Source organism: Nocardioides daedukensis (assembly GCF_013408415.1).
Taxonomy (GTDB): Bacteria; Actinomycetota; Actinomycetes; order Propionibacteriales; family Nocardioidaceae; genus Nocardioides; species Nocardioides daedukensis.
Window position 1 is genome coordinate 3,285,459 of record NZ_JACCAA010000001.1, and the last position, 112,969, is coordinate 3,398,427.

The 112,969-nt window shown below is 69.1% G+C and carries 102 protein-coding genes and 4 riboswitches (2 of these 106 only partly in view); of the genes, 56 read left to right on the top strand and 46 right to left on the bottom strand.

Annotation, left to right across the window (positions count from 1 at the left end; genetic code table 11):
- Positions 1–118, top strand: partial view of a glycosyltransferase family 2 protein gene (locus tag BJ980_RS16030; RefSeq protein WP_179503208.1) — the end only. Its footprint begins 863 nt before the window's first position; only the last 118 of its 981 coding nucleotides appear in the window; the start codon falls outside the window, past its left edge; the stop codon is at positions 116–118.
- A 10-nt stretch (positions 119–128) separates the two neighbouring features.
- Here BJ980_RS16030 and BJ980_RS16035 read toward each other — a convergent pair whose 3' ends face one another.
- The 3 genes from BJ980_RS16035 to BJ980_RS16045 are packed head-to-tail and all read right to left on the bottom strand — an operon-like array spanning position 129 to position 3,522.
- The gene (locus BJ980_RS16035; protein WP_218855550.1) at positions 129–1,094 is read right to left on the bottom strand and encodes a sulfotransferase; all 966 of its coding nucleotides are present in this window, start codon (positions 1,092–1,094) and stop codon (positions 129–131) included.
- Entirely contained in the window at positions 1,091–1,993 is a 903-nt protein-coding gene (locus tag BJ980_RS16040; protein ID WP_179503209.1) for a sulfotransferase, read from the bottom strand. The genes BJ980_RS16035 and BJ980_RS16040 overlap by 4 nt, the downstream gene beginning before the upstream one ends.
- A complete protein-coding gene (locus BJ980_RS16045; RefSeq protein ID WP_179503210.1) occupies positions 1,990–3,522 on the bottom strand; it encodes an oligosaccharide flippase family protein in 1,533 nt (510 codons plus the stop codon). The genes BJ980_RS16040 and BJ980_RS16045 overlap by 4 nt, the downstream gene beginning before the upstream one ends.
- Positions 3,523–3,948: 426 nt before the next feature.
- Here BJ980_RS16045 and BJ980_RS16050 point away from each other — a divergent pair, with 426 nt between their 5' ends.
- The gene (locus BJ980_RS16050) at positions 3,949–4,806 is read left to right on the top strand and encodes a hypothetical protein (protein ID WP_179503211.1); all 858 of its coding nucleotides are present in this window, start codon (positions 3,949–3,951) and stop codon (positions 4,804–4,806) included.
- Positions 4,807–4,864: 58 nt separating this feature from the next.
- On the opposite strand, the gene BJ980_RS16055 is transcribed toward BJ980_RS16050, so the two are convergent.
- From BJ980_RS16055 to BJ980_RS16065, 3 genes are all read right to left on the bottom strand, one after another.
- Entirely contained in the window at positions 4,865–5,815 is a 951-nt protein-coding gene (locus BJ980_RS16055; protein WP_179503212.1) for a glycoside hydrolase family 26 protein, read from the bottom strand.
- A complete protein-coding gene (locus BJ980_RS19515; RefSeq protein WP_179503213.1) occupies positions 5,799–7,052 on the bottom strand; it encodes an O-antigen ligase family protein in 1,254 nt (417 codons plus the stop codon). The genes BJ980_RS16055 and BJ980_RS19515 overlap by 17 nt, the downstream gene beginning before the upstream one ends.
- Before the next feature lie 162 nt (positions 7,053–7,214).
- Positions 7,215–8,837 carry a Wzz/FepE/Etk N-terminal domain-containing protein gene (locus tag BJ980_RS16065; protein WP_179503214.1) on the bottom strand — a complete coding sequence of 541 codons (1,623 nt, stop codon included), beginning with the start codon at positions 8,835–8,837 and terminating at the stop codon, positions 7,215–7,217.
- A 146-nt stretch (positions 8,838–8,983) separates the two neighbouring features.
- Between BJ980_RS16065 and BJ980_RS16070 the strand changes: the two genes are divergently transcribed.
- The 4 genes from BJ980_RS16070 to BJ980_RS16085 are packed head-to-tail and all read left to right on the top strand — an operon-like array spanning position 8,984 to position 14,572.
- The gene (locus BJ980_RS16070; protein ID WP_179503215.1) at positions 8,984–9,775 is read left to right on the top strand and encodes a hypothetical protein; all 792 of its coding nucleotides are present in this window, start codon (positions 8,984–8,986) and stop codon (positions 9,773–9,775) included.
- A gap of 44 nt (positions 9,776–9,819) precedes the next feature.
- Positions 9,820–13,170, top strand: a complete 3,351-nt coding sequence (locus BJ980_RS19090) for a PKD domain-containing protein (RefSeq protein WP_179503216.1) — start codon at positions 9,820–9,822, stop codon at positions 13,168–13,170.
- Complete coding sequence (locus tag BJ980_RS16080; protein WP_179503217.1) at positions 13,167–13,811, top strand: hypothetical protein; 645 nt, start codon at positions 13,167–13,169, stop codon at positions 13,809–13,811. The genes BJ980_RS19090 and BJ980_RS16080 overlap by 4 nt, the downstream gene beginning before the upstream one ends.
- A gap of 29 nt (positions 13,812–13,840) precedes the next feature.
- Positions 13,841–14,572 (top strand): methyltransferase domain-containing protein, encoded by a 732-nt coding sequence (locus BJ980_RS16085; protein ID WP_179503218.1) that lies wholly within the window; start codon positions 13,841–13,843, stop codon positions 14,570–14,572.
- A gap of 112 nt (positions 14,573–14,684) precedes the next feature.
- On the opposite strand, the gene BJ980_RS16090 is transcribed toward BJ980_RS16085, so the two are convergent.
- The 3 genes from BJ980_RS16090 to BJ980_RS19520 all read right to left on the bottom strand — a co-directional run bounded on the left by BJ980_RS16090 (position 14,685) and on the right by BJ980_RS19520 (position 18,700).
- Complete coding sequence (locus BJ980_RS16090; RefSeq protein ID WP_179503219.1) at positions 14,685–15,881, bottom strand: sugar transferase; 1,197 nt, start codon at positions 15,879–15,881, stop codon at positions 14,685–14,687.
- 459 nt (positions 15,882–16,340) lie between these two features.
- Positions 16,341–16,994: a LuxR C-terminal-related transcriptional regulator gene (locus tag BJ980_RS16095; RefSeq protein WP_343047840.1), complete on the bottom strand. Its 654-nt coding sequence runs from the start codon at positions 16,992–16,994 to the stop codon at positions 16,341–16,343.
- 26 nt (positions 16,995–17,020) lie between these two features.
- Positions 17,021–18,700 carry an ATP-binding protein gene (locus tag BJ980_RS19520; RefSeq protein ID WP_179503221.1) on the bottom strand — a complete coding sequence of 560 codons (1,680 nt, stop codon included), beginning with the start codon at positions 18,698–18,700 and terminating at the stop codon, positions 17,021–17,023.
- Positions 18,701–18,811: 111 nt separating this feature from the next.
- Here BJ980_RS19520 and BJ980_RS16105 point away from each other — a divergent pair, with 111 nt between their 5' ends.
- Together BJ980_RS16105 and galE are read left to right on the top strand one after the other, a co-directional pair.
- Entirely contained in the window at positions 18,812–19,549 is a 738-nt protein-coding gene (locus BJ980_RS16105) for a helix-turn-helix transcriptional regulator (protein ID WP_179503222.1), read from the top strand.
- Positions 19,550–19,581: 32 nt separating this feature from the next.
- Entirely contained in the window at positions 19,582–20,574 is a 993-nt protein-coding gene (gene galE, locus BJ980_RS16110; RefSeq protein ID WP_179503223.1) for a UDP-glucose 4-epimerase GalE, read from the top strand.
- Between the two features lie 95 nt (positions 20,575–20,669).
- On the opposite strand, the gene BJ980_RS16115 is transcribed toward galE, so the two are convergent.
- Both BJ980_RS16115 and BJ980_RS16120 read right to left on the bottom strand, forming a co-directional pair.
- Positions 20,670–21,464, bottom strand: a complete 795-nt coding sequence (locus tag BJ980_RS16115) for a purine-nucleoside phosphorylase (RefSeq protein ID WP_343047841.1) — start codon at positions 21,462–21,464, stop codon at positions 20,670–20,672.
- 15 nt (positions 21,465–21,479) lie between these two features.
- Complete coding sequence (locus BJ980_RS16120) at positions 21,480–21,932, bottom strand: gamma-glutamylcyclotransferase (protein ID WP_179503225.1); 453 nt, start codon at positions 21,930–21,932, stop codon at positions 21,480–21,482.
- Positions 21,933–22,014: 82 nt separating this feature from the next.
- Here BJ980_RS16120 and lpdA point away from each other — a divergent pair, with 82 nt between their 5' ends.
- Positions 22,015–23,412: a dihydrolipoyl dehydrogenase gene (gene lpdA / locus BJ980_RS16125; protein ID WP_179503226.1), complete on the top strand. Its 1,398-nt coding sequence runs from the start codon at positions 22,015–22,017 to the stop codon at positions 23,410–23,412.
- 4 nt (positions 23,413–23,416) lie between these two features.
- Positions 23,417–24,817, top strand: a complete 1,401-nt coding sequence (locus BJ980_RS16130) for an NAD(P)H-quinone dehydrogenase (protein ID WP_179503227.1) — start codon at positions 23,417–23,419, stop codon at positions 24,815–24,817.
- A gap of 6 nt (positions 24,818–24,823) precedes the next feature.
- On the opposite strand, the gene BJ980_RS16135 is transcribed toward BJ980_RS16130, so the two are convergent.
- Entirely contained in the window at positions 24,824–25,705 is an 882-nt protein-coding gene (locus BJ980_RS16135) for a hypothetical protein (RefSeq protein ID WP_218855551.1), read from the bottom strand.
- Between the two features lie 141 nt (positions 25,706–25,846).
- On the opposite strand from BJ980_RS16135, the gene BJ980_RS16140 reads away from it, so the two are divergent.
- Complete coding sequence (locus BJ980_RS16140; RefSeq protein ID WP_179503228.1) at positions 25,847–27,082, top strand: SpoIID/LytB domain-containing protein; 1,236 nt, start codon at positions 25,847–25,849, stop codon at positions 27,080–27,082.
- Here BJ980_RS16140 and BJ980_RS16145 read toward each other — a convergent pair.
- The 6 genes from BJ980_RS16145 to BJ980_RS16170 form a co-directional block, all read right to left on the bottom strand.
- Complete coding sequence (locus BJ980_RS16145) at positions 27,079–27,306, bottom strand: biotin/lipoyl-containing protein (protein WP_179503229.1); 228 nt, start codon at positions 27,304–27,306, stop codon at positions 27,079–27,081. The genes BJ980_RS16140 and BJ980_RS16145 overlap by 4 nt on opposite strands.
- Before the next feature lie 197 nt (positions 27,307–27,503).
- Entirely contained in the window at positions 27,504–28,685 is a 1,182-nt protein-coding gene (locus BJ980_RS16150; RefSeq protein WP_179503230.1) for a hypothetical protein, read from the bottom strand.
- A complete protein-coding gene (locus tag BJ980_RS16155) occupies positions 28,682–29,371 on the bottom strand; it encodes a hypothetical protein (protein ID WP_179503231.1) in 690 nt (229 codons plus the stop codon). The genes BJ980_RS16150 and BJ980_RS16155 overlap by 4 nt, the downstream gene beginning before the upstream one ends.
- The gene (locus BJ980_RS16160; protein ID WP_179503232.1) at positions 29,368–30,687 is read right to left on the bottom strand and encodes a hypothetical protein; all 1,320 of its coding nucleotides are present in this window, start codon (positions 30,685–30,687) and stop codon (positions 29,368–29,370) included. Before BJ980_RS16160 ends, BJ980_RS16155 begins: the two co-directional genes overlap by 4 nt.
- 2 nt (positions 30,688–30,689) lie before the next feature.
- Entirely contained in the window at positions 30,690–32,477 is a 1,788-nt protein-coding gene (locus BJ980_RS16165; RefSeq protein ID WP_343047842.1) for an acetyl/propionyl/methylcrotonyl-CoA carboxylase subunit alpha, read from the bottom strand.
- 140 nt (positions 32,478–32,617) lie between these two features.
- A complete protein-coding gene (locus BJ980_RS16170) occupies positions 32,618–33,844 on the bottom strand; it encodes an oxygenase MpaB family protein (RefSeq protein WP_179503234.1) in 1,227 nt (408 codons plus the stop codon).
- Positions 33,845–33,922: 78 nt separating this feature from the next.
- Here BJ980_RS16170 and BJ980_RS16175 point away from each other — a divergent pair, with 78 nt between their 5' ends.
- Positions 33,923–34,534 carry a TetR/AcrR family transcriptional regulator gene (locus tag BJ980_RS16175; protein WP_179503235.1) on the top strand — a complete coding sequence of 204 codons (612 nt, stop codon included), beginning with the start codon at positions 33,923–33,925 and terminating at the stop codon, positions 34,532–34,534.
- Between the two features lie 37 nt (positions 34,535–34,571).
- Here the strand turns inward: BJ980_RS16175 and BJ980_RS16180 are convergent, their stop codons facing one another.
- On the bottom strand, positions 34,572–34,946 hold the full coding sequence (locus BJ980_RS16180) for a MerR family transcriptional regulator (RefSeq protein ID WP_179503236.1): 375 nt from the start codon (positions 34,944–34,946) through the stop codon (positions 34,572–34,574).
- A gap of 108 nt (positions 34,947–35,054) precedes the next feature.
- Here BJ980_RS16180 and BJ980_RS16185 point away from each other — a divergent pair, with 108 nt between their 5' ends.
- Both BJ980_RS16185 and BJ980_RS16190 read left to right on the top strand, forming a co-directional pair.
- A complete protein-coding gene (locus tag BJ980_RS16185; RefSeq protein WP_179503237.1) occupies positions 35,055–36,236 on the top strand; it encodes an acyl-CoA dehydrogenase family protein in 1,182 nt (393 codons plus the stop codon).
- A 9-nt stretch (positions 36,237–36,245) separates the two neighbouring features.
- Positions 36,246–36,806: a GtrA family protein gene (locus BJ980_RS16190; RefSeq protein WP_179503238.1), complete on the top strand. Its 561-nt coding sequence runs from the start codon at positions 36,246–36,248 to the stop codon at positions 36,804–36,806.
- On the opposite strand, the gene BJ980_RS16195 is transcribed toward BJ980_RS16190, so the two are convergent.
- The 5 genes from BJ980_RS16195 to BJ980_RS16215 all read right to left on the bottom strand — a co-directional run bounded on the left by BJ980_RS16195 (position 36,771) and on the right by BJ980_RS16215 (position 42,132).
- Positions 36,771–37,367, bottom strand: coding sequence for a Maf family protein (locus BJ980_RS16195; protein WP_179503239.1), 597 nt, complete (start codon positions 37,365–37,367; stop codon positions 36,771–36,773). The two genes, BJ980_RS16190 and BJ980_RS16195, sit on opposite strands and share 36 nt — an antisense overlap.
- Entirely contained in the window at positions 37,367–39,061 is a 1,695-nt protein-coding gene (locus BJ980_RS16200; protein WP_179503240.1) for a DUF885 family protein, read from the bottom strand. The genes BJ980_RS16195 and BJ980_RS16200 overlap by 1 nt, the downstream gene beginning before the upstream one ends.
- A gap of 138 nt (positions 39,062–39,199) precedes the next feature.
- On the bottom strand, positions 39,200–40,210 hold the full coding sequence (locus BJ980_RS16205) for a P1 family peptidase (protein ID WP_179503241.1): 1,011 nt from the start codon (positions 40,208–40,210) through the stop codon (positions 39,200–39,202).
- Between the two features lie 45 nt (positions 40,211–40,255).
- Positions 40,256–40,519, bottom strand: coding sequence for an acyl-CoA carboxylase subunit epsilon (locus BJ980_RS19100; protein WP_218855552.1), 264 nt, complete (start codon positions 40,517–40,519; stop codon positions 40,256–40,258).
- Positions 40,516–42,132 (bottom strand): acyl-CoA carboxylase subunit beta, encoded by a 1,617-nt coding sequence (locus tag BJ980_RS16215; protein ID WP_179503242.1) that lies wholly within the window; start codon positions 42,130–42,132, stop codon positions 40,516–40,518. Before BJ980_RS16215 ends, BJ980_RS19100 begins: the two co-directional genes overlap by 4 nt.
- A gap of 44 nt (positions 42,133–42,176) precedes the next feature.
- Between BJ980_RS16215 and BJ980_RS16220 the strand changes: the two genes are divergently transcribed.
- From BJ980_RS16220 to purE, 5 genes are all read left to right on the top strand, one after another.
- The gene (locus tag BJ980_RS16220; protein WP_179503243.1) at positions 42,177–42,983 is read left to right on the top strand and encodes a biotin--[acetyl-CoA-carboxylase] ligase; all 807 of its coding nucleotides are present in this window, start codon (positions 42,177–42,179) and stop codon (positions 42,981–42,983) included.
- A 24-nt stretch (positions 42,984–43,007) separates the two neighbouring features.
- Positions 43,008–43,514 (top strand): PH domain-containing protein, encoded by a 507-nt coding sequence (locus BJ980_RS19355; RefSeq protein ID WP_179503244.1) that lies wholly within the window; start codon positions 43,008–43,010, stop codon positions 43,512–43,514.
- Entirely contained in the window at positions 43,501–44,481 is a 981-nt protein-coding gene (locus BJ980_RS16230) for an adenylate/guanylate cyclase domain-containing protein (RefSeq protein WP_246279991.1), read from the top strand. The genes BJ980_RS19355 and BJ980_RS16230 overlap by 14 nt, the downstream gene beginning before the upstream one ends.
- 74 nt (positions 44,482–44,555) lie before the next feature.
- Positions 44,556–45,722: a 5-(carboxyamino)imidazole ribonucleotide synthase gene (locus tag BJ980_RS16235; protein WP_343047843.1), complete on the top strand. Its 1,167-nt coding sequence runs from the start codon at positions 44,556–44,558 to the stop codon at positions 45,720–45,722.
- Positions 45,723–45,731: 9 nt separating this feature from the next.
- Complete coding sequence (gene purE, locus BJ980_RS16240; protein WP_179503246.1) at positions 45,732–46,250, top strand: 5-(carboxyamino)imidazole ribonucleotide mutase; 519 nt, start codon at positions 45,732–45,734, stop codon at positions 46,248–46,250.
- 17 nt (positions 46,251–46,267) lie between these two features.
- Here the strand turns inward: purE and BJ980_RS16245 are convergent, their stop codons facing one another.
- Genes BJ980_RS16245 through BJ980_RS16255 form a run of 3 tightly spaced genes read right to left on the bottom strand, consistent with a single transcriptional unit; the run spans position 46,268 to position 49,049 of the window.
- On the bottom strand, positions 46,268–48,142 hold the full coding sequence (locus BJ980_RS16245; RefSeq protein ID WP_179503247.1) for an asparagine synthase-related protein: 1,875 nt from the start codon (positions 48,140–48,142) through the stop codon (positions 46,268–46,270).
- Positions 48,143–48,178: 36 nt separating this feature from the next.
- Positions 48,179–48,631 carry an alternative ribosome rescue aminoacyl-tRNA hydrolase ArfB gene (gene arfB, locus BJ980_RS16250; protein WP_179503248.1) on the bottom strand — a complete coding sequence of 151 codons (453 nt, stop codon included), beginning with the start codon at positions 48,629–48,631 and terminating at the stop codon, positions 48,179–48,181.
- A gap of 4 nt (positions 48,632–48,635) precedes the next feature.
- Positions 48,636–49,049 (bottom strand): CoA-binding protein, encoded by a 414-nt coding sequence (locus BJ980_RS16255; protein WP_179503249.1) that lies wholly within the window; start codon positions 49,047–49,049, stop codon positions 48,636–48,638.
- Between the two features lie 115 nt (positions 49,050–49,164).
- Here BJ980_RS16255 and BJ980_RS16260 point away from each other — a divergent pair, with 115 nt between their 5' ends.
- Positions 49,165–50,334, top strand: a complete 1,170-nt coding sequence (locus tag BJ980_RS16260; RefSeq protein ID WP_179503250.1) for an acyl-CoA dehydrogenase family protein — start codon at positions 49,165–49,167, stop codon at positions 50,332–50,334.
- An 84-nt stretch (positions 50,335–50,418) separates the two neighbouring features.
- On the opposite strand, the gene BJ980_RS16265 is transcribed toward BJ980_RS16260, so the two are convergent.
- Positions 50,419–51,612 carry an LCP family protein gene (locus BJ980_RS16265; RefSeq protein WP_179503251.1) on the bottom strand — a complete coding sequence of 398 codons (1,194 nt, stop codon included), beginning with the start codon at positions 51,610–51,612 and terminating at the stop codon, positions 50,419–50,421.
- 49 nt (positions 51,613–51,661) lie between these two features.
- Between BJ980_RS16265 and BJ980_RS16270 the strand changes: the two genes are divergently transcribed.
- The 3 genes from BJ980_RS16270 to BJ980_RS16280 all read left to right on the top strand — a co-directional run bounded on the left by BJ980_RS16270 (position 51,662) and on the right by BJ980_RS16280 (position 57,043).
- Complete coding sequence (locus BJ980_RS16270) at positions 51,662–52,165, top strand: acyl-CoA thioesterase (RefSeq protein WP_179503252.1); 504 nt, start codon at positions 51,662–51,664, stop codon at positions 52,163–52,165.
- A gap of 270 nt (positions 52,166–52,435) precedes the next feature.
- On the top strand, positions 52,436–53,812 hold the full coding sequence (locus tag BJ980_RS16275; RefSeq protein ID WP_246279992.1) for an LCP family protein: 1,377 nt from the start codon (positions 52,436–52,438) through the stop codon (positions 53,810–53,812).
- 246 nt (positions 53,813–54,058) lie between these two features.
- Entirely contained in the window at positions 54,059–57,043 is a 2,985-nt protein-coding gene (locus BJ980_RS16280; protein WP_179503254.1) for an FG-GAP-like repeat-containing protein, read from the top strand.
- Positions 57,044–57,046: 3 nt separating this feature from the next.
- On the opposite strand, the gene BJ980_RS16285 is transcribed toward BJ980_RS16280, so the two are convergent.
- Entirely contained in the window at positions 57,047–57,778 is a 732-nt protein-coding gene (locus tag BJ980_RS16285) for a TIGR03089 family protein (protein WP_179503255.1), read from the bottom strand.
- 23 nt (positions 57,779–57,801) lie between these two features.
- Between BJ980_RS16285 and BJ980_RS16290 the strand changes: the two genes are divergently transcribed.
- Positions 57,802–58,887, top strand: coding sequence for a nucleotidyltransferase family protein (locus tag BJ980_RS16290; RefSeq protein WP_179503256.1), 1,086 nt, complete (start codon positions 57,802–57,804; stop codon positions 58,885–58,887).
- 12 nt (positions 58,888–58,899) lie between these two features.
- Here the strand turns inward: BJ980_RS16290 and BJ980_RS16295 are convergent, their stop codons facing one another.
- Genes BJ980_RS16295 through cofD form a run of 3 tightly spaced genes read right to left on the bottom strand, consistent with a single transcriptional unit; the run spans position 58,900 to position 61,680 of the window.
- On the bottom strand, positions 58,900–59,652 hold the full coding sequence (locus BJ980_RS16295; protein ID WP_179503257.1) for a DUF3105 domain-containing protein: 753 nt from the start codon (positions 59,650–59,652) through the stop codon (positions 58,900–58,902).
- Positions 59,653–59,698: 46 nt separating this feature from the next.
- Entirely contained in the window at positions 59,699–60,661 is a 963-nt protein-coding gene (cofE, locus tag BJ980_RS16300; RefSeq protein ID WP_179503258.1) for a coenzyme F420-0:L-glutamate ligase, read from the bottom strand.
- Positions 60,658–61,680 carry a 2-phospho-L-lactate transferase gene (gene cofD / locus BJ980_RS16305; RefSeq protein ID WP_179503259.1) on the bottom strand — a complete coding sequence of 341 codons (1,023 nt, stop codon included), beginning with the start codon at positions 61,678–61,680 and terminating at the stop codon, positions 60,658–60,660. Before cofD ends, cofE begins: the two co-directional genes overlap by 4 nt.
- 184 nt (positions 61,681–61,864) lie before the next feature.
- Between cofD and BJ980_RS16310 the strand changes: the two genes are divergently transcribed.
- From BJ980_RS16310 to BJ980_RS16320, 3 genes are read left to right on the top strand one after another with little or no spacing between them, the layout of a single operon-like run.
- The gene (locus BJ980_RS16310) at positions 61,865–62,122 is read left to right on the top strand and encodes a WhiB family transcriptional regulator (protein ID WP_179503260.1); all 258 of its coding nucleotides are present in this window, start codon (positions 61,865–61,867) and stop codon (positions 62,120–62,122) included.
- 57 nt (positions 62,123–62,179) lie between these two features.
- A complete protein-coding gene (locus BJ980_RS16315) occupies positions 62,180–65,008 on the top strand; it encodes a glycosyltransferase (RefSeq protein ID WP_179503261.1) in 2,829 nt (942 codons plus the stop codon).
- Positions 65,005–66,417: a DUF5719 family protein gene (locus tag BJ980_RS16320; protein WP_179503262.1), complete on the top strand. Its 1,413-nt coding sequence runs from the start codon at positions 65,005–65,007 to the stop codon at positions 66,415–66,417. Before BJ980_RS16315 ends, BJ980_RS16320 begins: the two co-directional genes overlap by 4 nt.
- A 62-nt stretch (positions 66,418–66,479) precedes the next feature.
- On the opposite strand, the gene BJ980_RS16325 is transcribed toward BJ980_RS16320, so the two are convergent.
- Positions 66,480–66,743: a helix-turn-helix domain-containing protein gene (locus tag BJ980_RS16325; protein ID WP_179503263.1), complete on the bottom strand. Its 264-nt coding sequence runs from the start codon at positions 66,741–66,743 to the stop codon at positions 66,480–66,482.
- Between the two features lie 102 nt (positions 66,744–66,845).
- On the opposite strand from BJ980_RS16325, the gene BJ980_RS16330 reads away from it, so the two are divergent.
- On the top strand, positions 66,846–67,511 hold the full coding sequence (locus BJ980_RS16330) for a CpaB family protein (protein ID WP_179503264.1): 666 nt from the start codon (positions 66,846–66,848) through the stop codon (positions 67,509–67,511).
- A gap of 13 nt (positions 67,512–67,524) precedes the next feature.
- Complete coding sequence (locus BJ980_RS16335) at positions 67,525–68,826, top strand: CpaE/TadZ family protein (RefSeq protein WP_179503265.1); 1,302 nt, start codon at positions 67,525–67,527, stop codon at positions 68,824–68,826.
- A gap of 34 nt (positions 68,827–68,860) precedes the next feature.
- Here BJ980_RS16335 and BJ980_RS16340 read toward each other — a convergent pair whose 3' ends face one another.
- Complete coding sequence (locus BJ980_RS16340; RefSeq protein ID WP_179503266.1) at positions 68,861–70,180, bottom strand: hypothetical protein; 1,320 nt, start codon at positions 70,178–70,180, stop codon at positions 68,861–68,863.
- 2 nt (positions 70,181–70,182) lie between these two features.
- Positions 70,183–70,527: a hypothetical protein gene (locus BJ980_RS16345; protein ID WP_179503267.1), complete on the bottom strand. Its 345-nt coding sequence runs from the start codon at positions 70,525–70,527 to the stop codon at positions 70,183–70,185.
- Positions 70,528–70,647: 120 nt separating this feature from the next.
- Between BJ980_RS16345 and BJ980_RS16350 the strand changes: the two genes are divergently transcribed.
- The 4 genes from BJ980_RS16350 (at position 70,648) to BJ980_RS16365 (ending at position 74,518) form a co-directional block, all read left to right on the top strand.
- Positions 70,648–72,090, top strand: a complete 1,443-nt coding sequence (locus BJ980_RS16350) for a WS/DGAT/MGAT family O-acyltransferase (RefSeq protein ID WP_179503268.1) — start codon at positions 70,648–70,650, stop codon at positions 72,088–72,090.
- Positions 72,087–72,512 carry a DUF6912 family protein gene (locus BJ980_RS16355; protein WP_179503269.1) on the top strand — a complete coding sequence of 142 codons (426 nt, stop codon included), beginning with the start codon at positions 72,087–72,089 and terminating at the stop codon, positions 72,510–72,512. Before BJ980_RS16350 ends, BJ980_RS16355 begins: the two co-directional genes overlap by 4 nt.
- Positions 72,513–72,558: 46 nt before the next feature.
- Complete coding sequence (gene pruA, locus BJ980_RS16360; RefSeq protein WP_179503270.1) at positions 72,559–74,199, top strand: L-glutamate gamma-semialdehyde dehydrogenase; 1,641 nt, start codon at positions 72,559–72,561, stop codon at positions 74,197–74,199.
- A 67-nt stretch (positions 74,200–74,266) separates the two neighbouring features.
- Complete coding sequence (locus BJ980_RS16365; protein WP_179503271.1) at positions 74,267–74,518, top strand: hypothetical protein; 252 nt, start codon at positions 74,267–74,269, stop codon at positions 74,516–74,518.
- Here the strand turns inward: BJ980_RS16365 and BJ980_RS16370 are convergent.
- Both BJ980_RS16370 and BJ980_RS16375 read right to left on the bottom strand, forming a co-directional pair.
- On the bottom strand, positions 74,490–74,981 hold the full coding sequence (locus BJ980_RS16370) for a DUF2505 domain-containing protein (protein ID WP_179503272.1): 492 nt from the start codon (positions 74,979–74,981) through the stop codon (positions 74,490–74,492). The genes BJ980_RS16365 and BJ980_RS16370 overlap by 29 nt on opposite strands.
- On the bottom strand, positions 74,978–75,448 hold the full coding sequence (locus BJ980_RS16375) for a DUF2505 domain-containing protein (RefSeq protein WP_179503273.1): 471 nt from the start codon (positions 75,446–75,448) through the stop codon (positions 74,978–74,980). Before BJ980_RS16375 ends, BJ980_RS16370 begins: the two co-directional genes overlap by 4 nt.
- Before the next feature lie 46 nt (positions 75,449–75,494).
- Here BJ980_RS16375 and BJ980_RS16380 point away from each other — a divergent pair, with 46 nt between their 5' ends.
- The 5 genes from BJ980_RS16380 (at position 75,495) to BJ980_RS16400 (ending at position 83,947) form a co-directional block, all read left to right on the top strand.
- A complete protein-coding gene (locus BJ980_RS16380; RefSeq protein ID WP_179503274.1) occupies positions 75,495–76,097 on the top strand; it encodes a hypothetical protein in 603 nt (200 codons plus the stop codon).
- Between the two features lie 86 nt (positions 76,098–76,183).
- The gene (locus BJ980_RS16385) at positions 76,184–81,046 is read left to right on the top strand and encodes an NAD-glutamate dehydrogenase domain-containing protein (RefSeq protein WP_179503275.1); all 4,863 of its coding nucleotides are present in this window, start codon (positions 76,184–76,186) and stop codon (positions 81,044–81,046) included.
- A gap of 22 nt (positions 81,047–81,068) precedes the next feature.
- Positions 81,069–81,968, top strand: coding sequence for an ABC transporter ATP-binding protein (locus BJ980_RS16390; protein WP_179503276.1), 900 nt, complete (start codon positions 81,069–81,071; stop codon positions 81,966–81,968).
- On the top strand, positions 81,965–83,023 hold the full coding sequence (locus BJ980_RS16395; RefSeq protein WP_179503277.1) for an ABC transporter permease: 1,059 nt from the start codon (positions 81,965–81,967) through the stop codon (positions 83,021–83,023). The genes BJ980_RS16390 and BJ980_RS16395 overlap by 4 nt, the downstream gene beginning before the upstream one ends.
- A gap of 42 nt (positions 83,024–83,065) precedes the next feature.
- Entirely contained in the window at positions 83,066–83,947 is an 882-nt protein-coding gene (locus BJ980_RS16400) for an SDR family NAD(P)-dependent oxidoreductase (RefSeq protein ID WP_179503278.1), read from the top strand.
- Positions 83,948–84,050: 103 nt separating this feature from the next.
- On the opposite strand, the gene ku is transcribed toward BJ980_RS16400, so the two are convergent.
- Positions 84,051–85,055 (bottom strand): non-homologous end joining protein Ku, encoded by a 1,005-nt coding sequence (gene ku / locus BJ980_RS16405; RefSeq protein WP_179503279.1) that lies wholly within the window; start codon positions 85,053–85,055, stop codon positions 84,051–84,053.
- A 20-nt stretch (positions 85,056–85,075) separates the two neighbouring features.
- Between ku and ligD (BJ980_RS16410) the strand changes: the two genes are divergently transcribed.
- Genes ligD (BJ980_RS16410) through ligD (BJ980_RS16420) form a run of 3 tightly spaced genes read left to right on the top strand, consistent with a single transcriptional unit; the run spans position 85,076 to position 87,608 of the window.
- Entirely contained in the window at positions 85,076–86,002 is a 927-nt protein-coding gene (gene ligD, locus BJ980_RS16410) for a non-homologous end-joining DNA ligase (RefSeq protein WP_218855553.1), read from the top strand.
- On the top strand, positions 86,002–86,700 hold the full coding sequence (locus BJ980_RS16415) for a L,D-transpeptidase family protein (RefSeq protein ID WP_179503281.1): 699 nt from the start codon (positions 86,002–86,004) through the stop codon (positions 86,698–86,700). Before ligD (BJ980_RS16410) ends, BJ980_RS16415 begins: the two co-directional genes overlap by 1 nt.
- 20 nt (positions 86,701–86,720) lie before the next feature.
- A complete protein-coding gene (gene ligD / locus BJ980_RS16420; protein ID WP_179503964.1) occupies positions 86,721–87,608 on the top strand; it encodes a non-homologous end-joining DNA ligase in 888 nt (295 codons plus the stop codon).
- 7 nt (positions 87,609–87,615) lie between these two features.
- On the opposite strand, the gene BJ980_RS16425 is transcribed toward ligD (BJ980_RS16420), so the two are convergent.
- Positions 87,616–89,415 carry an HNH endonuclease signature motif containing protein gene (locus BJ980_RS16425; protein WP_179503282.1) on the bottom strand — a complete coding sequence of 600 codons (1,800 nt, stop codon included), beginning with the start codon at positions 89,413–89,415 and terminating at the stop codon, positions 87,616–87,618.
- A 156-nt stretch (positions 89,416–89,571) separates the two neighbouring features.
- Positions 89,572–89,682, top strand: a riboswitch (TPP riboswitch).
- On the opposite strand from BJ980_RS16425, the gene BJ980_RS16430 reads away from it, so the two are divergent.
- The 11 genes from BJ980_RS16430 (at position 89,680) to BJ980_RS16480 (ending at position 99,117) form a co-directional block, all read left to right on the top strand.
- Entirely contained in the window at positions 89,680–90,258 is a 579-nt protein-coding gene (locus BJ980_RS16430) for a thiamine phosphate synthase (RefSeq protein WP_179503283.1), read from the top strand. Its footprint overlaps the riboswitch before it by 3 nt.
- A complete protein-coding gene (locus BJ980_RS16435; RefSeq protein WP_179503284.1) occupies positions 90,258–91,274 on the top strand; it encodes an FAD-dependent oxidoreductase in 1,017 nt (338 codons plus the stop codon). The genes BJ980_RS16430 and BJ980_RS16435 overlap by 1 nt, the downstream gene beginning before the upstream one ends.
- Complete coding sequence (gene thiS / locus BJ980_RS16440) at positions 91,268–91,459, top strand: sulfur carrier protein ThiS (RefSeq protein ID WP_179503285.1); 192 nt, start codon at positions 91,268–91,270, stop codon at positions 91,457–91,459. The genes BJ980_RS16435 and thiS overlap by 7 nt, the downstream gene beginning before the upstream one ends.
- On the top strand, positions 91,456–92,217 hold the full coding sequence (locus BJ980_RS16445; RefSeq protein ID WP_179503286.1) for a thiazole synthase: 762 nt from the start codon (positions 91,456–91,458) through the stop codon (positions 92,215–92,217). The genes thiS and BJ980_RS16445 overlap by 4 nt, the downstream gene beginning before the upstream one ends.
- Positions 92,214–92,822, top strand: a complete 609-nt coding sequence (locus tag BJ980_RS16450; protein WP_179503287.1) for a thiamine phosphate synthase — start codon at positions 92,214–92,216, stop codon at positions 92,820–92,822. The genes BJ980_RS16445 and BJ980_RS16450 overlap by 4 nt, the downstream gene beginning before the upstream one ends.
- Complete coding sequence (thiD, locus tag BJ980_RS16455) at positions 92,819–93,643, top strand: bifunctional hydroxymethylpyrimidine kinase/phosphomethylpyrimidine kinase (RefSeq protein ID WP_179503288.1); 825 nt, start codon at positions 92,819–92,821, stop codon at positions 93,641–93,643. The genes BJ980_RS16450 and thiD overlap by 4 nt, the downstream gene beginning before the upstream one ends.
- A 41-nt stretch (positions 93,644–93,684) precedes the next feature.
- Positions 93,685–95,385, top strand: a complete 1,701-nt coding sequence (thiC, locus tag BJ980_RS16460; protein WP_179503289.1) for a phosphomethylpyrimidine synthase ThiC — start codon at positions 93,685–93,687, stop codon at positions 95,383–95,385.
- Between the two features lie 33 nt (positions 95,386–95,418).
- The gene (locus BJ980_RS16465; protein WP_179503290.1) at positions 95,419–96,231 is read left to right on the top strand and encodes an HAD-IIB family hydrolase; all 813 of its coding nucleotides are present in this window, start codon (positions 95,419–95,421) and stop codon (positions 96,229–96,231) included.
- A gap of 20 nt (positions 96,232–96,251) precedes the next feature.
- Positions 96,252–96,839 (top strand): DNA-3-methyladenine glycosylase I, encoded by a 588-nt coding sequence (locus tag BJ980_RS16470; RefSeq protein ID WP_179503291.1) that lies wholly within the window; start codon positions 96,252–96,254, stop codon positions 96,837–96,839.
- A 32-nt stretch (positions 96,840–96,871) separates the two neighbouring features.
- Complete coding sequence (locus BJ980_RS16475) at positions 96,872–98,374, top strand: cobyric acid synthase (protein ID WP_179503292.1); 1,503 nt, start codon at positions 96,872–96,874, stop codon at positions 98,372–98,374.
- Positions 98,371–99,117 carry a cobalt-precorrin-6A reductase gene (locus BJ980_RS16480; RefSeq protein ID WP_179503293.1) on the top strand — a complete coding sequence of 249 codons (747 nt, stop codon included), beginning with the start codon at positions 98,371–98,373 and terminating at the stop codon, positions 99,115–99,117. The genes BJ980_RS16475 and BJ980_RS16480 overlap by 4 nt, the downstream gene beginning before the upstream one ends.
- Here the strand turns inward: BJ980_RS16480 and BJ980_RS16485 are convergent.
- From BJ980_RS16485 to BJ980_RS16500, 4 genes are read right to left on the bottom strand one after another with little or no spacing between them, the layout of a single operon-like run.
- Complete coding sequence (locus BJ980_RS16485; protein WP_179503965.1) at positions 99,077–100,024, bottom strand: cobalamin biosynthesis protein; 948 nt, start codon at positions 100,022–100,024, stop codon at positions 99,077–99,079. The two genes, BJ980_RS16480 and BJ980_RS16485, sit on opposite strands and share 41 nt — an antisense overlap.
- A 5-nt stretch (positions 100,025–100,029) precedes the next feature.
- Entirely contained in the window at positions 100,030–102,462 is a 2,433-nt protein-coding gene (gene cobBC, locus BJ980_RS16490) for a bifunctional hydrogenobyrinic acid a,c-diamide synthase/histidinol phosphate aminotransferase CobBC (RefSeq protein WP_179503294.1), read from the bottom strand.
- Between the two features lie 14 nt (positions 102,463–102,476).
- Complete coding sequence (gene cobO, locus BJ980_RS16495) at positions 102,477–103,091, bottom strand: cob(I)yrinic acid a,c-diamide adenosyltransferase (protein ID WP_179503295.1); 615 nt, start codon at positions 103,089–103,091, stop codon at positions 102,477–102,479.
- Positions 103,091–105,172, bottom strand: a complete 2,082-nt coding sequence (locus BJ980_RS16500; protein WP_179503296.1) for a VWA domain-containing protein — start codon at positions 105,170–105,172, stop codon at positions 103,091–103,093. Before BJ980_RS16500 ends, cobO begins: the two co-directional genes overlap by 1 nt.
- 89 nt (positions 105,173–105,261) lie before the next feature.
- Positions 105,262–105,406: riboswitch (cobalamin riboswitch) on the bottom strand.
- A 135-nt stretch (positions 105,407–105,541) separates the two neighbouring features.
- Between BJ980_RS16500 and cbiE the strand changes: the two genes are divergently transcribed.
- Together cbiE and cobM are read left to right on the top strand one after the other, a co-directional pair.
- Positions 105,542–106,750: a precorrin-6y C5,15-methyltransferase (decarboxylating) subunit CbiE gene (gene cbiE, locus BJ980_RS16505; RefSeq protein WP_179503297.1), complete on the top strand. Its 1,209-nt coding sequence runs from the start codon at positions 105,542–105,544 to the stop codon at positions 106,748–106,750.
- The gene (gene cobM, locus BJ980_RS16510; protein ID WP_179503298.1) at positions 106,747–107,499 is read left to right on the top strand and encodes a precorrin-4 C(11)-methyltransferase; all 753 of its coding nucleotides are present in this window, start codon (positions 106,747–106,749) and stop codon (positions 107,497–107,499) included. The genes cbiE and cobM overlap by 4 nt, the downstream gene beginning before the upstream one ends.
- 37 nt (positions 107,500–107,536) lie before the next feature.
- On the opposite strand, the gene BJ980_RS16515 is transcribed toward cobM, so the two are convergent.
- The 3 genes from BJ980_RS16515 to BJ980_RS16525 form a co-directional block, all read right to left on the bottom strand.
- On the bottom strand, positions 107,537–109,060 hold the full coding sequence (locus BJ980_RS16515) for a precorrin-2 C(20)-methyltransferase (RefSeq protein ID WP_179503299.1): 1,524 nt from the start codon (positions 109,058–109,060) through the stop codon (positions 107,537–107,539).
- A 26-nt stretch (positions 109,061–109,086) separates the two neighbouring features.
- Positions 109,087–109,749, bottom strand: a complete 663-nt coding sequence (locus BJ980_RS16520; RefSeq protein ID WP_179503300.1) for a precorrin-8X methylmutase — start codon at positions 109,747–109,749, stop codon at positions 109,087–109,089.
- A gap of 32 nt (positions 109,750–109,781) precedes the next feature.
- Positions 109,782–109,918, bottom strand: a riboswitch (cobalamin riboswitch).
- 62 nt (positions 109,919–109,980) lie between these two features.
- Positions 109,981–110,820 carry a nitrite reductase gene (locus tag BJ980_RS16525; RefSeq protein WP_179503301.1) on the bottom strand — a complete coding sequence of 280 codons (840 nt, stop codon included), beginning with the start codon at positions 110,818–110,820 and terminating at the stop codon, positions 109,981–109,983.
- Positions 110,821–110,853: 33 nt separating this feature from the next.
- A riboswitch (cobalamin riboswitch) is annotated at positions 110,854–111,055 on the top strand.
- A gap of 20 nt (positions 111,056–111,075) precedes the next feature.
- Between BJ980_RS16525 and BJ980_RS16530 the strand changes: the two genes are divergently transcribed.
- Both BJ980_RS16530 and BJ980_RS16535 read left to right on the top strand, forming a co-directional pair.
- On the top strand, positions 111,076–112,074 hold the full coding sequence (locus tag BJ980_RS16530) for an ABC transporter substrate-binding protein (RefSeq protein ID WP_179503302.1): 999 nt from the start codon (positions 111,076–111,078) through the stop codon (positions 112,072–112,074).
- A gap of 107 nt (positions 112,075–112,181) precedes the next feature.
- Positions 112,182–112,969, top strand: the 5' portion of a protein-coding gene (locus BJ980_RS16535) for a FecCD family ABC transporter permease (protein WP_179503966.1). 193 nt of this gene lie beyond the right edge of the window; the window shows 788 of its 981 coding nt (coding positions 1–788); its start codon is at positions 112,182–112,184; its stop codon lies off the right edge, out of view.

A 112,969-nucleotide genomic window follows, 5' to 3' on the forward strand; every position in this document is an offset into this window, starting at 1 on the left:
GGCGTTTCGGCGGAACCCGCGCGAGCCCCGCACCGTGCTCGCCCTCCTGGTCGCCACGCGGCTGGTGCGCTGGGAGTTCGTGGTGCGGATGCTCAACACGCGGGGTCGGGGCATCTGAGCCCGGTGCTTCAGCGCAGATAGCCATAGCGGGCGAGCAGCGGTGCGGTGAACGCGGTGACAGCGCGTCGCTGGGCAGGATCCTGGTGCTCCCGCCAGGCCACATCCGGGACGAGGTCAATCGCCCCCGTGCGGAAGCGCATCGGGTTCCCTGCGCACGAGTGGGTGGTCTGCAACATCACGGTGGTGCGGTGGATGTGGCCGACCCCGGCGTCGATCCCGGCGAACCGGAGCGCGCGGTCACTGCTGGTGACGGGATCGGTGACGAAGTCCTCATAACGCAGCCGCAGCAGGGGGACCGACCGGCCCAGCGGCTCGATACCGGCGTTGTGAACGATCCACGAGCGAGACACCTCCCACGAGGAGAGCCGGGCCATCAGCTGGTGCTCGGCGCCGACGGCTTCGGGGCGGCGTACGGACTTGGCCCAGGAATGGGCCACCCCGCGGCTGTCGCGCACGCAGTGCAGCACGCGCAGGTCGATGTCCGGCGAGCGAGCCAGGCACCACGCGAGCGAGACCTGCTTGCTCGAGTCGATGAGGATCGAGCCGGTCAGCTCGTGTGCCGCTCGATAGAGGAGCGCGTAGGCAGCGACGTACTCCTGGACCTCCGCACGGAGGCTGCGCGCGCCGCTCGCGATCGCCGGGATGCGCCGGGCGCGGTCCACCCGTGCCTTCAGCCAGGCCATCCGGTCGACGTCGACCTCGGCCCACCCGCCGAACGCCGCGGCGCCGACGCGAGTCCAGAACGGACACTGCAGGAAGGGCACCCCGCAGGCGCACAGCTCGTTGCGGCGGATGCCGCGCTCCCACAGGTGCATCACCTCGCCGAGGCCGTGGATGCCGCGAGCCTCACCCAGGGTACGCTCGATCAACGTCGTCCCGCTGCGACCCAGGCCGGCGAGGAAGAGCACCGGCACGGGTGTCGCTGCGTCCCCTGCTGGCGGCGGCGTCCCGGAGCGCAACGCCCGGTCAGTCACGGCCGCCCCGAACGCCACGAGGGCGTCTCGCCGAGCCACAACGTAAGTGCCTCATCGTGGGGCGCGAAGTGCTCGGTGAGCTCGTCGCGCAGGTCGGTCGGCAGGTCCTGGCGAGGACGGGCGTTGTGCCGCTCGAAGCGTGGAGTCCCGAGCGGTCGTACGCCGATCCAGTTCAGGACCTCCTCGAAAACCGGGACCGGATCGGTGAAGAAGCGGTGGCTGTCCACCACCTTGATCTGGTCGGGGTTGAACAGCGGCGAGATGCGGTCCAGCTGATCGGCGTACTCCCCACGGGAACGGTAGGCCTGATGGCGGTGCGCGTGGCTCTCGGCGGTGGGGTCGCGCAGGAGTCGTTCCTCCTCGCCGTCCAGTCGCCACGGCTCGGCCGCGAGCGCCTCGCGGAACGGCAGGTCCTCATAGCCTCGCGCCAGTTCGTGCGCGTGCGCGGAGTAGGCCCTCTCGACGGGATCACGGACCAGGACCAGCAGCTTCACGTCGGGCAGGACATGCGCGATGCGAGTCGCAGCCAGGGGATGGAAGAGGTAATAGGGACTCGACTCGAAGCACAGGGCCCTGGTGCCGTGGCGGTGTTCGGCCCGGTCGAGGTGGGACTGCAGCGGGAAATGCGCTCGATAGTCGGCCACGTCGCCTCGGTGACCCTCGTCGAAGTGGTGCACCCCCTTGCGCCACACCGGTCGGAAGATGGTGGGGTGCTGCAGCAGCGCCTTGTACATCGACGTCGTGCCGCAGCGCTGACCGCCGCAGATGAGCAGTCCGGGCAGGGCGCGCCCGTCGTGGGTGAGCCGGCCGATGATGTCGGCCGCCCGCAGCAGTGCCGGCCGGGCGCGGTCGACCGCGGAGCCCTGGGCGGCGCTGATCAGTTGTCTGGTGGAGTTCATGATGTGGTCCTTCCGGTCCTCGAGGGGATCTCGATGTGCAGGGTGGAACGCAGAGGCCAGGCGCTGGCCAGATAGCCGGCGACCGCGACCAACCAGGCAGCGATGGCGACCCAGGGCCCTAACCCGAAGCTGACGGTGACGAGCCCCGGGAGGGCGCCGAACCAGAGCAGGGCAAGGACCATCGCGGTGAGCGTGCCGGCGCCGAACGGGTGCAGGCGCATCGCGAACGCGATCTGGGCGAGGGGAATCAGGTTGGCGCAGAGGATTGCCGCGGACCAACCGATGGCCGCCCCCATGAGCCCGAGGTCCGGGATCAGGAGCAAGTCAAGACCGAGGTTCACGGTGAGGGCCACCAGCACGTTGTAGAGGTTCCAACTTGTTCGCCCGCCCATCGTGAGGACGTTGTCGACCATCCCGCAGCCGGTCGCGACGAGCATCGTGAGCGACAACAGGACTAGTGCGCCAGCGCCCTCGACGTAGTCGGCTCCGAAGATGCGCAGCAGGTGGTCCGAGGCCAGCACCAGGGTGAGATAGAAGGGCCAGACGGCCAGGACCAGCCAGCAGGTCGCGACCTGGTAGAGCCGCCGCGCCTCGGTGCGGTCCGGGTCCATCAGGGCTGCGGCGAGACGGGACTGGGTGGCACGGGACAGGGCCATGCCGGGCAGCTGCCCCACGACGTGGAAGCGGGTGGCCACCGTGTAGATGGCCGCCTCGGCGAGACCGGCCATGGCGCCGACCAGCAGGATGTCCAGGCGCTGCATGGCCATCTGGGCGACGCCGGCCAGGGCTCGTGGGGCGGTGAACCGCCAGAACTCGCGGCCCACGGTGGAGCTGGCTCGTGCAGCGGAACCGGATTCGCGGATGGGCGCTCCGTGCCTGCGCCACCAGCGCAATGAGGCCAGCGCGCAGGGCATGTAGGGCAGAGCCCAGCCGAGGACCACAAGCCCGATGTCCCCCGTCGGAACGGCCCAGAGCACCAGCCCGATCTGGAGCACCGGACGGATCGTCTGGTCGAACAGGGCGGTCGGCGTCATCGTGCCGAGGCCGCGGCTTGCGGAGGTGCAGAGGTTGAGGACAGCGGCGAAGACGACGAACCCGGACACAAGACGCAGCGGAAGGGTCAGCCCGCTACCTCCGTTGCTCAGCAGGGCGGAGAGCTGCGGGGCGAAGATCGCGATCAGCGCCGACGTGCCGAGGGCGATCACCAGCACCGGTCGCGCGGCAACAAGGACGTACGCCGCCCGCCTTTGCCCGCCGCTCGCCGCGTCGTCCCGGGCGATGAAATAGACGAGTCCGGTGCTGGTTCCCAGTTGGCCAAGCGCGGTGACGAGGAGGAAGAGCGAGGTGCTCGCATAGAACACCCCGACATCGGCTGCGCTCAAGGTCCGGGTCAGCGCGAAGGCGAGGACGAACGTGGCGAGTCCGGTGACGGCACCGCCGACGAGGTTGATGGCGCTGCCGCGGAGAACGTCGCGCATTCCATGCTCCGCGCGACCCGCCACCTCGATGTAGCCGGTTGTCCCCGTCACCCAGCCACCGTATGAGCGTGACGGGCCAATGGGCTCCCCCAATTGGGGGAACTGTGGGCGAGGACGACACCGGCCTGTGATCGGCTCCCTACGCTCGGGCACATGCCGGTTCGCGATGGTCCTGAAGGTTTCTCGCCACTGCAGGTGTTGTGGCCGCTGATCTCCGTCAGCCGTTCTGATGGCCCGGACGAGTGTGCAGTGCTCGCGCGCTATCGCGCAGTGCCCAACGCTGCTGATCCGCGGTTCCTCCTACCGGCTGACCGACGCGCGGCAGCCTCGGTCCTGCGCCACTTCCGAAGCCCGGGCACGAGGTCTGCGCGCGCCCGCTTGATTGCCCTGCGCACTGTCGTACGGGTCAGTGGCGGTTGGCCTGTCTTTCGGGACCGCGTCGATGTCCTGGTGTCTGGCAGTGGGGATGGGGCGTCGATGGAGCGGGAGCTCGCCCGAGTGCTCGACCAGCCCGTCGTGCTCGGCGTTCATCTGGGACCGCCTCGGGCGAACCGGAAGCCCATTCTGCAGATCCTCGACCGTCAGCTGCGGCCACTGGCTGTCGCTAAGGTCGGCACGGAGCCGCTGACGCGTCGGCTGGTGCTGAGGGAGGCGGAGAACCTCACCCTGGTGGGGGAACGCGACCTGGGTCCGGTGCGGGCACCCCGGGTGCTTCATGCAGGTGTCTGGAACGACGCGGCTCTGCTCGTCGTCGACCACCTTCCGCTCGGTGCGGCCACGACCCTTGCCGGGCCGGCACTGAGCAGGGCCATGACGATGGTTGCCAGATCGGGGACGGTCACGCGGCATCGCTTCGTGGAGGCCCCCGCCTTCTCCCGGATGGCCGAGCAGGCCCGGGGCTTGGATGCTGGTCCGGTCCGGGAGGCCGTCATCGAGGCGCTGGCAGGACTCGCTGCCCTGACCCGACCGTGGGAGCACGGGACCTGGCACGGTGACTGGACGGCCTGGAACTGTGCCGCTCACGGGTCTGAGGCGCTCGTGTGGGACTGGGAGAGGTGTGAGGAGGGGGTGCCCCTCGGCTGGGACGCACTGCACCACGAGCTCCGCGAGCAACTGCAGGACCGGACACCCACCCAGGACGCCGCCCGTGGGCTGGTCACCAAGGCGCCCTCCCTGCTCCGACCCTTCGGCGTGGCAGATGACATCGCGCCCGACATCGCCCGGGCCTACCTGGTCGAGATTGCCCTGCGCTACCTCGTCGATCGCCAACGGGAGAAGGGTGGGCCCGCAGGCCGGGTCGAGGACTGGATCCTGCCGGTCGTCTGTGCCGGCTGAGTGCTCACGGGACTGTTCGTCGGACCCCGCATTGAACCGGTCGTGCGACGCAGACCGGTCATGGTCGTGGAGGTGAGAAGGCGTCCCAGGCGGGTGTGAACCAGGGGTCTCGTGACCAGCGCGCAAGCTCGCGGAGGGCAGCGGGGTCCGGTGAGAACGCATGCGGCCCGGACTCGCCCTTGTCGGCCTCGAAGAAGACGACTGCTGCGATCTGCGGATTGCTCTTGACGAAGCGCCGGGTCTCGCGCAGCCAGGCCACGAGGTCACCACCACCGGGCACCCGGGTGGTCGAGAACTCCCCCAACATCACCGGGTGGGGTCGCCGGGATGCCCAGTCGAGGAAGTCGGCGACGTGGGGCTCCAGCGGTTCGTCCGCACGGGAGCTGTAGGCATCGACGCACAACCAGTCGACCTCCGCATCCCCCGGGTAGTAGTCAACAGCTCGGGTGGACGTGAACCCGTGCCCGATGGGACACCAGACCCAGTCGACCTGGTCGGCGCCCTCCGCGGCGAAGATCGCACGGATCCGCCGCCAGGACTCGACGTACGCCGAGGGGGACTCGACCTCTGCCTGCAGGTTGGGACGGTTCATCTCCCAGCGCCACCGAAGCAGGATCGGAGCGCCCAGGTCACGAACCGCGCGAGCGCGTGTCCTGATCAGGGCATCGTGCGAGCCGGACAGGATGTCGGCCGTCCCTGTCCCGGCCCAGGACAGCATCAGCGTTGTGCCCCGTTCGACCACGTACCGGTCGAACTTGGACGGGAAGGTCTCCGCCCAGGGGTGGTAGCTGTGCACGATGGTGAGTCGCCTTCCCAGGTCCGTCTCGAAGCGCTTCACCGCAGCGATCCGCTCGTCATCGGTGTAGATCGGCGGGTCGACGTATGCCCCGAACAGTGCCCCCGCTTCGTCGTCAGCGCCGGTCTCCTTGTCCACCGCCAGGCTGGTCCCCAGCATCGCGAGTGCGATCACGAGGATGACCAGTCCCAACAGTTCACAGCGGCGCGCCACGGCGCCCTCTCCGGGCCTTCTGTCCACGCCACAGCAGGCCGAGGGCCACGGATGGCAGGAGGGGGTCAAGGGTGTAGAAGAAGGCGAAGAAGACAGAGACCACCACCGTCAACCGGGCTGCACTGGCCACCGCGCTGCGGTCTCCGCGGGAGTGCCAGAGCTGCGAGGCCCAGAAGGAGAAGAAGAGCAGGGTGCCCCCGAATCCAGTGGTCACCAGCAGGGTCCACAGATAGCCGTTGATGCCGATCGGGATGTTGCCGCAGTTCTTGCACTCCGGGCTCTTCCCGATGGCAATGGACGACGGCGACCCGACCGCGCTGCGGGTCCCTCCGAAGCCCACCAGGGGTGAGGCCGTCGCGAGGTCGAGCGCCCGCTCGGTGGTGAACGCCCGGATCGAGTCGCTCTTGCCGTTCTCGGCGCGGGTGTCGATCACCTGCTTCAGCGGCGAGGCCACGATGAGGACCACGGCCACCATTGTCACGCCGGCCACGGCAAGGAGCGGCGCGATCCGTCCGCGCCGCAGGAACGCCCCCACTGCGTAGACCACGCAGATCATGATGCCGAGCCACACTCCCCGGTTGAGCGAATAGATGACAGCCGCCAGCCCGACCATGGCCCAGAGCGCCGTGCCCATCTGGGCACGCCGCGATCTGGATGACGCTCCGTGGAGCACGAACCAGATGCCCAGCAACGCGATCGTGGAGCCCCAGATGTTGGTGTAGGCGAAAGGAGCTGCTGGCCGGGCGACCGCTGCTTCCTCGAACTCCTGGACCTGGGCGAACGTCGGGTGGACCAGGTGCCACACATAGGGCACGGAGGTGACCGAGCGGGGGAGCACGATCTCCAGCAGGCTCGGGAAGCCACCGTTCGGCCAGAACAGACCCAGGAGGCCACCGATCACCACATAGCTGAAGAACACCGAGAGCGACCACAGGATCCGCCGGACCGGGAGTTCCTTCTCGCTGAGGTTCCCGACGTAGAGCAGCACCACGGTGGTGGCGACGTACTGGCTCTGACGGACGACGAAGGCAGGCAGCCGACCAGCGAACGAGTCAGGAACGGTGCCCATCGGGTCGACGCCGAGGACCAGGATGCCGAGCCCGGAACACACCAGGAACAGCACCCAGAGTCCGAACCCGCGAGGGAACCTGACTCTCCCTCGACGCCACAGGTGGACAGCCATCGGCACGGCTGCGATCTGCACCGCGAACGCGGAGACCCCCAGAGCCCAGAGCACTGGATAGCCGACGGTGATCAGGACCAGAGGCCAACCCGCGCGGGGCCTGCGTGGTGCGACCTGTCCCCGCGGAGTCGTGGAAGGCGTTTCGGACCGGAGCGGCCCCCCGGCCGAGGCTTCTGCACCGGGGACCCGCGATGTACCGGTGGTCACCGGTCCTCCTCAGGCGATGCGGTCGTTGGACGGGTCGACGCCGTCAGTGGGCAAGGCGTGCAGACGGCGACCCCGTTCGCCGCTCGCCACCCGGGCTTCAGCCTCGCTGCTCGCCACCGTCGCCCGTGCGGGCTTTGTCTCTGCTCTGCTGAGGGTCCGCGCGAAGGGGGGCAGGAGCTGTCGGTGCGGCGATTCGACGATGACGGTTCCGAGCACAGATGCACCCACGTGTCGCAGTTGTGACACCGCGTCCAGCACCTCGTCGGTGGTGGACACGCCGGCCGTGGTCACCAGAAGCAGGCCGGTCGTTGCCGGCACGATGGTCTGCGCGTCGGCGTTCACCGAGGTGGGAGCAACATCGAGCACGACCACGTCGGCCAGCGACTCGAGCTGGTGCAGCATCGGCCCGAACGTCGCGTCCTGCAACAGCTCCGAGAAGCGCACTCGGTCGAGTCCGGGGGGCACGACGGACAGTCCGGGAATGCCCGCGACGGGGTGCACGCTGTCGATCAGCGGGCAGCCTGTGTTGAGCACGTCGGCCAGCCCGGTCTCGTCGGCGAGTCCAAAGTGCTCGGTGACCACATCGTTGTGGATGCTCACCGAGACCAGGATCGTCTCCACTCCGCTGCGGGCCAGGGCACTGGCCAGACAGGTGGACATCACTGCGCCCGTGTCGCCGGGCGTCGCCGAAGCGACAGTGAGGCTGCCGCGGTGCTTCGGAATCACCGCAAGCAGTGCGTTGCGCACCTGCCGCAGCTGCTCCGCATCGCGTTGGCGGATGCCGAGGGTCTCACCAGGCATGGTCAGTGCAAACTTCCCGACGATGACATCCATGTCGAGGCGGGCCAAATCGCGGGGAGACCGGATCCGCTTGTCGCGGGTGTCTCGAGCGTAGGCAACACCGAGCCCGAGCATCAGGGATGCGAAGACGGCGGTGGTCATGACGATGGGCGCGCTGACGCCGGTCGGGTTAGTGGGAAGCTGGGCCTCAGTGATCACCGAGCCGGGATCAACGCTGGCCGACGTGAGTGGATTCAGCTCCTGGCTGCTGGTCTGGAGCTGCTGCACCAGCAGGTCACGCTGCGTGGCAAGAAGGGTGCGGTCGGCGCTGGACGGGAGCTTGCGGAGGGCCCGGGCGTTCTCGGCCAACTCGGCGTCCAGGGTGGCTATCCGCGCCCTGATGCCCTCGACCCGCGCCTTGATCTGTCCCTCGGCGACGGCTCTCCGGTTGTCCAGATATGCCTTGGCGAGGGCGGCGCTGCCGTCCCGCGCTGCTTCTGCCGAGTCGGCTGTGAAGGTGATGGACAGCACCGAGGTGTTCGGGGGAACGCCCACCGACACGTCACTGACCAGCTCGCGGGGGGAGGTGTCGAGGCCGAGAGCCTCGACGGCCAGTTGGGCGACGACGGACGACCTCACCAGCTGCGCCTCCGTGTCCAGGTTGATCTCGGTGCTGGTCCGGCCGTTGGTGCTGTTGGTGTCAGCGCCGGTGGGCTGCGCGAGCACCGATGTCGTCGCCGAATAGCTGACCGGCGCCAGCGAGAGAATGGCCACGCCGATGAGCGCGCCGAGGATGGGGCTGCACACGAGCAGCAGCCAGCGTCGTCGCAGGACGGCCAAGTAGTCCGTCACGCCTGTCTCAACTTGCCCCGAAGTCACGATGCGATGCCCCCTTCGAGGCAAGGGTCCGCCGCGAATCGGGCAGGCCGCAACCGCCTCGGACGGATATACCCCGTATGGGTGAACGCAACGGCTGCCCCCGGGAGCACGATGTGCAGATGGGCACTCACACCATCAGCAGGAGCACGGCGTCCCGGTCCGGCGAGGCCGTCTGGAACACGGCGTTCCTCGTGGTGTGCGCCGTCGTCCTGGCCGGCCTGGTGACCAAGCTGCAACAGGAGTTCCTGCCTTCTGCGCTGTCCACACAGGTCGGTCACAACAGTGAGGTGTGGGCCCTGGTGCTCGCTCTCGGCACGGGAATGTTCATGCTGGAGCGCACGGAGGCTACGGGCACCTCACGCATCCCGGTCCTCCTCGTGTGCCTGGCCTGTCTCGGGCTAGCGGCTGCGGTCTACTGGCTGGGGACGCCCCCTACGGTGAAGACGCTCAACGAGCCGCTTCTCGGAGCCGGGCTTCTGATCGGCTACCTGTGTCTGCCACGACCTCTGCCCCGCGCGGTGCCGTGGTTGATCACCGGGATCGTGGCGGGGGTCATCGTGGTCTGGTCCCAGGTCACCTTCGTCTTCCTCCAGGCCGAGTCGATGACAGCGCTGCTCGTGGCCCCACTGGCCTTCGACGTGATGACGTCGCCGGCCCGGAGGACACCTAAAGCGTCTGCAGGACGGGTGACGGCGTGGTTGTCGTTGCTGATCCTGCTCCCGGCCCTGGCACTGGCCTCGGGTGATCTCCGCACCGAGGGAGGGTTCGCGCCCGACCTCGTCGACTATCTCGCACGCGGAGCAGAGGGCTTCTGGGGAGTCGCTCTGCTGCAGTTGTACGTCGTCCTTCGTCGAGCTCGGTCCTCGGCACCAATCCACAGCCCGACCCAGGTCTCGAAAGGCGCGGAATGACCATGAACGCACGAGAAAAGAACATGAACCGTAGGCAATGGATAGTGGTCCTCATCGCAGCCGCCGCGATGGTCTTCGCGCCACAGTTTGCCCAGGCACTTCAGCCGGGGCACGACCGATATCCCAACGCGGTGCCGGCGACCAGCACACCGTCGGTGCTCAACGGTGAAGTCCTTGACATCGTGCAGATCGGCAACACGATTGTGTCGGCCGGTGCGTTCTCGAGCGTGAGTTCGCCGGGAGGGTCAGCTGTCACGCGCAACAACGTGTTCGCGTTCAATGCCGCCACAGGACAGTTGAGCAGCACGTTCACCCCCAGCGTCAATGGCACTGTCGACGCGGTGCTGCCCGGGCCCACAGCCGGAACGGTCTATCTGGCCGGCTCGTTCACCCAGGTCAACGGTGCGAACGCGAGTCACGTCGCGTTGGTGAACGTGAGCAACGGTCAGACGGTGACCGGGTTCCGGGCTGCTGCGACCAACGGTCGCGTCTATTCGATCCAAAGGGTGGGCAACCGGCTCTTCATCGCAGGCAATTTCACCACGACCGGTGGCGTCGCCCACCGTTCCCTCGCGACCCTCAACGTCACCACCGGTGCGCTCGACCCCTACATGAACCTGCAGACTGCCGGCCGGCACAACGACAGTGGCTCCGGGGCACAGGGAGCCATGGGTGTGCGGGACATCGAGATCACCAACGCCGGCGACCGCATGGTCGTGATGGGCAACTTCAAGCAGATCGACGGACTGGTCCGTGACCAGGTTGCCATCGTGAACCTACCGGCCGGAAGTGCCGAGCTCGACGCCAATTGGCGGACCCGGCGCTACGAGCCCTACTGCTTCAACTGGGCCTTCGACACCTACGTGCGCAGCGTCTCCATCGCGCCCGACGACAGCTACTTCGTTCTGGCAAGCACCGGCGGCCACAACACCGGAACGCTCTGCGACACGATCGCCCGCTGGGACTTCTCCGACTCCGGGCAGGACGTCCAGGAGGCGTGGTTCAGCGACAGCGGTGGCGACACCTTGTGGGCCACCACCGTGACCGAGAAGGCAGTCTTCGTCGGCGGTCACCAGCGCTGGATGAACAACGACAACGGCAGCGATTTCGCGGGCCCCGGTGCGGTGCCCCGGGCGGGACTTGCCGCGCTCAACCCCACCTCCGGCATCCCGATCCCCTGGAACCCCGGACGGAACCCCCGTGGAGCAGCGGTCTACGCCTTGTACCCGACCGAGACAGGTCTGTGGATGGGCAGCGACACCGAATATGTCGGAGACGTGCGCTATCGCCGGCCCAGGATCGCCTTCTTCCCACTCGCGGGTGGTCTGACCGAGCCGTCCGACACACAACAGCAACTGCCCGGGAACGTCTACCTGGCCGGCAAGCGCTCGGTGGACCAGGGCAATGTGATCTACCGGGTGAACACAGGTGGCGGCGCTGTCTCGGCAACGGACGGAGGCCCGGACTGGAACGCCGACGACAGTGATCCCAGCCCCGTGCGCAACAACGGGAGCAACAGCGCTGGCTACGATCCCGCCGTCAGCAGGGACACGTCCCTGCCCGCCCATGCGCCTACGAGCCTGTTCGACTCGGAGCGTTGGTCTCCTTCTGACGATCCGAGGATGTCGTGGGACTTCCCGGTGCCAGCCGGTCGCCAACTGCAGGTCCGCCTGTTCTTCGCAAACCGTTATGCCGGCACCAGCCAGGTCGGGCAGCGAGTCTTCGACGTGGAGCTGGAGGGTACGACCAGGATGAACGACTTTGACATCGTGCAGGCGGTCGGCGACCAGCGCGGCATGATGCGCTCCTTCGACATCACCAGTGACGGCAACGTCGACATCGACTTCTCGCACGTGGTGGAGAACCCACTCATCAACGGGATCGAGATCGTGGACCGGACTCTGCCGCCGCCGTCCAACGGTGGCAGCACGCTCAGCACGATCGACTTCGACGGCACCACCGCCGGGTCGGCCACCGGTGTCGACGGCCTCGGTGTGGACTGGGGCCAGGTGCGGGGGTCGTTCCTGATCGGCAATACGCTCTACTACGGGTGGGCCGACGGCCAGCTCTACAAGCGGACCTTCTCCTCGAGCGGCGTAGGTCCGGCGACGCTGATAGACCCCTACCACGACCCGATCTGGGACAACGCCAGCAGCGGCTCCGGCGGCACTTTCCGGGGTGCCACCTCCGCCTTCTACGGGCAGATCACCAACCTGACCGGGCTGGTCTACCGCGACGGCCGGATCTACTACACGCTGAACAACGACTCGAACCTCTACTGGCGCGGCTTCAACGCGGACAGCGGCATCGTCGGGACGCGTGTCCACACCGCCAACGGTGGAATCAACTGGAGCACCAGCTCCGGGCTCTTCACCAGCGGCAACACGCTGTACGTCGTGAACAAGTCCAACGGATCGCTCGGTCGGGTCAACTTCGCCGGCGGTGTGCCGCAGGGGACCGTGACCACGGTCAACAGCAGCAACGACTGGCGTGCTCGCGGCATCTTCATCGCCCAGGGGGTGGCGCCCAACCAGGCACCGACAGCACGGATGGCAGTGACCTGCGTCAAGCTCGTCTGCAGCGTGGACGGGACCACTTCGACGGATCCCGAGGGTGCTGACCTCACCTATGCCTGGGACTTCGGTGACGACGGTGCAGCCACGGGCGGGACTGCCTCGCACACCTACGACGAGGACGGTGGCTACACCATCCGGTTGACAGTGACCGATGACCGCGGCGGCTCCGACACGGTCGAGCGTGTGGTGAATGTCGCCGCGGGGACTGCATCCAGTGTGTCCTTCGTGGCATCGACCAGCAGCAACATGAACAGTGCGACGCCTGCGGTCACCGTGCCGTCAGGTGTCCAGGCCGGTGACCAGTTGATGCTCTTCGGGTCGGGTACGGACCTCGGGGTCCCGTCCGGCTGGACACTGGTGGACTCACGGACGGCGAGCGGGATGGAGAGCCACGTGTGGACACGCCGGGCGACCGGTGCCGACGCGGGAACCACCGTGACCATCCCCACCACCTTCGGGAAGACGGTGCTGGTCCTGGCCGCCTATCGGGGAGTTGACGGAGCCTCTCCCGTCGCAGCCATCGCGAGCACGACCGACACCGGGACGAGCCACACCAGCGCCACGGTCAATGCGCCCGAGAACGCCTGGGTTCTTCAGTTTTGGTCTGACAAGTCCAGCGGCACGACGACCTGGAACCTGCCTGGGACCATCGCCGAGCGTGAGCGGAGCATTGGCTCCGGGTCTGGTCGCAAGAGCGCGGTCCTGGCGGACTCGAACGGGGGCGTCGCGGCTGGCGTACGAGGTGGAGTCACGGCGACCACGGATGCGTGGAGTGGCCGGGCAATCAGCTGGACGTTGGCGTTGAGGCCGGCCTCATGACCGGCCTTGTCCGTCGATCCTCCGCACTCATCGCCACCGGCGTCCTTGTCCTGACAGGTCTCGCCGGGTGCGGTGGGGGTGATGCGGAGCCCGGGGCGGACCCGCGTCCGGCCGCCACACCGTCCGCTGGTGACAACCCGACGGGTGCCACGGGGAAGACCAGCCCGAAGGTGCCGGCATCCCCGAAGACCAACGCCTCCGGGCTCTCGTCCCCGGCGAGTGCGTCGGACGACCTGCCCACCCGCGGTGCGGACGGGACCCAGGACAGCGTCCTGGCGAAGCTGCCGGGACCGAGCTCGCAGAAGTGTGTTGACGTGGACAAGAACCGTGACGTGCGCTCCGGGTCGATGGCCGCCGGCCCGTTCGACGAGGTCCGCAGCAATTACGAGCAGGGAGCGCCGGCCACCCAGGAGGTCCGGCTCTACTTCATCCCGGAGAAGTCAGCCAAGATGCCCGGCATCAGTGTCCGGCTGCACAACAAGGCGAGCAACAAGACCATCACGGTCCGTCAGAAGCGGTGGGCCGACGCCGGTGAGTTCCGCTTCTATGACGTCCAGACCGGGCTGCCCACCAAGGGAACCTGGCAGATCACCGCTCAAGCAGGACCCGACAAGGGTTGCTGGACCGTCCAGCTCGGTTGAGGTCCGAGAGCTCGCAGAAGGAGAAGCACGTGCCTGAGATCGATTGGAACAGAGAACGGTGGGACGTCGCACACCAGTGGGACCTCGAGGGTGACGAATGGTCCGGGATGGCGGACCACTGTGGCCAGTCCTACCAGGACTGGAAGTCCGCACTCATCATCGAGCTCCTGCACCCCGATCTGGGTCAGGACCGAGATATTCTCGAGGTCGCGCCCGGGCATGGCAGGTTCACGGTCGAGATGGTGGACAACTGTCGCTCGCTGACACTGGTGGACCTGAGTCCCACCTGCCTCGAGGTCTGTCGCTCGAGGTTCGGAGACGACGGGCAGGTGCGTTACATCGAGACCGACGGTACGTCGTTGCCCGGTGTACTGGACGAGTCGATCGACTTCATCTGGTCCTTTGACTCCTTCGTGCACATGGAGCGCGGTGTGATCGACGCCTATCTGGCGGAGTTCGCCAGGGTGCTGCGGCCCGAGGGCAGATTCGTCATCCACCACGCAGGCAAGCGTGAGTGGTCCCTGAGGGCTGTCCCGCTTACGCGAAAGTTGGGGGCTCCCGGACGCGTGGTACAACGACTGATGAGTCAGGGAAGGCTGCGCGACAGTGGTTGCCGAGCCGACGTGAGCGCGGGACTGGTGGGTCGCCTGGTGGCGACGCACGGCCTCGAGGTGGTGGAGCAGCGGAACGCGTGGGGAGCCCATGGTGAGTTCGATCTCTCGAAGTTCGGCGACGTCATCACCGTCGGCCGCAAGCCCTGACACGACGACGTCAGAGGTGCGGCCAGAGCAGACCGGATCAGACCAGGTCAGGCTCGGGCCTGACCTGGCTCGGTCGTGTCTGCGCGCTGACTTCCGTGCGTGAGGGTGGTCGTCAGTAGGCGCCGCGGTGCGTGATCACGGCTCCGACCGTGCGGGCCAGGATCCGCAGGTCGCTCCCGGGGTGCCAGTTGTCCACATAGGTGAGGTCGAGGCGCACGGACTCGTCCCAAGCCAGGTCCGAGCGTCCCGAGACCTGCCACAGGCCGGTGATGCCCGGCTGTACGGCGAGCCGGCGTGCCACGTCGGTGGAGTATTCTGCGACCTCGCGCTCAAGGGCGGGACGGGGACCCACCAGGGCCATTTCGCCGCGCACGACGTTGACCAGCTGAGGAAGCTCGTCCAAGGAATATCGTCGGAGAAACGTCCCGATGCGTGTGATACGCGGATCCTGACGCATCTTGAACAGGACGCCGTCGCTGTCATTGATCAGGGTGGTGTCCACGGCCGACTCGACGGTCATGGTCCGCAACTTGTACATCGTGAAGACCCGGCCGCCCCTTCCGATCCGCTGCTGGCGATATATCGCCGGTCCTGGTGAGTCCAGACGAACCCCGAGCATGAGGACGAGCAACACGGGCGCTGCAATGCACAGCAAGGTCGCTGCCAGGACACGTCCGGCAAGGTGCTGGGCAGTGCGTCGCCAACTGTCGAGCTCGCTGTGGCGGACATGCACCATGGACAGGTCCGCCACGCTCGAGACTCGAGTGCGTCCCAGGCTCACATCGACGAGTCCGGTGGAGATCATCAGATCCACCCCGACCTCGGCGAGCTGCCACTCGAGTCTGCGGAGTTCGATCGGGTCGAGGTGCGAGCAGGGGAGGACCAATACCGCATCGCAGTGCGTTTTCTCCAGTGCGCGGAGAATCGCCGGCACGGTCGGACGGCAGCGTCCCTGAACCCTGACGCTCAGGTCGCGGGTGAGTGCTGCCTCGGCACGATCCGAGGATGTCGTGTGGCCAGCCACGAGGAGGCGGATCGGCTCGATCGGCTCCCCACGGTGCTGTCGCCACAGCCACACCTGCGCGGCCAGGGAGCCGGCGATCATCCCGGAGAGCGTGCCCAGGAAGAGCGCGACCGGAAAGGCAGGCAGGAACCACCACATGGCCGCCGAGCCGATGATCGCGACCTGGAGGCCTGCGACCGCCAGGACCCTGGCCTCGAGGAGGCCTCGCGCCTGTCCGTGGCTGGTCCTGGCGCGTCGGATCAGAGCAAGGGTCAGCGTCCAAGCAGCCACCAGCAGCATCAGCATGCAGGCATCCACCAGCGCCGAGGACCCACTGTTCCCCAGCGCCAGGATGGCCGCGCCTCCCACCAGTCCGGCCGCAGGCAGGGCCAGTGACTCCCACCGTCGGCCGGCGAGACCGGCGAGGCCGGCAGCCGGGGGGAGAAGAGACCCGGAAGAGTCGTCGGCGGCGTCCACATCGCTGGCTGGCGAAGTTGTCGCTGGTCGCCAAGGTTGTTCAGGAATGAGAAGCCTCGGGGCGGCGGGCCTCGTCTGGTTGGCGATGCTCATTGCGCCGACGTCACGTGGAAGAGGTGGGCGGGCAGCAGACAGTCATCTGTTGTGTGAACGCAGGAATGACCTGCCGTGTGAACACTCATCCTGGACCTCACCCCATCCGGCGTCTGCTGCTCGTGAATCCGACACTAGGCGGCGAGCGAGAGGCGGGCATGCCCGAAATCGGCTAAAAACAAGGGCTCTGAGACCTCACCCGCCGGGAGGGTGCCAGTGCGCTGCCTGTGCCATGCCGACGGCCGCCAGTTGGGAGGAAACGCCCAGCTTGGCCAGAAGCGACTTGACCTGCGTGCGCACCGTGGACTCCGAGACAACGCTGATCGCGGCGATCTCGCGCACTTGGCGACCGGCCATGAACTGCCACAGGACCTCGGCCTCACGGCGGGTCAGGAGCTCCAGCCGCCGCTGGGCCTCCTTCACTGCGTGCTGCTCCTGCCGCCATTCGGCCAGGAGCTCGGCCCGGCTCTCGCGCGAGAGCACTGGCATGCCCTCGTTGATCCTCCTGATCGTTGCCGCGATTTCGTTGAGGGACGAGTTCTTCGACATCACCACACGGGCACCGAGCGCGATCGCCTCGCCCCATCGACTGCGCTTGACGCTGCCGGTGATGACGACTACCGAGACCCCCGCTTGCGCAAGGGGCTGGATCAGATGCATTCCGTTCCCGTGGACTCCCAGGTCGAGATCAAGGAGGACCACCCTGGGCTCATGTCGCATGACCACGGGCAGGAGCGTCCTCACGTTGCGACCTGCCTGGTCCACGTTGGCGGAGCACACGTGGTGCCCCTCGATCTGCAGCGAGATCTTCAGCGATTCGGAGAAGAGCGTGTGGTCCTCGACGATCACGACAGGACGTTTGGGTCGTGCGGAGTTCACGACGGTAGGCAGATTCGGAAGACGGTGCCGTCGGCGGAGGACTGGAGCTCGAGCTCCCCTCCACACGCGCGCAGGATCTGGCGGGCATAGGACAGACCGATGCCCTGCCCGGACGAGGACAGGCCCTTCGCGTGACGACGGAACATGCGGAGTCGCACTTCGTCGGGGATGCCCGGGCCGTCATCGGTGACGATGAGTGCGACCTCGCCGTCACTGAGTTCCGAGGAGATCCGCACCGTCGCTCCCGGCGCATGGTCGCGGACGTTGCTGAGCAGGACGTTGAGGGCCTTGGCGACGTCGTCCGCCGGGGCGAACGCTTGCAGGTTGCCGCGGTGATGGACGATCCGTCCGCCCTGGGCACGGTGGGCGACCACATGCGGTTCCACCGCATCGTCGAGATCGATCCGCTGGCAGCTGTCGCGTCCCGGCTGGACGGGCTCGACCAACAGCCTTTCCAGGCGGCCCATCTCGGCCTCCAACATGGCGGCCAGGTTCTTGCGCTGCAGTTCCGCGACCTCGTTCTCGTGATGGATCAGGAGCCGGGAAGCCGATGCGATGCCGGCGACGGTGGAGCGAGCCTCGTGTCGTGTCTCCTCATCCGCCCAAAGCCTGCGCTCGGCATCCTCCAGTGACTCGTGCAAGCGGGTGGATTGGGTGGCGTAGGCGAGGCAGAGGAGGATCAGCGAGGCCACGACCATGCCGATGCCGGTCGTGCTGCACACCACGATGATGACGATGGACCAGGCTGCTCGTCCGTCCATCTGGCTGGGGCTGAAGTGGTGGAAGGCCACTCCGACGGTGAGGCACCAGGTCACGATCCAGCGCAGGTCCCGGTGCAGGTCGATGACCTTGGCGAGGCTTCGGGCTCCGATCCAGACAGCGATGGCGAAAGCGAGGATCTCGACATACTGCACTACGTCGGGCTGCACGCGAATGCCCTGGTCCACCCACCATGCCCGCAGGAGGGAGAACGCAATGCCAGCTCCGGGGCCCAGGAACAGCGGGGCCCGCCATCGAGAGAGGGGGGCTGACCTGGCGCAGCGGATCGACACCCAGATGAGAAACGCGAACCACACGAGATCCGGGATCATCACCAGGTTGACGGAATTCTCGTCGCCAAGTGCCGGCATGTAGCGCCCGTCCATGCTCTGGGTGCGCAAGTAGATCCCCGTGCAGAAGAGGAAGGTGGCGAGCCATCCGGCCGAGTTGTGGTTCCTGAGCCAGGACCCGCACAGCACCAGCAGGCCGGCCCCGATCAGCGCCAGGGCGAAAGTCTCACGCACGGACGTGGCCATGGCGGCGAGCTCGTGGGCCGGCCGGGTCAGGTGCACGGTGACAGCGACCAGCAAGACCCCCAAGGCCGTGCCAGCAGGCGCCCACGCGTTTGGCCAACCCCACGCCCTGCTTCGGAAAATGGTCAGATCGTTGGTGCTCGGGCTCCCGAGGCCCGTGGACCTAGCTGAGTTCTCTCTGAGCAGGAACTTCGGTGGCTCGAAGTTGTCCTCCACACCGGGCAGCATACGTCGCCATCTTGCGTCTCTCACCGAAACACGGTATGTACCCCAATTTTGGGGACGATGCGCGGACTGAGCCCCTTGCGGGGTCATCGAAATGGGGCATAGATCGCTCAATCGAGCGCCACGCCCCAACCCCGGGCCTACGATCCAGGCAGTCACGAGGTGACCAGTTTTCCGCTCATTGGGTGTCCGGAGGAGGTGAGTCGAAAATGGCCAGGAACAGCGACCTGACAACGCGGCTGACCTGCGCCGCGCACCGAGGTTGATCCTTTGAATGTCCAGCAGGACGACCGGGTCGCCGATGTTCGTGGGCAGGTCAGCGCAGCTGACGGTCGGCGAGTCCTCGTCATCTCGGACCACGTCCTGACTAGCGAAGCCGTTGCCGCTGCGCTCTCGGACGTGGGCTACCGAGTGCGCCGGATGGCCGCTCGGCGACACTCGCTGAGCATGGTCGACGTGCAGCATCAGTTGACGGACTTCGATCCTGGCGTCGTGCTCCTGTTGCACGAGGTGGCCGACCCTGCGCACGTCCGGGCCATGCGACGGCTGGTGAGCCGGTTCGGGGACGTCGCATGGTTCGTCCTCACCTCAAGTAAGCGTGGGCCGGTCTGGGGTGCGGGCATCGATGTCGGCGCCGCCACGGTGATGTCGATGGACAGCACCGTGGAGGAGCTCTCCCGAGCACTTTCCCGGGCCTTCGCGCGGATGCCGGTCATGCAGGAGGAGGCCAGGGATCGACTGCACCGGGAGTGGACGGACCGCCCGAGGGCTGCGGTCGACCTGTGGGACCACCTGGACAGGCTGACCCAGCGCGAGACTGAGGTGTTGGCGGACCTGCACCGAGGACGCTCGGTCTCGGAGATCGCGGCCCGGGCCGGGTTGCGATCCAGCACGGTGAGGAGTCACGTCAAGGCGATCCTGCGCAAGCTGGACGTGCCGTCCCAGCTCACCGCCGTCGCGATCTATCAGCAAGCCGTGGAGACCCTGGTTCCTCGAGATGATCGCTGACCCGACGGACGTGTGCTGGAGGGAGGAGACACATGAACTGGCTCGTTACCGGTGGTGCCGGCTACATCGGGTCCCATGTCGTCCGGGCTCTGCAGCGGGCCGGTCTGAATCCCGTGGTGCTCGATGACCTGTCCACCGGGTTCAGCTCCTTCGTCCCTGCGGAGGTGCCCTTCATCGAGACCTCGCTGTGCGACCGGGAACGCCTCGACCGTGCGATGCGGCAATACCGGATCGATGGGGTCGTCCACCTCGCAGGGTTCAAGTATGCGGGCGTGTCCGTGTCTCGCCCGGTGCACACCTACGAGCAGAACGTCTCCGCCATGGTAACCCTGCTCGGATCCGTGCGGCGGTGCGGGATCGACAAGTTCGTCTTCTCGTCCAGCGCTGCGGTCTATGGCAGCCCGACCGTCGACCGGGTGACCGAGTCGACGCCGACCGCACCCGAGTCGCCGTACGGAGAATCGAAGCTGTTCGGAGAGACCCTGCTCCGTGACGTTGCTGCTGCCGAGGGCATCCGGCACACGTCGCTGCGCTATTTCAACGTGGTGGGCTCGGGAGCCTGCGACCTTTATGACGCGAGTCCGCACAACCTGTTCCCCGTCGTCTTCGACATGCTGAGCAGTGCGAGGACCCCCAGAATCAACGGGGACGACTACCCGACCCCCGACGGCACCTGCGTGCGCGACTATGTCCACGTGGCTGACCTCGCCGAGGCCCATGTCGCGGCGGCCGTGCGGACGATGGAGGGTCAGACACTGCGGCCGGTCTACAACCTGGGCAGTGGAACGGGAAGTTCGGTGCGCCAGATCATGGATGCCGTCCGATCCTGTACGGGGATCTCCTTCGAGCCGTTGATCGCCCCGCGTCGACCGGGCGACCCGGCAAGGATCGTGGCAGACGGGCACCTGGCCGCTGCCGACCTGGGGTGGACGATGCGGCACGACCTCGAGTCGATGGTGGCGAGCGCTTGGGAAGCACGCTGCGTCCTGACCAGTCGGAAGTGCTCCCGACCCCTCACAAGATGAACTGCTCGATGTGCTCGGTGGCGATGTGCCTGGCGCCCAGGCACGGGTGAACCTGGTTGCGATGCTCGTCCACGAGCCTGCTGAGATCGTGGGTATCAGATGCGGGGGAGGATCTTGCCGAGCAGGCCGCCCATCCGGGTCGCGGCCGCGCGACCGGCCTCAAGGACCTCCTTGTGGTTGAGGGGCTCGCCGGTGATACCTGCTGCGAGGTTGGTGACCAGGCTGATCCCGAGGATCTCCAGTCCAGCCTCGCGTGCGGCGATCGCTTCGAGAGTGGTGCTCATTCCGACCAGTTCGCCGCCGATCGCGCGCACCATGCCGATCTCGGCCGGCGTCTCGTAATGGGGGCCGGGGAACTGTACATAGATGGCCTCGTCCAACGCGGGCTCGACCTCGCGGCACATCGAGCGCAGTCGCGAGGAGTAGAGGTCGGTGAGGTCGATGAAGTTCGCGCCCTCGATCGGGCTGGTGGCGGTGAGGTTGATGTGGTCGCTGATCAGGACAGGGGTGCCCGGGGTCCAAGTCTCGCGCAGGCCTCCACACCCGTTGGTGAGTACGATCGCGCGGCAGCCCGCAGCGGCAGCCGTGCGTACGCCGTGGACCACCGAGGCCACGCCGCGGCCCTCATAGAAGTGTGTGCGCCCCAGGAACACCAGCAGGTTGTGCTCGCCGGAGCGCACCGAGCGGATCTTGCCCGAGTGCCCTTCGACGCCGGGCGGGGCGAAACCGGTGAGTTCGGCTGCGTCGAACTCCGCCGTCACCTCGCCCAGCGCATCGACGGCCGGCAACCAGCCGGAACCCATCACCAGGGCGATGTCGTGCTGTTCGATGCCGGTGCGCTCACGGAGGTCCGCGGCTGCCTGTGCTGCAAGTTCAGAGTTCGTCACCACGCCCGCACTCTAGACTCACAGGCCGGTCGAACGACAGGCGCGAGCCCTCAGCGCCACAACGTAGTCGTCGGGGGCACCTGCTGCCTCCGCCGCGTCGGCGAGCACGCCGATGTTGTAGGCGGAGGGGAGCCCGCCCTCATAGGCGTCGAGCACGTAGGCCCAGACCACCGATTCGCCGGTCAGCGTGGAGACCCGGACCTTGGTCTTGCGATAGAGACCGGTGTCGGCCGCCTCCCAGCCGTCCAGAGCAGTCTCGTCCTCGGGGGTCACGTCGTAGACGGCGACGAAGACCTGCTCGAACGGGTCTTGGACGATCGTGGTGAGGGCGCCGTCCCAACCGTGTTCCTCGCCGCCGAAGGTGAGTCGCCAACCCTCCAGCCAGCCGGTGGTCTGCAGGGGAGAGTGTGGACAACGTTCGCTCATGCGGGCGGGGTCGAGATTGGTCCCATAGGCGGCGTACAAGGTCACCTGCCCGAGGGTAGTGCCTCCGGCTCCCTCGTCCGGGGAGGCATGGGGTGGTGGTGGGAGCAGACCCGGTTAGTCTGGTCTCGTGACCCACTTCAATGTCCTTGTCCTTGGTGCCGGTCCTGGTGGTTATGTCGCGGGGATCCGCGCAGCCCAGCTCGGCCTGTCTGTCGCGGTCGTCGAAGAGAAGTACTGGGGCGGTGTCTGCCTGAACGTGGGTTGTATTCCCTCCAAGGCTCTCCTCAAGAACGCCGAGCTCGCCCACACGCTGACCCACGACAAGGCGAAGTTCGGGATCGAGGGTGACGCCACGATGGCGTTCGGCCCGACCCACAAGCGGTCGCGGCAGGTGAGCGCCGGCATCGTCAAGGGCGTCCACTTCCTGATGAAGAAGAACAAGATCACCGAGATCAACGGTCGCGGCACGCTGACCGGCGCGACGGGCATCGACGTGGTGGACGCCGACGGCAACAGCTCGTCGCACACCTTCGACAACCTGATCATCGCCACCGGCGCGCACGTGCGGATGCTGCCCGGCATCGAGAAGAGCAAGAACGTCGTCACCTATGAGGAGCAGATCCTCGACGAGAACCTGCCGAGCTCGATCATCATCGGCGGCTCGGGTGCGATCGGTGTCGAGTTCGCCTACGTGCTGAAGAACTTCGGCGTGGACGTCACCATCGTGGAGTTCCTCGACCGGATGGTCCCCACCGAGGACGCCGACGTGTCCAAGGAGCTCCTCAAGCACTACAAGAAGCTCGGTGTGAAGGTCCTCCTCTCGACCAAGGTCGAAGGAGTCGAGGACACCGGGTCGGGCGTCAAGGTCACGGTCAGCCCGGCCGCCGGCGGTGACTCCGAGGTCCTCGAGGCAGACCGGATGCTCGCCGCCTTCGGCTTCGCGCCGAACGTCGAGGGCTATGGCCTCGACGCTGCTGGTGTGGAGCTGACCGAGCGCGGCGCGATCGCCGTCGACGGGCGTGGACGCACCAACGTGGAGAACATCTACGCGATCGGTGACGTCACCGCGAAGTTCATGCTCGCCCACGCCGCCGAGGCGGCCGGGATCGTGGCCGCCGAGACGATCGCCGGAGCGGAGACGCAGGAGATCAACTACGACATGATTCCGCGGGCGACCTACTGCCAGCCGCAGATCGGTTCCTTCGGCTATTCCGAGGAGCAGGCCAAGGAGAAGGGGTACGACGTCAAGACGGCCACCTTCCCGTTCTCCGCGAACGGCAAGGCGCAAGGCCTCGGTGAGGCAGTCGGCTTCGTCAAGGTGATCGCCGACGCCGAGCACAACGAGTTCCTCGGCGCGCACATGATCGGCCCGGACGTCACCGAGCAGCTGCCGGTGCTGACCCTGGCCCAGCAGTGGGACCTGACGGCGGACGAGGTGGCACGCAACGTGTTCGCCCACCCGACGCTCTCCGAGGCGGTCAAGGAAGCAGTGCACGGCATCGCCGGGCACATGATCAACTTCTGATCCGATGCCCACTTCGAATCGTGTCGTCATCGTCGGGGGAGGCCCGGGCGGATATGAGTCCGCCCTGGTCGCCGCACAGCTCGGCGCGGAGGTCACGCTGGTCGACACCGACGGCCTCGGCGGGTCCGCGGTGCTCACCGACTGCGTGCCGAGCAAGACCCTGATCGCCACGGCCGAGGTGATGACCGAGGTGGCTGCTTCAGCCGAGCTCGGGGTGTCCTTCACCGACACCCAGGGGGACGCGGCCACCAGCATTCGCGTCGACCTGGCCAAGGTGAACGCGCGCGTACGCCGTCTCGCCGACGAGCAGTCGGCCGACATCGCCCGTCGAATGGAACGCGACGGGGTGCGGGTGATCCGGGGCCGTGGTCGGCTGAGTGATCCGCACCGGGTCGAGGTGACCGACGCCGACGGCGTACGTTCCGTCCTCGAGGCGGATGCCATCCTGGTCGCCACCGGTGCCTCGCCCCGGACCTTGGCCTCGGCCGAGCCCGATGGTGAACGCATCCTGACCTGGGAGCAGGTCTATGACCTCACCGAGGTGCCGGAGAAGCTGATCGTGGTCGGTTCGGGCGTCACCGGGGCGGAGTTCGCCTCCGCCTATCTGGCGCTGGGCATCGACGTCACCCTGGTCTCCTCGCGCGACCGGGTCCTTCCCGGTGAGGACGCGGATGCCTCGGCGGTCCTCGAGCAGGTGGCCACCCGCAAGGGGATGAAGGTGCTCGGCAAGTCCCGGATGGAGTCCGTGATCCGTCACGGGGACTCGGTGACCGTGACGCTGACGGACGGTCGCACGGTCGAGGGCTCGCACTGCATCCTCGCGCTCGGCTCGGTCCCGAACACTGCCGACCTCGGTCTCGAGGAGGCCGGCGTGATCACCGATGAGGCTGGCTTCATCAAGGTGGACAGGGTCTCTCGGACCTCGGCACGCGGTGTCTATGCGGCCGGTGACTGCACTGGCGTGCTGATGCTCGCCTCCGTGGCCGGGATGCAGGGCCGGATCGCCATGTGGCACTTCCTCGGGGACGCGGTGGCACCGCTGGACCTGAAGAAGGTGTCCTCCAACGTCTTCACCGCACCCGAGATCGCCACGGTGGGCTGGTCGCAGCAGGCCGTCGACGCCGGTGAGATCCAGGCGGACTGTGTGATGCTCCCGCTCGCCGGCAATGCCCGGGCCAAGATGCAGGGCGTCACCGATGGCTTCGTGAAGCTGTTCTGCCGGCCCGGCACCGGGATCGTCGTCGGCGGCGTCGTCGTCGGCCCACGCGCCTCGGAGCTGATCCACCCGGTCGCGATCGCGGTGGGGGAGTCACTGACCGCCGACCAGCTGGCCCAGGTGTTCACCGTCTATCCGTCGGTGTCGGGATCGGTCGCAGAGGCTGCGCGGCGCCTGCACAAGATCTGAGCGCCTTCAGAAGCCGCCGAAGTCGCCGCCGCCCCCGAAGTCACCAGCACCGCCGAACCATCCGCCGGAGTCCCCGCCCGAGAAGTCACCACCCGAGTGGTCGCCGCCACCGATCTCGCCGATGCCGTCCATGCTGTCCAGGCCATCGGTGCCCCCACCCTCGGTGGACCAGTCGCCGCCGGCGGCGTCACCACCCAGGTCGGCCGGTGGCTCGATCACCGCCGGTGACCAGAGGCCGCCCATCATCGACCCGATCAGGAACGCCGGGAAGAGTCCGTTCATCGCATAGGAGCCGTAGTAGCCGTCGGCATAGTGGCCGTAGGCCGGGCCACCCTGGTACCACGGCACCATCCGGTTGCCGGAGCGGACCTGGCGGGCGTCGGGCTCGGCGCCGGCACGGACACGCTCGGCGTCGGCCAGGCAGACCGGGATCTCACGCTCGGCGCCACCGGCCGGAGCCCAGGCGACGTCGGTCTGGGCCGGGCCGTGGGCGGGGTTGAAGAAGCACGGTGGGCGCCGCTGCGGGAGCTCGCGTCCGTCCTGCCGCGCCAGCACGCAGGCCTGCGCATAGCGGCCGTCCTCGAGGGTGCGCGTGACCTGGGTGAGGTCCTCGGGCTCCGCCGCCTCGGCGAGCAGCATCTTGGCGTCCTCGTAGGCGTCCAGGGCTCGCTGGTAGTCCTGCCGCATCGGCACGTCGAGGGTGGTCGCGAGGGTGTCGATGTGCAGCTCCTGCAGCTCCTCGCCGAACCGGGTCACGTCCGCGTCCACGACCCTCTTCACCTGGGCGAGAGCACGCTCCTGCTCGCTCGTCTGCTTGCGGGACCTGCGCTGTACGGCGACCAGCGCGACGACGGCGACGACTGCGAGAAGGACCAGGAACTCCACCATGTGAAGACGCTAGCAACGGTGCGAAATCGGCGGCGATGAATCACTCCGTTGTAGTTCACAAGAACCTCTGTTGCGGGGCCCGAGACCGTGATGCAATTCGAAACACCAGCCACAAACGCCACAAGGACAACTGGACACAACATGCGTCGCACCCCGCTCCTGACCACGTTCTGCGCCCTCAGCGCGGCCCTGATCGTCGGTCTCACCGCCACCCTCTCCGGAGGTTCCGCGAGTGCGGCGCCGACCGTTGCCGCCAAGAAGCTCACCGTGAACAAGTCCTACCGGATGCCGAGCACCGGAAGCGTGAAGCTCGTCGGTCACGGCTTCGGCCACGGGCACGGGATGTCGCAGTACGGCGCCGAGGGCGCGGCCCGCGAGGGACTGAGCTGGAAGCAGATCCTGGGGTTCTACTACCCGGGCACCAGCCTGAGCACGGCAAAGGGCCGGATCTCGGTCCTGATCTCCGCGAACACCACCCGCTACACCGTGGTCCAGGCCAGGTCCCACCTGCGGGTCAAGCGACCCAGCACCCGGGAGGCATGGACCCTGCCCGACCGCGGCGCCACGAAATGGCGCCTCGCGGTGAGCAGCAAGGGCGAGAGCCGTGTCGAGTACTACCGCGACAAGTGGCGGATCTGGCGGACCATCCCCGGGACGCTCGAGTTCCACGCCGGCGGTGCCGCCATCCGGCTCTACGTCGGCAACACCTCGGTGCGCTATCGCGGGACGCTTCGCTCGGCGATCCCCAAGCCGGGCACCAGGGAGCGCCAGACCGTGAACCTGGTCGACGTGAACCACTACACCCAGGGCGTGGTCGCCCGTGAGATGCCGGCGACCTGGAGCCCGAACGCCGTACGCGCCCAGTCCGTCGCCGCCCGCACCTATGGGGTGCGCCAGAAGGCCACGCCACTGACCAGGACCTATCACATCTGCGACACCACGGCCTGCCAGGTCTATGGCGGTGTGGAGGCCGAGCACTCGGCCTCGAACGCCGCGGTCCAGGCCACGAAGAGCCAGGTGCTGACCTCGGGTGGAAAGCCGGCCTTCACCCAGTTCAGCTCGAGCAGCGGTGGCTGGACCGCCGACAGCTCCAAGTTCTCCTACCTGCCGGCCAAGCAGGACCCGTACGACGGCTGGGCCGGCAACCCGGTCCACGAGTGGCGCCTCGACCTCGACGTGGCCAAGGTGGAGAAGGCCTGGCCGACGATCGGCAACCTGGAGACGATCAAGATCCGCGACCGCGACGGCAACGGCGAATGGGGCGGCCGGGTGAACACCCTGACCATGTTCGGCTCCCAGGGGTCGAGGACGATCTATGCCACCGAGTTCCGCTCCAAGCTCGGGCTGCGCTCGACCTGGTTCGACTTCGCGTCCTAGCCTCGGACGGCGGGCTCCAGGACCACGACCAGGTCCCCGCCGGCCACCGACTCGGTCCCGTCGACGACCACCCGCACGATCGTGCCCGACCTGGGCGCGGTGATCGCGGCCTCCATCTTCATCGCCTCGATCATCGCGACCGGGTCGCCGATCTCGACCCGGTCACCGACGCGCACCAAGGGCGTGACGAAGCCCTGGAAGGGCGCTTCGACGTGGGCGGGCATGCCCCCAGACTAGTGGGCGGCGCCGGGTCTCGGTTCGCGGATTCGTGACCGTGGACCCACGGGCTCGGATAGAGTTCTTCGCACACCGAGCCCGTCGCGCTCCGGAGACGTCGAGCGTGGCACCGGATCTCACTCCTGGGAGGGAGCTGAGAGAGAGGGCCGTCCGGTCTCCGGGCGGCCCTCGATTACGTTCCGGCTCAGGGCCGGCGGTGCAGGCGGGTGATCAGGTCCGGCTCGAGCGCGCCATATCCGCTGGACGCCCACGGCTCGGAGTCCGTCTCGAAGTAGTGCACCGGCTTGCCGCGACGGGCCACGTCGAGGATGTCGGGGACCCGGTCCCTGCGCAGGGCTTGGCGGCAGGCAGTGCACAGCGGCGCCTTGACCTCGCGCCCGGCCGCGGTCACCGCTTGGACCTGCCCGGTCACGCCGTGCAGCGGATTGAGGAAGCATCGCGTGGGCGGCTTGAACGACCTTCCGGCCAGGGCAGCATCGAGGGCGCGTGAGCCGTTGTCGGCGAGGACGATCGCACCGACCACGTCGAGGACCTCCGGATCCTTGACGTTCATCACGCGTCGCGCGGCCTCATAGTGGTCCAGCGCGGACTGCCACGAGTCCACATCGCCGGTGGCGGTGATCTCGGCTTCGTCGATCCGCTCGCCCAGGCCCAGCACGTCGTCGCGCGCCTGCTGCTCGAGCTTGCGGTCGTGCGCCTTGCGGATCCTGGCCATCGCCGACGGTGGCAGTGCCTGGGGCTTCTTGGCGCGGCGTACGCCTGCGAAGACCTTGTAGATGACGGCACAGATGATCACGACGATCAGCCCGGCGATCACCAGGCCGGTCGGGTCGAAGCCGTCCTCGCCATAGGAGCTCCCGGTCGAGGTGCGCTCCAGGTCATTGCGGTCGTACCACTCGTCGCGGGCCTTCGACTCCAGCTTGTCCAACTTCGAGGCCGGCCGGAGCAGGAGCTCGGTGGAGCGCTCGAAGGCGCTTCCGAGCGTCTCGTGCGACTCATAGCGGACGATGCTCAGTGCCGGGTGGTAGAGCGAGCCGTCAGAGGTGCTCGGCACGTCCCAGGCCCGGCCCTCGAGCGAGATGTCGGTGGGTTCGAGGCTGGTGGTGGTGGCCAGGTAGATCCCCGGTTCCGGGTGCTCGGCGTGCAGCCTGGTGAGCAGGTCCGCAGTGCTCCCGGAGAACGCGTCACCGCGCTCGAAGGGGTAGGCCACCACGAACAGCGGGTCCTCGGACTTCGCGATGTTCTGCTTGATCGCCGCGATCTGATCGGCAGTGAACTGCGACTCCAGGCTGGGGTGGATGTAGAGCTGGTCCTTGGCCAGGGCCTCGTGGATCTGCTGGAGCTCGTCGTCGTTGCGCGCGGTCATCGCCACCCTCCCGGGAGCTTGAGCAGTCCGCCGGTGAGGGTCCGCACCAGCCAGAAGAAGAGTCCGATCCCCAGGAGGACGCCCAGGGCGATCATGACGCCCGCGGCGATGCCACCGCCGGTGCCACCCCAGTAGTCGAACTCGCTGTCGTCGTCGTGCCAGGTCACCGTGAGCTGGTCGATCCCTGCGAGCAGTGCAGTGGTGGGGTCGCCGACGAAGTCGCTGGTGTTGAACTGGAAGGGATAGCCGTCCCTGCCGCCGGTCAGCATCACGTCTCCCGACTCCGGGCCCTCCCAGATGACCAGCACCCCCGGTTCGTCGTCGGCCAGGGCCCGCTCGAGCTGCTCCTCGGTCTGGAGGTAGCTGCCGCCCATGTTGGTCTCCTGCCAGACGATCACCCGAACGGGCACCTCGTCCACACCACGCGCGGCGATCGCCTTCTCCAGTCGCTTCTCATCGGCCTCGTCCACCATCGTGCGACCGTCCGGAGCGACGTGTACGCCGTCCTTGCGGATGCCCTCGATCGCGTTGCGCACCCGGTCACGAGGGGTGTCGAGGACTTCCTCGTAGGCCTGCCACTGGGCGAACTCCTGCTCGCGCTTGTCGGTGAACCAGGCCGAGGCGCCGAATCCGCAGAGCAGCGCCGCCAGCGCGGCGAGGACCAGGTTGGCCACGGCATTCCTCATCGTGGCCGCCTCTGGTCCGCATGTCGCCACAGGTCATCGACCAAGGTGCCGTAGCCGGTCTCGGCCCAGACGCTCTTGCCGCTGTAGTAGGGCTTGTCGATGGCGAGCCGGCGGACCTCGACCAGCGAGTCGAGCACCCGACCGGCGGCCAGGTCGCGCTCGCACTTGTTGCACACACCGACGCGGATGCCGCCAGCCACGGTCTGGAGCCGGGTCGCCTCGCCATGCAGCGGGTTGAGATAGCAGCAGCGATAGATCTCTGCCCCGTCCTTGCTCATCGCGCGGGCTCCGGTCCTGGCCAGCACGAGCGCGCCGACCACGTCGAGAAGATCCTTGGAGTCCACCAGGTCCGTGCCAGCCTCGAGGCTGCGCGAGGCCAGCTCGGTGCGCTCCTCGCCGGCCCGGCGACGCTCACCGGGCTTGGCCAGGCTCCGCTCCAGGCGGGTCAGCTCGTTGCTGGCCTTGGTGCGCACCAGCGCGAGCTGGCGCTCGGCGTGCTCCGCCTTGGTCAGCTCTGCCGCCGGTGTCCCGCGTCCTCCCTTGCTCGACTTGCCCGCCTTGCCCGCAGTGGTGCTCGAGCGGGTGGAGCCGGACTGGGCAGAGCCGGACCGCGAGGAGCTGGGGACCAGGTTGCGCGCTCCGATCGCCTGCAGCAGCCGATAGCCGCAGACCAGCACCAGCACCGCGACCAGGGTCCCGGTCATCGCGCTGTAGCCGGGGGTGGCCGGCTCGGCGTCCTCCCGATCGAGTCTCGAGGTGTAGCCCATGAAGCTCCACATCGGGTGGGAGTAGGCCTCGACCTGCTCGGGGGTGAGGATCGGCTCGCGGTAGTCGGGGATCTGCTCGAGCGCGGCGACCTCCAGGGCAGCGGCCGCCTTGGCCTGGGGCGCCATCACGAACTCGACCTTGCCCTGCGTCTCGACGACGTCCTCGATCTGGTCCTCGACCGTCCGATGAGCCGAGCGGACCAACATTGCGTCGCTGTCCTCGGCCGGATCGAGGTCACCCCACACGCCGACGTGGCTACCACCCTGGCTGGTGTGCACGACGTAGACGCCGTCCTTGCCGATCTCGGCATGGATCAGGCTGGCCAGCTCCTCGTCGCCGGACCCCCGGGAGATCCCCTGGGGGGTCACGGCGTAGACGACGTAGACCGGGTAGTCAGCCTTGGCCTCCAGCTCGTGCAAGGCCTCGGTGAGCTCAGTCGTGTAGCCGTTGCCCATCGCCTCCTGCACCAGGATCGGATCCTGGCGCAGGTGGGCGATGATTTCATCGACGGTGTCGATGAACTCCTCCTCGGGAGGAGTGCTGCTCATGTTCAGTCCTTGAGCTCGCAGATGACGGCACCGTTGTTGACCGTGCTGCCGACCGTGGCCTCCAGGCCGCTCACCGTTCCGGCCTTGTGCGCCTTAAGGGGCTGCTCCATCTTCATCGCCTCGAGCACGACGATGACGTCGCCCTCGGCGACGGTTGCACCCTCCTCGACGGCGACCTTGACGATCGTGCCCTGCATGGGCGAGGTGACCGAGTCACCGGAAGCAGCAGCGCCGGCCTTCTTCGCGGTGCGCTTCGGCTTCTTGGCTCCGGCAGCGGCGCCGCCGCCGGCCAGACCGCCGAGCCCACCGGGGATGACCACCTCAAGGCGCCTGCCGCCGACCTCGACGGTCACCTTCTGGCGCTCGGCCGGCTCCTCTGCCTCGCCGGCGTCGCCGGAGTAGGGCGGGATCTGGTTGTCGAAGTCAGTCTCGATCCAGGTGGTGTAGACGGTGAAGTCGCCCTCGCCCGACGGGTTGGAGGCACCGACGTACGCCGGGTCGTTGAGCACGACCTCGTCGAACGTGAGCGCGGTGGGCATGCCCTCGATCCGGAACTCGGAGATCGCCCGGCGGGATCGCTCGATCGCCTGGGTGCGGTCCTTGCCGGTCACGATCAGCTTGGCGACCAGGGAGTCGAACGAGCCCGGGATGGTCTCGCCCTTCTCGTAGCCGGAGTCGATGCGGATGCCGGGACCACTCGGCGGAGCCCACTCGGTGAGCGTGCCGGGTGCGGGCATGAAGTTGTTGCCCGGGTCCTCGGCGTTGACGCGGAACTCGATGGAGTGCCCGCGGATCTCGGGGTCGCCGTAGCCGAGCTCCTCGCCGGCGGCGATGCGGAACATCTCGCGGACCAGGTCGATGCCGGTGACTTCCTCGGAGACGCAGTGCTCGACCTGGAGGCGGGTGTTGACCTCGAGGAACGAGATGGTGCCGTCTGCGGCGACCAGGAACTCGCAGGTTCCGGCACCGACGTAGCCGGCTTCCTTCAGGATCGCCTTGGACGACTCGTAGAGGCGCTGGTTCTGCTCGTCGGTGAGGAACGGCGCGGGGGCCTCCTCGACCAGCTTCTGGTGCCGGCGCTGGAGCGAGCAGTCGCGGGTCGAGACGACGACCACGTTGCCGTGCTGGTCGGCGAGGCATTGGGTCTCGACGTGGCGGGGGCGGTCGAGGAACTTCTCGACCAGGCACTCGCCGCGGCCGAAGGCGCCGATCGCCTCACGGGTCGCCGACTCGAACAGCTCGGGGATCTCCTCCAGCGTGCGGGCGACCTTGAGGCCACGGCCACCGCCGCCGTAGACGGCCTTGATGGCGACCGGGAGACCGAACTCCTTGGCCAGCGCGATGACCTCGTCGGCGTCCTTGACCGGGTCCTTCGTGCCGGGGGCGAGCGGCGCCTTGGCGCGCTCGGCGATGTGCTTGGCCTTGGCCTTGTCGCCCAGGGCGTCGATGGCGTCGGGGGAGGGGCCGATCCAGATCAGCCCGGCGTCGAGGACGGCCTGGGCGAACTGGGCGTTCTCGGCGAGGAAGCCGTAGCCGGGGTGCACCGAGTCGGCGCCGGAGCGCTTGGCGACCTCGATGATCTTGGGGATGTCGAGGTAGGTCTCTGCGGGCGTGGCGCCGTTGAGGGTGTGTGCTTCGTCGGCGAGACGGACGAAGAGGGCCTCGCGGTCCGGCTCCGCGTAGACGGCAACGGAACCGATGCCTGCGTCCTTGCAGGCGCGAATGACGCGCACCGCGATCTCGCCGCGGTTGGCGATGAGGACCTTTTGCAGGGGCTTGATCTCGGGCACGAACACTCCTCGACTGCTGAATTCATGGTGACGCGGACGGTCTGCGCCACCAGGGGAGTCTAGGGCCATCCGTCGACTGGTCCGTGACCGGTTCCGGGTCATGGATGCCTACCGACAGGTAGTCGCCGGCGTGAGAACGCTCAGAGCGGCGCGACCCCGTGGGCCGAGGGCCCGTCGTCGCCGAAGATGCGCCGGCACTCGCGTTCGATCGAGGCGTTGCCCCGGCGCACGGTCAGCTCGTCGGTTCCGGGCACCCGAGCCAGCACCTGGCTCAGCGGCAGGTTGACCAGGAAGCGCCAGCCGGTGAACCACGGCAACCGCATGGGAAGGCCGAGGTCGCGCATCGCGCCGGGCCCGAGCAGGCCGGTGGCCATGCTCAGGGTGCGCTCGCGCTCGAAGCGCTTGGTCAGGGCCGAGCCCTCACCGGCATCGATCGAGGAGAGCAGTGAGTCGGCGAGGAGCAGGGAGTTCTCGTCGGGAGCCGGATCGCCGGCCAGGAACTGGTAGAGCAGCCGGCGCCCGATCCGCTCGGTGCGGGGCAGCCATGCGTCGTCGACGCCCATCAGCCAGCCGACGTAGGACCACAGGTGCATGATCGCCTTGCTGTCGCGACGGCTCACGTAGTGGCCGAACAGGCGGGCGTGGAGCAGGAAGCTGGTGCTGAAGACGCCCAGGGTGCTGGCCTGGTCGTACTGGTTGATCGGGACGCCGCGGAAGTCCCAGTCCCAGTCGGGCGCCTGCTCCAGCTGGTCGTTGACGAAGGCGTGCATGATCCGGACGTGGACCGAGAGGTTCCATCCCTCGGCCCCTGGCTCGAGTCCGCCGGGAGCGGTGATGGCGAGCCACCAGGCGGTGGTCTCGTTGAGGCGACGCTGGCCCTCCTCCCCGGTCAGTCGGCCGGTGCGCACCAGCGGCTCGAGGGCCGCCCCGGTGCGATAGCCACCGAGCAGTGAGCCGAGGCCGAGGACCCGCAGGCCGTCGACGCCCAGCCTGCGGCAGGCCCGGGCGCCGCGCTCGAGGAGGTCGTCGCGCACCCAGTCGGGTCGTTCGCGCAGGGGCTCGAAGAACTCCTTCAGTGGTGCGGGGGAGTCGGCGGTGATCCCGTCGTCGAGTGCGGCGCGGATCTGCTTCATGCTCACCGACCGGTCCACGCGCATCGCGCGGACCAGTGCAGCGGCTGGCTCGTCGCGTCGCAGCAGCCCGGCCTTGAGCGCCTCCACCTCGGCGGGCGTGGGGCGGGCGCCCGGTCCCGCGGTCAGCCGTAGCGGGGCGGCTGCCCGCTCTGCCCATGCCGTGGCCGAGCGATAGCGGGTGGGAACCGGTCGGTTGAGGGCCTCGGGTGCAGCTGAGGGGAGTGTCTGGGTCATGTCCCGATGATAAAGTGAGTAATTGCTCGTTTTCTACTCGCATTCCACGACACGCGTCGTCAGTGCCAAGGAGTCCAGATGCAGACCCGGAAGCCGCCGGTCCAGCAGCGTTCGCGCCAGACGATGGACCGGCTGCTCGACGCCACCGCCCAGGTCCTGGCCGATCGGGGGTATGCCGGGCTGACCACCAACCACGTCGCTGCCGAGGCAGGAGTGAGCGTGGGGTCGCTCTATCGCTGGTTCGCCGACAAGGGCGAGCTCGTGGAGGGCCTGCGCCAGCGCTCCAACGACATGATCCTCACCGACCTGTCCGCGACCCTGGTCCGCACCGCATCCCTGCCGACCCGGGAGGCGGTCGGTCTGGTGCTGACCCGACTGGTCGAGCTGCTCGACGAGCACTCCGTCGTGGTGGGGGCGCTGCTGCGCGAGGCCCCCTTGGGCACGCACCAGAACCTGCTTCCCGAGGTCGAGCACCGGCTGGCCGGTTATGTCCGGGTCTTCGTGCTCCAGCACGCGCCCGGGCTGAGCGAGGTCGAGCGGGAGACCCGGATCCACTTCGCGCTCGGCATCGCCCTGGGGACCTGCCTGCGGATCGTCTTCGACCGCCCTGAGGGGGTCGATGCCGGGCGGCTGCTCGAGATGACCGCGGACCTGCTTGCCCTGGGCCTCTCCGTGCCGGGACCCGACTGAGGCAATCTCGTCGGTTCGCTCCCTGGTCCTCGTGAGATCACTCGGCCAATGAGCGCAGGTCCGTGCGGCACCGCTCGGCTATCCCGGCCAGATCGGCCAGGGTCGCGTCGATGTCGAGCCGCTGCTGCTCGAGCGCCCGGCGCCGGATCTCGCATTGCTCGATGAGGAACTCGAGCTGGCCCGCCTCGCCGGGCGGCTCGTCGTACATGTTCACGATCGTGGCGATCTCGTCCAGGCTGAAGCCGACCCGGCGACCACGCAGGATCAGCTCGAGACGGATCCGGTCGCGCTGGTGGTACTGGCGTTCGGTGCCCACCCGCACCGGATGCAGCAGGCCCAGGTCCTCGTAGTGGCGCAGGGTGCGCAGGGTGAGGTCGTAGTCGTCGGCGAGCTGCCGGATCGTCCAGGTCATCACGACTCCTGTCTCGCGACTGCGCTGCGTCGCCGGGGTTGCTTTACGTCGACGTAAGCGTAGGACCATGCTGGGGTCGTAGCCGATCCCCGTCGAAGAGGTCCTGCCATGTCGTTCGAACTGTCCCGTGAGCACGAAGAGTTCCGCCGCTCCGTGCGTGACTTCGCCGAGGCCGAGATCGCGCCGCACGTCGCACAGTGGGACAAGGAGCACCACTTCCCGGTCGACGTCGTGCACAAGATGGGCGCACTGGGCCTCTTCGGGCTCACGTCCCCCGAGGAGTTCGGTGGCGCCGGGCTCGCGCCCGAGGACGGGCCGTTCACGTCGCTGTGCCTGGCCATCGAGGAGCTCGGCCGCGTCGACCAGTCGATGGGGATCACCCTGGAGGCCGGCGTCGGTCTGGGCATCAACCCGATCCTCACCTTCGGCAACGACGAGCAGAAGCAGGCCCACCTCCCGGACCTGGTTGCCGGTCGCAACCTCGCCGGCTTCGGCCTGACCGAGCCGGGGGCCGGCTCGGACGCCGGGGCCACCAAGACCAAGGCCGAGCTCGTCAACGGCGAGTGGGTCATCAACGGCTCGAAGCAGTTCATCACCAACTCCGGCTCGGCGATCACCTCGCTGGTCACCGTCACTGCGCGCACCGGCACCCGCGAGAACGGCACGGCCGAGATCAGCACCATCATCGTGGAGTCGGGCACGCCCGGCTTCACCGCCGAGAAGGGCTACGACAAGCTCGGCTGGCACATCTCCGACACCCACCCGCTCAGCTTCACCGACGTGCACGTCCCCGAGGCCAACCTGCTCGGGCAGCGCGGCCGCGGCTTCGCCCAGTTCCTGGCCACGCTCGACGACGGCCGCATCGCCATCGCCGCACTTGCCGTCGGCCTGATCCAGGCCTGCCGCGACCTGTGCGTCGAATATGCCCTCGACCGGCAGACCATGGGTGGCCCGATCGGACGCAAGCAGGGGGTCGCCTTCCAGATCGCCGACCTCGACGTGATGCTGCAGGCCGGACGCCTGCTGACCTACCGGGCTGCGGCCATGAAGGACGCCGGGGCGCCGGTCAAGGAGCTCAAGCACGCGGCCTCGATCGCCAAGCTCTACACCTCCGAGTCGGCGGTCACCGCGACCCGCATCGCCACCCAGGTCTTCGGTGGTTACGGCTTCATGGAGGAGTACCCCGTGGCCCGGTTCTATCGCGACGCGAAGATCCTGGAGATCGGCGAAGGAACCTCCGAGGTCCAGCGGATGCTTATTGCGCGCGGACTCGGGCTCCCCGTCGAGTAGCCTGATCCCATGGGTCCAAAGGCCAGACGTCTCCTCGACGAGACGCTCCGCTTCATGGCGGTGGGCGGCGTCGCGACGTTCGTGGCCTTCGTGATCTTCAACTTCCTGGTCCACGGGGTCTACCTGACCGAGGATCCGTGGATGCACAGCCACCCGACGCTGGCCTATGTCGTGGCCAACACGGTGGGCATGGTGATCAGCTATCGCGGCACCAAGTCATGGGCGTTCAAGAACCGCGAGACCGCGCACGCGGACGGCGGGCGCACGGCGTACGTCGCGATCAACCTGGCCACGATGGCGCTGCCCATCGCGTGCCTGTGGATCAGCCGCAACCTGCTCGACCAGGACTCCGCGTTCGCGGACAACATCGCGGCCAACGTGGTGGGTCTGGGCTTCGGCATGGTCGCGCGGTTCTACCTCTTCCGGCAGGTCATCTTCAGCCAGAAGAACTATGCACCCGCGGCGCTCGCCGGCACCACGACGATGCCGATCCCCGGCAACTCGGTGGTCGCTCGGGGCAGCAATCGCGACGAGTCAGGACCGCCAGAGTCCGACCCAGGCCACTCCTAGCCCGGCCAGGAGCTCACGGAGCAGCGGGAGGCTGACGCCCACGACGTTGTGGTGGTCGCCCTCGATCCGGCGGATAAACGCACCGCCGAGCCCGTCGATGGTGAAGGCCCCCGCCACGTGCAACGGTTCGCCGGTGGCGACGTACGCCGCGATCTCGTCGTTGTCGACATCCGCGAAGTAGACCGTGGTCGAGGCGGTCGCCGAGGCGGTACCTCCGCTGGGCACGTGGTGCAGTGCATGGCCGGAGTGCAGCACCCCGCTGCGCCCGCGCATGGCTCGCCACCGTGCGGTCGCCTCCTCGGGTGTCCCGGGCTTGCCGAGCGCCTCGCCGTCGAGCTCGAGGACCGAGTCGCACCCGAGGACCACCACGTCGCGTCCCTGGACACCTGGGACGACCGCGGCGGCCTTCATCCGGGCGAGCTCCAGGGCCAGCTCCGCCGGCGGCAGGTCAGCGACCTGCGACTCGTCGACACCGGAGACGATCACCTCGGGATCGATGCCGGCCGCGCGCAACGTGGCCAACCGAGCCGGCGAGGCCGAGGCCAGGACCAGTGACGTCATCAGATCCGGGCCAGGGCAGCGGTGAGCGGGTCCAGGCCGAGTGAGCCGAGGTCGAGGGCGGCGCGGTGGAACGCCTTGAGGTCGAAGTCGGCGCCCTTGCGCGCCTTCGCGTCGTCGCGGGCCTCAAGCCAGATCCGCTCCCCGACCTTGTAGGACGGTGCCTGTCCGGGCCAGCCGAGGTAGCGGTTCACCTCGAAGACGATCGTCGGGTCGTCCATCCGGCAGTGCAGGCGCATGAACTCCAGACCGAGGGCGGGAGTCCAGGTCTCGCCCGGGTGGAAGGCGGTGCCGTTGAGGCCGAGGGTGTTGTCGGGAATGGTGAGCTCGAGGTGCATCCCGATGTCGATGATCACGCGTGCGGCGCGGAAGCTCTGGCCGTCGAGCATGCCGAGTCGATCCGCCGGGTCCTCGAGGTAACCGAGGTCCTCCATCAGCCGCTCGGCATAGAGCGCCCAACCCTCACCGTGGCCGCTGACCCAGCACATCAGGCGCTGCCAGCGGTTCAGGGACTCCTTGCGATAGGCGGTCTGGGCGACCTGCAGGTGGTGCCCGGGGACGCCTTCGTGGAAGACCGTGGTCACCTCGCGCCAGGGCGAGAAGCTGTCGATGCCGTCGGGCACGGACCACCACATGCGCCCCGGCCGCTCGAAGTCCTCCGAGGGGCCGGTGTAGTAGATGCCACCGTCGTTGGTCGGTGCGAGCATGCACTCGATTCGGCGGATCGGCTCCGGGATGTCGAAGTGCACGTCGGCCAGCTCGGCGATCGCGCGGTCCGCCAGCTGCTGCATCCAGTCGCGGAACGGTTCACGCCCCTCGATACGGCGGGCGGGGTCGGCATCGAGTGCGGCGACCGCCTCGTCGATGCTCGAGCCGGGGACGATCAGGTCGGAGGTCGACACCATCTCGTCGTTGAGCCGCTGCAGCTCGTCCCAACCCCAGGCGTAGGTCTGCTCGAGGTCGACGGTGGCGCCGAGGAACTGGCGCGAGGCGAGGGCGTAGTGCTCGCGGCCGACGGCCTCGTTCTGCCGGCCTCGTGGCTCCATCTCGTCCTCGAGGAACATCCCGAAGTCGGCGAGGGCGCGGGTGGCTGCCCGGGCGTTGGTGGCGAGCTCGTCCTTGAGCGTGCCCTCGGCATCGGTGCCCTTGGCGAGGTTGGTGAAGAAGTCGCCTGCCGAGCCCTCCTCGCCGGTCCACTTGCGGACCTGCGCGGCCACCTCGGCATACTGCCTGGCGGCCGAGACGTTGCCCTTGTTGGCTTCCTCGGAGAGCGTGATCCGGTAGTCCTGCAGGGCCCGGGGTACGCCGGCGATCCGGGCGTTGATGTTGCTCCAGGCCTCCTCGCCCTCGGTCGGCATCAGGTCGAAGACCTGGCGGATCTCGTGCAGGCCACTGCTGATCACCGAAAAGTCGCTGCGGTTGAGTCCCGCATCGATGCTCTCGACGTCGAGCCCGAGCCGCTCGAGGAACGCGTCGCGGGCGACCTGCTCGCGTTCATCTGCCGGCGCCGCGTCGCGCGCATCCGCCAGCGACTTGCGGGTCAGGCCCTCCCGCTCCGCAAAGCCGTCGGGGGAGAGGTCGGTGAGCTTGTCGTCGTGCCCGGTGATGCCGAGATAGGTGGCCGTGATCGGGTCGAGCTTGGCGTAGCTCTCGACGTACTGGTCACTGATGGCGTCCACGAGTCGCTGTTGAGTCACATCAGTCACCCTAGTCCGTTGGAGTCACCGGGTACCGGGTGAGACCGCCGCTTCCCGGGCAAGATCTTGCCCGGGAAGCACCAGAGTCACCGGGTACCCGGTGACTCCGCCCCCGAGGAGAACGGATCGAGCTCGCCCTCAGAGCAGCGCGCTGGGGAAGGCATCGCGGAAGGAGCGCATCCCGGACGTCGAGTCGGCGGCGAGCACGGCGCGGCCCACGGCGCGGGTGACGCAGTCGGCGGCGGCGATCAACAGGGCCTGGAAGGCGAAGACGTCGGTCGCCGGGCGGGCGCAGGTGGCCATGGTGAAGAGGGTGTCGCCGTCGAACATGGTGTGCACCGGGTTGATCGCCCGGGCCAGGCCGTCGTGCCCGATCCCGGCGACCTTGGCGCACTGTGCCTTGGTGAGCGTCGCGTCGGTGGCGATCACGCCGATGGTGGTCGCCAGGGGTGGCTTGATCAGCGCGGGGTCCGCGGCGGCGCGTTCGCGTGCTTGGTCGATCTCGATCGTCTCGGGGAGACCCAGCGCAGGCAGGTCACCGGGAAGGCAGTGGCGCGCGGCGAAGAGCTCACCGGTCACGGGATCGACGGCGGAACCGACCGCGTTCACCGCCACCAGGGCACCGACGGTGGTGCCGTCTTCGAGGCGCACCGATGCGGTCCCGATGCCGCCCTTGAGACCGCCGACGCGAGCTCCGGTCCCGGCACCGGCGTTGCCCTCACGCACCGTCGAGGAGGCAGCGTCGTACGCCGCCTGTCCCAACGTTGCGTCGGGGTGGTTGGCGAAGGTGCCGCCGCGGCCGAGGTCATAGAGGACCGCGGCGGGGACGATCGGCACCACCTCGCCGGGTTCTCCCATCGGGAAGCCGAGGCCGTCGGCGAGGAGTCGCTGCACGACACCGTCGACGCTGGCCAGGCCGAGCGCCGAACCGCCGCTGAGCACGATCGCCTGGACCCGCTCGACGAGGTTGCGTGGGTCGAGCAGGTCGGTCTCCCTGGTGCCGGGGCCACCGCCGCGTACGTCGACGCCGGCGACCGCGCCCTCGGAAGGGGCCAGCACGACGGTGGTGCCGCTGAGCCAGCCCTCGCCGGTACGTTCGGCCTGGCCGACGCGGATGCCGGGGACGTCAGTGATGCTGTTGGAGGTCACCGACCCAGTATGGCCACGTGGCACGAGCGTGCCGGCCACGTCGCCTCAGGAGGGCAGGCCGCTGGAGCGCCAGGCGCCGGGACCGTGCGGCAGGCTGCGGCGCACGCGTCGGTGGTTGGCCGACCAGGCCGACGGTGCGGCGGCAGGCGCCTCGGTGCCACCCGACCCGAGGGCGGAGAAGACCGCGACCAGGGCCGCGATCTCCTCCGGCGTCGCGTCGGAGTTGACCACACGGAGCACCGGCTTGGCCGGTGCCTCGGTTGCCTCAGCGGTCTCGGTGGCCGGGGTCTCCTGCTCGTCCTGGCTCACAGCGGGATGTTCCCGTGCTTCTTGGCCGGAAGGATCTCCCGCTTCGAACGGAGCAGGCGCAGCCCGCGCACGATCTCGGTGCGGGTCTCGTGCGGCATGATCACGGTGTCGACATAGCCACGCTCGGCGGCGATGTACGGGTTGGCCAGCGTGGTCTCGTACTCGTCGACCAGCTCGGCGCGGCGGGCCTCGACGTCGCCGCCCTCGGCCTCGACCGCGGCAAGCGTCTTTCGGTGCACGATGTTGGCCGCGCCCTGGGCGCCCATCACGGCGATCTGGGCGGTGGGCCAGGCGACGTTCAGGTCGGCACCGAGGTGCTTGGAGCCCATCACGTCGTAGGCGCCGCCGTAGGCCTTGCGGGTGATCACGGTGATCAGCGGGACGGTGGCCTCGGCGTAGGCGTAGATCAGCTTGGCGCCGCGGCGGATGATGCCGTTCCACTCCTGGTCGGTGCCGGGCAGGAAGCCGGGGACGTCGACGAAGGTGAGCACGGGGATGTTGAAGGCGTCGCAGAAGCGCACGAACCGTGCGGCCTTCTCCGAGGCGTCGATGTCGAGCGTGCCGGCGAACTGCATCGGCTGGTTGGCCACGACTCCGACCGGGCGGCCCTCGACGCGACCGAAGCCGACGATGATGTTCGGCGCGAACATCGCCTGCACCTCGAGGAAGTCCTCGTCGTCGACGACCGAGGTGATCACGTCGGTCATGTCGTAGGGCTGGTTCGGGGAGTCCGGGATGATCGTGTCGAGCGACCGGTCCAGGTCGCTGATCTCAAGGTTGGCCTCCTCGTCGTACGACGGAGCCTCGTCGAGGTTGTTCTGCGGGAGGTAACCGATCAGAGCCTTGACGAACTCGATCGCGTCTTCCTCGTCGCTGGCCATGTAGTGCGCGTTGCCCGACTTGGTGTTGTGCGTGCGGGCGCCGCCCAGCTCCTCCATCGAGACGTCCTCGCCGGTGACCGTCTTGATCACGTCGGGGCCGGTGATGAACATCGCCGAGGTCTGGTCGACCATCACGGTGAAGTCGGTGACGGCGGGGGAGTAGACGTGCCCACCGGCGCAGTTGCCCATGATCATGCTGATCTGCGGGATGACACCCGAGGCGTGCACGTTGCGCTTGAAGATCTCGCCGTAGAGACCGAGCGAGACCACGCCCTCCTGGATCCGGGCGCCGGCGCCTTCGTTGATGCCGATGATCGGGCAGCCGGTCTTGATCGCGAGGTCCATCACCTTGGTGATCTTCTCGCCGTAGACCTCGCCGAGCGACCCACCGAAGACGGTGAAGTCCTGGGAGAACACGCAGATCTGGCGGCCGTCGACCGTGCCGTAGCCGGTGATGACGCCGTCGCCATAGGGGCGGTTCTTCTCGAGGCCGAAGGCGGTCGAGCGGTGCCGTGCGAGCTCGTCCAGCTCGACGAAGGATCCCTCGTCGAAGAGCATCTCGATGCGCTCGCGGGCGGTCTTGCGGCCCTTGGCGTGCTGCTTCTCGATGGCCTTCTCAGACCCGGCGTGTACTGCCTCGTTGAGGCGTCGCTCAAGATCCGCCAACTTGCCGGCGGTGGTGTGCAGGTCGAGCTCTTGCTCGCTGGTGGGCTCGTTCGCAGCTGTCGTCATGGTGTGGCTGGCCTCCTCGGTTTCCGTGGGCCAATGTAGTGCCCATGACCTCGACCCCCGACGCTCGCCCACCCCTTGACCGGGCTCGTCTCGACCCGGCACGCCTGCCGGCGGCACTGGCCGGCCGGGTCGAGATCGAGGACGAGACCGGATCGACCAATGCGGTACTCGCCAGTAGGGCACGCGAGGGTGCGACGGGCGGATCGGTGCTGGTCACCGAGCACCAGGTGGCCGGTCGTGGCCGACTGGATCGGGTGTGGACGACGCCGGCCCGCTCCGCGCTGACCTTCTCGTTCCTGTTGCGTCCCGATCTCGCACCTGCGAGGTGGCCCTGGATCCCGCTCGCGACGGGGTACGCCGTACATCAGGCGCTGGTGGGACGGTTGGCCTCGGTGGGGCTCAAGTGGCCCAACGACGTGCTGGTCACCGGGCCCTCGACCCCGGACCGCAAGCTGGCCGGGATCCTGGTCGAGCGGATCGAGACCCCGCAGGGGCCCGCTGCCGTGATCGGGATCGGTCTCAACGTCTCCCTCACCGAGGAGGAACGGCCGGTGCCCACGGCGACCTCGCTGCTGATCGAGCTCGGCGAGGAGCTCGACCGGACCGCACTCCTGGCGGACCTGGTCGAGAGCCTGGACGGTGCCACCGAGCTGCTCAGCGACGCTGCGGCCCTCCGCGCGGCGTACAGCTCCGCCTGCGTCACGATCGGGCGCGACGTGCGCGTCGAACTCCCCTCGGGGGAGTCGCTCGTGGGCAGGGCCAGCGGCCTCGACGAGAGCGGACGCCTCGGTGTCGACACCCCCCAGGGGACGACCTGGGTGGGCGCGGGGGATGTCATCCACGTGCGGTGAGCATTTGTTTGACATGATCTGACCGTGGCCATCTCCCAGAAGTACCTCAACGAGGGCGAAAGCGTCATCGTCTCCACGAGAACGCACGCCAAGGCGCTGTTCGTCCCGATCATCGTCCTGCTCGTGGCGATCGCGGCCGCAGCCTGGCTGATGACGATCGGCGAGGGCACAGGCGGCGACGTGCTGCACATCGCCGCCTGGGTGGTCGCCGGCGTGATCATCGCCTGGTTCGTGGTGCGTCCGTTCCTGGTCTGGTGGTCCACGACCTACACCTTCACCAACCGTCGCTTCATGGAGCGCACCGGGATCATCGCCCAGAAGGGCCGCACGATCCCGCTCAACCGGATCAGCGGAGTGGACTTCGAGATCGACCTGACCGACCGGATCTTCGGCTGCGGGACGCTGGTGGTCACCGACGCGTCGGAGGCCGGCCGGGTCGAGCTGCACGACATCCCGCGCGTCGAGAAGGTCCAGCTCAAGGTCGCCGACGAACTCCACCGTCTGTATGGCCGGAGCGATGACGGAGCCTGAGCACACCCACCAGCCAGCGCTGACCCGCGAGGACCTGGTCCGCGGCATCCTCGGCGAGGACGCCGAGTTCACCGCGGCCGAGATCGCCGAGAACGCCTCGGTCAGCGTCGACACCACGCGACGGCTCTGGCGAGCCTTGGGCTTCCCCGAGTACGCCGAGTCCGAGGTCGCCTTCACCCGTGCGGACGCCGCGGCCCTGGGCATCCTGCACGGAACCGTGGAGGCCGGCCTGATCGACGTCGACACCGCGCTCAACCTGACCCGTGCGGTAGGCACCACGATGGCGCGCCTGGCCGACTGGGAGGTCGGCGCCCTGGTCCCCATCCTCGGTGAGGTCGAGGGTGACCGGGTCGCCGCCGCGATGAAGTTGGTCGAGCAGGTGGGCGCACCCTTCGAGCACCTGATGCTCTATGCCTGGCGCAGGCACCTTGCTGCCGCTGCGGGCCGGATCGAGGAGTTCGGTCCCGACGACGAGGTGAAGACCAGCCACGTGACCGTCGGCTTCGCCGACATCGTCGCCTTCAGCGCGCTCTCCAACGAGATCGGGGAGGAGCGCGTCGGCGACCTGGTCGAGGTCTTCGAGTCGAGGTGCCACGACGTGGTCTCGGCGCACCGCGGCCGGGTGATCAAGAGCCTCGGCGACTCGGTCCTGTTCGTCTCCGACGACGCGGTCCGCGCCCTGGACATCGCCGACGGGATCATCCAGGTCATCGGCCGTGACGCGCGGATGCCCGATGTCCGTGTCGGCCTGGCCAGCGGTGGGGTGGTGATGCGGATGGGTGACGTCTTCGGCCCGTCGGTCAACCTCGCCGCCCGGCTCACCGCGGTCGCCCGGCGCAACCGGGTGATCGTGGACGCCGCCACCGCCAGCCTGCTGCCCACCGAGGCGTTCGACACCCGTTCGCTGCCCGCGCGTCCGCTGCGCGGGTTCGGGCTCGTCGAACCGATCGCGGTCAAGCGCCTCTAGTCACCACCGCACGATCCGCATCCGACGCAGTGGCCCCGAGCACCCGGAGCCGCGCAACTCGATAGGGTTCTCGAGTGCCTGACGACCTTGCCCCCACACTCGCCGTCATCGGCGGCGGCCAGCTCGCCCGGATGATGGCGCAGCCGGCCATCGCCCTGGGACTCCCGCTGCGGCTGCTCGCCGAGGCAGAGGGCGTCTCGGCCGCCCAGGTGATCGTCGACCAGATGGTCGGCGACTACACCGACCTCGACGTCCTCAAGACGCTCACCCGGGGCTGTGCGGTGGTCACCTTCGACCACGAGCACGTCCCGACCGCACACCTGCACGCCCTGGAGTCCGAGGGGATCGCGGTGCGCCCCGGCCCCGACGCCCTGGTCCACGCCCAGGACAAGGCCGTGATGCGTGAGCGGCTCGCCTCGCTCGGCGTCCCGTGCCCGCGCAACGCCGTGGTCAGCGATGTCGCCGGTGTCGAGGAGTTCGGTTTCCCGGCCGTCCTGAAGACCACTCGCGGCGGGTACGACGGCAAGGGGGTCTGGGTGGTCCGCTCGGCCGAGGACTGCGCCGAGGCCTTCGAGACCGCCGCCCGCACCGGCGTACGCATCCTGGCCGAGGAGCTCGTGGACTTCCGGCGTGAGCTCTCCGCCCTCGTCGCGCGCTCACCGAGCGGCCAGGCCGCGGCGTACCCGATCGTCGCCTCCACCCAGAAGGACGGCATCTGCCACGAGGTGATCGCCCCCGCGCCGAACCTGGCTCCCGAGCTCTCCGCGCAGGCCCAGCAGATCGCACTCACCGTGGCCGGCGAGCTCGGTGTCACCGGCATCCTGGCCGTCGAGCTCTTCGAGACCACCGACGGACGGATCCTGGTCAACGAGCTCGCAATGCGCCCGCACAACACCGGTCACTGGACCCAGGACGGTGCGGTGACGAGCCAGTTCGAGAACCACCTGCGAGCCGTGATGGACCTCCCGCTCGGATCGCCCTCGCCGCGCGCGAAGTGGACCGTGATGGTCAACATCCTCGGCGGTGAGGACGAGGCCGCGGCGGCACCGCTCTACCAGGGCCTGCCGCACGCGATGGCGCGCGACCCGCACCTGCGCGTGCACTTCTATGGCAAGCAGTGGCGACCGGGACGCAAGGTCGGCCACGTGAACACCTTCGGCGACGACCTCGAGGACTGCCTCGAGCGCGCCCGCCACGCGGCCGACTGGCTGCGCGGAGACCTCGGCAACGAGAGCGAATAGGAGACCTCGATGAGCACTGCGCGGGTAGGCATCGTGATGGGTTCGGACTCGGACTGGCCGGTGATGAAGGCGGCCGGCGAGATCCTGGCCGAGTTCGGCATCGAGTTCGAGGCCGACGTGGTCTCGGCCCACCGGATGCCCGAGGACATGATCGCGTGGGGCAAGCAGGCCGCCGGTCGGGGGATCAAGGTGATCATCGCCGGTGCCGGCGGGGCCGCCCACCTGCCCGGGATGCTCGCGTCGGTGACGCCGCTGCCGGTGATCGGCGTGCCGGTGCCGTTGAAGTATCTCGACGGTATGGACTCGCTGCTCTCGATCGTGCAGATGCCCGGCGGGATCCCGGTGGCCACCGTGGCGATCGGCAACGCCAAGAACGCCGGCATCCTGGCCGCGCGGATCCTGGCCACCTCCGACGACGCGCTGCAGCAGCAGCTTGTCGACTATGCCGACTCGCTCGCCGAGATGGCGCGCGGCAAGGGCAAGGCCGTTCGCGAGCAGGCCGCCGGCCCTCGCACCGCCGGCTTCTGAGAGCCCGGCGGCACGGTTCAGCGACGTGTCACGGTGCGCTGCAACCGGCGCGCGATGACCAGTACCCGCTTGGCCGCGCTCGTCCCGACTGCCTTGATCCGCTCCTTGCGTGAGGGGCGCTGGGGCTGAAGCTCGGTGCGGGTCACGACGACGATTCGCTCACGTGACTCGAGACGGTCGGGGCCGGTCGCGAAATCGGTGGCCAGGGCAGTCGCCACCGTCGCCCAGTGCCACATCCGCACGGTGTTGGCCCGGCTCGGCGATGCCCGGATCGCGAAGTCGTCCATCCGATGGCGATCCGCGATCTCCCAGAACGAGTCGGGTGCCTGCGCGATCGCCTCGGCGAGCTCGGTGCGCACCTCGGGCAGGTCGGCCCGCCAGCTGAAGGTGGACTGGTCGCCGTGGCTGCCCAGCAGTGGCGCCCGTGCGTCCCAGGCCGCCCTCGCCTGCGGCGCAGTGGGCGGGTTCTTGTCGAACTTCCAGCGCTTCCCCGCGAACCGGATGTCGTGCAGCTCGGGCGCCAGCACCTCGAGCAGGTCCGCGATCAGGCGCTCGTCGGTGCGCAACTGCAGAGGGACGCGACGTACGGTCTCCACGACGTGGTGGTCCAGGTAGGGCCGCCAAGCCAGCGAGCCGATCGAGGCGGCCTGTCGGGCCATCCCGGTCCATCGTCCGGTGCGCTGGCGCACGTAGTAGTCCTCGAGGGCGCCTGCGCCCTGCTCCTTGACCTGGCGACGCCATGGCTCGAGGTCCGCCTCGTAGGCGCGCTGCATGGCCTGGGTCATCCGGTCGCGCGAGCCCAGCACGCGGCCACGCAGGTAGCGCTGGACGACCTCGCGTTGGTCCATCCCGGCCACCGCGCCGGCGTAGTAGCCGCGCAGGATCTCGCCACCGGATCCCGAGAACGGGACCAGGCTCGCGTTGTAGCCGCCGTCGATGCGTCCGACCCGGTCATGGGCGCAGAACATCCCGTTGCCCAGCACCACCGCCTCGTGCAGCCGTCCGGCGACGTCGATGCTCAGGGTGTCGCCCTCGTGGTCGCGGGTCAGGCCCATCGGTCCGCCCACCACGTGCGGGATGCCGAGCGCCTCGGCCACCTGCCGGCCGACCAGGACATCGGGGTCGTCGGGGTTGCCCGAGGTGCGGCTCTTCAGCGGTACGCCGCCCCGGGTCAGCAGCGCCGCCAGCAGCCGGGAGTCGCGACCGCCGGTGAGCCCGAGCAGGACCGGTTCCTTGCGGTCGGCGAGCGGTGCGATCGAGGCCATCAGGGCGGCGGCCACGTCCTCGGCGGATGCCTCACCGGTGCTCCTGGTCTCGCGGCGGGAGATGCTCAGGCCGGAGCGGTCCGCAGCCACGGTGCGGTCGGGACCCAGGGCGGTCACGGCCCGGAACGCGGTGCGATCAGTGGTGCAGAAGCCGGCATTGAAGACGCCGGACAGGCCGACGAGGTCGGCATGCGGGCCGGTCGGGTCGGCGACCAGGTGGACCAGCAGGGCATGGTTGCCGATCACGACGAGCTCGGGGGTCTCGGCGAAGAAGACGACCTCGGCACCGGACGCACTGGTGGATCCGCTCAGCCGACCCGGTGTGGCCGCGAACCGTGCCCAGACGCCCGCCGGGTCCTCGCCCTCACCGAGCAGATATCCGGAGAAGCCGTGTGCTGCCTCGGGGGTGCTGTCCAGCAGCGGCCGCCGCGGGTCGCCCGGCTCGTTGCTCCAGGCGGCGAGCAGCACGTTGCCGGTGGTCCACTGGGCTGCGGGGGCGCCGGGTGTGGCGAACGGGAGCGAGCGGCGGGCGGCCGAGGCGAGTTGTTCGGACAGGTGTCCGTCCAGGAGTCCGGAGGAATCGAGGGACGGCGCGTTCTTGTGCACCACCCCCACATAGATGCGCATGGGCCGACCATAACGATCCCGGGCCGGTCGCGGGGGTCATTCGTCAGGACGCCTGCGCAGTTGCTTGACCTGTCCGCGTTGCTTCTTGGACTCGATCCGCCGTCGTTGCGAGCCCTTCGTGGGTCGGGTCGGGCGGCGCTTCGGCGGGGGTGGCGCGGCGGCCTGCCTGACCAGGTCGGCCAGCCGCTCGCGGGCAGCGTTGCGGTTGCGCGGCTGGGACCGGTGCTCCGAGGCGGTCACGGTGAGCCGCCCGTCGACCAGGCGGTTGCCGAGGGCGTCGAGGGCGCGCCGGCGTTGCGTCTCGGTCAGTGCCGACGACGAGGCGACGTCGTACTCCAGCTCGACGCGGGTGTCGGAGGTGTTCACCGACTGGCCCCCGGGGCCGGGGGAGCGGGAGAACCGCTCGAGCAACTCGCTCGCCGGGATGACCAGGCCGTCGCGAAGGCCCGGCCCGGGCCTGATCGGGAGATCGCCGCCCGGGGCGCTCACAGGCTCACTCGCCGCGCTTGCCCCACTCGATAGCCGGGCAGGTGTCCATCACCATGTGCAGGCCGGCCTCGACGACCCGGTCGAAGGCGTCCTCGTCGATCACCCGGAGCTGGAACCACACGGCCTTGGCGCCGACGACGATCGCCTCGTCGGCGAACTGGCCGGCGGCCTCGGAGCGGCGGAAGACGTCGACGACGTCGATCGGGAACGGTACGTCGGCCAGGGTGGCGTAGCCCTGCTCGCCGAGCACGGTGGGGGCATCGGGGTGGATGGGCACGATCTTCTTGCCATGCGCCTGCAGGACCTCTGCGATCTCGTACGCCGTGCGACTCGGGTCCCCGGAGAGCCCCACCACCGCCCACGTCTCGGCTTCGTCGAGCATGTAACTGATGGACTCCGGTTTCTGCCAGGCGTTCATGCCCTCCACCGTAGCCGCCCGTGCCACGGGCTCGCATGTGGTCCACCAGACACCGGGAGGCCGCGGCGGCGGACGCTTTTGGGAACAGTTAGTAGGAAATCCTAGAATCTCTGTCATGTCTGACTTTCCGCTCTACTCCCTGTCCGAGGAGCACCAGGCGGTCCGCGAGGCCGTCCGTGCCATCTGCGACGCCAAGGTCGCTCCGTTCGCTGCCGAGGTGGACGAGGAGGCCCGCTATCCCAGGGAGGCCGCCGAGGCCCTGAAGGCCGCCGACTTCCACGCTGCTCACGTCCCCGAGGCCTACGGCGGTGCCGGTGCCGACGCCCTCGCGACCGTGATCATCATCGAGGAGGTCGCCCGTGCCTGCGTTTCCTCCTCGCTGATCCCTGCGGTGAACAAACTCGGTTCGCTCCCGGTGCAGATCGGCGGCTCCGAGGAGCTGAAGCAGAAGTACCTCGGCAAGCTCGCTGCCGGCGAGGGCGGCTTCTCCTACTGCCTCTCCGAGCCCGACGCCGGTTCGGACGCCGCGAACCAGAAGACCCGCGCGGTCAAGGACGGCGACACCTGGGTGCTCAACGGCGTGAAGCGCTGGATCACCAACGCCGGCGAGTCGGAGTTCTACACCGTCCTGGCGATGACCGACCCGGAGAAGCGCTCCAGCGGTATCTCCGCGTTCGTGGTCGAGAAGTCCGACGAGGGCGTCTCCTTCGGTGCGCCCGAGAAGAAGCTCGGCATCAAGGGTTCACCGACCCGCGAGGTCTACTTCGACAACGTCCGGATCCCGACCGACCGGATCATCGGTGCGGAGGGCCAGGGCTTCGAGATCGCGATGAAGACCCTCGACCACACCCGGATCACCATCGCCGCCCAGGCCGTCGGTGTCGCCCAGGGTGCGCTCGACTACGCGCTGGGCTACGCCAAGGAGCGCCAGCAGTTCGGCAAGTCGATCTCCGAGTTCCAGGGCCTGCAGTTCCTGATCGCTGAGATGGGCATGAAGGTCGAGGCCGCGCGCCAGATGACCTACGCCGCCGCCGGTCGCTCTGAGCGCGGCGACAAGGACCTGACCTTCTTCGGCGCCGCAGCCAAGTGCTTCGCCTCGGACGTCGCGATGGAGGTCACCACCAACGCCGTGCAGGTGCTCGGCGGCTACGGCTACACCCGTGACTACCCGGTCGAGCGGATGATGCGCGACGCCAAGATCACCCAGATCTACGAGGGCACCAACCAGGTCCAGCGGATCGTGATGGCACGCCAGCTCCTGGCCGGGATCCAGTCCGACATCTGACTCGGGCGACACCCCGGACGAGAAACACCACGACACGCCGTACCAACGGCGTGTCGTGGTGATTTCGGCCCGAAGCCAGACGCCCTACTCGGCCAGGCCGGTGGGACTGCACAGCCCCTCGGGGATGGACTCGGTGTCGTCCTCGGCGATGTAGTCGAACATCTTCTTGGAGCGCTCCTCGTCCCAGTTGACCTGGAGGTCGGCGATCGGGACTCCGCAGGTGAGGTCCTGGCGCGTCATTCCCCAAGCGAAGCGGCCGAGCGCGAACGGCCCGGTCCCGTCACTGACCTTCACCGTGGTGGCCGCGGCCATGTTCACCCTCCAGTAGCGCACCGGGTTGATGACCGTCCAGGGGCTGACCACCTTGTTGCCGATCGCGCTCACCACCGAACGCTGGTTCTTGGCGCGGGTGATGTCGCCGTACTGCGGGTCGGACTTCCGCGACCGGGCGAACCCGAGGGCGGTGACGCCGTCGGCCTCCTGGCAGCCCTTCTTGATGTCGAGGTGGGCGTCCTTGTCCTTCATGTCGCGATCCGGGCAGATCTCGATGCCGCCCACGGCGTCGACCAGGTTCACGAAGCCGCCGAACCCGATCTCGACGTAGTGGTCGATCCGGATCCCGGTGTTCTGCTCGATCGTCTCGACCAGGAGCTTCGGTCCGCCGAACGAGTAGGAGGCGTTGATCTTGTTGCTGCCGCGGCCGGGGATGTCGACGATCGAGTCCCGCGGGATCGACATCAGCAGGTTGGGGCCCTTGCCGATGTGCAGGATCATCATCGTGTCGGTGCGCTTGCCCACCTCCCCGCCGGTGCCGAACCGGCGCCGCTCCTCGTCGCTGAGGTCGCTGCGCGAGTCACTGCCCACGACGAGGTATGTCGTGCCGTCCTGCTCACCGGGCCGATCTCCGTCAGGGAACGCGTCCACCGTGGAGACCTTGCTGAGGGCGAAGAACGGAACCGCGATCAGGAAGGCGAGCCAGAGCACGAGGATCAGGAAGATCCAGCGGAACGGCCGGATCCGGCGCCGAGGCCGTCCGCGGCCGCGCTGCGGGTCGTGGGGGCCACCGGGCGGGCCGGGTGGGGGAGCGACGGGGCGGCGCGGTGCCGTCCGGGGCTGCTGCGTCGGGATGATCCGGGTGGGCTCGGGCTGCTGCCCGCGCCTGCCCGTGCCCTGCTGGGGGATCATCCGGGTCGCGTCGTCGTCGGCTCCACGGTTCTTGCCGTAGAGCCATTCATACTCGGGAGTGCCCGGTTCGGGGCCCTGTGGACGGTCAGCCATGGGGCAGACGCTACCGGCAGATGGTCCGGGGATCGTTACTCTCCTTCGCATGACCGACTCCGCGCGCTCCCCGTCCTATTCGCGTGTCTCGCTGGCCCAGCTGATGCATGCGACGTCGGCGAACCTGCTGGGCAACATCCATGGCGGCGACATCATGAAGCTCGCCGACTCGACGGCCGGCGCTGCGGCGCAGCGCCACGGTGGGGGCCCGGCGGTGACCGCGGCCCTGGACGAGATGGCCTTCCTGGAGCCCGTCCACGTCGGCGACATCGTGCGGACCACGGCGCAGGTCAACTGGGCCGGGCGCTCCTCGATGGAGGTCGGCGTACGGATCGAGGCCGAGGCGTGGACCGACGCCGAAGGGACCCCCAAGCACGTGGCCTCGGCCTACTTCGTCTTCGTCGCGATCGACGGGGACGGCCGCTCGCGCAGGGTGCCACGGCTGGTGCCGGAGACCCCTGATGAGGTACGCCGATGGCGCGAGGCGGAGATCCGTCGCTCGCACCGCCTGGCGGGCAAGCAGGAGATCGAGTCGGGTCGGAACCCGGGCTGAGCCGGCCTCCAGGGGGCTCTCGGGGCCCGGTGAGGCGACGCGACGCCGCTCACGAAGCGGGGCCCTTTCGGCGCGTCATGCACGGAAGTGACGCAAGTGACTGGTGATATTGGCCAGCAGGAAACTTTCAGTACTTCCCCGTTGAGAGAGGCCTCATCGATGCCACCCGTTTCTTCCCCCGGGTCGCACGATCGCCGGTATGCCGAGACACGGCGTGCCCCGGACCGTGCAGCGCGAGTCCGTTTTCGTCGCGCCGTCACGCTGATGGTGATGACCCTTGTGGTCCCCGGGTCCGCCCAGCTGGTTGCCGGCAACCGTAACGTCGGTCGGATCGCGATCCGCGTCTGGGGCGCGGTGATCGCCCTGCTCGTGGTCCTCGGCCTGATCTCCTACGCCTCGACCTCCTTCGTCCTCTGGTTCGGCACCAACACCACGCTGCTGAACCTGGTCCGGTTCGCGATGATGCTGATCGCGGTGGGCTGGGCCGCCCTCTTCATGGACGCCTGGCGGATCGGCCAGCCGCTGACGCTGGTGAAGAACCAGCGGCTCGCGATGGTGGGGCTCAACGGCGTGCTGTGCTTCTCGGTCGCCGGGAGCATCCTGTTCGCCGCGCACCTGGTCACCGTCCAGCGTGAGTTCATCGGGACGATGTTCAGCGCATCCGAGGTGAGCGACTCGACCCACGGGCGCTACAACGTGCTGCTGATGGGTGGTGACTCCGGCGCCGGGCGGTTCGGCCTGCGCCCGGACTCGCTGACCGTGGCGAGCATCGACCAGGAGACCGGACGCACGGTCCTGGTCGGCCTCCCGCGCAACCTGCAGAACTTCAAGTTCGCCAAGGGGTCGGTGATGGACGAGCAGTTCCCCGACGGCTTCGACTGCGACGAGTGCTACATCAACGGCGTCAGCACCTGGGCCCAGGACAACACCGAGCTCTTCGCCGACCCGAAGACCGCCGGCACCGACGCGACCATCTCCGCGGTCGAGGGCGTCACCGGCCTGAAGATCAACTACTGGGCGATGGTCAACCTGGAGGGCTTCCGCAACCTGATCGACGCGGTCGGGGGAGTGACGCTCAACGTCCGTCACCGGATCCCGATCGGTGGCTTCTCCACCCCGGTCACCCGCTACATCGAGCCGGGCGTGAAGAAGCTCAACGGCTATCACGCCCTATGGTTCGCCCGCTCTCGTACCGGGTCGGACGACTACGCGCGGATGGCGCGGCAGAAGTGCGTGATGAACGCACTGGCCACCCAGATCAGCCCGAAGACCGTGCTGGCCAACTTCGAGAAGATCACCAAGGCCAGCTCGGCCATGGTCGACACCAACCTGCCGGCCAGCGAGCTGGACACGTTCATCGGCCTGGCGCTGAAGGCGAAGAGCCGGAGGATCGGCACCGTCTCCATCGTCCCGCCGGCGATCAACACCGCCCACCCCGACCTGGACAAGATCAGGACGATGGTGGACAAGGCGATCGACAAGGCCGAGGGCAAGTCGCCGGAGCCGAAGAAGGCCAGGGCCTCCGCCCGCGCGTCGTCCGGCGCCACGGACGCATCCGGCCAGCCGGCCACCAGCGGTGGATCGCTGGGGAACAAGCAGGACGGCTACACCGCCAACGAGTCGGCGGACCTGGGCGCAGCCTGCTGAACCCCTTGGCCGCCCCTTGGCGAGCACCGGGCCGCCGATCGACACGTACGTCGTGTCCGTCGGCGGCCCGTCGCATTTCCCGGGGTTCGCCGACAAACCAGACATTTCTCGATTATTTTGGCCCAAACGGCGTGTCGACTGGAAATTACACGATTGTAGTTACTCAGAAACACTTGCGGTAACCAGTGTGACTGATGTGAAACTTGGTACTCGTGTGAAACTTCCCCCGCACTGGAGTAGCCGAGAATGCGTCCTCACAAGCTCAGATTCGTCACCGCCTGCCAGCAAATGCTGGTGGTCGGCGCCGTCGTAGCCGTCCTTGCTCCCGCAGCCAACGTCATCTCACTCGACGTCACCACGCAGCCGCCCGCGGCTGGAGAGGGCGAGCTGATCGAGTCCGACCTCGCCTCCGGTGACCAGGAGGGAGAGCCCGAGGCAGCCGAGGTGGAGACCGCCCCGGTCGAGCCCGAGGTCGCCGAATATGCGATCGACGCCGACACCACCGAGACCGCCCTCGAAGAGGCGCCCGAGCTGGCCGACAGCGCGCTGCCTGAGGCCGCCACGGAGTCCTTGAAGACCGAGGCCACCGGCGACGAAGCGGTCAGTGCGACCGAGGACGTCGACGGCTACACCGCAGTCGGTGTCACCTGGGACGCCGCGGAGCGGATCGCCGACGACGAGATCTCGGTGATGGTCCGCACCCGCACCGACGACGAGTGGAGCGAGTGGACCGCGGTCGACTACCACGACGAGCACGGCCCGGACCCGGACTCGCAAGAGGCCAAGAACGCACGCCCCGGCACCGACCCGCTGCTGGTCGGTGTCGTCGACCAGGTGCAGGCCAAGGCCGTCACCGCCGAGGGCGTCGCGCTGCCCTCCGACATGAAGCTCGCCGTCGTGGCCCCGGGTGCGTCCAAGGGCACCGAGATCGAGCAGCCGGAGCTGGACACCGCGTCCCCGAATGTCTCCGAGGAGCCCTCGAGCACTCCCTCCAGCACCCCGTCGGACGGCCCGTCGGATGCCCCGTCGGACGGCCCGGCCGGCCAGCAGGAGGAGCCTGCCGGCGAGACCGACGCCCCGGACACGCTCACCACCGACCAGGGCGAGATCGCCCTGCAGGCCACGAAGGTGACCACCAAGCCGAAGATCTACTCGCGGGCCCAGTGGGGTGCCAACGAGAAGCTGCGTGACAAGTCGTCGCTGCAGTACCACGAGGTGCATGCCGGGTTCGTCCACCACACGGTGAACGGCAACGACTACACCCGCGACCAGGTGCCCGGCATCATCCGCAGCATCTACGCCTACCACACCCAGTCGCGGGGCTGGAGCGACGTGGGCTACAACTTCCTGGTCGACAAGTTCGGGCGGATCTGGGAAGGCCGCTACGGCGGTGTCGACCGCCCGGTCGTCGGCGCCCACACGCTCGGCTACAACGAGTACTCCTTCGCGATGTCGGCGATCGGGAACTTCGACAAGGCGAGGCCGTCCTCGTCCATGGTCGAGGCCTATGCGCGCCTGTTCGCCTGGAAGCTCTCGCTGCACGGCGTCAACGCCAACAGCTCGAAGCAGACGGTCGGCAAGTCGACGTTCCGCGCGATCAACGGCCACCGCGACGCAGGCCAGACCGCCTGCCCGGGGCGCTACCTCTATGACCAGATCGGCTCCATCCGCAGCAAGGCACGCGCCAAGCAGGTGAGCTGGGACGGCCGGAACCTGCAGACCAACCTGGTGGGCTCCTCGGCGCCCGACTTCCTGGTCCGCCGCGACAACGGCACCGGATATGTGATCCCCACCGGTGGCACCAAGGGCGGCCTCGGGGCCAGGACCCCGGTCACCGCGGGCTGGAACATCTATGACACGGTCCGGATGACCCCCGACGTCACCGGCGACGGCATCGACGACGTCGTCGTGCGCTCGTCGTGGAGCGGTCGCTACGGCGTACGCGCCGGGCTGGGCAACGGGAAGTTCAACACCAAGCACATCTCGTTGAGCACCCAGATGAAGGGCTACGACCAGATCACCGCGGTCGGCAACCTGAACGGGGCCACGCGTCCCGACCTGGTCGCCCGCAACCCGAAGACCGGCTACCTGTATCTCTATCGCGGCGCCTCCGCGGCAGGCACGTTCGCTCCGCGGCTCCTGCTCAGCAAGGACTGGGGTCGCTACACGATGACCGCTGCCACCGGCGACACCACCGGTGACGGGGTTCCGGACCTCTATGCGCGTGACAAGAGCGGCGTGCTCTGGCTCGTCCCGGGTGCCGGCGGCAACAAGATCAAGGCCCCGGTGAAGGTGATGACCAACACCGCCCGCTTCGACGTGATCACGGGCTATGGCGACATCACCGGTGACGGCAAGGCCGACCTGGCCGTGAGGACGGCGGCGTCGGACAACCTCTATGTCTACTCCGGCAAGGGCGACGGCACCTTCGGAACCCGCCTCGGCCCGCTGTTCGAGGCTGCCCCGCTCAACTCGTTCAGCTTCGGCGACACGGACAAGAACGGGCTCCCGGACCTGGTCGGCATCCACAGCAAGAGCATGCTGATCTACAAGAACCGTCCGGGCGGCAACGGCAACACCGGTACGCCGGTCAGCGTCGGTGACAAGTTCGAGAACGCCAACCTGCTGCTCAACGCCGGGGACTGGGACCGTGACGGCCACGGCGACATCATCATCCGGGAGACCAGTGGCGCCCTGAAGCTGATCCGCGGGCTCGGCGACGACAAGTTCGCCAGCGCCACCACGCTGGCCTCGTCGTTCAAGTACCACAAGCTGATCAGCGCCCCGGGCGACGTGACCGGTGACGGCTATCCGGACATCATGGCCCAGCCCAGTGGTGGCGCCATGCGGATCTATCCGGGCAACGGCAGGACGTTCAGGTCGAGCTTCGTCGCCAAGGGTGCGATCAGCGCCTCCGCCCAGCTCGGCATCGGTCGCTGGGACTCCGACGGCGCGCCGGACAGCCTGTTCCGCAACGGCACCAAGGTGACGACGTACCGCGGAAACGGTCCCGGCGGACTGACCGGATCGGCAAGGTCCGTGACGGCGCCCAGCCTGAGTGGCTACAACTGGTTCATCAGTGCCGGCGACCTCAACGGCGACGGTCGCCAGGACCTGCTGGTGCGCAAGTCGACCACCGGGGACCTCTACCTGATGCCCGGCACCTCGAGTGGCTTCGGCTCGCCGAAGCACTTCGCCGACGGCTTCAAGGGTTACGACCTGGCCGGCTGATCCTCAGGCAGGGAGCCACTGGGCGGTGGCACGCTCGTCTGCCCACCTGCGCTCCCACGAGTCCGGATCCGCGTTGCGGACCCAGACCCCCGAGCCGCCCTTGACCAGCGGCTCGGTGAAGCTGGCGAACCCCGTCGGGGAAGCGGGGTTCGCCGTGGTCAACAGACGCCCGCCGTCGGTGAGGAGACCATCGGTCCCCCCGGCGGTGGGCGTCACCAGCTCTGCCTGGCTGATCGAGGCGAGTGCCGCGTCGTCGGGCTGCGGCGGGTCCCACGGAATGAACGAGTCGGGCTGCGACCAGACCTCGATGCCGAAGTCGTGGACACCCTCGGGCAGTGGTGTGGCGAACCGGACGCCCAGGGGGAGCAGTGCGGTGGCGATCACCGGGATCCGCCCCGCGAGGCCTGCATGGTCCTGGAGTCCCTCGGGCCCGCAGGCCACCGCATCGGGCTCACCCGCCTCGCCGGGGAACGCCACGACCAGTCCCGCGTTCCAGGCCGCCCCCAGGAAGACCGGCCCCAACCAGTGCGTCGGCAGGTCGATCAGGATCCGCTGGCCGCGCTCGAGGTCGAACTCCTCCACGAGCAGGCTCGACGCCTTGGCCACCCAGTTGGCATAGGTGGCGACCGAGAGCTCGACTCGCTCGCCGGTGGCATCGTCATAGAAGGTCACCAGCGGACGACCCGGGTCGGAGCGAAGGAGCGTGGCGAGCAGGTCGGGAAAGGTGGTGGCCATGGGACCACCCTAGGATCAACCCCATGACTGAGACTTCGCAGCCATCCACCCCGGCGGCACCCGAGGCAGTGATCGTCGCGGGCGGCTTCGGCAGCCGGCTCCTGCCGCTGACCGCACGTCGCCCCAAGCACCTGCTCGACGTCGGGGGCGTGCCCTTCCTCGAGCACCAGATCGCCCGGCTGGCCGAGGCCGGTGTCGAGCACATCGTGCTGGCCACCTCCTACCACGCGGACATGTTCGCCCCGGTCCTCGGCGACGGAAGTCGCTGGGGGGTCCGCCTGGACTACGTCCTGGAGGAGGAGCCGCTGGGCACGGGTGGGGCGATCCGCAACGTCGCCGATGCGCTCACCGACGACCCCGACGGCGCCGTGATCATCCTCAACGGTGATGTCCTGTCCGGCCATGACCTGCCCGGGCAGCTGGCCGACTTCCGCTCGGGGCGTCGCGGCCGGCGAGTGGACGTCTCGCTGCACTTGGTCGAGGTCGAGGACGCACGCGCCTTCGGCTGCGTGCCCACCGACGACGAGGGCCGGGTGCTCGACTTCGTGGAGAAGTCCGACGACCCGGTGACCAACCAGATCAACGCGGGTTGCTACATCTTCCGTCGCGACGTCATCGACACCATCGAGGCCGGTGAAGTGGTCTCGGTCGAGCGGCAGACGTTCCCCGACCTGGTCGCGAACGGCAGCCTGGTCGTCGGGTTCGTCGACTCCGCCTACTGGCGCGACGTGGGCACGCCGGCCGCCCTGGTGGCGGCGAGCCAGGACGTGGTGCTCGGCCTCGCGCCGACCCCGGCCGTCGAGGCCGTCGAGTCCGGTGCCCGGATCCACCCCCGAGCACGCGTCGGCTCGGGCGCGCGCGTGAGCGGCGGCTCAGTGGTGATGGAGGACGCGAGGATCGCCGACGGCGCCGAGGTGACCGGGAGCGTCGTGATGACCGGAGCCAGCATCGAGGCCGGCGCCCGGGTCGTCGATTCGGTCCTCGGACCCGGTGCGCAGGTCGGCGAGAAGGCAGTGCTCATGGCGGCCACGCTGGGCGACGGCGCGGTGATCAGCGCCGGCACCACACTGCCCGAGGGTGAGCGCATGGACGTCGAGACCACGCGCTGACCCTCTGGTCGGTCACATGCCGTTGGGTTCGGGGGAGTCGAAGTAGTCGTACTTCTGCATGAACTTGTACAGCGCCTCGCCGGACACGTCGGTGCAGTACTGCCACACGCCGACCTGCTTGTCGACCTGGCTGACGTCGACGTCCTTGCCACCCTTGGACCAGTGCGTCAGCGCGATGTGGTTGTCACCCTTGAACGCCTTGCCGTCCTTGGACGTCCACGGGACGGCCTTGAACTTCAGTCGCGGGTTGTTGTTGCCCTTGAGCTTGGTGGCGATGGCCTTGAGTTCGGTCATCTGCTCGTCGTCGTCGGCAATGGTCTCGTCGTACCAGAGGATCGTGTAGCCGTGCTCGAGGTTGTGGACCAACATCTCGACGCGGGGCCGGTCGTCCTTGGTGTAGAGCTTGCGGTCCGGCGTGTCGGGGGTGTTCTCGTGCTTGCCGAAGGCCGGGGGCGCGTCGGTGTAGTCGACATCCACGCCGGGCTCGACGTGCTCCTGGTTGCCGTCGGCCTTCTTCGTCTCGACCTTGCTGCAGACATCGGCCGCGGGCGCGCCGATCCCGGACATGTCGATGTCGTTGAAGGCCCGGAGGTCCCACCACTCCTTGATCGGCTTGAACGCGGCGAACCCGATGATCGCCACAGCGATCAAGATGCAGACACCGACGATGACAGCACCTTGGCGCTGGTCGGCGCGCTTCTGCTGGGTGCGGAGTTGATCGGCGACTTCGCGCCGGCCGATCTTCTTGCTGGGCTTGTTGGCCACGGACTGGCTTCTCTCACGTGATGGTCGAGACGTACAGCGGCAGAGTCTACGGAGTCGGCGGTTGGAAGGTCACTTCGGTGCCGTCGGGCGAGGCGTGCGCCTCCCACCCGAAGGCATGGGCCAGTACGCCGGCCAGGGTGGCGGTCGCCGGCCCGGTGACGGCAACGTTGATGCTGCCGTGCTCGGTGAGCTCGGCGGCGCCGAAGGTGTCACGCGCGGCGATGTGCATGTCGCCGGAAGCCGCAGGCGCCCCGAAGAGGCGGGCATCCGAGGCGGCAAGAGCCCGCACCACTGCCTCACGGGAGCCGAGACCGAACATGTCGGCGCCGTCCTCGCGCACCAGGGCGCCCGCGCCCGAGCCGTGGTCCCCGCGGGCCAGCACCAGGTCCTCGCGGCCAGTGATCACCGTGAACGGTCGGCCCCCGAGCTTGCCCGAGGCGAGCTCGGACAGGCCGGCGAGCTCGTCGGCCACGGCCGGTGCGGTGACGGCCAGGGCGTTGCCGTAGGAGTCGGTGACCCCGGCGAACTCCTCGAGCACCACCAGGCCCGCCGCGCCGATGGCGATGTCGGTCTGGCCGTTGCGCCACGGGCGACCCGCGGTGTCGGTGACCAGGACGCCGACGTTGACGCCACGACGAGCCAGTACTTCCTCGCGGACGACCACCGCGCTGCGGTCCGGGTCCTCGGGCAGGAGCAGGAACTGCCCGGCGGTGACGTTGGAGTTGTCGATCCCGGCGGCTGCCATGGTCAGGCCGAGCCGGGTGCGCACGATCGAGGTGGGGCCGCGGCGGGCGAGGACGCGCACGCTCTCGTCGTCGATCGCATCGAGGCGGTCACCGACGCGGTGACGTCCCTCGGCCTTGCTGACCACCTTGCTGGTGATCGTGACGATGCTGCCGTCGAGCAGCTCGATCCCGTCCGCGTCGCAGGCAGCCAGCAGGAGAGTGGCCAGGTCGTCACCCTCGGCGACCTCGCCGACGCCACCGGGCGCGACGACGCGCAGGCTCACCGGACCAGCTCGAACGCGCTGGCGGCCATCGCAGCCGTGGCGTCGTGGTCGGTCATCATCAACGGCACGGCAACAGCCTTGATGCCCAGCTCCTCGATACGAGCGACCTGGTCCGCGTCACGTGCGTCGACCAGCCAGCCGTCGAGCACGCCACCGCGGGAACGGGCGCCGTAGTGACCGGCCACGCCGCTCGCACTGACCTCGACCCCGATCGAGGTCAGCATCTGCTCGGCCATGCCGCGCACGTGGGACGTGCCCACGATCGGGGAGAGGCCGACCACGGGGGCCGTGGTCTCGAGCAGCGCTTCACGGATGCCGGGAACGCCGAGGATCGTGCCGACCGAGACCACCGGGTTGGAGGGCGGCACGATGACCAGGTCGGCCTCGGTGATCGCCTCGACCACTCCGGGTGCCGGCGTGGACCGGTCCAGGCCGACGAAGACGAGTGCCTCGGCCGGGACGGAGGCACGGAGCTTGATCCAATATTCCTGGAAGTGGATCACCTTCCTGCCCGAGGGCGACTCCTCGTCGGCAATGGCGACATGGGTCTCGACGCGGTCATCGGTCATCGGCAGCAGACGCAGCCCGTCGCCATGGGTGGGTGTCAACCAACGCTGGCACAGAGCCGTGGTCACGGCGGAGAGCGGATATCCGGCCTCGAGCATCTGGGTGCGGACCAGGTGCGTGGCCACGTCACGGTCGCCGAGTCCGAACCAGGTCGGCTCCACCCCGTAGGCCGCCAGCTCCTCCTTGACGCTCCACGTCTCCTCGCGCCGACCCCAACCGCGGTCGGGATCGATGCCCTCGCCGAGGGTGTACATCACCGTGTCCAGGTCGGGACTCACCTTCAGGCCGTGCACCCAGATGTCGTCGGCCGTGTTGGCGACCACGGTGACCACCGCGTCGGCGGCGGCCGGGACCTGTCCGGTGCGGATGCCGTGGAGCAGGCCCTGGATGAACTTGGCGCCGCCCATCCCCCCGGAGAGGACGGTGATCGAGCGCGGAGGCGTGTTCTGCATGGTCCTAGCCTGCCCGATCGGACAGAAACCGTGCCGAGCGGGTGTTTATATCAGATCCGGGCTTGACTTCCGGGGTACGACAGGCATGTAATTCCATCAGTGTTCTTCGCAGTCAAAAGCCGCAGAGAACCAAAGAGATCGAACCAGCATCATTGAACGAGTCAGGGTCGAAAGGGGAGTACTGATGCGAGAGCTGTTTCTCCTCGACGGAAACGACGCAGAAGAGTTCGGTTGGCAGGAGCGGGCACTGTGTGCCCAGACCGATCCGGAGGCGTTCTTCCCGGAAAAGGGTGGCTCCACCAGGGAGGCCAAGAAGGTCTGCCTGACCTGCGATGTGCGAGACGACTGTCTCGAATACGCATTGATGAACGACGAGCGCTTCGGCATCTGGGGCGGCTTGTCTGAGCGCGAACGGCGCAAGCTCAAGAAGCGTGCAGTCTGACCTGATCTCCAGGGTGGATGATCCGATTCGCCCGGTTGCCCCCTAGGGTTGACCGGCGTGACAGTTACTGCCTTGCTGGTCAGCCACGACGGCGTTCGTTGGTTGCCGGCGGTGCTCGCTGGTCTCTTGGACCAGCAGCGCCGGCCGGACCGAATCCTTGCCGTCGACACCGGCAGCACCGACGACTCCGTCGCCCTGCTCACCGACTCGCTCGGGCCGGACTCGGTGCTCTCCCACCCCGGCTCGTTCCCCGAGGCAGTCGCCCACGCCGTCGAGCTGATCGACACCGAATGGGTCTGGCTGCTCCACGACGATGCCAACCCCCACCCCGACGCGCTGGCCGAGCTGCTGAGCGCCGCGGAGTCCCGCGGCGCCGACATCGCCGGCCCCAAGCTGCGCGAGTGGCCCTCGCTGCGCCGACTCCTCGAGCTCGGAGTCACCATCTCCGGCGCCGGTCGACGTGAGACCGGGCTCGAGCGAGGGGAGTACGACCAGGGCCAGCACGACGAGATCCGCGAGGTCCTCGCCGTCAACACCGCGGGCATGCTGGTGCGCCGCTCGGTCTTGGTTGAGCTGGGCGGCTTCGACCCGCAGCTCCCGGTCTTCGGCAACGACATCGACTTCGGCTGGCGCGCCACTCGCGCCGGTCACACCGCGATCGTGGTGCCCCAGGCAGTGGTATTCCACGCCGAGGCGGCCACCCGCGGGGCACGACGTACCCCCCTGACCGGCCAGCATGGTCACATCGCCGAGCGGCGCGCCGCGATCTACACGCTGCTGGTGAACACCCCCGGCCGCAACCTGGCCTGGCAGTGGCTGCGCCTGGTCTTCGGCAGCCTGGTGCGCGTGCTCGGGTTCCTGCTGGCCCGAGCCCCACGCCTGGCCGGCGACGAGATCGTCGCGCTGGCCGGGATCCATGCCCACCCCGGCAGGATCCGCACCGGTCGCCGGGCGCGTCGCGACCTGGGAGACCCCAGGAGCCCGCGGCTGAAGAAGCTGATGGCGCCGTGGTGGTTGCCAGCGCGCCACGGCATCGACTTCGTCACCGACGTCGGAACTGCGGTCGTCAACCAGGGCCGCGATGCCGCCGAACGTCGCCGCGCGACGCGGATGGCGGAGTCCGGAACCCACGAGACCGGTCCGACTCCCGACGACGCCGACGAGCTGGCGGCCGACAGTTCGGTGATCGCGCGCCTGGTCACCAACCCGACCGCGCTGGCCACGGTGGCCCTGGTCCTGTTCGCTCTGTGGGGCGCTCGAGAAGCGCTGGGTCCGCTCACCGGCGGGGCGCTGTCGCCAGCGCCCGAGACTGCGGGCTCGTGGTGGCGACTGATCACCGAGGGGTGGCACGAGATCGGCCAGGGCACCGATGCCCCGTCCCCGGCCTACCTGCTGCCGCTCGCCGTCCTGGGCACGATCCTGCTGGGCAGCGCCACCGCAGCGGTCTCCGCGGTGTTCCTGCTCGCGATCCCGGTCGCCGGGTGGGGCGCCTGGCGTTTCGGCAGGGTGGTCGCCGAGCTCGGCTCCGGCCAGCCTGCGTCGCGGCTGATCCTGGGCTGGGGTGCGGCCGCCTGGGCCGCCGTGCCCGCAGCGAGTGGCGCCTGGGGACAGGGACGGCTGGGCTTCATCGTGGCCGCCGCGCTGCTTCCCTGGCTGGCCCACGCGGCCATCGGCTTCTTCGAGCCCGGCATCGACCGGCGTTGGCGCGCCGGCTGGCGCACCGGCCTGCTGCTCGCCCTGCTCACCGCTTTCACTCCGGGCGCCTGGGTGTTCGGGGTCCTGCTGGCCCTGGTCGCACTCGGACTCGTCCTCGGCTTCGCGCCGGCGATCGCGCGCCGGCGTACGGTCTGGGGACCGGTGCTCGTCGCCGTCCTGGTCCCGCCGCTGCTGCTCCTGCCGGGCGCCGTCGGCATGCTCGGCAACGACGTCTCGGCGCTCTTCCTCGAGGCGGGCCGGGTGATGGCCAAGCCGGGCACCGTCGACCTGCTCGCCGGACGTCTCCCGGGCCCGTCCGCACCGCAGTGGATCGGGCTGCTGCTCGTGCCGGTCGCGATCGTGGCACTGCTCCGCTCGCGCACCCGGCTGGCCGTCGTCGGCTGCTGGCTGGTCGTGGCCCTGGCCTCGGTCGAGACGCTGGTGCTGAGCCGAGTGACCATCGACCTGCCGGCCGGGGCGACGCGTCCCGGTCTGGGCTTCACCCTGATGGTCATCCAGGGCGCACTGATCGTCGCCGTCGTGATCGCCGGGCACGGACTGTGGGCGAGCTTCTCCGGCGCCAACTTCTCCCTGCGCCAACCGCTCGCCGCCCTGATGGTGGCCTGCGCCGTGATCGTGCCCGTCGGCGGTCTCGGCTGGTGGGTCATCGACGGTGACAACCTGCTGCACCGGCCCGGCGAGTCCGAGGTGCCCGCCTACATGGCCCAGGCTGCCGAGGAAGGAGCCGGGCACGGCGTGCTGATGCTGCACGGTGACATCGAGTCCGGGTTCACCTGGCGGGTGCACCGCGAGGACGGGATCACCCTGGGTGAGGACGAGGTGCTTGCCCTGACCGGGCCCGACAAGAAGCTCGACGCACAGGTCTCCGAGCTGCTCTCCGCCCCGACCCCGGAACTGACCAAGCAGCTGCCCGAGCAGGGGATCGACTATGTCGTGATGCCGGCACCGGCCGACGGCCAGGTGGCGGCGACGCTGGATGCGGCCACCGGGATGGTGCAGGCCAGCAGCTCGGACCGGCGTACCCGCGCCTGGCAGTTCGAGAAGGGCGCTCCCGATGACGCCGTCGAAGGCGACGCGCCGGCCTGGCATCCGTTCCTGTTGGCCTGGCAGGTCATCGCACTGCTCGTCGTCATCGTCCTGTGTGGACCGTCCCGCAAGGAGCAGGCATGAGTGAACGGACCAGTGGTCGCCGGATGGCCGAGCCCGCCGAGGCGAGCCGGCGCGGACCGAGCCCGGTGCTGGTGGTGGGCCTGGTCGCGGTGCTCGTCTCCGCCCTGGCCCTGGCCGGGATGAAGGGATCGGACGAGTCCGAGCCCAGCGAGGTGCGCGAGGCGCGCTACCGCCCGCTGACCACCCAGTCCCTCAGCTGCCCGGCCGCACAGAACAGCAGCTCCGGACTCGTGGTCGGCAGCCTGACCGAGTCCACTGACGCCGGCAAGATCACCGCCCGCACTTCCGCGGCAGGCCCCGCACGGGCGGTCGAGGTCCCTGCCGGCGAGGTCGCACCGGTCAGGCTCGGTGACCGGGCGACAATCCTGTCCGGCACCGGCGCGAGTGCTCCCGGCCTGGTCGGCGCACGGTTCGCGACCAGTGGTGTGCCGAGCTTCGCCGAGTGCGTGGTGCCGGACGCCGAGACCTGGTTCAACGGTGCCGGCGCCGGTGGCCTGCACGAGTCGAAGCTGCTGCTGGTCAACCCCGACCGAGGACCCGCCGTCGCCGACGTGACGATGTGGACCACCACCGGCGAGGTCGCGGCTCCCACGGTGCGCGGGGTGACCGTCCCCGGCGGCAAGAGCGTCGAGATCGACCTGGCCGACGTCGCACCCACCCGCGAGGAGATCACCCTGCGGGTCGCGGTGACCCGGGGCCGGATCGCCTCGACGATGAGTGACTCCTACACCCCGCGCGGCGGTGCCCGGCGTACCGATGGACTCCCCGCGAGCCAGGCCCCGGCGCAGACCCAGTGGATCGCCGGGATGCCGCGCAAGAGCACCGAGGCCGTGCTCGTGGTGGCCAATCCGGGCGCCGACGCGGCAAGGGTCGCGGTCAGCGTGGTCGGGGAGGAGACCGAGTTCGAGCCCGAGGGCTTCGACGAGATCCGGGTGCCCGCCGGGCAGGTCGTCGTCCAGGAGCTGCCGAAGGCCGTCACCCGGCTGCTGGCCAGCGAGGACGCGACCCTGAAGCTCTCCTCCACCAAGCCGGTCACCGGTGGTGTCCGGGCCGTGGTCGCCAACGACTTCGCCCACCTTCCTGCCGCAACGAACGTCGAGGGGGACGCGGCCGTCGTGGTGCCGACCTCGGGCGAGCGCACCCTGGTCCTCACCGGAGCCGACAGCAGTGGTTCGGCCAAGGTGTCGTTCGTCGGCGCCTCCGGCAAGGACGCCTCGGCGACACTGCGGCTGCGCCCGAGCAGCTCGACCGCGATCGAGCTGCCCCGCGGGACCACGGCCGTGATCGTCCGCAGCGACGCTGTGTCGGCCGGTGCGGTGCGCACCCTCAGCGCCAAGGGGATCTCGATCTCACCGCTGCGTCCGCTGGTCACCGAGAAGGTCATCGCGGACGTCCGACCGCAGTGGTGAGCCGCGCACGCGAGCACTGAGTTGGCCAGCGAGTGGGCCAGTGAGTGGGGCAGTGCGGCCGCTCAGCGCAGCTGCGAGGGCCCGGCCACGTCCTGGTCGACCTCGTTCTCCGCGAACGGGTGGTTCTCCACGAACGTGCGGGCCTCGGCATACATCCGCTCGATGTAGGACTCGAGCTGCTCGGACTCGACCCGCCACTGGCCGCGCCCACCGATCTTGATCGCCGGCAGGTCACCGCGGCGGACGAGCGCGTAGACCTGGGCCTGCGACGTGTTCAGCACCTCGGACACGTCGGCGAGGGTGAGGAAGCGGGGAGAGCCAGACATGGGGCCAACTCTGCCACCTCCCGGGTCAGGAGTGGCGCATCGGTGCGTTGGCCTGTGGACAAGGGAGATGACGGATCGGCCGTCGCACCCGATGATGTGACGGTGAGCACTCATCACCAGAAGCCGGATGTGCCCCTCGCGCCGCGTGCGCGCAGCGCTGGTTGGCGTGACCCGCGGCTGTGGATCGGCGTGGCCCTGGTTGCGGCCTCGGTCCTGATCGGGGCAAGGGTCCTCGGCTCGGCGGACGAGATGACCGAGGTCTGGGCACTCAAGGCTGACCTGGCCGCGGGCCAGCAGATCAGCTCCGAGGACCTCGAGCCGACCAGGGTCCGCTTCGACGACGAGCAGGACGCCCGGGACTACGTCCTGGTCCGCGACGGTGTTCCGAGTGACGGGGTCCTCCAGCGCAGTGTCGGGGCAGGTGAGCTGCTTCCTGCCAAGGCAGTGGGCACCCAGGGGGAGCAGCTGGTCGAGGTGCCGCTGACGGCGCCCGTCGAGAACATCCCGTCCACCCTGCGCCGTGGCTCCAGGGTCGACGTCTATGTGATCCCGGAGCGGGTCGGCGCCTCGGATCCGGACTCGACCCCGACGGCCACCAAGGTGCTCGAGGACGTCGCAGTGATCGCGGTTCCCGAGAAGGACGAGGTGATCGGACAGGTAGGCAGTCGCCAGATCCTCGTCGGCGTGCCCGCCGGGGCCGACGGGGAGATCGGCATCGTCCTCGCCGCGGCCCGGGACAACCGGGTGCAGCTCACCAAGCGGGGCTGAGCCGATGGTGCCCATGGAACCATCGCACCGCACCTGCGTCCTGGTCCTCGGCGCCGGCGCTGGCTGGGAGTCCACCGCGCTCAAGGCGCTCTCGGACAACCGTGGCGTCGTGGTGCTCAAGCGCTGCGTGGACGTCACCGACCTGCTTGCCGCCGTCACCATGGGCCAGGCCCACGTGGCCGTGCTGGCTCTCGACGCGCCCGGTCTCGACAGTGCCGCGATCGACCACCTGCGGCTGCACCAGGTCGAACCCGTCGTCGTGCTCGCCGATGCCGGCCGCGAGGACCTGCGAGCACGCGTCCACCGTCTCGGGGTCACCCACTGCGCGGACGAGTCCCACCTGTCCGCTCTCGCCGACCTCGTCGTCACCGCCGCCCGGGAACCCGGCGCGCTGACCAGGCCCGCCGGCGGGGATCACCCTGGCCGGGACGCTCCCGGGACGGTTGGGCCCGGCGCTGCGGAGCTGAGCGAGGGAGTCGGACCGATGATGGGCCCGGGTCGTGGCCGCTCGGTGGTCGTGTGGGGACCGACGGGCGGACCGGGACGGACCACGGTGGCGCTGGGACTGGCCGGTGAGATGGCCCGGCGCGGTGCTGCGCCGCTGGTCCTCGACGTCGATCCCTGGGGCGGCTCGGTGGGACAGCACCTCGGTGTCCTCGAGGAGGTGTCCGGACTGCTGGCGTGTGCCCGCGCCCATGTGGCCGGGGACCTGCACGGGAGCTATCTCCAGCTGCAGCGCAGGGTCGCCGGGCTGCGGGTGGTCACCGGCCTGCCGCGCGCCGATCGCTGGGTGGAGATCAGGGCCGGCGCGGTGGAGGAGCTGATCGCCCTCGGCAAGCGCCAGGGCGAGGTCGTCGTGGACACCGGTTTCGCCCTCGAGCCGGATCCGGCCGCTGAGCACGCGGGTCGAGCGGGTCGGAACTCGATGACTCTCGAGGCACTCGGCGTCGCTGACGAGCTGGTGGTGGTCGGTGCCGCGGACCCGGTCGGCCTGGCCCGGCTGGCCCGGGGACTGGTCGAGCTGCGCGAGGTGACCGGCGACCGGGCGGTGCACGTCGTGGTCAACCGGATGCGAGGCTCGCTCGGCTGGTCCGAGAAGGACGTGGCCGCCATGGTGTCCGGCTTCGCCGACATCGCCAGCCTGTACTTCCTGCCCGACGACCGCGCTGCGGCGGATCGGGCACTGGTCGCCGGACGGACCCTGGCCGAGACCGGGGACTCGCCGTTGGCCCGCGCCCTGGCCCAGGTGGTGGATGCGCTCCACCCCACGAGTGCCCGTGCACGCAAGGGCCTGCTGCGCGGCCGGAACCGCTGAGTCACGGCGTACGAGGTGGTCCCGTGCTCGGGCCTCAGGAGGAGAACAGCAACGCCAGCCCGGCGATCGTGAACCCGACCATCACCACCAGCATCGAGAGCTGGCCGGTCAGCTGGTGCCGCTTCGGCAACAGCTCGATGGCGCGGTCATGGGCCGCGACGACGGCGACCACGTGACCGATGATCACACCGAACACCTTGGTCAACGCCAAGAAGGTCGGGTGATAGCTCAGCCAGTAGTTGATCTCCCAGTCGGCCGTGCCCAGGTAGTTGGATCCGTCACTGCGTGGATCGCTGAGGAAGATCAGGGTCTGCTGGCCGTATTCCACCAGATAGCTGAGGTAGTGCGCGATCGTGTAGCCCACAAGGATCGGCACCAGCGAGTGCGCGAAGGCGCTCGGCAGGTCGGTGCGCCGGTGGCCCTGCTTGATCCCGGTGAGCATCGTGGCGACGGCGAAGAGCACGCCGACCAGGACGATGAAGCCGATCAACGCGACCATGTTGACGGTGTTCCTCAGCCCGTCCGGCACGTCCTGGATGAAGAGCGTCCAGCTGTTCGACCCCTTGTAGGAGTCGAAGGCAGTGCTGCCGAGCAGGACCGAGGCGACCGCCAGCAGGCCCGGCACCGCCGGAAGCCGGGCCAGGTTCTGCATCGGGTTGACCAGGATCAGCTCGTCGGCAGTGTTGCGCCCCCACACGGACAGGTGCGAGACCAGGGTGGAGAACACCTCGAACGGGTCCGCATGCTCGAAGAACCGGTTGCCGAACACGGCGCCGCCGACCAGCATCACCGCCACATAGACCGCACACCACAACCGCACCGGGCCGAGCTCGGCGTTGAACGGATAGACCAGCTCGAACCAGACGAAGGCGAACAGGGTGAGGGCGGCGGGCCAGTGGCCGAGCCGTTCGGGGTATTGCCGTAAGCCCACGTCCGGGTCGCCACCGGTCAGCTTCGCCAGGGCCAGGTTGATCGTGCGGACCGGGCTGATCGCCTTGTAGAACTTCCCGAAGAACAGCGACATCGGGACGATGCCGACCCACAGCCAGACGTAGAAGACCCCGAAGACGGGGTTGATCTGCAGGTCCCTGCCGAAGACCGCGGCAAAGGCGACGTAGACAAAGAACGCGAAGCCCAAGCCTCGCACGACGCCACGGAACCAAGTCGAGTCGACGATCGCGCCGAGCGTGGGAACGGCGGTGCCGGCCTCCCGCGAGGAATAGCGCGGCGTGCGCCAAGCCAGGGCCAGGACCATGAACGAGATGGCCAGCGCAGCGCAGGCACCCGCAATGGCGTATTCAGCGGGAAGCGGTAGGTCCTTCGCCCCGCCCACGCCGTGGGCGATCAGGTCCACGCTCAGCGGACCTCGAGCTCGACGACGACCTGGGCCGGGTCGTGCAGCTCGGCCGGGAAGATCCCGGCCTTGTCGAAGGTGACGTCGTGCTCGGTCTGGCCGGCCTCGAAGACCACGGACTGCTCGGGCTTGGAGTGGATGTGGATCTCACCGGCCACGTCGGAGTCGACGCGGAACGTGAGCGGCTCGTCCTTGGCGATCTGCAGCCGGGTGCCGCTCGGGGTGACCTTGCCGTCCTTGATCGTGACGGCGATCGAGTCGACCACCTTGTCCTCGGAACCACCGTCCCCGGAATCGCTGCACGAGGACAGCGCTGCCACGAGCACGAGCGCAACCAGCGCAGTCAACCATCTGAAAGTACCGGACATGATCTTGAAGACACCTCCACACGATGGACCTGCCACTTGTCGGCCGATCCCTCTGACAGAATCGCATGGAGGACAAGTTGTGTCAGAACAGGGGATCAGATGAAGAACCGGCTGCGTCCACGGGACATCGCCTTCCTGGCCGAGGAGTCCCGCACGTCGCCGATGCACAACGCAACGCTGGAGATCTTCGAGCCCGGTGACTCGGGCTTCGACTACCAGCGACTCGTCGACCTGATCGACGAGCGTGTCGCCTTCGTCCCTCGCTATCGCCAGCGGATCCAGTCCGTGCCGGGACGGCTCGCGAACCCGGTGTGGATCGACGACGAGGGCTTCGATCTCGCCTTCCACGTGCGCCGCTCCGGGCTGCCGCGCCCGGGCACCATGGAGCAGCTGCGCGAGCTGGTCGCCCGGATCATGTCCCGCCCGCTCGACACGGCGCGCCCGCTGTGGGAGGTCTACTTCATCGAGGGCCTGCAGGACGGTCGGGTCGCCGTGCTCTCCAAGTCGCACCAGATCCTCGTCGACGGGGTGCAGACGGTCGACATCGGCCAGGTCCTGCTCGACACGAAGCCGGAGCCCAAGGAGCTCGAGCGCGACGACTGGACTCCGCGCCGGGCGCCGTCGCCGTTCACCCTGACCACCTCGGCGATCAAGGACAACCTGGTCTCGCCCACCGTGCTGCTGGCCACCGGGCAGAGCGTCGCCGATGGTGCGGTACGTCGTGCCTCGGCCGCCCAGGGCCGCTTCGCCGCCGTCGCGAACGCGCTGGCGAACCGACGTCCGGCACCCGAGTCACCGATCTCCGCGGAGCTGTCCGAGCAGCGTCGCTTCGTCACGGTGCGCACGGACTTCGAGGACTACCGCAGGATCCGCGAGGAGCACGGCACGTCGGTCAACGACGTCGTCCTGGCCACCCTCACCGGAGCGCTGCGGACGTGGCTGATGGCGCGTGGGACCTCGTCCACCTCGATGCGCAGCCTGCGCGCGATGGTGCCGATGTCGGTCATCGACGACGACCTCGAGGCCACCTCGCTCGGCAGCCAGATCGCCGGCCATCTGGTCACCCTGCCGATCGGTGAGCCGAGCCCGGTGATCCGGCTGCACCAGGTGGCCTATGCGTTCAAGTCGCACAAGGAGACCGGCCGCGCGGTGGCCGCGAACCGGCTCGCCGGGATCGCCGGCTTCGCACCGACCACCTTCCACGCCCTGGGCTCGCGGGTCGCCGCCGAGCACCAGCGCAAGGGGTTCCACCTCACCATCACCAACGTGCCCGGCCCGCAGTTCCCGCTCTATGCGGCCGGCGCCCAGATGGTCGCCACCTATCCGGTCCAGCCGCTGCTCCCGGGCCAGGCCCTGGCCATCGGCGTCACCTCCTACGACGGCGGTGTCTACTACGGGATCTCCGCGGACCGCGATGCCCTGCCCGACGTCGCGGTCCTGGCCCAGTGCGTCACCGAGTCCCTCGACGAGCTGCTCGACACCGCCAGCGGTGTGCGGCAGAGGGCGCCGCGCGGACGTCGTACCCCACGGAAGGACACATGAGCACCCGCATCTATCTCCCGCTCACCTCGACCGGCCTCGCTGCGCTGGTCGCCGAGGCGCGGATCGACGGCCCCTTGCAGGCGCACGCCGTCACCGAGGCGCTGGCCGAGGAGTGGCCCGAGGGCGACCAGGAGGAGTGGGAGTACGCCGCCCTCGCGGCCGCCGCGGACACCTCCTGGACCCTGCGCACCTCCGCCGACACCCCGCGCAGGCACGTGCTCGCAGTCGACGTCGCCGACGACGCGGTCACGCCGGCGGCGAGCGACGACGTCACCGCCGTGAACCTCAGCCATGAAGTGGTCTGGAAGAACATCGGTGCCCTGCACATGGACACCGAGGACCTCGCCGGAGCGCCCACTCAAGACGGCTACGACCCCGAGCTCGCCTGGTTCGCGACCCAGGAGATCGCCGACCTGTCCTGACGCGGAGGCGTTGAGCGGCGACCGGGTCTCTGACACGATCGCAGGCATGGACGCAATCACCTTTCCTCCGGCTCCCACCAACGAGCCGAACCTGACCTACGCACCGGGCAGCCCCGAACGGGCCGAACTCGTCGCGGAGCTCGATCGCCAGAAGCGCAAGCAGGTCTCGTTGCGCGCCGTGATCGGCGGACGACGGCGCAACGGGGGAGGCGAGGAGATCAAGGTCGTGCAGCCCCACGACCACCAGCACGTGCTCGGCACCCTGAAGAACTCCACCGCCGCCGACGCCGAGGCCGCCGTGAAGGCCGCTGCCAAGGCTGCCCCCGAATGGCGCGCGATGTCGGTGGATGACCGGTGCGCGATCCTGCTCAAGGCTGCCGACCTGCTGGCCGGGCCGTGGCGCCAGCGGGTCAACGCGGCCACCATGCTCGGCCAGAGCAAGACCGCCTTCCAGGCCGAGATCGACGCGGCCTGCGAGTTGATCGACTTCTGGCGCTTCAACGTCCACTACGCCAAGCAGATCCTCACCGACCAGCCGATCGCGAACAGCCCCGGCATCTGGAACCGCACCGACCACCGCCCGCTGGAGGGCTTCGTCTATGCGATCACGCCGTTCAACTTCACCGCGATCGCCGGCAACCTGCCCACCGCCCCGGCGCTGATGGGCAACACGGTGATCTGGAAGCCCTCGACCACCCAGCAGCTTGCCGCGTCACTCACGATGGAGCTGCTCGAGGAGGCAGGCATGCCGCCCGGCGTGATCAACATGCTGCCGGGGCACGGGGCCGACGTCTCCGAGGTCACCCTGGACCACCCCGACCTGGCCGGGATCCACTTCACCGGCTCCACGCCGACCTTCCAGCACCTGTGGGGCCAGGTGGGCGCGAACATCGCGAAGTACCGCTCCTATCCGCGGATCGTGGGGGAGACCGGCGGCAAGGACTTCATCATCGCGCACCCCTCGGCCGACCCCGACGTCACGCGGGTGGCGATGATCCGCGGCGCCTTCGAGTACCAGGGCCAGAAGTGCTCGGCAGCCTCGCGTGCGTATGTCGCCAAGTCGGTCTGGGACAAGATCAAGGATCAGTTCATCGCGGACGTCGACTCGTTGAAGGTGGGCGACGTGAGCGACCTGTCCAACTTCATGGGCGCGGTCATCGACGACCGGGCGTTCGCCAAGCACAAGGCCGCGATCACCCGGGCCAAGCGCACCAAGACCCTCGACGTGGTCGCGGGCGGGACGTATGACGACTCGGTCGGCTGGTTCGTCCGGCCCACCGTGGTGGTGGGGACCGACCCGGGCGATCAGATGTTCAGCACCGAGTACTTCGGCCCGATCCTCGCCGTGCACGTCTATCCCGACGGCGACTTCGAGAAGGTGGTCCGTCAGGCCGAGTCGGCCTCGCCCTATGCCCTGACCGGCGCGATCATCTCCCGCGACCGGGGCGCGGTGGCCTGGGCCGCTGAGCAGCTCCGGTTCGCGGCGGGCAACTTCTACATCAACGACAAGCCGACCGGCGCGGTCGTCGGGCAGCAGCCGTTCGGTGGGGCACGGGCCTCGGGCACCAACGACAAGGCCGGCGCGCCCTCCAACCTGCTGCGCTGGACCTCGGCCCGCTCGATCAAGGAGACCTTCGTGCCGCCGACGGACTACTCCTACCCGCACATGAGCGCCCAGCCCGACTGAGGTCGAGCGGGCCCCTGATCGGGGCTGGCTGGCAGTCATGGTGGCCCGGTGGGAGAATGGGGCCACCATGACTGCCGACCTGATCGCCCTGCACATGGGGCAACTGCACGCCTACGAGCAATATCTGGTCTTCACGCTCGCCTTCGGCCCGTTCGTGCTGCTCGGCATCGTGGTGTTCTTCGTCAGGCGCCGCGACCTGGCCCAAGAACAGGCCCAGGAACAGGCACAGGAAGAGAGCACGTCCGTCACGGACGCAGACCCGACGGCGTCTGAGGGCGAGACCGGATCGGTCAGCGCCACTCGCCCGCGAGCCACTTGAGCCCGACCTTGTTCTCGGCCTTGAAGGCCTTGACCAACAGGCCGGCGATCAGGTCCTCGATCTTCCCGCCGACCAGCGGGATCTTCACCTGCACGGCCAGGTTCATCGTCTCGACCACGTCGTCGCCACGCTGGGTGATCCGCGCGGTGCCCTTCATGTCCCCGGGCTTGCCCGGGATGGTGACGTGCACGTCGGCGTCGGTCAGCGAGCTCCACGTCTCCACCTGAACGATCGGGATCTCGTCACCGACGAACTTCTTGGCGAACCCCGGCACCCGTTCGGTGCCGTGGACGAGCTCGACCTCGATCCGTCGTGCCGGCACCTCGCCGGAGACGCTGACCGAGCGGCGTACGACGCCCTGGTGGTCCGCGACCGCCTCACGGAAGGCCGGGTCGGCGATCATCGCGGCGACCTGCTCGATGGTGGCGCCGGGATAGATGAGCTCGTGGCTGATCTTCTTCATCGCTCGCCCTCCAACCACGCGGTGCCGACCTGGTTCTCGATGTCCCAACCGGCCTTGAGCTTGGCAGCGATCAGTGACTCGATCTTGCCCCCGATCAGCGGCACCTTGGCCTTCGCCTCACCCTCGAAGGTGTCGAGCGTGCCGTCGCCGTCGGCCACCAGCCGGCGGGTCCCCGTGATCCCGGCGGGCTTGCCCGGCGTGGTCACCGAGAAGTCCGCCGTGGTCGCGTCCGACCAGGTCTCGGCCTGGATGGCGTGGGTGGTCTCGCCGGCGAACTTCCTCAGGGCGCCGGGGATGTCCGTGTTGGGCTGGTGCATGTCGATGCGGATCTCGTCGCCCTCGGCCTTGACGCTCACCTGGGTGACGCTCTGCGCCCAGGACGCCTTCTCCCGAAACGCCGGATCGGTGAGCATGGCATGCACGGCCGCCGGCGGGGCGGCATACCTGACGGAGTGTGTGATCTTCATGCGGTCATCATGGCCGAAGAGTCGCGCGACATGCCATTGTTTCGCCATGCCCTGTTGGACAGTTCGCCGTTGGACCGCCGCCGTAGCGCTCGGTGCCACCCTGCTCGTGTCGGGGTGTTCCGAGGAGGCGGACCCCCTGCCGCCGGTGCAGGTGAGCGAGCCGACCCCGACGGCCACCTCGGGAGCGGGCAACTGGCGGGTGAAGTTCAGCAAGGACGAGCTGTCGGCCTACGCGACGGCCGTGAAGCGCTGGCGGGACTACGGTCGCCGTAGCGAGAAGTACTACCGGCAGGGCAAGGCGACCCCGGCCTCGCTGGAGATGTTCGAGGACTACTTCTACCAGCCCGACGTGATGCAGGCGTCGCTGCGCAGGTATGAGAAGAAGAAGATCCAGTTCATCGGGCAGGTGCAGCTGCTGTGGACCCGGGCCACGAAGATCGAGCTGGCCAGGAAGCCACCGGTGCTGGTCTTCGAGGAGTGCGTCAACGTGGCCCGCACCAGCATCAGCACGAACGGCCGGGTGACTCCCAGTGGCCTGCGCGACCCGGTCCTGCGCACGGTGACCATGTCGCGCATCGACGGCGGACCGTGGCTGGTGTTCGGCTATGAGGGTCCGGAGACGGGCGACAAGAGCCTGTGCGAGCAGTGAGGCGCGCCTCCTAACGTTTCGATGACGTTCCCCGACGCGTGCCGCTGCGTGTTGTCCGGATCACACGGCCCCCATATGGTCGAGGAGTGTCGGACACCCTCGATGACAAGAAGACAGCGCTGATCGCACGGGCCACCGAACTGGCCGCGCACGGCAAGGGCACTGGCGGACCGCCGATCGAACTGGTCTCCGCGATGCTCACCGCCTACTACCGCCACGTGGCTCCGGAGGACGTGGTCGATCGCAGCGACGCCGACCTCTACGGAGCCCTGAGCAGTCACTGGCGACTCGCCGAGTCCCGGCCCCAGGGCACGGCACAGGTGCGCGTGTTCACCCCGACCGTCCAGGCCAACGGGTGGTCGGCCAACTCCCACTCGGTGGTCGAGGTGGTCACCGACGACATGCCGTTCCTGGTCGACTCCGTGACCATGGCCCTGTCCGGCCAGCACCGGAACCTGCACGTCGTGGTGCACCCGCACTTCGACGTGACCCGCGACATCACCGGTGAGCTGATCAGCGTCAAGGTCGCCGAGGAGGGCGTCGCCTCGGACCACGACGCTGGCTCGGTGCGCGAGTCGTGGATGCACGTCGAGATCGACCGGGTGCCCGAGGGCGCCGACGCCGAGGAGATCGAGAAGCGGCTCGTCGAGGCTCTGCGCGACGTGCGCGAGGCCGTCGAGGACTGGGACAAGATGCACGAGCGGGTCACCGCCATCATCGAGGACCTGGACACCAACCCGCCGCCGTTGCCTAAGGCGGAGATCGAGCAGGGCCAGGCCCTCCTTCGCTGGTTGGCCGACGACCACTTCACCTTCCTGGGTTATCGCGAGTATCGCCTCGAGGAGATCGACGGCGAGGAGATCCTCCGCGGCCTGCCGGGCACCGGCTTCGGCATCCTGCGTGCCGACCCGGACATGTCGGTCTCGTTCAGCCGGCTCCCCGAGCCGGTCCGGGCCAAGGCTCGCGAGAAGGTGCTGCTGGTGCTGGCCAAGGCGAACTCGCGTGCCACCGTGCACCGCTCGGCCTACCTGGACTACGTCGGCGTGAAGGTGTTCGACGAGGCGGGCGAGGTGGTGGGCGAGCGCCGGTTCCTGGGCCTCTTCTCCAGCGCTGCCTACACCGAGTCGTTGACCCGGATCCCGCTGCTGCGGGAGAAGGCCTCCGAGGTGCTGAACCGGGTCGGTTTCGACCCGCGCAGCCACGCCGGCAAGGCACTGATGGACACGCTGGAGAACTACCCGCGCGACGAGCTGTTCCAGACCCCCGTCGAGCAGCTCAGCGACATCGCCGAGGCCGTGATGTACACCCGCGAGCGCCGACAGCTGCGACTGTTCATGCGACGCGACACCTATGGGCGCTATCTCTCCTGCCTGGTCTACCTGCCCCGGGACCGCTACAACACCGCGATCCGCAAGCGGATCGCGACGATCCTCCAGGACCGTCTCGGCGGTGACTCGATCGAGTTCACCGTCCGGGTCAGCGAGTCGAACATGGCGCGCGTCCACTTCGTCGTACGCCCTCCGCGTGGCGGGATGGTCAAGGACGTCGACCAGGCCGAGCTCGAGCGCACACTGGTCGAGGCCACCCGCTCGTGGGAGGACGACTTCACCCAGGCGGTCGTGAGCGAGTACGGCGAGGAGTCCGGCGCCCGGTTGAGCCGTGACTACGTCGACTCGTTCCCGGAGGCCTACAAGGAGGACTTCGCGGCCCGCACCGGTGCCGCCGACCTCGGTCGCCTCGAGGGCATCACCGACGATGGCGGGATCGACCTGTCGCTGCATGAGCAGCTCGACGCCGGGGTCGGGGAGTCCCGGCTGAAGGTCTATCGGATCGGCGCGCCGCTCTCGTTGAGCCGGGTGCTGCCGATGCTCAGCTCGATGGGCGTCGAGGTCGTCGACGAACGGCCCTACGAGCTGGAGGGCCTCAACCGGCGCTCGTACATCTATGAGTTCGGGCTGAAATATCCGCGCGCCATGCCCAAGGACTCCCGAGAGCTCTTCCAGGACGCGCTGCGCGCCATCTGGGACGGTCGCAACGAGATCGACGGATTCAACTCCCTCGTGCTGCAGGCCTCGCTGACCTGGCGCCAGGCCACGGTGCTGCGCTCGCTCGCCAAGTACATGCGCCAGGGCGGAGCGCCCTTCGCGCAGGACTACATCGGGGAGGCGCTGCGCAACAACGTCGACATCACCCGGTTGTTGGTGAGCCTGTTCGAGGCCCGCTTCGACCCGGCGCGATTCGACTCGGCCAGCGCCGACGGTGAGGCCCGCGAGTCCGAGGTCGCCCGGATCGAGGAACGCCTGGCTGCGGCCCTCGACGACGTGGCAAGCCTGGACCACGACCGGATCCTGCGCTCCTACCTGACGATCATCCGGGCGACCCTGCGGACCAACTACTTCCAGCAGGACGGCACCAAGCCCTACATCTCCTTCAAGCTCGCGCCGTCCGCGATCCCGGACCTGCCGGAGCCACGGCCGCGCTACGAGATCTTCGTCTGCTCACCACGGGTCGAGGGCGTGCACCTGCGCTTCGGCGCCGTGGCCCGTGGCGGGCTGCGCTGGTCCGATCGCCGCGACGACTTCCGCACCGAGGTGCTCGGCCTGGTCAAGGCGCAGATGGTGAAGAACACCGTGATCGTGCCGGTCGGCGCGAAGGGTGGATTCTTCTGCAAGCAGCTGCCGGACCCGGGTGACCGGGAGGCCTGGCTGGCCGAGGGCGTCGCCTGCTACAAGATGTTCATCTCGGGCATGCTCGACATCACCGACAACCTGGTCGACGGCGAGACCGTCCCGCCGCCGGACGTCGTACGCCACGACGGTGACGACTCCTACCTGGTGGTGGCTGCCGACAAGGGGACGGCAAGCTTCTCCGACATCGCCAACGGCGTGGCGAAGGACTACGGCTTCTGGATGGGCGACGCCTTCGCCTCCGGTGGATCGGTCGGCTATGACCACAAGGGGATGGGGATCACTGCGCGCGGCGCCTGGGTCTCGGTGCAGCGTCACTTCCGCGAGATGGGCGTGGACTGCCAGGCCGAGGACTTCACCGCGGTCGGCATCGGTGACATGTCCGGGGACGTGTTCGGCAACGGCATGCTCTGCTCGGAGCACACCCGGCTGGTGGCGGCCTTCGACCACCGCGACATCTTCCTCGACCCGACGCCGGACGCTGCCGCGTCCTGGCAGGAGCGCAAGCGCCTCTTCGAGCTGCCGCGCTCGTCGTGGCAGGACTACGACACCTCGCTGATCTCCGAGGGCGGCGGTGTGCACTCGCGCTCCGCCAAGTCGATCAAGCTGACACCGCAGGTCGCCGCAGCGCTCGACATCGATGCCGCGATCACCTCGATGTCCCCGGCCGAGCTGATGCAGGCGATCCTCAAGGCGCCCGTGGACCTGTTGTGGAACGGCGGCATCGGCACCTACGTCAAGGGCTCGACCGAGAGCAGTGCGGAGGCCGGCGACAAGGCCAACGACGCGATCAGGGTGGACGGCGAGGACCTGCGGGTCCGGTGCGTCGGCGAGGGTGGCAACCTGGGATTCACCCAACGTGGCCGGATCGAGTACTCGGCCAACGGGGGCCGGATCAACACCGACTTCATCGACAACTCCGCGGGTGTGGACACCTCCGACCACGAGGTGAACATCAAGATCCTGCTCGACGGGGTGGTCGCCGACGGCGACCTGACCGTCAAGCAGCGCAACGAGCTGCTGGCCTCGATGACCGACGAGGTGGCCGCCCTGGTGCTCCGGGACAACTACGAGCAGAACCTGGCGCTGGCCAACGCGGTCTCGAACGCCGCCCCGCTGCTGCACGTGCACGAGGACTGGATGCGCAACCTCGAGCGCAGGGGACTGCTCAACCGCGAGCTGGAGGCACTGCCCTCCACCAAGGAGGTACGCCGTCGCCTCGCCGCGGGGGAGAGCCTGCACCTGCCCGAGCTCTCGGTGCTGATGGCCTACACCAAGATCGTCCTGGCCGACGAGCTGCTCGACTCCGACCTGCCCGACGATCCCTATCTCCGCACGGACCTGTTCGCCTACTTCCCGCAACCGATGCGGCAGGACTATCGCGCCAAGATGGAGAGCCACCCGCTGCGCCGCGAGATCATCGTGACCCAAGTGGTCAACGACCTCGTCAACGGTGCCGGGATGACCTATTGGCCGCGGCTGGCGATGGAGACCGGCGCGTCTGCGGCCGAGCTGACCCGGGCCAACTTCGTCGCCCGGGAGATCTTCGGCTCGCTGGCGGTGCGCGAGGAGCTGGCGACCTGGGACAACAAGCTGCCTGCCGAGGTGCAGACGCGGATGCGTGTGGAGATGCGCACGCTGATCGAGCGGGCGTCTCGCTGGTTGGCGACCAACCGGCGCCCACCGATGGACTCCGAGGCCACGGTGGACTTCTTCTCCGTGACGGTCCAGCGGGTGATGTCCGAGCTGCCGAGCCTGATGACCGGCCGGGAGCTCGACGCGTTCTGCGAACGTCGTGACTCGCTGGTGTCGTTCGGCGTGCCGGAGGAGCTGGCGGTCCGGGTGGCCGTGCTTCCGCCGGCCTATGGCCTGCTCGGAGTGATCGAGACCGCGGATCGGCTCGACCTCGATCCGTTCGAGGTGACCCGGCTGCACTTCGCCATCGGCGAGCGCCTCGGCCTGCCCCTGCTGGTGGCTCGAATCGTGGCGCTGCCGCGCCAGGACCGTTGGCAGACGATGGCACGGGCAGCGCTGCGCGACGACCTGCACGCGGTCCATGCCCAGCTCACCGCACAGGTGCTGACCACCACCTCGGGCCAGGACCCGGTGCCGGTTCGGGTCGCCGCCTGGGAGGACGACGACGAGGTGATCGTGTCCCGGGCAGCCCAGACCCTGGAGGAGATCTGCTCGGACGACGCGGCCGACCTGGCCCGGATGTCGGTCGGTGTGCGCCTGGTGCGGGGCCTGCTCGGGACTGCGTGACGTCTTGGATAGCGTTCGCCGCATGGGAGCCATCGATGTAGCCGACGTGGCCCTGGCCTATGGAGACCTCCGGGCGGTGGACGGTGTCAGCTTCACCGTTGCCGAGGGAGAGTTCTTCGGGATCCTGGGACCGAACGGCGCGGGGAAGACCACCACGCTGGAAGTGATCGAGGGGCTCAGGAAGCCGGACTCGGGCACGGTGAGCGTGCTGGGCCAGGCGCCATGGCCCCGCAACGCCGGCCTGTTGCCGCGGATCGGCGTACAGCTCCAGTCGTCGGCGTTCTTCGATGCGCTGACCGCGCGCGAGCAGATCCACACCTTCGCGGCGATGTACGGCGTCGCGGCGAAGCGTGGCGACGAGTGGATCGAGCGGGTGGGCCTCACCGACAAGGCTTCGGTGCGCGCCGACAAGCTCTCCGGCGGCCAGGCCCAGCGGCTGGCGATCGCGTGCGCCCTGGTCCACGACCCGGAGATCGTCTTCCTCGACGAGCCGACGGCGGCGCTCGACCCGCAGGCGCGACGCAACCTGTGGGACCTGCTCTCCGGGCTCAACGACTCCGGGCGGACGGTCGTGCTGACCACGCACTACATGGACGAGGCCGAGGTGCTGTGTGACCGGGTCGCGATCATGGACAAGGGGAAGATCCTCAAGCTGGACACGCCTGCGGCCCTGATTCGTGGCCTCGATGCGCCGGTGCGGATCTCCATCAAGGCCGGACAGCTGCTCGCACCGCAGGCGAGTGAGCTGCCGGGCGTGGACCACGTCGCCGAGGACCCGGACGGACTGGTGCTGACGACCAGGCGACCGGCCGAGGTGCTCTCCCGGTTGGGCGCGGACAACCTGCTCGACGGGCTCCAGGTGAAGGCAGCGACGTTGGAGGACGTGTTCCTCGACGTGACCGGCAGGGAGTACAGAGCATGAGGGCGTTCAAGGCGGTCGCGGTGGCGATCCTCAAGGGGTTCATCCGGGACAAGGCGTCGGTGTTCTTCTCGATCGTCTTCCCGCTGATGTTCCTGGTCCTCTTCGGCGGCATCCTGACCAACACCGACGCCTCCGAGATCGAGACCCGGACGATCGGCGAGGTGGCCCTGATCGACGACATGCCCGAGGGGGCCCGGGAGGCCTTCGACGAGGCGTTCGACGTCACCGAGACCGATGACCGTGATGCCGCGATCGCCGCGGTGCGCAAGGGCGATCTCGACCTCGCGCTCGAGCAGGACGGCGACACCCTGATCGCGCACTACACGCAGACCGACCAGGTGAAGGCCGCGATGGTGAACGGGCTGCTGCGGGCCTTCGTGGACAGCACGAACATCGCTGTCACCGGCCAGCAGCCGAAGTTCGACCTGCGACCCGAGCGGGTCGAGGACGACTCGATGAAGATGATCGACTTCGTCACCCCCGGACTCCTCGGATGGGCGATCGCGATGAGCGCCGCGTTCGGTGCGGCCGCGACCCTGAACGGGTGGCGACAGAGCCGGCTGCTACGACGGATCCAGCTCTCACCCGTGCCGCCCACCACCGTGGTGGGGGCGCGGATCGCGACCACGATGATGATCGCGCTGGTGCAGACCGCGATCTTCCTCGGCCTGGGGACGGTGGGCTTCGGGCTGACCCTGACCGGGTCCTGGTGGATGGCTGTGCCGTTGGTGCTGTGCGGCACCTTGGCGTTCATGGCGATCGGGCTGCTCTCCGGGGCGGTTGCCAAGACCACCGAGGGCGCGGTGAACATGGCCAACTTCCTGGTCCTGCCGATGGCCTTCCTGAGCGGGTCGTTCTTCCCGCTCGACGGTGCCCCGACCTGGCTGCAGACGATCTCCAAGGTGATGCCGCTGCGCCACCTCAACGACGGCATGCTGGACGTGATGGTGCGGGGCGAGGGGCCGGGTGCCGCCGTGGTGCCGATGCTGATCCTGCTGGCGTTCGCCGCGGTGCTCACCGCGATCGCGGCGAAGATGTTCCGCTGGGATGCCTGAGCAGGGCTGAGCATGGACTGGGTGTGGATCTAGGGTGAGCGCGTGACTTCACTTCTGCTCACCCCGATCGCGCTGCTCCGTCGACACGTCGTCCGTCCGGTGGTGGCGCCGCTCGGTCTCCGGGCACCGAGTCCGCTGGCCGGTCGGCGGGTGTTGATCACCGGTGCGTCGTCGGGGATCGGTGAGGCGACGGCGTACGCCGTGGCGCAGCGTGGTGCCCGGCTCGTGCTGGTGGCCCGACGCGCTGACGAGCTGAAACGAGTCGTGGCCGCGATCGAGGAGGCCGGTGGCGAGGCCGAGGCACACGTGGTCGACCTGACTGACGGTGCGGCCGTGGACGCGATGATCGCCGAGGTGCTCGAGGGCGGCCCGGTGGACTACCTGGTCAACAATGCGGGCCGGTCGATCCGCCGTTCACTCGAGCTCTCCTATGACCGGATGCACGACTTCGAGCGGACTATGGCGATCAACTACTTCGGCCCGGTGCGGTTGATCCTCGGCCTGCTGCCGGCGATGCGCGAGCAGGGGTTCGGCCATGTGGTGAACGTGGTGACCTGGGGAGTGCAGATCAAGGCGCCCAAGTTCGCCGCCTACATCGCCTCCAAGACAGCGCTCGACTCGTTCGCGCGCATTGCCGGGCGGGAGGCGTGGAAGGACAACGTCACCTTCACCAACATCAGGCTCTCCCTGGTGCGCACCGTGATGGTCGCGCCGACCGAGGCCTATGCGAAGGCCCGCGCGGAGTCCCCGGAGCAGGCCGCTGCCAAGATCGTGCGTGCCCTCGAGGACCGGCCGCTCACCGTCAACACCGTCGCGGCCTCGGTGGTCGAGGTGCTCAACCTGACCGCTCCGCGGTTCACCGACTTCGCCTTCGCGGCGTTCGACAAGCGCTTCCCGGACTCGGCGGCCGCGCGGAAGTCATAGTCGCGCGGAAGTCCTGGTCGTCTCGAAGCCCTGATCGTCCCGAAGCCCTGGTCGCGCGGAAGTCCTGGCCGTCCTGGGCGAGACGGGCCAAGGCTGAGCTGCCTCAGCTGGCCTTCTTCGCCGGAGCCTTCTTGGCAGCCGGCTTCTTCGCCGCGGACTTCTTGGCTGCGGACTTCTTTGCTGGGGCCTTCTTGGCAGGTGCCGCCTTCTTGGCGGTCGACTTCTTCGCCGCGGACTTCTTGGCCGGAGCCTTCTCGGACTCGCTCGTGTCAGCCGCGGAAGCCTTCTTGGCGGGACTGGTCTTCTTCTCCGTGTCCGGCTCGCCTCGCGACTCCTTGGCTGCGGCGACCGACTTCTGCAGCGCGGCCAGCAGGTCGACGACCTCGCCAGAGGACTTGGTCGCAGTCGGGGTGCGCTTGACCTCGCCGCCCTCGACCTTCGTCTTCACCAGGGCCTCGACGGCCTCGGCATAGTCGTCCTCGAACTCGGAGGCCTCGAAGTCGCCGGCCAGTGTCTCCACCAGCATGTGCGCCATCTTGACCTCGGAGTCCTTGACCTCGCCGACCTCCACGGAGAAGTCGGGGACGCGGATCTCGTCGGGCCACATCATCGTCTGCAGGACGATCACGTCGCCGGCCTCGGTGGAACGCACTCGCAGCACCGCCACCGTCGTACGCTGCCGCAGGGCGACCGTCACCACGGCCATCCGGTCGGCGTCGAGAAGTGCCTGTCGGAGCAGGGCGTAGGGCTTGGCGCCGGACTTCTCCGGTTCGAGGTAGTAGGACTTCTCGAAGAGCATCGGGTCGATCTGGTCGCTGGGCACGAACTTCTCGACCGCGATCTCCCGCGACGACGTCGACGGCAGCTCGGCCATGTCGTCGTCGGTGAGGATGACCATCTCGCCGTCCTCGGTCTCGTAGCCCTTGGCGATGTCGGCGTAGGCGACCTCCTCGCCGTCGATCGCGCAGACACGCTGGTACTTGATCCGGCCGCCGTCCTTGGCGTGCACCTGCCGGAACGAGACATCGTGGCTCTCGGTCGCTGAATAGAGCTTGACGGGGACGCTCACCAGGCCGAAGGAGACGGCACCCTTCCAGATCGCTCGCATGTGCCCAGTATTGCGCGAAGATGTTCCACATGCGACCGATGCTGGCCACCCGCGGCGACCATGTCCCCGCCGGCGACGCGTGGAGTCACGAGGTGAAGTGGGACGGGATGCGCATCCTCGCCGAGATCACCGGCACCGGCGCGCGCCTGACCAGTCGCAACGAGAACGACGTCTCGGTCAGCTTCCCCGAGCTGCACGACCTTGCCCAGGTCGGCAGCGACCTGCTCCTCGACGGCGAGGTGGTCGCCTTCGAACAGGGCATCCCGAGCTTCGGCGCCCTGGCCGACCGGATGCACGTGCGCGACGCCCGCAAGGCCGCGCGTCTGGTCGACAAGCGCCCGGTGACGTTCCTGGTCTTCGACGTGATGTGCCGTGACGGGCGAGACCTGTCCCGCCTGCCGCTCTCGGCCCGTCGCGAGGTGCTGGCCGACCTTGATCTGGTCGACGCGCACTGGCAGGTGCCCCCGGCGTACGACGACGGCGAGATGTTGCTGGAGGCCACCGACCAGCAGGGCCTCGAGGGGATCGTCTCCAAGCGACTCTCGTCCCGCTACGACTTCGGGGCGCGCAGCCCGCACTGGCTCAAGTTCCCGCACCGGCGGCGTACGTCGTGGGTGATCGGTGGCTGGCGCCCCGAGACCGGTTCGGACCACCGGGTGGGCTCGGTGCTCGTCGGGGAGCCGACGGACCAGGGGTTGGTCTTCCGGGGACGGGTCGGCAGCGGCATCGCGGGCAAGGTGGGGCCTGTGCTCAAGGCGATGCTGGAGCCCCTCGAGCGCAAGGACTCGCCCTTCCTGGAGGTGCCTCGGATAGATGCCGCCGGCACCCGGTGGGTGGAGCCGCTGCTCGTGGTCGACGTCGAGTCCCTCGGGCTTGGCATCCAAGGACGCCTGCGCCAGCCGTCGTACCGTGGGATCCGAACAGACATCGATCCGGGAGATATCTGATGAAGCGTCTCGTCCTCGTCCTGAGCCTGGTCTCAGCCACCCTCTTCGGCGCCGGTAGCCCACCCGCCCAGGCCGCGACCGTGCGGCTCGACGGGGTGAGCGCCACCGTGTGGTCGCACACCAAGCAGGTGATCACCGTCAACCGGACGTCGGGCTATCACGCCCGGCTCTACCTGTGGAACAAGGTCAACGGCCGCTGGGTGAAGAAGCTCGGCACCTCCCATGCCCGGATCGGGTATGGCGGCCTGGTGTGGGGGTCGCAGCGGCAACAGGGGAGCGGCACCACCCCGATGGGCACGTTCGGACTGACCGACAGCTTCGGCAAGCACTGGCGCCAGACCGGCTGGAACCTGGACTACCGGCGGATCCGCAGTGGCGACTACTGGGTCCTGGACAACCAGTCCGACCACTACAACAGCTATCGCAACAAGTCCCAGGGTGGCTTCCGGTGGTGGCTCTCCAGCGGGCACCGGGACAGCTCCGAGCTGCTCACCGACTACATCGAGCAGTACGAGATGGCGATCGTGATCAACTTCAACACCACTCGCCAGGTGCGCCACCGCGGCGGTGCGATCTTCCTGCACATCAACGGCAGCGGTGCGACCGCGGGCTGTGTGAGCGTCCCGCGCAGCACGATGAAGTCGCTGATGGCCCACGTGGACAGCTGGAAGCACCCGGTCATCGCGATCGGTCGATGAGCTGATGCCACGTGAGTGAGATGCGCGCGGAGATCGAGGGCCGCACGCTCAAGATCAGCAACCTCGACAAGGTGATGTATCCCGCGACCGGGACCACCAAGGGCGAGGTGCTGAACTACTACGTGCAGATCGCGCCGGTCCTGCTGCCGCATCTCGCCGACCGTGCGGTGACCCGGATCCGGTGGCCACACGGCGTACAGGACAAGTCCTTCTTCGAGAAGAACGTCCCCTCCGGGGCGCCGTCGTGGTTGCGAACCGCCCGGGTGCCGACGACCGGGTCGCGCGGATCCTCGCGCAACGGTGACGAGCTGATCTTCCCGATCGTCGACGGCGTCGCGGCGCTGGCCTACCTGGTCAACCTGGCCAGCCTGGAGCTGCACGTGCACCAGTGGACGGTGACGAAGTCCGGACGGCCCAAGCACCCGAATCGTCTGGTGATCGACCTCGACCCCGGCGAGCCGGCCGGACTGCCGGAGTGCGCAACCGTGGCGCTGATGGTGCGGGAGAAGCTGGCGGAGCGGTCGTTGGAGGCGTTGCCGGTGACCAGCGGTAGCAAGGGCCTGCACCTCTATGCGCGCCTCGACGGGAAGCGGGACAGCGATGAGGTGACCGCGGTGGCGAAGGAGATCGGGGAGGAGCTCCAGGCCGAGCACCCCAAGCTGGTCACCGCGGTGATGACCAAGGCACGACGCGGCGGGAAGGTCTTCCTGGACTGGTCGCAGAACGCCGGATCGAAGACCACGATCTCGCCCTACTCGTTGCGGGGCAAGGAGAAGCCGTACGTCGCGACGCCGCGCACGTGGGCGGAGATCGAGGCCGGCGCGGATGATCCACTCGAGCTCGAGCAGTGCCGATTCGAGGAGACGCTCGAGCGGGTGGCCGAGCACGGAGACCTGTTCGCTCCCTGACCGAAGGTCAGGCCGCCAGGTTGATGGCGTGCTCGTCCGGTGGATCGAGCGGGGTGGTGCCTTGTCCGGGGGTGACTCGCCATCGCTGTTCGTAGGGGTCGCTCCAGTGGTAGGACCCGTCGGGTTCGCGCCGGTAGGTCCAGCCGGCGAAGGTTTTCATCCGGTGGTGGCTCCTGCACAGGCAGGCGAGGTTGTCGGGGTTGGTCTGCCCGGGTGGACCGTGGGGGTCGTAGGCGTCGATGTGGTCGAGGTCGGTGCGGTTGGCGGTGATGGTGCAGTAGGGGAAGACGCAGTGTTGGTCGCGGAGCTGGACCTGTTCGCGCATCCGCTCGGGTGGGTTGTGCTGGTCGACGGCCCAGGCTTCGGTCAGGTCGATCACGGGTGTGATCCGGGCGTTTGATCCGAGCCGGGACAGCCAGTCCTGGACGAGGCTCAGGAGCTGGGCTCCGAGCCTGCCGGCGTCGACCACTTTCGTGTCGGGGTCGAGGTCGCCGCGCAGGGTGCGGATGATGTCGGCGAGGGTGAAGTGGAGGTGGAGCTTGGCGGTGACGTAGGACCGGGTCGCGGGGAGCGGTGCGCCGGTGGTGGGGTGGATCGGGTCGCCGAATCCGGCCGCCACGGAGGCGGCGCGGGCTGCGGCTGCGGCGTCGAAGGCAGCTTCTGCGGTGGCTTGTGCATCGGCGAGTGCGGCGGCCAGGCCACCGTTGGGTGCATGTCCCTGGCCGCCTGCGTCGCGGCCATCGGAGGTGCCGTTCGCGGAAGGGCTGCGGCGGCCAGATCCAGTCTCTTTCCCGGCTGTTTCTGCTGCGGCTCGGGCTGTGGCCATCGCGTCGAGGACCGCATCCTTGGTGTAGTCGGCTGGGCAGTCCTCGGGAGTGAGCGGGCTGCGCTGCAGACCGGCAGCACCGTCGGACTCTTGTGCAGTGGGGTTGGGGGTGTGGTCTCGACTGTCCGGGCTCGTTGCTCGCCCTGCTCGATCACCCGCTCCTCCGTCGGCCTGGTCGCTGGCGCTGAGGTCGAGGGTGTCCTGGCAGGTGGCGTGCCGGTCGGCGATGACGCCGAGTGCTTTGGCTTTGCGTTGGGCGTGGGTGTCGGGGTCACCCAGGCGACCGAGGGTGGTGGCTTCGTCGTTGATCAGCTGGTGGAACTTTTCCAGGTCGAGGCTGTCCCCGATCGCGTCCAGTCGTGAGGTGCCGGGCGCGTAGCCGGCGTCGTGGTTCACGCGCACGTCCCAGTCGTCCTTGCCGGTCTCGGCCTTCTTCATCAGTTCGGGGTGGAAGGTGGCGATGGCTTGCCGGATGACGAACTGGATCTGCTTCCACCCATACGATCCCCGTCCGTCGAGCTGCTGGTCGATCCAGTTGACGCAGTTGTGGGAGAGCCGGGTGGTGTCGCGGGCGATCTGGGCCGCGGTCCAGACCGGCAGCTCCAGTGCCACGACTCGGGCCCAGGTGCGTGGCAGGCGGTGCTGTAGGTCGAGGGCGTCGGAGAGGATCTGTGCCGCGGTTCCGGTGGACAGGCCTGCGGTGGCGGCGTAGGCCTCGACGGCGAAGACCGCTACACCGGGTGTTCCTTCGCCGCCGACGCGGGAGTCGCATCCGGACAGGCCCGGCAGCCTGACGTCACCGAACGTGGCAGCGTCGCCGTCATCGAGGAGCGGGTGGGTGATGCACCACTGGTGGGCCACCGCGTAGCGCCGTGCCGCGATTGCGAGGGCGTCTCGCGAGAGCCCGGAGACCTCTGAACACAGCGCAGCACCGTCGAGGTCCTCGACCCCGAACGTGGTGGCGGCTGCGGTGTTGTTCATGACTAGAACTCAATCAGGCAGCACCGACAACGAAGCCCCGAAACAGCGCCAATATCCCGAACTGTGGACACCAATCGAAGAAAGTTTTGTGGCCGCGGGTCAGTGCCCCTCAACTACCAGCCGTGACCGGCGCCAGCCCCTGCGCTATCGTCGGGGCAAATCCACCACGGGTGCTCGCGGCAGCGGGCTGAGATGGGGCTGAAGCCGCTCCGACCGTAGAACCTGATCCGGGTAATGCCGGCGCAGGAAGCGAGGAGCAGTTCCGTGCTTGCACGACTTTTTTGCCTGGTCGACACCACAGATGACCTCACCCTGCTGCCCGAGATGGCAGCGCTCGGAGTGGACGGGTTCCAGGTCCGCGCCAAGGCCGCCTCCACCCGCGAGCTCCGCACCGCGACCGAGTCCGCCCTGGCCACCGGGGCCTGTGTGGTGGTCAACGATCGCCTCGACGTGGCCCTCGCCGCGGGAGCTCACGGCGTACATCTCGGGGCCTCGGACCTTCCGGTCGCCGCCGCCCGACAGTTGGCGCCACGCCTGTTGATCGGCGCCACCTGCCGCAGCGCTCGCCAAGTCAGGCAGGCCCGGGCCGACGGAGCGGACTATGCGGGCTTCGGACCGATCTTCGCCACCACGACGAAGACCGGCCTGCCGGACCCGCTGGGCGTGAATGCGCTGCGCGAGGCCTCCGGAATCCTGCCGCTGATCGCCATCGGTGGCATCGACGCCACCACCGCCGGGGCCGCACGCCGGGCCGGAGCACACGGCGTGGCCGCGATCGGTGCCATCTGGCGACATCTGGACCCACTACGTGCCGCAAGGGAACTCGTCGAAGCCGTGTCCTGATGCGGGTGCTGGTGCGCGGCGCGGGCATCATCGGCCTCTCCGTCGCCGACGAGCTCGCCCGCCGCGGGCACGAAGTCACCGTCATCGACCCGACCCCGGGTGCCGGGGCGTCGCATGCCGCTGCCGGGATGCTCAGCCCGAGCAGCGAGGTCTGGCACGGCGAGGAGGAGATCCTGCGGCTGGGGCTGCGGAGCATGGCGTTGTGGGCGGAGTACGCCGAGCGGCTCGGCGTGGCCGTGCATCGCACCGGCACCCTGCTCGTCGGCCATGACCGCGGGGACCTGCAGCAGGTCGAACGTCAGGCCCGGCTCCTGGGCACGGCCGAGCTGCTCGGCAACACGGCCGTGCGCGCCCTCGAACCCCGACTGCACCCACGGGTCGCTGGCGGACTCCTGCTGGCCGACGACCACAGCGTCGACCCACGCGCGGTGGTCGGCGCCCTGCGCCGTCGGGTCGACGTCGTTCCCGACATCGGCGCGGAGGCCTTCGGTGCGGAGAAGATGGTGCTCGCCACGGGCGCGCATCTCCCGCAGCCCTGGTCGCACCTGGTCCGCGGTGTGCGTGGCGAGATCATCCGCGGCCACTGTGTCGACCCGCCCACCCGCACGGTCAGGGGCTGGGTGCGTGGACGTCAGGTCTATGTCGTGCCGCGCACCGGAGGCGGCATCGTCATCGGTGCCACCAGCGAGGAGCACGACGCCCCACCCGAGGTGACGCTCGGCGGGATCCACGCGCTCATCGAGGACGCACGCACCCTCCTGTCGGGCCTGGACCGGGCCACCTTCACCGAGGCGATCGCCCGGGACAGGCCGGCCAGTCCGGACCACCTCCCGCTGATCGGGCGCGCGCCGGGACGCGACGACGTCGTCCTTGCCGCCGGTCTGTTCCGGCACGGCGTACTTCTCGCCCCTCTCGCCGCGCAGCTGGTCGCGGACGCCGTCGAGGGCGCGCCACCCGATTCCGCACTCGACCCATCTCGCTTCGAATCGTCAAGCCAGGAAGGAAATCCATGCTGATCACCCTCAACGGAGCCGCCACGGAAGTGGCCGACGGGACACCCCTCACCGCACTCCTGCCCACCGAGCGCCGCGGAACTGCGGTGGCCCTCAACGGCGAGGTCGTGCCGCAACCCAGGATCGCGGACCGACGCCTCGTCTCCGGGGACCGGATCGAGATCGTGACGGCGGTGCAGGGCGGATGACTCTCCAGATCGCCGGTCGCGCGTTCGACTCCCACCTCCTCCTGGGCAGCGGTGGCCTGCCGAACGCCGCACTGCTGGCACCGATCATCGAGGCCGCCGAGCCGGCACTGGTCACGGTGAGCATGCGGCGTACGTCGTCACTCGCCGCGGGTGGGCCGCTGTCGACGATCCGTCGCCTGGGCGTCCCGGTGCTGCCCAACACCGCCGGTTGCCTGAGCGCCCGCGAGGCGATCCTGACCGCCGAGCTGGCGCGGGAGGCGCTCGGGACCGACTGGATCAAGCTCGAGGTGATCGGTGACGAGACCAACCTGATGCCGGACGGAACCCAGCTCCTCGAGGCCGCCGAATCCCTTGTCCGCAAGGGATTCACCGTCCTGCCCTACACCAACGACGACCCGGTGCTGGCCCGCAGGCTTGCTGACGCGGGGTGCGCCGCAGTGATGCCGTTGGGCTCGCCGATCGGTTCCGGGCTGGGAATCCTGAACCCGCACGCCATCGAATCGGTGGTGGCGGCGGTCGACGTACCCGTCGTCCTGGATGCGGGCATCGGCACCGCCTCCGATGCCGCGCTGGCCATGGAGCTGGGATGTTCCGCGGTGCTGGCAGCGAGCGCGATCACCAGGGCCGAAGACCCGGTGGCGATGGCACGCGCCCTGCGGCTCGGGGTGCAGGGCGGACTGGCGGCCCGCGGCGCCGGACGGATCCCTCGGCGCGAAGTGGCCAGGGCGTCGAGCACCACCAAGGGGTTGATCCGATGAGCTCGACATCAAGCGTGGCACCAGGGACTTTGCCTCGACTGCTGCTGCTCACCGATCGCTCGCAGCTCAGGCTCGGCCGCGGCCTGGTCCGCACGGTGCACGAGTGCGTCGAGGCGGGACTCACCCACCTGGTGGTCCGCGAGCACGACCTGCCGCCGGACGCCCGGCACGCCCTGGTGGCGGCGCTGGCCGACCTGCCCGGCCTGACCGTGATCTCCTCACACATCGCCGATCCGGTTGCGCACGGCCTGCACCAACCGTCGGACCCCACTCGCCACGTGCTGCCGACAGCGACGGCACACCAGCTGCTCGGCCGGTCCTGCCACACCCGGACGGAGGTGTACCGAGCCGCAGCCGACGGCGTCGACTACGTGACCCTCTCGCCGTTCGCGCTCACGCCCAGCAAGCCCGGCCACGGACCGGCGCTGGGCCCGGATGCGTACGCCGACCACCGGGTGCCGGTCTATGCCCTCGGCGGGATCACGCCCCGAAACGCCCGCGCGGCACGCGATGCCGGCGCCCACGGAGTGGCGGTGATGGGCGCCGTGATGCGCGCCGCAGAGCCCGGTGCCGTCGTCGCCGCCCTGCTCGAGGAGGCCGCATGAGTACCGATCCGCCCGTCGTCCTGGCCGTGGCCGGGACCGACTCCGGAGGCGCGGCAGGACTGGCCGCCGACCTCGCCACGATCGCCGCCCATCGCGCCCACGGTGCCTGCGTGGTCACCGCGATCACCGCTCAGGACACCACCGGTGTCCACGCCGTCCACGTGCCACCGCTCGACATGATCGACGAGCAGATCGCCGCAGTGCTGGACGACTTGACCGTGGCCAGTGTGAAGACCGGGATGCTCGGCTCGCCCGAGGTGGTCCGGCTCGTTGCCGAGCGGCTCGGACACCTTCGCCTCGTGGTCGATCCGGTCCTGATCGCCACCTCGGGGGCAGTGTTGGGGGACGAGTCGGTGCGTGCGGCCTACGTCGATCACCTGCTACCGATCGCCACCGTGGTTACCCCGAACGTTGAGGAGGCTGCCGCCCTGCTCGGGGTGGACGGTGCCTGCGGATTCCCGCCCGAGGAGCTCGCCGCGAGGCTGGCGGCCCAGTGTGGTGGTGCGGGGTCCGCAGGAGGCCCGGCCGTCGTGGTCACCGGGGGCGGGACCACCGGCACCTGTACCGACTGGCTGGCGCTACTGGGTCAGACACCGGTCGCGCTCAGCCATCCCGCGCTCGCGACGGAGAACGACCACGGCACCGGGTGCACCTACTCAGCAGCGCTCGCATCCCTGCTGGCACAGGGGATCGAGCTGGAGACCGCCTGCCGGTGCGCCGCGGCGTACACCTCTCAACAGCTTGCCCTGAGCCGGCGCTGGGAGCTCGGCCGAGGCAGGGGCCCGATCGCCCACGTGGCCGCCTCACACCCATCACACTGACCAACCCATGACTGAGCAACCCCAACAACGAGGAGCCTCCGATGACCGTCCACGCCGCCCACACCCGCATCCACGTCCCCGGCAGCCGGCCCGACATTGCCGTGCCGCAGACCCGCGTGCAGCTGACCAACAACGAGACGTTCGACCGCTATGCCACCGAGGGGCCCGGGTCGAGGCCGGAGGTCGGCCTGCCCCGGCTGCGCGCGGACTGGGTCGAGGAGCGCGGCGACACCGTGAGCTACACCGGACGTGAGGTGCAGCTGCTCGACAACGGCCGCTCCGCACTGCGTCGAGGCGCAGCCGCCGAGGAGTGGCAGGGCGAGAATGCTCAACCCCGCAAGGCGATCAGCGGCCGCAACGTCACTCAGATGCACTACGCGCGCCGCGGCATCATCACCCCGGAGATGGAGTTCGTCGCGATCCGCGAGGGCTGCGACGTGGAGCTGGTCCGCAGCGAGCTCGCGGCCGGCCGCGCGATCATCCCGCTCAACGTCAACCACCCCGAGGCCGAGCCGATGATCATCGGCAAGCGCTTCCTGGTGAAGGTGAACGCCAACATCGGCAACTCCGCTGTCACCAGCTCCATCGCCGAGGAGGTCGACAAGCTCACCTGGGCAGTGACCTGGGGCGCCGACACGGTGATGGACCTCTCCACCGGCGACGACATCCACACCACGCGCGAGTGGATCATTCGGAACAGCCCCGTCCCGATCGGCACGGTGCCGATCTACCAGGCCCTCGAGAAGGTCAACGGTGAGGCGGACAAACTGACCTGGGAGATCTTCAGGGACACCGTGATCGAGCAGTGCGAGCAGGGCGTCGACTACATGACCATCCATGCCGGGGTGCTGCTGCCCTACGTCCCGATGACTGCTGACCGGGTGACCGGCATCGTCTCCCGAGGCGGATCGATCATGGCCGGCTGGTGCCTGGCCCACCACGCGGAGAACTTCCTCTACACCCACTTCGACGAGCTCTGCGAGATCTTCACCCAGTACGACGTGTCCTTCAGCCTCGGCGACGGGCTGCGGCCCGGTTCCACCGCGGACGCCAACGACGAGGCCCAGTTCTCCGAGCTGCGCACGTTGGCCGAGTTGACCGAGCGCGCCTGGCGGCACGACGTACAGGTGATGGTGGAGGGGCCCGGTCACGTGCCGCTCAACCTGGTCGAGGAGAACGTCACCCTCCAGCAGGACTGGTGCAAGGGCGCGCCGTTCTACACGCTCGGGCCACTGGCCACCGACATCGCACCGGGATATGACCACATCACCTCCGCGATCGGAGCCGCAACGATCGCCATGCACGGCACGGCGATGCTCTGCTATGTCACGCCCAAGGAGCATCTGGGACTGCCCAACCGTGACGACGTCAAGACCGGAGTGATCACCTACAAGCTCTCCGCACACGCGGCCGACGTGGCCAAGGGCCACCCGCGGGCCCGCGACTGGGACGACGCGTTGAGCAAGGCACGGTTCGAGTTCCGCTGGCGCGACCAGTTCGCGCTCTCGCTCGACCCGCACACCGCCGAGGCCTTCCACGACGAGACGCTGCCCGCGGAGGGGAGCAAGACGGCGCACTTCTGCTCGATGTGCGGGCCGAAGTTCTGCTCGATGAAGATCAGTCAGGACGTGCGGACACGATTCGCTTCGGACCTCACCCCCGAGGTGGGGATGAAGGAGAAGTCCGCGGAGTTCGTGAAACTGGGTGGGACTGTCTACGTCGAGCCGGCCGCCCCCGCGTGACCCGTCGAGGCGGCCGACCGTAAGGTCGGCGGCGTGCCAGTCCGCCTCGTCGCCACCGACCTCGACAACACGCTGCTGGGCCCGGACCTGCACATCAGTGACCGGACGCGAACGGCACTGGACCGGGTCCGGGCTGCCGGGATCCATGTCGTGCCGGTGACCGCTCGGCAGCCTGTCGGCCTGCGCCTGATCGCAGAGGAGTGCGGCTTCGTCGAGTGGGCGCTGTGCGGCAACGGTGCGCTCGGGCTTCACCTCGGGACCGGTGAGCGGTTGTTCGAGCGGAGCATCACGGTCGAGGCCCAGCAGGCCCTGGTCGCCGCACTCGAGGTAGCAGTACCCGGCGTCCTCCACGCCAGTGTGCGGGAGGAGGGCGAGGTCTTCGTGGCCCAGGAGGGCTACGCGGAGCTCGTCGACTTCGAGGACCACAAGCGTGATCCCGCGAGCATGGGGGCGCATGCGCTGGCGGCGGTGGTCGCCGAGCCGAGCCTGAAGCTCATCGTGCGCCATGCCACGGTCGACGCGGCAGATCTCCTCCTCCGCGCGCAGGCCCTGGGCCTGGCCGGGTTCGAGCTCACCCATTCCGGTGCGCCCTTCCTCGAGGTAATGGCCGAGGGAGTCACCAAGGCGTGGGGTCTGGCCCAGCTCTGCGCCGAGCTCGACATCGACCCCAGTGAGGTGCTCGCCTTCGGCGATGCCCTCAACGATGTCGAGATGCTGTCGTGGTCCGGTCGCGGTGTCGCGGTCGCGAATGCGGTACCCGAGGCATTGATGGTGGCCGACGAGGTGACCGGCGCGCATGACGAGGACGGGGTCGCGGCGGTGTTGGAACGACTGCTCGACGGGTAGCCGATGGCACACTGACCCTCATGACGGTGATGTGCGAGGACGGCCTTGCCCGCCCGGTCTGGGCAGCGACCGCGGGGTTGATGCGCGACTACTACGACACCGAGTGGGGGATGCCGGTCCGCGACGAGCAGGGCCTCTTCGAGCGGATCAGCCTGGAGGCGTTCCAGTCCGGGCTCAGCTGGGCCACGATCCTGCGCAAGCGACCGGCATTCCGCGAGGCCTTCGACGGATTCGATCCCGAGAAGGTGGCGGCCTACGAGGACGCCGATCGCGAGCGGTTACTGGCCGACTCAGGCATCGTGCGCAACCGTCGCAAGATCGATGCCACTATCACCAATGCCCGCGCGACCCTGGCCCTGCGCGAGGAGGGTGGGCTGGTCGACTTCGTGTGGTCCTTCCAGCCGGTCACGACGCCCGAGCCCACGACGTACGAGGAGATCCCCACGCAGTCCGCGGAGTCGCTCGCGCTCGCCAAGGCACTGAAGAAGAAGGGGTTCGCCCACGTCGGACCAACCACGATGTATGCGCTGATGGAGGCCGTCGGCATCGTCGACACCCACCTGGTGACGTCGCACCGGCGCGGCTCGTCCGGGGTCTGGCCGCGGTGAGCCCGGCACGCTGCCGCCGATAGTCTGCGGGCATGACTCCTGGTGCCCTTCTCATCGCCGGCACCACCTCTGACGCAGGCAAGAGCATCGTCACCACCGGACTGTGCCGGGCGTTCGTGCGGCGCGGCCTGAGCGTGGCTCCGTTCAAGAGCCAGAACATGTCGAACAACTCGATGGTCTGTGCGGGACCGGACGGGGCGGGCGCGGAGATCGGGCGGGCCCAGTGGATCCAGGCGCTCGCCGCCCGTGCCACCCCCGAGGCGGCGATGAACCCGGTCCTGCTCAAGCCGGGGGGCGACCGCGAGAGTCACGTGGTGGTGATGGGCCAGCCCGCGGGCAGGATCTCGAGCCGCGACTTCGTCGACGGACGGCGACACCTGGCCGATGCGGCCTACGCCGCCTTCGACGACCTCCGCGAGCGCTTCGACATCGTGGTCGCCGAGGGTGCGGGGAGCCCGACCGAGATCAACCTGCGGGAGAGCGACTACGTCAACATGGGCCTGGCGCGGCACGGCTCCGTCCCCACGGTGGTGGTCGGTGACATCGACCGCGGGGGAGTCTTCGCCGCGATGCATGGCACGGTCGCGCTGCTCGAGGCCGCCGACCAGGCGCTCGTCGCGGGCTTCATCGTCAACAAGTTCCGCGGCGACGCGACACTGCTCGCCCCCGGTCTGGCACAGCTCGAGGAGCTCACCGGACGCCGGGTCCATGGAACGCTTCCGTGGGATCCCGGTCTTTGGCTGGACTCCGAGGACGCGCTCGACCTCGAGGGACGACGTACGCCGGACGGCAGCGCAGCCCTGAAGGTTGCCGTGGTCCGCCTGCCCCGGGTCTCCAACTTCACCGACGTCGACGCGCTCGGCATCGAGCCGGACCTCGACGTGGTCTTCGTCGGCGATCCGCGCGGGATCGCCGACGCCGACCTTGTGGTCCTGCCCGGCACACGCGCGACCCTCTCCGACCTGGCCTGGCTGCGAGCGCGGGGCCTGGACCGGGCGATCCGTGAGCACGCGGCCGCCGGCAGGTCGGTGCTCGGCATCTGCGGGGGATTCCAGATGCTCGGCCGGCGCATCGAGGACCCCGCCGGCGTCGAGGGCGAGGTGGGCGCAGCGGTGGAGGGCCTGGGCCTGCTGGAGGTCACCACCACCTTCGCCGAGGAGAAGGCGCTCCGGCTGCCGACCGGGACCGCACTGGGCGAGGAGACCTCGGGCTACGAGATCCACCATGGCCGGATCACCCGCCACGGTGGCCAGGAGTTCCTCGGGGGCGCCCGCGCGGGCAATGTCTTCGGGACCATGTGGCACGGCTCCTTGGAGGGTGATCGCTTCCGGGCGGCGCTGCTCCGCGAGGTGGCCGCCGCGGCCGGTCGCGCCTGGACCGCGTCGGGCGTCAGCTTCCCCGAGCGGCGTGAGGCCCGCCTCGACCTGCTCGGCGACCTGGTCGAGGAACACCTCGACGTCGACGGACTCCTGGACCTTGCCACCCACGGGGCGCCCGCCGGACTTCGTGCACTCGAGCCGGGAGCATCGCGATGAGGGTGCTCATCCTCGGCGGGACCGGCGAGGCGCGCGCCCTCGCGAAGCTGCTCGAGGACGCCGGCATCGACTTCCTCTCCACGCTCGCTGGACGGGTCGCCCGGCCGCGGCTGCCGGTGGGCGAGGTCCGCATCGGCGGCTTCGGCGGTGTTCCAGGACTCCGGTCCTTCCTGCGTGAGCAGGGGTTCGATGCGGTCGTCGACGCCACGCACCCGTTCGCCGCGGGGATGTCCCGCAACGCCGTCGAGGCCTGTGCAGCCGAGACGGTGCCGCTGATCCGGCTCGAACGACCGGGCTGGGCCACGGCTCCCGGTGCGCACGACTGGCACTGGGTCGACTCCCACGAGGAGGCCGCGTCGCTCACCGCCCAGCTGGGTCGCCGCCCGTTCCTCACCATCGGTCGGCAGTCCCTCGGCCGATTCACCGGCCCGCTGGGGTCGGCACACGTGCTGGCGCGGGTCGTCGACGAGCCCGACATCGACCTGCCGCGGGGGTGGACCTTGCTGCTCTCGCGCGGACCCTACGCACTGGAATCGGAGCTCGCGCTGATGCGTGAGCATCGGGTGGACTGCCTGGTCACCAAGGACTCCGGTGGCACCTGGACCTGGCCCAAGATGGCCGCCGCCGGGGAACTGGGCCTCCCGGTCGTGGTCGTACGCCGTGCCTCGGCCGTCTCGGGCGCCGCGGCGGACGTGCCGACGGTCAGCGAGCCCGGCGCCGTGCTCCCGCTGCTCCAGCGCTGAGGGCGGCGACCGCAACCGAACCGAGGGCGACGCGATCGGCCAGGACCCGTGCCCGGTCGATGTCTGCGGCCTGCGGCGGGGTCCCGGAGCCGAGCGTGTGCCGGTCCTCGACCCGGTCGCCATAGCGGTTGACACCGCCCAGCTGGATGCCCAGCGCTCCGGCGAAGGAGGCTTCGATCGGGCCGGCGTTGGGGCTCGGGTGGTGCCGCGCGTCGGCGTGCCACGCGGTGAGGGCCGCGCGGGTTGATCCGCCGACGCTGGGCGCGAGAGCAGCCGCGAGGAGCGCGGCGAGGCGCGCTCCGGCCAGGTTGAGCAGGTCGTCCCACCGCGCGCTCGCCCACCCGAAGCGCTCGTAGCGCGGGTTGCGGTGTCCGACCATGGCGTCGAGGGTGTTGGCTGCGCGATAGCCCACGAGTCCCGGCACCCCGAGCAGTGCCCCCCAGACCAGGGGAGCGGTGACCGCGTCGGAGGTGTTCTCCGCGACCGACTCGATGGTGGCGCGGGCGACCTCGTTCTCGGTCAGCTGTGAGGTGTCGCGGCCGACGAGGTGGGTCAGCCTCAGCCTGGCGCCGGGCAGGTCGTCCGTGGCGAGGAACGCGTGGACCGCTGTCGCCTCGCGACCCAGTGAGGTGCCGCCGAGGACTGCCCAGGTGGCGGTTGCGGTCGCAGTCGCGAGCAGGGCCGGCCGGTCGCGGAGCGAGCGCTCGACGGCCAGACCGAGCGCGGCGGTGCCGCCGACCAGGGAGGCGGTGAAGAGGACGCCGCGCGACCGCGAGTCGGCGTACATCCTCTGCTCGACCGCCCCGGCGACCCGGCCAAAACCGGCGACCGGGTGGAACCGTGCCGGGTCACCGAGCAGGCGGTCGGCCACGAAGCCCATGAGCAGGCCCAGCGCGCGAGGCGACATCGACCTCACAGCACCGCTCCCAGTGCTGCCAGCATCCGTCGCGTCGACTCCGGCGAGCGGACTGCGATCCGGATCCAGCTGGCGTCGAGGCCGGGGAAGGTGTCGGCCCGACGTACGGCATGGCCCGCGTCGCGCAACCGTTCACGGACGCCGTCGCCGGGACGGGCCAGCACGAACGGCGCTGCGCTGGCCAGGTGCCGAATCCCCAGCTCTGCAAGGCCATCGGTGAGGATCGTGCGGCGTACGACGATCTGCCGCACGCGTCGTGCTGCCTCGGCTGCGGCCTCTTCAGAGGAGCACGCGATCATCGCTGCGGCGGCCGTGGTGCCGACCGACCACGGGACCTGCGAGCCGCGGAGTGCCGCGATCACCTCAGGCTCGGCCAGGACGTAGCCCGCGCGCACGCCGGGGATCGCCCAGAGCTTGGTGAGGCTGCGGACGACGATCAACCCCGGCGTTGGCGCCTGGGCGAACGACGCACGCTCGTGACCGACCGTGTCCATGAACGCCTCGTCCACCACGACGAGGCGGCCGGGGCGCAGCAGCGCGCGGATCGTCGCCGCGGGGTGCAGCACGCCGGTGGGGTTGGTCGGGTTGCCGACCACGACGAGATCGGCGTCCTCGGGGACGGCTGCCGGGTCGAGGGCGAAGTCGTCGGCGGGACGACAGATCACGTGCTGGGGTTGGTGTCCTGCCTCGGCCAGGGCGACGTCGGGCTCGGTGAACTGAGGGTGCACGACGACCGGTCGGCGCCACTCGCGAAGACGCGCGATCAGCGTGAAGGCCTCGGCCGCGCCGGCGGTCGCGAGCACGGTGTCGACCGCACGGCCGTGGCTGCGCGCGATGGCACCCTCCGCCGAGGTGGACGTGGGATAGCGGTGCACTTCGTCCAGGCTCTGGTGCAGGGCATCGCTGAGCCACTGGGGTCGCGGGCCGTCGAAGACGTTGACCGCGAAGTCGACCAGATCGCCGGCCTCGGTGTCGCCGTGGTGGCGCAATGGGTCCAGCTCCGGCCCCGACGGGTCGGGACCGGACGCCACGCCGCTCGGCAGCCCGGATCCGGAGGGGCGGACAGCGGGCGCGGGGTCGGTGACCGCGGCAGCGGGGGCGAAGGCTGCCGCCGCATCCGCGAACCGCTGCGCGAGCTGTGGGTGCCCGGCCCAGTGGGTGTGGATGTAGGAGGCGTGCAGCGTCGGTCCGGCGAACCCGATCGGGGTGCCGTCGACGGTCCACGCGGGCACGTCCCCGGCGGCGGGGGTGGCGGTGGTGCGGTGGAACTCGTGGCCGGTGACGCTCTCTCCGCGGCGGGTCAGCAACGTGTCCGCACCGGTGCTCGCGGTCCGGTAGGAGAGGGTCAACCGCGGCGTCATCTTGGCAGTGGCGGGCAGGACGCCGATCATCGCGGCGTGGTCGACGCTCTGGCAGAGATAGAGCAGGCCGGCACATTCGGCGACGGTGGGTACGCCGCTGCGCACGGCGTCGGCGATCGCGGTCAGCATCGGCTGGTTGGCGGTGAGGCCGGCGGCATGGACCTCCGGGAAGCCCCCGCCGAGATAGATGCCCGACGTGCCCGGTGGCAGCGCGGTGTCATGCAGCGGGTCGAAGGTGACCACCTCGCAGCCGGCAGCACGGAGCAGCTCCTCGGTCTCGGCATAGCGGAAGGTGAAGGCGCGCCCTCCCGCCATCGCGATGACGGGGCGACTTGCGACCGCGGCCACGGCAGCACTCGGATCCCAGGGCTCACCCTCGAGCGCGGGCGCCTGCCCGGCCAGCGCGATGACCTGGCCCAGGTCGATGCGTTCGGTGATCCGCTCGGTCAACCGGTCCAGCGCCGAGGCTGCTTCGTCGCGCTCGTCCGCGGGCACCAGGCCCAGATGCCGCGACGGGGCGACGATTCCGTCGTCACGTGAGAGCACGCCGAGGACGGGGAGCTTGATCGCGCTGCGGACCTCGTCGGCATGGCGTTGCGACCCGGCCTTGTTGAGGATCACGCCGACGATGTCGACGGTGGGGTCGAACTCCGCCATGCCCTGCACGACGGCGCCGATCGAGCGCGAAGCGTGTGAGATGTCGACGACCAGCACGACCGGGGTCCGGGTCACCTGGGCCACGTGCGCCGTGCTGGCGAATCCGTGGCCGCCGATCTGCCCGTCGTACAGCCCCATCACGCCTTCGACCAGGGCCAGGTCGGCACCGCGGGCGCCGTGCAGCAGCAGCGGCACCAGGAGCTCCTCGCCGACCAGGTGCGGATCGAGGTTGCGGCCGGGGCGTCCGGTGGCCAGGGAGTGATAGCCCGGGTCGATGTAGTCGGGACCGACCTTGTGGCCGCTGACGACCAGGCCGCGCCGGGACAGCGCCGACATCAGTCCGGTGGCGATGGTGGTCTTGCCGTGCCCCGAGGCCGGGGCCGCGACGACGAGGCGGGGCAGAGCGTTCACGGGATCACACTGCTCTACCACTCGATGCCCCGCTGGCCCTTCTGGCCGCGGTCCATCTGGTGCTTCACCTTGGTCATCTCGGTGACCATGTCGGCGGCCTCGACCAGCTGCGGGTGGGCGCGGCGGCCGGTGATCATCACGAACTGGCGGCCCGGCCGGTTGGCCAGCGTCTCGACGACGTCGTCGACGTCGACCCAGCCCCACTCCATCGGATAGGTGAACTCGTCGAGCACGTAGAGGTCGTGCCGTTCCTCGGCGATGCGTCGCTTCACCTCGGCCCAACCATCGGCAGCGTCGCGGGCGTGGTCCTCGACGCTGCCCTCCTTGCGTTTCCAGGACCAGCCGGCGCCCATCTTGTGCCACTCGACCGGACCGCCCTCGCCGGTCTCCTCGTGCAACTGGCCGAGCCGTTCGAGGACGGTCTGCTCACCGATGCGCCACTTCGCCGACTTCACGAACTGGAAGACGCCGACGTTCCAGCCCTGGTTCCACGAGCGGATCGCGAGGCCGAAGGCTGCCGTCGACTTGCCCTTGCCGTCGCCGGTGTTGACCATCAGCAGGGGTTGGTTGCGGCGTTGCGCGGTGGTGAGGCCGTCGTCGGGAACGGACTCGGGGACTCCCTTGGGCATCAGGCTGCTCCTTCTTCGCGACGCGAGCCGTCTCGGCCCAGCGACCCGTGCACGGCGCCGGTCAGGGCAGTCGCGCTGACCTCTCCGACGGGGACGTACTCGGCGTGCAACTCGGCTGCCAGCGCCCCGGCCAGGCCCATGCGGAACCGGCCGACCTCGCAGTCGATCACCAGGGACGAGGTGCCGGTGGCGGCCAGGTGCGTGGCCGCCTGACGGGAGCGGGCAACGGCATCGGGGCCGTACGTCGCCCTGCCGTCGGTCACCACGACCAGCAGCGGCCGGCGGCGTGGGTCACGGATCTTCTCGAGGCGGATCACCTCGGCTGCCCGGAGCAGTCCCTCGGCCAGCGGGGTGCGCCCGCCGGCGGGCAGCTCCTGGAGGCGGGCGGCAGCGATGTCGACCGAGTTGGTCGGCGGCAGGGCGAGGTCGGCGTCACTGCCGCGGAAGGTGATCAGGCCGACCTTGTCCCGTCGCTGATAGGCGTCGAGCAGCAGGGAGAGGATGGCCGTCTTCACCTGCTCCATCCGGGTCCGTGCGGCCATCGATCCGGAGGCATCGACGCAGAAGAGGATCAGGTTGGACTCGTGACCCTCCTTGGTCGCGATCCGGAGGTCGTCGCTGCGCAACCGCATCGGGCCGCCGGTCCGGCCGCGGCCGAACTGGTGGGGGGCAGCGGCCCGGATGGTCTCGGTCAGGTGGATCGAACCACCCTGGCCGGAGGCCTTCGTGGCGCCGACGCGACGGCCCGAGGTGGTCACCGCGCGGCTGCGGCGTCCGCTCTCGCCGGCGCCGGTGCCGGCCACCGTGAAGAGCTTGGGTCGGTAGGGCTGCTGTGCTTGCACGGCCTCGCCCGTCGACCCGGCACTTGTTGACGCCTGCCCCGCCGAGTCGGCACTTGTTGACGCCTGCTCCGCCGACCCGTCAGTTGTTGACGTGTCAGGAACCGACGACTCGGCGCCCTGCTCGTCAACAACTGACGGCTCGGCGGGTGATTGGTCAACAACTGACGACTCGGCGTGTGATTGGTCAACAACTGACGGCTCGGCGGGGTCTTCGTTGGGGCGGGAGTCATCGGGGTGGGGGCCGTCGGGGTCGGGGTCTGGTTCGGGGTCAAGGTCGTCGTCCCCGAGCAGCTCATCCAGCAGGTCCTCATCGATCCCCGGGGCGTCGAACGGGTTCCGACGGCGACGGTGCGGAAGGGCCAGCCGGGCCGCGGCGCGGATGTCCTCACGGAGCACCGACGTACGCCCGTGCCAGGCCGCATGAGCCACGGCAGCCCGGGCGCACACGATGTCGGCACGCATCCCGTCGACGTCGAACGCGGCGCAGATCTCGGCGATCTTCAGCAGGGCCGCGTCGCCGAGCAGCACTTGGGAGACCAGTTTCTGGGCGGCCAGGATGCGGTCGGTCAGGGCGCGCTCGTCCTCGGCGTACGACGTCGCGAACCGGACCGGGTCCGACTCGAAGGCGATCCGCCGACGGACCACCTCGACCCGCAGCGAGGGGTCTCGTGGGGCGGCGACCTCCACGGTGAGTCCGAAGCGGTCCAGCAGCTGCGGTCGCAGCTCGCCCTCCTCGGGGTTCATCGTGCCGACCAGCACGAACCGGGCCGCGTGCTCGACCGAGACACCGTCGCGCTCGACCGTCGAGCGGCCCATCGCGGCCGCGTCGAGGAGCAGGTCGACGAGGTGGTCGTGGAGCAGGTTGACCTCGTCGACATAGAGGATGCCGCGGTGCGCACGGGCCAGCAGGCCGGGCTCATATTCGGCGACGCCGGAGGAGAGCGCCTTCTCCAGGTGCAGCGACCCGAGGACCCGGTCCTCGGTCGCGCCGACCGGCAGCTCGACCAGGCGCACCGGCCGCGACTCCACGTCGACGTCGGTCGCGAAGGGTCCGTCGGGGGAGAGCGGGTGCACCTCACGTGGGTCGGTGGAGAACCGGTCGCCCGCGATCACCTCGATCGGCGGCAGTACCGACGCGAGGGCGCGGACCATCGTGGACTTCGCCGTGCCCTTCTCGCCGCGCACCAACACGCCACCGACGGCGGGTGAGATGGTCGTCAGGATCAGGGCGAGCGCCATGTTGTCGGAACCGACGACTGCGCTGAAAGGGAAATGGTGCGACTGGGGCGCTGTTGGCATTTGGGGGCTCCCGCTCTCATCAGCCATGTGGATGTGGTCAGCGCGAGGCCGGTCTTCGGACTTCTGTGGTCCTCCTCGTGGAGGCCACAGTCACCGCAGCGGGCCCTGTGCCGGATTCTCACCGGCTTCCCAGATTCTCCCCTCGAGAGGGGCACCTCGTGCTGACGTCACCGTAGCCGGTCAGGAAGTCATCGGCGCAGCCGGTCCAACCGCGCGCTCCCGGTGGGGGTGCGCGCGCCGCAGCGAAAGCAGGTCGTCGGCGGTGAACACCGTGCGGGGTCGACCGGCGGACCCTCTAGGGTTCGTCGCATGTCACCCGCGGTCACTGTCATCGGCATCGGTGCGGACGGCTGGACGGGCCTCACCGCGGAGCACCGGCAGCTGGTCCTGGACGCCGACATCGTCCTCGGTGGGCGGCGCCACCTCGACCTGCTTCCCGCCTCCGAGAACCAGATCCGCGAACCGTGGCCGTCGCCGCTGCGTGAGAGCCTGCCTGCCCTGCTGTGGAAGTACGACGGTCGTCGGGTGGTCGCGCTCGCTTCGGGTGACCCGTTCGTCTCCGGCATCGGTGGGACCCTGGTGGAGATCCTCGGCCCGGGGGCAGTGGTGGTGGAGCCGACGGTCTCGTCCGTCGCGTTGGCGCGGGCGCGGATGGGGTGGGACGCCGAGACGGTGGACGTGGTCAGCGTCGTTGGTCGCGACGTCCACCGAGTCCTGCGCTCAATCGCTCCCGGGCATCGCAGCATCGTGCTCTCCTCCGACGCGGACACCCCGGGCTCGGTCGCCGACCTGCTCGTGAACACGGGCCACGGTGGCTCGAAGATGACCGTCCTGGGCGACCTGGGCTCGGACGACGAGACAAGCATCGCGACCACAGCCGATGAGTGGGCGCGACGTCGTGCGCCGCAGCTGAACGTGATCGCGATCGAGTTCGACGGCCCGGTCGTGGGGGGATGGGTGGCCGGGCTGCCCGACGAGCTCTTCGAGAACGACGGCCAGCTGACCAAGCGCGACCTGCGCGCCTCCGCGCTGTCCCGCTTGGCACCCCGGCCCGGACAGCTGCTCTGGGACGTCGGCGCGGGTGCAGGGTCGGTCGGCATCGAGTGGATGCGCGCCCACCCCACCTGTCGCACGATCGCGGTCGAGGCCGACGAGACGCGAGCCGCCCGCATCGAGCGGAACGCGCAAGCACTCGGCGTACCCGACCTGAGGGTGGTCACCGGACGTTCACCCGACGCGCTTGCCGGGCTGCCGCGGCCCGATGCGATCTTCGTCGGAGGGGGCGCCACGGTGCCCGGCGTGATCGAGACCTGCGTGGCCGCGCTGCCAGCAGGCGGGCGCCTCGTCGTACACGGCGTCACGCTGGAGACCGAAGCCCTGCTCGCCGCCGCCCACACGGAGCACGGCGGCGAACTGACCCGCATCCACGTCGAGACGACGGCCCCGATCGGCACCTTCACCGGCTGGACTCCGTCTCGTGCAGTGACCCAGTGGACCCTCACCAAGGAGCACGCATGACCGTCCACTTCGTCGGAGCAGGCCCCGGCGCCGCCGACCTGATCACGCTGCGCGCGGTTGCCCTTCTCGGCACGGCCGACGTGGTGCTCTACCCGGGCACCTACATCGACACCGAGGTGCTCTCGCACTGCCGCCCCGATGTGCTCCAGATCGACACCCAGGACCTCGATCTCGACCACATCGTCTCGGTGATCACGATGGCGCACAACCAGGGCGAGGAGGTTGTCCGGCTCACCTCGGGGGATCCCTCGGTCTATTCCGCGCTGGCCGAGCAGACCCGGCGTCTCGATGCCGCCGGCGTGCCGTGGCAGGTCACGCCCGGGGTCCCGGCGTACGCCGCGGCCGCGGCCGCACTGGGCCGCGAGCTGACCGTGCCCGAGGTCGCGCAGTCGGTGGTGCTGACGCGTGCGCAGGCCCGTTCGACCGTGATGCCGGCAGGGGAGAAGCTGGCCAATTTCGCCGCCACTGGCGCCACCCTCGTCCTGCACCTGGCGATCACCCGGGCTCGTGAGATCGCCGTTGAGCTGGCCGAGCACTACGGCACCGACTGCCCGGCTGCTGTGGTGTCGCGGGTCAGCCAGCCGAGCGAGCTGATCCTGCGCGGGACGCTCGCCGACATTGCCGACCAGGTCGAGGCGGCCGGCCTGCGTCAGGCAGCCCTGATCATGGTCGGCCCCGCCATCGAGCCCACGAAGGTGGCCGAGTCCTACCTCTACGACCCGGCGAGGGACCGCTCGCTCAAGCGCTGATTTCGGAGCCTTTCCCGGCCGCAGCTGATCAGCTGAGTCAGTCCACGAAGCGGGGCGTCCACACCCTCCCCGACGACGTACGCCGCGTGCTCGAGGCCCCGATCAGCAGCAGGCACTTCATGTCGATGGAGCCCGCGTCGAGCTCCCCGAGGGTGGTCACGGTCAGCGACTCCTCGGCCCGGCCGATGTCTCGGCCCACGACGACAACGGTCTCCGGGGAGCGATGTTCGAGCAGGATCTTCTGCGCCTCGGAGACCTGGTCGACGCGTGATCGCGATGCCGGGTTGTAGATCCCGAGCACCAGATCGGCTTCGGCCACGGCGCGCAACCGCTTCGCGATCACGGGCCAGGGCTTGAGTCGATCGCTCAGGCTCATCACCGCGAAGTCCGCGCCGATCGGGGCGCCGGCCCGCGCAGCGACGGCTTGGATCGCACTCACTCCCGGCAGGACCCGCACGGGGACAGCGGCGTACGCCGGGTCCTCGGCCGCCTCGAAGACCGCCGAGGCCATCCCGAAGACTCCCGCGTCGCCACCGGACACGACCGCCACCCGCTCGCCGCGCAGGGCCAGGTCGAGAGCGAGACGCGCCCGGTCGACCTCGACCGTGTTGCCCGAGGCGTGACGGGTCAGGCCCTCGCGCTGCGGCACCCGGTTGACGTAGGGCGCGTAGCCGACCACGTGCTGGGCCGTGTCGAGTGCGGCGGTCGCCTCGGGGGTGAGCCAGTGGTCTGGGCCGGGGCCGAGACCGACCACGAGCAGCTCGGCGGCTGGCGTGCTCTCGACTGTTCGGGCTCGTTCCTCGCCCTGCTCGACCAACCGGTCGCGGCGGCCGCCGGGCTCCTCGGCGAGCGAATCACCCGGCACCACGATCAGCGAGAAGTAGGGCACCGAGGACGGATCGACCTCGGTCACCTTCATCCAGCGCTCGGCCGGCATGGAGGCACGCTCGATGTACCACGCGTGCTCGAGACGACCGGCCTGGCGCAACGCATCCACGACCCCCGGGAACCGTCGCCCCAGCTTCATGATGATCGCGCCGTCGGTGTCGGCCAGGCGACGGGCCAGCTCGGGCACCGCGAGAGTCCCCGGCAGCACGGTGAGCACGTCGGTCTGCCGCACCAGTGGCGTCGCGACGACGGCGGTCGCGGCGGCGAAGGCCGGCACCCCGGGGATGACCTCGGTCGGGAAGTGCGGGGAGAGCCGGTCGTGGAGATACATGAACGAGCCGTAGAAGAGCGGGTCGCCCTCGGCGAGCACGACGACCGTGCGACCGGCCTCGAGATGGACGCGCAGCCGATCGGCGCACTCCTCATAGAACTCCGCCATCGCGCCGGCATAGCCACCGGGGTGCTCGGTGCGCCCGGTGGTGACGGGATAGCGGAGCAGTTCCTCGACCACGCCGTCGGGGATCAGGCCGGCGGCGATCCGGCGCGCGTTCGATTCCTTGCCCACGCCGGCGTGATAGGCGATCACGTCTGCCTCGGCGATCAGTCGGGCGGCCTTGCGGGTGATCAGCTCGGGGTCGCCGGGGCCGAGCCCCACGCCGTACAGGTGGCTCATTCGTTGCGGTCCCTCGCTCCTCACGATCATTCCTTCTCCTGGGCGAGTGCGTTGAGCGCCGAGGCGGTCATGGCGGACCCGCCGCGGCGGCCGCGAACGGTCAGGAAGGGTACGTCGATCCCGTGGTCGTCGGCGAAGGCGGCGAGGGCTTCCTTGGACTCGGCGGCGCCGATGAACCCGACGGGACAGCCGATGATCGCGGCCGGTCGAGGGGCGCCGTCGAGCAGCATCTCCAGAAGGTGGAACAGCGCGGTGGGCGCGTTGCCGATCGCGACGACGGAGCCTTCGAGCCGGTCGGCCAGCAGCGAGAACGCAGCCGCCGACCGGGTGGTGCCGAAGTCATGGGCCAGCGCCGGGACACGCTCGTCGCGCAGCAGGCAGAGCACCTCGTTGTCCCGGGGGAGCCGGGCCCGGGTCACCCCGGAGGCGACCATGTGGGCATCGGTGATGATCGGCGCGCCGGACTTCAGTGCGCCCCGCGCGGCGGCAATCAGGCGGGGGTGGATGACCAAGTCGCCAGCCAAGTCTGTCTGGCCGGTGCCGTGGACCATCCGCACGGCCACCTTCTCGGCATCGGCAGGCAGGTGGTCAAAGCTCGACTCGGCGCGGATCGTGGCGAACGAGTCGACATAGATGGCGGCACCGTCATCGATGTAGTCGTACCGCTGGGGAGGCCTGGACAGGCGCATCTGCACTCCTCGGGGTTCTCGCCCCATCTGGATGGATTCTCTGTCCTGCAGTCAGTGTCTGGCTGGGCCGGTCCGGGTGGACGAGCCTTCACAGTGGCGGAACCGCCCCGGACTCTCACCGGGTTCCTGCGCCACAGGACGCTGGCAGCCTAGGGCGTCGAGTCTTCGACGGGGTCGGCAGGTCGGATGCTGGCCGGAATCCCGCGGTCCGTGGATCGGGTCGCGGTTGCCTCAGGCGCGCACCAGGATCGAGCGCCACGGCGTCACCACGAGCTCGTTCGGCCCGGGGGCCAGCACCGTGGCCAGCTGCTCCGGGTTGAGCAGCCCTTCCGCCACCTGAACGTGCTCGAGACCCGGTGCGAGCGTGCCGTACGCCGGCGGCTCGCCGTGCACGTCGGCCCGCGGGTCGCGCGGCTCGGGGGTCCCGAGCGGGGCAGCCAGCTCACGCACGTGCCAGGGCGCGTCGGGCCCGGTGCCGCGGGCGGAGACAAAGTCGCGGGCCAGGCCGAGCAGGTGGGGCACGGTGCCATCGAGCGCGAGGACCGGACCCCACGCGTCCCCGACGCGGATCTGGACGCTGGAGTCGTCCAGGGCGACCAGGCCGAGGTCGCAGGAGCGGCCCACGACATCACCGCGGCCATCGTCGAGCACGAAGAGGAACCGCGCGGACAGACCTGCAAACACGGGGTCCGCGCACAGCCCCTCGTCCAGCGCTGCGGCGATCGGCCGCAGGTCGACGCGTCCACCGAGCAGGCCGGTGAGCGGGGAGACCAGGACGTTGCGCACGAGCTCGTGGCTCGGCGAGGGGAGCAGTCCGGTGCCCTCGATGGCGGCCACCACCTCGGCGTCGAGACAGCCGTCGGTGGCGGGCAGGCCGCGCAGCTGCAGGTTGGCGCGCTTGGTGAGGTGGATGGTGCCATCACCGAACTCGTCCGCGACGGCCATCAGGGCGAGCAACGAGGCCGGCGCGACGACTCCGCCGATCAGCCGCAACCGCACCAGGGCGCCGTCCTCGGCCGGCCAAGGCCGAAGCACGCCGGGACAGAGGTCGCCTCGGGTCCGTGAAGTCACCGGGTGATCTTAGGGGTCTCGGCAGTGGTGTTGATACGGTGCCGATGCCGTGGTGTTCGGGAAGCCGGTCTGATGCCGGCGCGGCCCTCGCCACTGTAGCCGTCGAGTCGACGGCCCTTGCGGTGCCAGCCCAGCCAGATCGGGAAGGTGCCGGACCACTGGGAGCAGTCCCGGGAAGGTCGGCCAGAGACGTTGAGACGGAAGCCAGGAGACCGGCCACGGCGCTTTTGTTCCACGAGGGTTTTGGAGAAACCAATGGTCAGTCGACCTTTATTTCGCGTCGCGATCGGCGCAGCAACAGTCCTGTTCCTGGCCTCCTGTGCCGGTGCTCCCGCCGCGGAGAAGCGGGCCGTCGATCCGAACGACACGTCGTTCCCCGTCGAGGTGACCAGTTGCGGCCACACCTCGACGATCGAGGCCCGGCCCACCCGGGCGATCACCCTCAATCAGGGTGCCACCGAGGTCGTGCTCGCGCTGGGCCTCGAGGACCAGCTCGCGGGTACGGCGTACCTCGACGACGCCGTCCCCGAGAAGTGGCGCGAGGCCTATGAGTCCGTGCCGGTGCTCTCGGCGGAGTACCCCACCGCGGACGACCTGGTGAAGGCGGACCCGGATCTCCTCTACGCGTCCTACGGCAGTGCCTTCGAGACCAAGGTCGCCGGCACCCAGGCGCAGCTCGACAAGGACGGGACACCGTCCTATCTCTCCCCGTTCGGCTGCAACGACAAGGCCGAGCGACCTCCGACGTCCTTCGACGCGGTGTGGGACGAGATCGACTCGGTGGCCACAGCGTTCGGAGCCCCGGACCGTGCCGAGGAGCTCCGCGGCGAGCAGCAGCACCGGCTCGACGAGCTCGCCCGGAACCGGACTGGCGAGGGGATCGACGTGCTGTGGTTCGACTCCGGCGACAAGGTCCCGTTCGTCGGGGGCAACAGCGGCGGCCCGCAGCTGATCCTCGACGCCGTGGGTGCGAGGAACATCTTCGGCACTCTTGATGACGGCTGGGCCGACGGCAACTGGGAGGACGTAGTCAAGAGCGATCCGGACGTGATCGTCCTGGCCGACGCCAACTGGTCGACCGCGGCCGACAAGATCTCCTACCTGCAGAACGATCCGGTCCTGAGACAGCTGAGGGCGGTGAAGGCAGAGGCGTTCGTGACGATCCCGTTCTCGGAGTCTACGCCCGGAGTCCGACTGGTCGACGGCGCAGTGTCCGTCTCCGAACAGCTCGCGACGCTCGACCTCAACAGGTGACCACCGTGACCAACCGGCCCGCGCACCCCACGGTGCGCCGGCCGGCCGCCAGGCGCACCCACTCCTTGCGCGTCGTTGCCCTGGTCGTCGCAGCCGCCGTGCTGCTGATGAGCATGGCGGTGGCCCTGGGTGTGGGCGCCGTGCACGTGCCCGTCGACGACGTCCTCGCCGTCGTCGGTCGCAGGTTCCGGCTCGGCGACCTCGGCGTCACCGCGGTCGATGACCGCCTAGTGTGGCAGATGCGGATGCCAAGGGTGCTTGCCGCCGCAGCCGTGGGCGCAGCGCTCGCGGTGTGCGGCGCGGTCCTGCAGTCGATCACCCGCAACGACCTGGCCGACCCCTACCTGCTCGGCATCTCCGGTGGCGCCACGGTCGGTGCGGTGAGCGTGATCGTGCTGGGCATCTCGTTTGCCGGCGTAGTCGGATCCGCCGCCGTCGGTGGCGCTGCGTTCATCGGTGCGCTCGTGGCGCTCCTGCTGGTGCTCGGGCTGGCCAGGGGGCGCTCCGGAGCCCTGCCTCCGGCCCGCACGGTGCTGGCTGGCGTCGCGATAGGGCAGATCTGCGCCGCCTACACCTCGTTCCTGGTGATCGTCACCGGGGACCGCGACGCGGCCCGTCGGGTGCTCGACTGGACGCTCGGCTCGGTGGCCGGGGTGCGCTGGGACGGCGCGGTGTTCCTCGTCGTTCTCGCAGTCCTCGCGACGCTGCTGGCCGGGTCGCGGTCGCACCAGCTCGACGCGTTCGCCTTCGGGGAGGTGTCGGCAAAGGCACTGGGCGTCGACGTGACGAGGCTGCGGTGGACTCTCCTCGTCGGCACCGCGCTGGTCACCGCCGGCCTGGTGGCGTTCGCCGGAGCCATCGGGTTCGTGGGATTGGTGGTGCCGCACATGGTCCG

What these genes read in the sequence shown, in the direction of transcription:
- BJ980_RS16520 (WP_179503300.1), bottom strand. Translation starts at nt 109,749, where the DNA reads ATGCGCCTGTCCAGGCCTCCCCAGCGGTACGACTACATCGATGACGGT.
- BJ980_RS16230 (WP_246279991.1), top strand. Translation starts at nt 43,501, where the DNA reads ATGACGGAGCCTGAGCACACCCACCAGCCAGCGCTGACCCGCGAGGAC.
- BJ980_RS16255 (WP_179503249.1), bottom strand. Translation starts at nt 49,049, where the DNA reads ATGAACGCCTGGCAGAAACCGGAGTCCATCAGTTACATGCTCGACGAA.
- BJ980_RS16390 (WP_179503276.1), top strand. Translation starts at nt 81,069, where the DNA reads ATGGGAGCCATCGATGTAGCCGACGTGGCCCTGGCCTATGGAGACCTC.
- BJ980_RS16220 (WP_179503243.1), top strand. Translation starts at nt 42,177, where the DNA reads ATGACCTCGACCCCCGACGCTCGCCCACCCCTTGACCGGGCTCGTCTC.
- BJ980_RS16070 (WP_179503215.1), top strand. Translation starts at nt 8,984, where the DNA reads ATGGGCACTCACACCATCAGCAGGAGCACGGCGTCCCGGTCCGGCGAG.
- BJ980_RS16050 (WP_179503211.1), top strand. Translation starts at nt 3,949, where the DNA reads ATGGAGCGGGAGCTCGCCCGAGTGCTCGACCAGCCCGTCGTGCTCGGC.
- BJ980_RS16515 (WP_179503299.1), bottom strand. Translation starts at nt 109,060, where the DNA reads ATGAGCCACCTGTACGGCGTGGGGCTCGGCCCCGGCGACCCCGAGCTG.
- BJ980_RS16370 (WP_179503272.1), bottom strand. Translation starts at nt 74,981, where the DNA reads ATGAAGAAGATCAGCCACGAGCTCATCTATCCCGGCGCCACCATCGAG.
- BJ980_RS16435 (WP_179503284.1), top strand. Translation starts at nt 90,258, where the DNA reads ATGCGGGTGCTGGTGCGCGGCGCGGGCATCATCGGCCTCTCCGTCGCC.
- BJ980_RS16380 (WP_179503274.1), top strand. Translation starts at nt 75,495, where the DNA reads ATGCCCTGTTGGACAGTTCGCCGTTGGACCGCCGCCGTAGCGCTCGGT.
- BJ980_RS16135 (WP_218855551.1), bottom strand. Translation starts at nt 25,705, where the DNA reads ATGGTGGAGTTCCTGGTCCTTCTCGCAGTCGTCGCCGTCGTCGCGCTG.
- BJ980_RS16375 (WP_179503273.1), bottom strand. Translation starts at nt 75,448, where the DNA reads ATGAAGATCACACACTCCGTCAGGTATGCCGCCCCGCCGGCGGCCGTG.
- BJ980_RS16155 (WP_179503231.1), bottom strand. Translation starts at nt 29,371, where the DNA reads ATGAGGAATGCCGTGGCCAACCTGGTCCTCGCCGCGCTGGCGGCGCTG.
- BJ980_RS16365 (WP_179503271.1), top strand. Translation starts at nt 74,267, where the DNA reads ATGACTGCCGACCTGATCGCCCTGCACATGGGGCAACTGCACGCCTAC.
- ku (WP_179503279.1), bottom strand. Translation starts at nt 85,055, where the DNA reads ATGCGAGCGATCTGGAAGGGTGCCGTCTCCTTCGGCCTGGTGAGCGTC.
- BJ980_RS16265 (WP_179503251.1), bottom strand. Translation starts at nt 51,612, where the DNA reads ATGGCTGACCGTCCACAGGGCCCCGAACCGGGCACTCCCGAGTATGAA.
- BJ980_RS16195 (WP_179503239.1), bottom strand. Translation starts at nt 37,367, where the DNA reads ATGACGTCACTGGTCCTGGCCTCGGCCTCGCCGGCTCGGTTGGCCACG.
- BJ980_RS16145 (WP_179503229.1), bottom strand. Translation starts at nt 27,306, where the DNA reads ATGCCCGCCCACGTCGAAGCGCCCTTCCAGGGCTTCGTCACGCCCTTG.
- cobO (WP_179503295.1), bottom strand. Translation starts at nt 103,091, where the DNA reads ATGCCCAAGGGAGTCCCCGAGTCCGTTCCCGACGACGGCCTCACCACC.
- BJ980_RS16470 (WP_179503291.1), top strand. Translation starts at nt 96,252, where the DNA reads ATGACGGTGATGTGCGAGGACGGCCTTGCCCGCCCGGTCTGGGCAGCG.
- BJ980_RS16500 (WP_179503296.1), bottom strand. Translation starts at nt 105,172, where the DNA reads ATGGCGCTCGCCCTGATCCTGACGACCATCTCACCCGCCGTCGGTGGC.
- BJ980_RS16280 (WP_179503254.1), top strand. Translation starts at nt 54,059, where the DNA reads ATGCGTCCTCACAAGCTCAGATTCGTCACCGCCTGCCAGCAAATGCTG.
- BJ980_RS16290 (WP_179503256.1), top strand. Translation starts at nt 57,802, where the DNA reads ATGACTGAGACTTCGCAGCCATCCACCCCGGCGGCACCCGAGGCAGTG.
- BJ980_RS16395 (WP_179503277.1), top strand. Translation starts at nt 81,965, where the DNA reads ATGAGGGCGTTCAAGGCGGTCGCGGTGGCGATCCTCAAGGGGTTCATC.
- BJ980_RS16415 (WP_179503281.1), top strand. Translation starts at nt 86,002, where the DNA reads ATGAAGCGTCTCGTCCTCGTCCTGAGCCTGGTCTCAGCCACCCTCTTC.
- galE (WP_179503223.1), top strand. Translation starts at nt 19,582, where the DNA reads ATGAACTGGCTCGTTACCGGTGGTGCCGGCTACATCGGGTCCCATGTC.
- thiS (WP_179503285.1), top strand. Translation starts at nt 91,268, where the DNA reads ATGCTGATCACCCTCAACGGAGCCGCCACGGAAGTGGCCGACGGGACA.
- BJ980_RS16245 (WP_179503247.1), bottom strand. Translation starts at nt 48,142, where the DNA reads ATGCGCATCTATGTGGGGGTGGTGCACAAGAACGCGCCGTCCCTCGAT.
- cobM (WP_179503298.1), top strand. Translation starts at nt 106,747, where the DNA reads ATGACCGTCCACTTCGTCGGAGCAGGCCCCGGCGCCGCCGACCTGATC.
- BJ980_RS16450 (WP_179503287.1), top strand. Translation starts at nt 92,214, where the DNA reads ATGAGCTCGACATCAAGCGTGGCACCAGGGACTTTGCCTCGACTGCTG.
- BJ980_RS16310 (WP_179503260.1), top strand. Translation starts at nt 61,865, where the DNA reads ATGCGAGAGCTGTTTCTCCTCGACGGAAACGACGCAGAAGAGTTCGGT.
- BJ980_RS16320 (WP_179503262.1), top strand. Translation starts at nt 65,005, where the DNA reads ATGAGTGAACGGACCAGTGGTCGCCGGATGGCCGAGCCCGCCGAGGCG.
- BJ980_RS16530 (WP_179503302.1), top strand. Translation starts at nt 111,076, where the DNA reads ATGGTCAGTCGACCTTTATTTCGCGTCGCGATCGGCGCAGCAACAGTC.
- BJ980_RS16445 (WP_179503286.1), top strand. Translation starts at nt 91,456, where the DNA reads ATGACTCTCCAGATCGCCGGTCGCGCGTTCGACTCCCACCTCCTCCTG.
- BJ980_RS16180 (WP_179503236.1), bottom strand. Translation starts at nt 34,946, where the DNA reads ATGACCTGGACGATCCGGCAGCTCGCCGACGACTACGACCTCACCCTG.
- BJ980_RS16040 (WP_179503209.1), bottom strand. Translation starts at nt 1,993, where the DNA reads ATGAACTCCACCAGACAACTGATCAGCGCCGCCCAGGGCTCCGCGGTC.
- BJ980_RS16275 (WP_246279992.1), top strand. Translation starts at nt 52,436, where the DNA reads ATGACCCTTGTGGTCCCCGGGTCCGCCCAGCTGGTTGCCGGCAACCGT.
- ligD (WP_218855553.1), top strand. Translation starts at nt 85,076, where the DNA reads ATGTTCCACATGCGACCGATGCTGGCCACCCGCGGCGACCATGTCCCC.
- ligD (WP_179503964.1), top strand. Translation starts at nt 86,721, where the DNA reads ATGCGCGCGGAGATCGAGGGCCGCACGCTCAAGATCAGCAACCTCGAC.
- BJ980_RS16260 (WP_179503250.1), top strand. Translation starts at nt 49,165, where the DNA reads ATGTCTGACTTTCCGCTCTACTCCCTGTCCGAGGAGCACCAGGCGGTC.
- BJ980_RS16485 (WP_179503965.1), bottom strand. Translation starts at nt 100,024, where the DNA reads ATGTCGCCTCGCGCGCTGGGCCTGCTCATGGGCTTCGTGGCCGACCGC.
- cofD (WP_179503259.1), bottom strand. Translation starts at nt 61,680, where the DNA reads ATGCAGAACACGCCTCCGCGCTCGATCACCGTCCTCTCCGGGGGGATG.
- BJ980_RS16090 (WP_179503219.1), bottom strand. Translation starts at nt 15,881, where the DNA reads ATGCTGATGCTGCTGGTGGCTGCTTGGACGCTGACCCTTGCTCTGATC.
- BJ980_RS16355 (WP_179503269.1), top strand. Translation starts at nt 72,087, where the DNA reads ATGAGCACCCGCATCTATCTCCCGCTCACCTCGACCGGCCTCGCTGCG.
- BJ980_RS16140 (WP_179503228.1), top strand. Translation starts at nt 25,847, where the DNA reads ATGCGTCGCACCCCGCTCCTGACCACGTTCTGCGCCCTCAGCGCGGCC.
- BJ980_RS16425 (WP_179503282.1), bottom strand. Translation starts at nt 89,415, where the DNA reads ATGAACAACACCGCAGCCGCCACCACGTTCGGGGTCGAGGACCTCGAC.
- thiC (WP_179503289.1), top strand. Translation starts at nt 93,685, where the DNA reads ATGACCGTCCACGCCGCCCACACCCGCATCCACGTCCCCGGCAGCCGG.
- BJ980_RS16270 (WP_179503252.1), top strand. Translation starts at nt 51,662, where the DNA reads ATGACCGACTCCGCGCGCTCCCCGTCCTATTCGCGTGTCTCGCTGGCC.
- BJ980_RS16480 (WP_179503293.1), top strand. Translation starts at nt 98,371, where the DNA reads ATGAGGGTGCTCATCCTCGGCGGGACCGGCGAGGCGCGCGCCCTCGCG.
- BJ980_RS16190 (WP_179503238.1), top strand. Translation starts at nt 36,246, where the DNA reads ATGGGTCCAAAGGCCAGACGTCTCCTCGACGAGACGCTCCGCTTCATG.
- BJ980_RS16185 (WP_179503237.1), top strand. Translation starts at nt 35,055, where the DNA reads ATGTCGTTCGAACTGTCCCGTGAGCACGAAGAGTTCCGCCGCTCCGTG.
- BJ980_RS16325 (WP_179503263.1), bottom strand. Translation starts at nt 66,743, where the DNA reads ATGTCTGGCTCTCCCCGCTTCCTCACCCTCGCCGACGTGTCCGAGGTG.
- BJ980_RS16175 (WP_179503235.1), top strand. Translation starts at nt 33,923, where the DNA reads ATGCAGACCCGGAAGCCGCCGGTCCAGCAGCGTTCGCGCCAGACGATG.
- thiD (WP_179503288.1), top strand. Translation starts at nt 92,819, where the DNA reads ATGAGTACCGATCCGCCCGTCGTCCTGGCCGTGGCCGGGACCGACTCC.
- BJ980_RS16285 (WP_179503255.1), bottom strand. Translation starts at nt 57,778, where the DNA reads ATGGCCACCACCTTTCCCGACCTGCTCGCCACGCTCCTTCGCTCCGAC.
- purE (WP_179503246.1), top strand. Translation starts at nt 45,732, where the DNA reads ATGAGCACTGCGCGGGTAGGCATCGTGATGGGTTCGGACTCGGACTGG.
- BJ980_RS16150 (WP_179503230.1), bottom strand. Translation starts at nt 28,685, where the DNA reads ATGACCGCGCGCAACGACGACGAGCTCCAGCAGATCCACGAGGCCCTG.
- pruA (WP_179503270.1), top strand. Translation starts at nt 72,559, where the DNA reads ATGGACGCAATCACCTTTCCTCCGGCTCCCACCAACGAGCCGAACCTG.
- BJ980_RS16475 (WP_179503292.1), top strand. Translation starts at nt 96,872, where the DNA reads ATGACTCCTGGTGCCCTTCTCATCGCCGGCACCACCTCTGACGCAGGC.
- BJ980_RS16350 (WP_179503268.1), top strand. Translation starts at nt 70,648, where the DNA reads ATGAAGAACCGGCTGCGTCCACGGGACATCGCCTTCCTGGCCGAGGAG.
- BJ980_RS16215 (WP_179503242.1), bottom strand. Translation starts at nt 42,132, where the DNA reads ATGACGACAGCTGCGAACGAGCCCACCAGCGAGCAAGAGCTCGACCTG.
- cbiE (WP_179503297.1), top strand. Translation starts at nt 105,542, where the DNA reads ATGTCACCCGCGGTCACTGTCATCGGCATCGGTGCGGACGGCTGGACG.
- BJ980_RS16170 (WP_179503234.1), bottom strand. Translation starts at nt 33,844, where the DNA reads ATGACCCAGACACTCCCCTCAGCTGCACCCGAGGCCCTCAACCGACCG.
- BJ980_RS16160 (WP_179503232.1), bottom strand. Translation starts at nt 30,687, where the DNA reads ATGAGCAGCACTCCTCCCGAGGAGGAGTTCATCGACACCGTCGATGAA.
- BJ980_RS16080 (WP_179503217.1), top strand. Translation starts at nt 13,167, where the DNA reads ATGACCGGCCTTGTCCGTCGATCCTCCGCACTCATCGCCACCGGCGTC.
- BJ980_RS16335 (WP_179503265.1), top strand. Translation starts at nt 67,525, where the DNA reads ATGGAACCATCGCACCGCACCTGCGTCCTGGTCCTCGGCGCCGGCGCT.
- BJ980_RS16130 (WP_179503227.1), top strand. Translation starts at nt 23,417, where the DNA reads ATGCCCACTTCGAATCGTGTCGTCATCGTCGGGGGAGGCCCGGGCGGA.